This is a genomic window from Shinella curvata (assembly GCF_022899935.1).
Classification (GTDB): Bacteria; Pseudomonadota; Alphaproteobacteria; order Rhizobiales; family Rhizobiaceae; genus Shinella; species Shinella curvata.
The window spans coordinates 1-96,126 of record NZ_JALJCJ010000011.1 but is presented as its reverse complement, the minus strand read 5'-3'; the positions used below and the strand labels follow the sequence as shown (position 1 = coordinate 96,126).

Below are 96,126 nucleotides of genomic sequence, written 5' to 3'. Positions count from 1 at the left end.
ATCAGGAAACCTTAGAGCGAGTTCGTCGGCCGCCAGAAGCGCCGCCGCTCTCGTTCGATGGCCGGGTTATAGGCCCAACAATTTTCAGCGTCAACAGGGTTGTGACACTTTTTTGAAAAAATCTTCGGAAAAATGCGTTTGCCTTTCATTTGTCGCACCGCACTACCCGGTTTTCCGGGATTCCGCAGTGCAAACCTCGCAGATCGACCCCAATTGCCCTCAGAATTTCACAATCGGCGCCTCTAGAGGAAGGACAAGAGTGCGCGATTTGACTCACAGGCATGCCTGCGTGCATCTTCCCGCGCGAAACCGACAAGACAGGGCGAATGCAATCGGCATGACCACCGACCGGAACATGATCCGATCCCTCGGCAATGAACCGCCGATCCTCGCCGACGGGCGCAAGGCGCCCGATCGTCGCGAGATTTCGTTGCGCTGGCTTTCGGGTACCTTCCTGACGGGCATCACCTCTTCCATCCTTATGGGTGTCGCATTGTTTGCCGCGCTCGATGGCCGCCAGCAGCTCGCCATCCCGGCCGAGGCCTATGCGGCGCTGGGCGTCGCCAACCAGACCAGCAAGACCGGCGAGACAGCCAAGCGCGGCGAACGCGTGCTGGAACCGGCCATCGTCACCAAGCCGGCAGACAAGAAGATCATGGAAATCTCCACCATGATCCATGACGGCCAGAAAGAAGTGGTTCGTCGACAGCCTTTCGCGCATGTGAAAATGGCGCTCGCCGCCAATCATGCGACGAGCGAGGATTATCCACGCTTCGATCCGCTCGCGATCTTCTCCACCAATGGCAAGGACGCTGCACCCGCCTCGCGCATGGGCACCATCTACGGTTCCGACGTCGAATCCGAAGTGGCACTGCAGACGGACGCGTTCCCCACCGGCGGTTCGGCCCTCGACTATGCCGACCAGATGTCGATCGAAGAGGTCGAGGAGAACGTGCGCACCAACGGTTCCGTCCTGACGGACGGCAGCACACAGGTCGCCTCGCTCTACTATGTCGATCCGCAGCGTTTCGCTTCGGAAGGTTCGGACCTCGACCTGCTGCAAGGCCTGACGGCCCGCGTGGTCGAGGAGAATATGAGCGTTTCGAGCTTCGACACGGCAACTCCCGACGACACGGAATATGCCGACGACGTCATCCCGGTGCGCCGTGCAGCCGCCATCGACGAGCTCATGACGGCGGCCGGCTATACAAAGGCGCAGGCCGAAGATCTCTCGGCCTATCTTGAAGGTCAGCTCGGCAGCAAGCAGCTCGCCGAGGGCGACGTGCTGCGTATCTGCATTTCGCAGCAGGGCAAGGAAGCGAGCATCGTCCGCGCCAGCGTCTATTCACGCGGCCGCCATGTCATGACTGCCGCTCTCGACGACAAGGGCCGTTTCGTCAGCGGCGCCGAGCCGCCCGTGCTCGATGCGGTCGCCACAGCCTTCGACGACGACGGCCGGCCGACCATCATCGCCGGCCGCGACCTGCCGCGCGTCTATGATGGAATCTACCGCGCCGCGCTCTCCTACGGCATGGGCCAGGAGATGACGGCGGAGGTCATTCGTGTGCTTGCGAGCAGCGTGGATTTCCAGGCGCAGCTTCGCCCGACGGACTCGCTGGAGGCCTTCTTCTCGGTCACCGACGAGGCCGGCACGGCGACGGAGGAATCCGAAATTCTCTTCCTCGATGCCAAGTTCGGCGACACGGAAACCCGGGTCTATCGATTCCAGAACGCGGAAGACGATAGCATCGACTACTACGACGAAGACGGAAAGAGCATTCGCCAGTTCCTGCTGCGCAACCCGGTCCCCAACGGCACCTTCCGCTCCGGCTTCGGCATGCGCCGTCATCCGATTCTCGGTTTCTCGCGCATGCATACAGGGGTTGACTGGGCCGCACCGCGCGGCACGCCGATCATCGCGGCGGGCAACGGCGTCGTCGAGAAGGCCGGCTGGGATTCCGGCGGCTACGGCAACCAGACGCTGATCCGCCACGCCAACGGCTATGTTTCGTCCTATAACCACCAAAGCGCCATCGCCAAGGGCATCAAGCCGGGCGTGAAGGTGCGCCAGGGCCAGGTGATCGGCTTCGTCGGCACGACCGGTCTTTCGACCGGACCGCACCTGCACTACGAATTGATCGTCAACGGCAACAAAGTGGATGCGCTGAAGATTCGCTTGCCCGGCGGCAAATCGCTGGAAGGCAAGGCGCTGGCCCAGTTCGAGACCGAACGCAAGCGCATCGACGACCTGCTCGGCCGCGGCGACGACCCGACGGAAGTCGCGGAGACCCACTAAGTAATTGATCGACAAAACCGCCGGGCATGCGGATCAGCCGGACCTTTGCCAGCCGAGCCTAAGGTCCGCCGGATCGGCATTTCCTGCGTTTTAAGGATTGTACGAACCGCCCCGCGAGCCGGCTTTACAATTGTTGCGCGAAGGTGGAAGTTCGCCGCAGATCGTCAAATCCAATCATGGCTTTTGAGGCGATCGTCATTTGTCGGGGGGCTTCCATGCAAGACAAATTGATTGCAGCATTTTCACAGGTCGGCGTGATGCAGCCGCTCGGCGAGCATTCGAAAGCATCATCCATGGGCGCATGCCATAATTTTACAATCGAATGGGTCAGCTTCATGCTCGAGGACAAGGGCCTTGTCTCCGATGCCGCGGCTGCCAAGCGTATGAACAAACTCTCTGCCCGTCGGGGCGCCGGCAATCCGGTGCTCCAGAAGGTGTTCAGCCAGCGTTGGGCAGAAGGCGGCCAATCCTACACGATGGCGGACGGCATGATGATCTCGCTCCGCGGCATGAAGGAAGTCGATCTCACCATACCCTATGAGCCCTTCGATCAGAAGAAGCTCCTTACTCAGATCAAGACACCGAAAGCTGCCGGTTTCGTCTATTCCTTCTGGTTCAAAGGTTCGGTGGTCGGTGCTTCCGGCGGTGCCCATACGATCGGGTTCTTCCGGCCTGTTGCCGGCAGCGGCGGATCATTGAAGCCCAGCGGCGATTATGTCAGCGCGTTCGATCCCAATTTCGGCGAATATTACGTGCCGGCGCTGGAATTCAACTACTGGCTGAACAAATTCAAGGATTCCTACGGCAAGTTCACGAATCAAATGCTGAAATTCGTGACCAAGTGATACCTTCCCCTGGACCGAACAGAAGCGCGGGCCATGGCCCGCGCTTCTTCTTGTCCTCGAGCTGACTTAAGCCGCCTTGTTCACCGCGGCATTGCGCGGCGAGAAGAGCAGCCGGTCGGAACCGGCAGTCACCTTGACGTTCGAACCATCCGGGATGTCGCCGGAGAGAATCTTCTCCGCCAGAGGATCCTGCAGGTGCTTCTGGATCGCCCGCTTCAGCGGACGCGCACCATAAACCGGATCGTACCCCTTCTCGGCCAGCCAGTGCACGGCTTCCTCGTCGAGATCGAGCACGATCTTGCGATCGGTCAGCAGCTTGCGCAGGCGTGCCAGCTGGATATCGACGATCGCGCCCATTTCCGACCGCTTCAGGCGGTGGAACAGGATGATTTCGTCGACACGGTTCAGGAATTCCGGGCGGAACGCCGTCTTGACGACATCCATCACCTGGTCGCGAACCGTGTCGCTGTCCTCGTTTTCGCCGAGCGCCGTCAGATATTCCGCACCGAGGTTCGACGTCATGATGATCATCGTGTTGCGGAAATCGACGGTGCGGCCCTGGCCATCGGTCAGGCGGCCGTCGTCGAGAACCTGCAAGAGCACGTTGAAGACATCCGGATGCGCCTTCTCGATCTCGTCGAACAGCACGACCTGATAGGGTCGGCGGCGGACGGATTCGGTAAGCGCACCGCCTTCCTCATAGCCGACATAGCCGGGAGGCGCGCCGATCAGCCGGGCCACGGAGTGCTTCTCCATATATTCCGACATGTCCATGCGCTGGATCGCCGTCTCGTCGTCAAACAGGAAGCGGGCGAGAGCCTTGGTCAGCTCCGTCTTGCCGACGCCGGTCGGGCCGAGGAAGATGAACGAGCCGATCGGCCGGTTCGGATCCTGCAGGCCGGCGCGGGCACGGCGAACGGCGCGCGACACCGCCTGAACGGCATCGCCCTGGCCGACGACCCACTTGGCAAGCTCGTCTTCCATGCGCAGCAGCTTGTCGCGCTCGCCTTCCAGCATCTTGTCCACGGGAATGCCCGTCCAGCGGGAGACCACGTGGGCGATGTTGTCGGGCGTCACGACCTCCTGCACCATCGGATCGACGTCTTCGGCATCGCGGCCTTCCGCATCTTCCAGCTCCTTTTCGAGCTTGGGAATGATGCCATAGGCAAGCTCGCCTGCGCGCTGGAATTCACCCTTGCGCTGGGCAATGGCGAGTTCGTTGCGCAACTCATCGAGCTGGCGCTTCAAGTCGGCGGCGCGGCCGAGCTTCGACTTCTCCGCCTGCCAGCGGGCCGTCAGCGCAGAGGCTTCCTCCTCGATCGCCGCCAGATCGACTTCGAGCTTTTCGAGCCTATCCTGCGAAGAACGGTCGGTTTCCTTCTTCAGGGCCTCGCGCTCAATCTTCAGCTGAATGATCCGGCGATCGAGTTCGTCGAGTTCTTCCGGCTTGGAATCGACCTGCATGCGCAGTCGCGAAGCGGCTTCGTCCATCAGGTCGATCGCCTTGTCCGGCAGGAAGCGATCCGTGATGTAGCGGTTGGAAAGGGTCGCGGCGGCAACCAGAGCCGAATCGGAGATCCGGACCTTGTGGTGCTGCTCGTACTTCTCCTTCAGGCCACGCAGGATCGAGATCGTGTCTTCGACGGTCGGCTCTTCCACCATGACGGGCTGGAACCGGCGGGCAAGGGCCGCGTCCTTCTCGACATGCTTGCGATACTCATCGAGCGTGGTCGCGCCGACGCAGTGCAGCTCGCCGCGGGCAAGCGCAGGCTTCAGGAGGTTGGAGGCATCCATTGCCCCATCCGCCTTGCCGGCCCCGACCAGCGTGTGCATCTCGTCGATGAACAGGATGATCTCGCCGTCTTCCGCCTGCACCTCGGCAAGAACGGATTTCAGGCGCTCTTCGAATTCACCGCGATATTTCGCACCGGCGATCAGCGCGCCCATGTCGAGCGCCATCAGCTTCTTGTCCTTCAGGCTTTCCGGCACGTCGCCATCGACGATGCGCAACGCAAGGCCTTCGGCGATCGCCGTCTTGCCGACGCCGGGCTCACCGATCAGAACCGGGTTGTTCTTGGTGCGGCGCGACAGAACTTGGATCGTGCGGCGGATTTCGTCGTCGCGCCCGATGACGGGATCGAGGCGGCCCTCGCGCGCATCGGCGGTCAGGTCACGAGCGAACTTCTTCAGCGAATCGAAACCCTGCTCGGCACTCGCCGTATCGGCGGTGCGGCCCTTGCGGATGTCGTTGATCACCTGGTTGAGCTTGACGGCAGTGACGCCGGCTTTTGCCAGGATATCGGCGGTCGCGGCAGATTTTTCGATGGCCAGTGCCAGCAGCAGACGTTCGACCGTGACGAAACTGTCACCCGCCTTCTTAGCGGCATCCTCGGCGGTCGAGAAAACCTTGGCGAGCGGCTGCGAGAGATAGACCTGCCCGTTGCCGCCGGAAACTTTCGGCAGCTTGGCAAGGGCGGCGTCATTGGCCATCCGCGCATCGCGTGCATTGCCGCCGGCCCGCTCGATGAGCGACGCGGCCATGCCCTGCTCGTCGTCGAGCAGCACTTTCAGCACATGTTCGGGCGTGAACTGCGGGTGGCCATCGGCCAGCGCTCTGGTCTGGGCGGATTGCAGAAATCCACGCACGCGTTCGGAGTATTTTTCAATATTCATATAGGCCTCCAGGACTCAACCGGCCCTTCAGGCACCGGTCGACGATTTGAAGATAGGCTCCCATCAAGGCGAGCCTTTCATGCTTGCGGCGCGCCAGCCTTGCGACCGGTCAACCGCCTGAAGCGAATATGGTGGAGGGCTTTTGCGAATTAAAGGATCGCCGCAAACCGCAGAACATATTTTTCAAAACGACCTGCCGAAACGCAAGAACCCGGCACGGGGCCGGGTTCCTGATGTTCTGAAATGCGCTTCGTTATTCCGAAGCAGGCTCAAGCGCCGGGGAATCGTCGCCGGACGATGCACCGTCCTCACCGGCGGCCTGACCTTCGCCGCGACGCGGGCGGCGCGGACGCGGCGTATTGCTGCGGCGGCGCGGTGCGCGGCCGGCGGGCGCCGCAGCTTCTTCCTCAAGCGCGACTTCAGCCGGCGTGCCGTCGATGACCGGCTGCGGGCCGGAACCATCGATGACGGGCTGCTCGACGACGGGCTTGGGCGCCGGTTTCGGAGCGGGCTTGGCGACAGGCGCCGCGGCAACGGGTGCCGGCTCTTCCGCGGGTACCGCATCGCCATCGTCCTGATCGCGATCGTAACCGTCGTTGTCCTCGTTGCGCTCGACATTGTCGACGCGCTCGTCACGCGGGTAGCGTTCCTGCATCTGCGCCTGCGCTGCCGCGATGATGCGGTTGTAGTGCTCGGCGTGCTGCAGATAGTTTTCCGCCATGACGCGGTCGCCGGCGCTCTGGGCATCGCGTGCAAGCGTGGAATACTTCTCGGCGATGTGCTGGGCCGTGCCCCTGATCTTCACGTCCGGACCCGAGCTGTCGTAGGTCCGCGTCAGGGGATTGCCACCCTTGCGGTGGTTGTTGTGGTTATTGCTGTTATTGTTGTTATTATTGTTGTTATTACGCCCGCGGCCGCGCTTGTTTTGCTGTCCTGGCCTCATATTTCACTCACCTAACGTATCGTGTCTGGATGATCATGTGTCTGCACGCTTGATCCGGCCATGCCAAATCAAGCATCCTTACCCGCGGGCAAACCACGCCGGTGGGTGGTCCTGTCGCCGTAAGACGTTAAATTAACAGGTACCCGCACAGGGCAGTCTTCAACCCTATCAACTCTTCGAGAGAGCAATCCTCGATCGGGGTCATGCAGGAACGAATCTCTGTGTCATGACCGCTTGCCCAGTGCGTGGCCGCAACCTAGCCCGCTTCCTTCACAATTCCAAGCCTTTTCTTCAGGCTCCCGGAATTTGCTGCGCACCTGCAGCAAAACTTCAGAAAACCGGCGATTTTACAAAGACAAGCACCCGGTCGTTGCCGCCAAGATCCATCACCGCTTCGACCCGCGCGAAACCTTTTTCGCGCATGATCGCGGTCACCGCATCCTTCTGGTCATAGCCGATTTCGTACGCCACCAGGCCGTTTTCCCTGAGATGATCGCCTGCACCGGCGGCGATGGCGCGATAGGCATCAAGCCCGTCTTCGCCGCCATCCAGTGCCAGGATCGGATCAAAGAGCCGGACTTCCGCGTCCAGCGTTCCGACCACGGAACGCACGATATAGGGCGGATTTGACACGATAATGTCGAAGGCCCCGGTCACGGCTGCAAACCAGTCGCTCTCGACCGCTTCGAAACGGTCGGCGACACCATTGATGTCGGCGTTGCGCGTCGCGGTTTCAAGGGCACCCGCCGACAGGTCCGCACCGACGCCCGTCGCACCGGGCACGAGATCGAGCAGCGCAAGACAGATCGCGCCGGTGCCCGTACCGAGATCGAGAATGCGACAGCCCCCCGTCTCGGCAACACATTTCTGCGCATAAGGCACGAGCGTATCGACGAGCACTTCCGTGTCCGGGCGCGGCTCCAGCGTTTCGGGCGAAAGCGCAAGGTCAAGCCGGGAAAAGGCACGATGGCCGAGGATGCGATGAACGGGTTCGCGCGCCACGCGTCGGGCAAGGGCCGCGGCGACGACCGCCTGTTCGGTGTCGCCGAGAACACGCGAACCATCCGTGAAGATCGCTGTCGAGGACAGCTTGAGGATGCCGGACACCAGGGCGCGCGCATCCTGCGCCGCATCCGCAATCCCACCATCCGCCAGCTGACGCCGCGCCGCAGCCAGAACCTCGGCGAGCGTCGCGTCGCTCATCGGCCCTGTTCACCGAGCTGGGCGAGCTGGCCCGCCTGATAGTCGGCCACCAGCGCATCGACGATCTCGTCGATCTCGCCGACCATCATGCGGTCGAGCTTGTAGAGCGTCAGGTTGATGCGGTGGTCTGTCACACGGCCCTGCGGAAAATTGTAGGTGCGGATGCGCTCGGACCGGTCACCCGAACCGACCTGGCTCTTGCGGTCGGCGGAACGCTCGCTGTCGGCGCGCTGGCGCTCGATGTCGTAGAGCCGCGAGCGCAGGACCTGCATGGCCTTGGCGCGGTTCTGGTGCTGGGACTTTTCCGAACTGGTGACGACAAGGCCCGTTGGCAGATGGGTGATGCGCACGGCCGAGTCGGTCGTGTTGACGTGCTGGCCGCCGGCACCGGAGGAGCGCATCGTATCGATGCGAATGTCTTCAGGGCGGATTTCGATATCGATTTCCTCGGCCTCCGGCAGCACGGCCACCGTCGCCGCCGAGGTATGGATGCGCCCGCTCGCCTCCGTCTCCGGCACGCGCTGCACGCGGTGCACGCCCGATTCGAATTTCAGCTTGGCGAAGACGCCACGACCCGTAATCGTCGCGATGATTTCCTTGAAGCCCCCCGCCTCGCCCTCGCTGGAGGAGAGAACCTCGACCTTCCAGTTGTGTGCGGCAGCGTAGCGTTCGTACATGCGGAAGAGATCGCCGGCAAAGAGGGCCGCTTCCGAACCGCCCGTGCCGGCGCGGATTTCGAGGATGGCGCTCTTCTCGTCGGCCGCATCCTTGGGGAGAAGCAGGATCTGCATCTCCTTTTCGAGGCCTTCGAGGCGCTCCTTCAGGTCCGGCAGTTCCATTTCGGCGAGGTCGCGCATCTCGCGATCGGTCGTCTTGTCGTTGAGCAGCGCATCAAGGTCGGCGATCTCGCCATCGACTTTCTGGTACTCGCGGATTTTCGCGACCACCGGCTGGAGCTCGGAGTATTCCGAGGCGAGGCGCACATAGGTCTCCGAATCCGGGCCCGCCGACATGCGCGCCTCGATCTCGCCGAAACGGCGTTCGAGTTCGCGCATCTTTTCAACGGGAAGCTTCGCCACCGTTCAAACTCCAATCATCTTTTTAAAGCGGAATGCCGTTTTCGGCCGCAAAGTCGGTGAGGATCTGCCGGATCGAGGCCGTCGGCTTCATATCGTCGAGCGCCGGCGTCAGCAGCGCTTCGAGCTTGCCGGCATCGAGCGACAGCAGCATCGACTTGACCGGACCGATGGCGGCCGGCGACATCGAGACGGAACGGAAGCCGATGCCCATCAGCGCCATGGCGGAAATCGGCTTGCTCGCCATCTCGCCGCACAGCGTCACCGATGTGTCGTTGCGTTCGCCGGCGCGCACGATATCACGCAGAATACGCAGGAACGGGCGGCCGAGCGTGTCGAAGCGATCTGAAACCCGCGCATTGCCGCGATCGACGGCCATCGCGAACTGGAAGAGATCGTTCGAACCGACCGAGACGAAATCCACCTCGGCCATCAGTTCGTCCATCTGCCAGAGCAGGGCCGGGACTTCGAGCATCGCGCCGAACTGCAGTTTCTTCGGCAACTGTTCGCCGATCTTCGACTGGCGCTGGATTTCCTTCTGAAGGAGATCACGGACCTCCTTCAGTTCCGAAACCTCGGTCACCATTGGCAGCATGAGCCGGAGATCGGCGCCCGCCGCCGCGCGCAGCATGGCGCGCAATTGCGTGCGAAGTAGACCGGGCCTGTCGAGCGACAGGCGGATGGCACGCCAGCCGAGCGCCGGATTTTCCTCCTCCGCCGCGCGAAAATAGGGCACGACCTTGTCGCCGCCGATATCCAGCGTGCGGAAGGTCACGGGACGACCGCCCGCCTGCTTCAGCACGTTGCGATAGAACGCCTCCTGTTCCTCCGCCTTCGGCATGGTCGAGGCGATCATGAACTGAAGCTCGGTGCGGAAAAGCCCGATGCCGGAGGCGCCGGATTCATTGAGATGTGGCAGGTCGACAAGGAGGCCCGCATTCATCTGGAGATTGATGTGGCGCCCGTCCCGGGTAACGGGTTCGACGGCGCGCAGCGCGCGGTATTGCTCCTGCCGACGGGCGCGAAAACGCACCTTTTCCTCATAGGACCGCTGGAGATCCCCAAGCGGGCGCAGATGCACCCGCGCATCCTCGCCATCGACGATGATGGCGTCGCCGTTTTCGGCGAGCGCCACGGCGCCCGCCGCCTGCCCGACGACCGGGATGCCCATCGCGCGGGCAACGATGACCACGTGGCTGGTGACCGCCCCCTCCTCGAGCACGAGGCCGCGCACATTCTGGCGCGGATAGTCAAGCAGTTCGGCAGCGCCCATGGCGCGTGCGACGACGATCGCATCGTTCGGAAAATTGCTCGCCGAGAGTTTTGCGCCGTAGCCGGTCAGCTGGCGCAGCAGGCGATTGGCCAGGTCGTCGAAATCATGCATGCGCTCGCGCAGATACGGATCCGTCAGGCGGATCATGCGTGCCTTGGTCTCACTCTGCACACGCTCGACCGCCGCTTCCGCCGTCAGGCCGTTGCGGATCGCTTCTTCGAGCTTCCTCACCCAGCCGCGGTCATGCGCGAACATGCGATAGGTCTCCAGGACCTCGCGATGCTCGCCCTCCATGGAGACGTCGCGACGCGACAGCATGTCGTCGATGGAGATGCGCAGCGATCCCAACGCCTCGGCGAGACGGCCGAGTTCATGTTCGGAATCTTCGTTGAGCAGGTTGGTGACGACGATGCGCGGCTCGTGCAGCACGACATAGCCGAGGCCGATGCCCTCGCCGAAACTCGCCCCCTCGATAGCGACGGGTCGCGACAGGTCCAGCTCCAGGCCGGGCTTGGTGAGCTTCTTCAGCTCGCCGGTCGCCACCATTTCCGCAATCACCATCGCCGTCGTTTCGAGCGCCTCTACCTCGTCCTCGCGGTAGGTGCGGCTCGCCCTGTTCTGCACGACAAGCACGCCAAGCGCCCTGCCGGTGCGCAAGATAGGAACGCCGAGGAAGGAGTGGTAGATCTCCTCGCCCGTTTCCGGCAGATAGGTGAAGGCAGGATGCGACTGGGCATCCGACAGGTTCAGCGGTCGGGCAGAGGCCGCGATCGTACCGACGAGACCCTGCCCCATCTTGAGCTGGGCCAGGTGAACGGCGCCGGGATTGAGACCTTCGGTCGCGTAAAGCTCGAGAACGCCATCGGAGCGCAGCACGTAGACGGAACACACTTCCGCGACCATGTTCTGCGCGATCTGGCGCACGATCTGGTCTAGGCGCTCCTGCGGCTCGAGCGGCTCCGCCATCAATTCGCGCAGCCGCTTGAGAAGAACGCGCGGACCCGCGGAGAGATCTCTCATCGCGTGGCGTCTCCCGAAAATGATGTTACCTCACCGGCGCTTGCCAGCGCTGGTGATCACAGGATCGGCGCCGACTCGGCTGGTAATTACTTCTTATCCAGACCGTAGACGGAATGCAAAGTCCGAACGGCGAGTTCCGCATAGGGACCGTCGATCAGGATGGAAATCTTGATTTCCGAAGTGGTGATCGCCTTGATGTTGATGCCCTTCTCGGCGAGCGCCCGGAAGGCCGAAGCGGCCACGCCGGCGTGGCTGCGCATGCCGATGCCGATGACCGACACCTTCACCAGGCCCGTCTCATGCTGGATCACGTCGAAACCGACCTGCTCCTTGGCACCTTCTAGAACCTTGAGCGCCTTCTCGACGTCGCCGAAGGGAACCGTGAAGGTCATGTCGGTCTTGGAGCCGTCCTCGGAAATGTTCTGGACGATCATGTCGACATTGATATGGGCTTCGGCCAGCGGGCCGAAGATCGCGGCCGAAACGCCCGGCCGGTCTGCGACGCGGCGGAGCGAGATCTGCGCTTCATCCTTGGCATAGGCGATGCCGGTTACGACTTCCTGTTCCACGATCTCATCCTCATCACAAATCAGCGTACCGGGCGGGTTCAGAAGATCGCCCATGCCCGGCGCATCGGGGTCCTCGAAAGACGAGCGCACGAAGGTGCGTACCTTGTGCACCATGGCAAGCTCAACGGAGCGCACCTGCAGGACCTTGGCGCCGAGGGAGGCCATTTCGAGCATTTCCTCGAAGGCGATCTTCTTCAGGCGGCGGGCCTTCGGCTCGATGCGCGGGTCGGTCGTGTAGACGCCATCGACGTCGGTATAGATATCGCAACGGTCCGCCTTGACAGCAGCGGCGATGGCGACGGCAGAGGTATCCGAACCGCCGCGGCCAAGCGTGGCGACGCGATTGTCAGGGCCCAGCCCCTGGAAGCCGGCGACGACCGCCACCTGGCCCTGGCCCATGCGGCGGATGATGTCCGAGCCCTCGATTTCGAGGATGCGGGCGGCGCCGTGGGCGTTGTCGGTGCGGATCGGGATCTGCCAGCCCTGCCAGGAGCGGGCATCGACGCCCATCGACTGGAGGGCGATCGCCAGAAGGCCGGCGGTGACGAGCTCGCCCGAGGCAACAATCGCGTCATACTCGCGCGCGTCATAGAACGGCGAGTTGGCGCCGGTCACCTTCGGCATGTTCTGCACCCAGGCGACCAATTCGTTCGTCTTGCCGGACATGGCCGAAACGACGACGGCGACCTCGTGGCCGGCATCGACCTCGCGTTTCACATGGCGGGCCACATTGTGGATACGGTCGAGGTCAGCGACGGACGTTCCGCCGAATTTCATCACGATGCGTGCCATGTGTGTTTACCGCTATTTTCGATGTACGCGCGAGCGCGCGGGAGAAACCGCGGGGGTTCTTAGCGGAAGACCCCGCACTGTGCAATGCGCAAACTGTACCAATCGGTACGGTTCGAACGAAAGGGTGGCGCCCGGCCGAACCTAGCGCTTGCGGCTGATGCGGTAGACGAAGGCGGGCGGAACGTTGCGCAGCGTGCCGCCAATGCGGACAGCTTTCAGATCGAGCCGGTCGAGAACAATCCGCGGCACCGGACATCTGGCCCCGTAGGTGAACTGGTAGAGCGCGGCATCCCCGTCGAGGCGCGCGAACGTGCCGGCAAGAATGGCGAAAACCTTCTCCGGCCGCATGGAAAGCAACGGCAGCCCGCTGATGGCCGCACCTGCCGGCTCGGCGCAGAAGCGTGCGATCTTGGCCGCATCCGTGCAGACGATCGCGGCTTTCGGGAAACGTTGCCGCAGCAGACCGGCAAACTCCGGCCCCTGCTCCACAAGGACAATGTTTTCCTCCGCGACCCCTCGCCGCAGCAGGGCACGGGTGAAGACGCCCGTACCCGGCCCAAGCTCGATCACCCTTCCCGTCTCCGGCCCGATCTCGCGCACAATGAGATCGGACAATGCCGTGCCAGACGGTGTGATGGACGCAACACGAAACGGATTGCGGATCCAGGCGCGGAAAAATTGGCAGGAATCCATCGTCGAGGCGGTCATATGGCGCGCTCCGCGAACACTGGAAACCGTGTATGCGTCAGGTCTTCGGAAAGTTTCCAGAGACGGGCCGCCAAGGCCGTGTCGGTCGCTGCCGGCAGCGGATGCACCAGCGAAGGCGAACCGCGCATTTCGCGAAAACCGTCGGGACCGATGAACTCGCCGCCACGAAGCTCCTTTGCCGTCGCGGCGTAGAGTTGGTTCAGCACGCCCTGCTCGGCATCCTGGGCCAGAAACCGGTTGCCGATGCGCATGAAGAGACGCAGCACACCCGACGTCGCATTGGTCTGGAGATTGGTGTCCGAGTAGCCGGGATGGGCCAGAACGCTGATTACCGGGAGATTCGCGGCCTTGAGGCGACGGTCGAGTTCCAGTGCGAAGAGCGCGTTGGCAAGCTTCGACTGGGCATAGAAGGCGAGACGGCCGTAGCTTTTTTCACCCGTGATATCCTCGAAATGCATCCTTCCGCGCCGATGCAGTTCGGAGCTGACGGTGACGATGCGTGCACCTGCATGCATGGAGAGCAAGGGCAGAACACGCAGTGTCAGCGCAAAATGGGCGAGGTGATTGACGCCGAACTGCGTCTCATGGCCCTGCCGCGTCAGCCCGCGCGGTGGCATCATCACGCCGGCATTGTTGATCAGGAGATCGATCGGCCGGCCTTCGTTCTTGAGCGCATCCGCGAAGGCGGCAACGTGGTCGAGGTCCGCCAGGTCGAGCCGGCGAAGCTCGACTGCCGCATCGGGAAGCTCGGCCTTGAGCCGAGCCAGCGCGCGCTGCCCCCTGCCCTCGTCGCGGGCGGTCATCAGAACCGCGGCCCCTTTTCGCGCGAGTTCCCGCGCCGTCAGAAAGCCGAGGCCGCTGTTGGCGCCGGTGACGAAGACAAAGCGCCCCGTCTGGTCTGGCATCCGGGCCAGTGTCCATGGCGCCCGCCTCGCCCCTTCGGTGGTTGCCACATTGACGGCAAGCATTATGATACCTCGCAGCAAATCTGAACAGTGTTTACATTTGCTAGCGTATAATCTTTACACTGTAAAGATGCCATTCTGGCGGGATTTGCGATGAACGAGAAAAAAACGGCCGAACGCGGCTACCACCACGGCGACCTGCGCGATGCACTGATCCGCGCCGCCGACGACCTCCTGGCCGAAAAGGGCCTCGAAGGGTTCACGCTGCGCGAAGCCGCGCGCCGCGCCGGCGTTTCCCCGGCCGCCCCCTCCCATCATTTCGGGGGCTCGCCCGGCCTGCTGACGGAGATCGCGGCCCTTGGCTACCGGGAGCTCGCCCGCAGGCTCATAGCCGCGGGCGAAATCGGCTCACCAGCCGACCGCCTCAAGGCGCAAGGCGTCGCCTATGTGCGCTTCGCCCTCGATTTCCCCGGCCGCTTCCACCTGATGTTCCGCCACGATCTTCTCCTGAGGGAACAGCTCTCGCTGGAAGAGGCGACCGGGCAGGCCTGGGATGCCCTGGAAAAAACCGTGCTCGCCATCCGCGGCCAGTCCGAACAGAGCGAACTCGACGCCGAGGGTGAGGCCATACTGATCGGTATCTGGTCGACCGCACATGGCTTTGCCCATCTGACGCTCGACAAGAAACTCGCCCGCATCGCCGACTGCGGCAGCGACGACGACATGCTGGACAGCCTTTTCCCCGCCATCATCGATGCGCTCTGGATCAAGAAGCTGGGCTGACATTAAAAAAGCCCGCGCACCTCTGGGCACGCGGGCAAAGGGGATCGAACATCGGCGGGGACGGGCGGCGGGCGCCCGTCCCCGTATCACTTACTTCTGCCAGCTTTTGACGAGTTCGTCATAGTTGACGGTCTGCGGCTTTTCCTTCTCGTTCTCGATCTTGAGCTGTGGCGCGAGGTTGCCCTTTTCGACGGCATCCTTGTTCCAGTAGGCAAGGTCGTGCTCTTCGGCGAGCTTCGGGCCGATATCGCCCTGGACGCCGGCCCGCTCGAGACGCTCCAGTACCTTTTCCTGCTCGGCGCACAGCGAGTCCATCGCTTCCTGTGCAGACTTGGCACCCGACGACGCATCGCCGATCGCCTGCCACCACAGCTGGGCGAGCTTCGGATAGTCCGGGATGTTCGTACCAGTCGGCGACCACTGCACGCGGGCCGGCGAACGATAGAACTCAATCAGACCACCGAGCTTCGGTGCCCGCTCCGTAAACGACGGATGGGCGATCGAGGATTCGCGGATGAGCGTCAGGCCGGTATGGCTCTTCTTGACGTCAACCGTCTTGGAGACGACGAACTGCGCATAAAGCCATGCGGCCTTGGCGCGGTCGTCCGGGGTGGACTTCAGCAGCGTCCAGGAACCCACGTCCTGGTAACCGAGCTTCATGCCGTCCTTCCAGTAGACGCCATGCGGGCTCGGTGCGAAGCGCCACTTCGGCGTGCCGTCCGCGTTGACGACAGGCAGGCCGTCCTTCACGAAGTCGGCGGTGAACGCCGTATAGGTGAACATCTGCTGGGCGATCTCGCCCTGCGAGGGAACCGGGCCGGATTCCGAGAAGGTCATGCCGGCGGCGGCTGCCGGTGCATAGGCCTTCAGCCAGTCGAGATACTTCTGGATGGCATAGACCGAAGCCGGGCCGTTGGTGTCACCGCCGCGCGCGACGCAGGAGCCGACCGGCTGGGACTTTTCGTTGACCTTGATGCCCCATTCGTCGACCGGCAGACCGTTCGGCAGGCCCCTGTCGCCGTTGCCGGCCATCGAGAGCCACGCATCGGTGAAGCGCCAGCCGAGCGACGGGTCCTTCTTGCCGTAGTCCATGTGGCCATAGACTTTCTTGCCATCGATTTCACGACCGGTGAAGAACTCGGCGATGTCCTCATAAGCGGACCAGTTGACGGGAACGCCGAGATCGTAGCCGTACTTCGCCTTGAAGTCCGCCTTGTTCTTCTCGTCGTTGAACCAGTCGTAGCGGAACCAGTAGAGGTTCGCGAACTGCTGGTCGGGCAGCTGGTACAGGTCGCCGTCCGGAGCCGTCGTGAACTTCAGGCCGATGAAGTCATTGAGGTCGAGGTTCGGGTTGGTGACGTCCTTGCCTTCATTGGCCATCCACTTGGTGAGCGAACGGGCCTGCTGGTAGCGCCAATGCGTGCCGATCAGATCGCTATCGTTTACATAGGCGTCATAGACGTTTTCGCCCGACTGCATCTGGGTCTGCAGCTTTTCGACGACGTCGCCCTCGCCGATCAGGTCATGGGTGATCTTGATGCCGGTGATGGCGGTGAAGGCCGGCGCGAGCACCTTCGATTCGTATTCATGCGTGGTGATCGTTTCGGAGACGACCTTGATTTCCATGCCGGCGAACGGCTTGGCGGCATCGATGAACCACTGCATTTCGGCTTCCTGGCCGGCGCGGTCGAGCGAGGACAAGTCGCCGATTTCCGCATCCAGGAACTTCTTGGCGGCATCCATGTCCGCGAACGCGGAACCGGTAAACGCCAGCAGCAGGACTGCCGTCGTCGTCAGAAGTTGCTTTCGCATTTTGATCCTCCCTTAGGGTTTTGCGATTGCATCTGCGAAGGCCCCAATCTCCCCGGGCCTCCATTTCCTTTGCCTCACACGAAACGGAACACGCCGATGGCGTAGACCACGGACAAGGCAAGAGCCCACCACAGGTTGGGACCGACAAGGCCCAGCCATGCGAGATGAATGAACGCCGAGCCGAGCAGCGACACGAAGAGCCGGTCGCCGCGTGTCGTCTCGAAGCGCAGAATGCCGACACGCGGATTGCCGCCCGGCCGGGCATATTCCCAGACCGCCATCAGCGCGATCAGCGTGAAGATCGTCAGGAAGAACATCGCGGTCGGAAACGACCAGGCCATCCAGCCGCCCGGGATGAGCGGTGCAAACCAGTCGCGCTCACCATCCTTCAGCGGCAGCGCCACGACGAGAAGTCCGGCAATGGCGACATAGACGGCAAGCACCGCGGCGAGTGCCACAGGCCAGCGATTGGTGCGGTTGGCGACGGCAGCAGTCATCAGACCCTCCCCAGGGCGAAGCCCTTGGCGATGTAGTTACGGACGAAGTAGATCACGAGCGCGCCGGGAATGATCGTCAGCACACCGGCCGCGGCCAGCACACCCCAGTCCATGCCCGAGGCCGAGACGGTACGCGTCATCGTTGCGGCGATCGGCTTGGCATCCGTCGTCGTCAGCGTGCGGGCGATCAGGAGTTCGACCCAGGAGAACATGAAGCAGAAGAAGGCGGCCACGCCGATGCCCGATGCGATCAGCGGCACGAAGATCTTGGCGAAGAATTTCGGGAACGAGTAGCCGTCGATATAGGCGGTCTCGTCTATCTCCTTCGGCACGCCGGACATGAAGCCCTCGAGAATCCACACGGCGAGCGGCACGTTGAACAGGCAATGCGCGATGGCGACGGCGATGTGCGTGTCGATCAGGCCGAAGGCCGAATAGAGCTGGAAGAACGGCAGCGCGAAGACGGCGGGCGGCGCCATGCGATTGGTGAGCAGCCAGAAGAACAGATGCTTGTCGCCGAGGAAGCGGTAACGCGAGAAGGCATAGGCTGCCGGCAGCGCCACGGAGACCGAGATCACCGTGTTCAGCACCACATAGATGATCGAGTTGATGTAACCCGAATACCAGGCCGGATCGGTGAAGATCACCGTATAGTTGCGAAGAGTCGGGTTGACCGGCCAAAGCGAGAAGGCCCCGGTGATCTCCGCGTTCGTCTTGAAGCTCATGTTGACGAGCCAGTAGATCGGCAACATCAAAAAGAGGATGTAGAGCGCCGGCACGAGCCAGGAGAGACTGCGCTTGCTGTTGGCCGCGGCCTTGGCATTGCTCGCGACGCTCGACTGAAGGGTGTTTGCGGTGGTTGCCTGTGAGGTCATGGTTTCCTCCCTCACGCCTGTTCGTCGCTGCTGGTCATGACCGTGTAGAAGATCCACGACAGCAGCAGGATGATCAGGAAGTAGATGATGGACATCGCCGCGGCCGGGCCGAGGTCGAATTGGCCGATCGCCATCTTGACGAGGTCGATCGACAGGAACGTGGTCGAGTTGCCCGGACCGCCGCCGGTGACGACGAAGGGCTCGGTATAGATCATGAAGCTGTCCATGAAGCGCAGCAGGAAGGCGATCAGCAGCACGCGCTTCATCTTCGGCAGCTGGATGTAACGGAACACCGCCCAGCGCGACGCGCCGTCGATCTTGGCGGCCTGATAGTAGGCTTCCGGGATCGAGACGAGACCGGCATAGCACAAGAGCACCACGAGGCTCGTCCAGTGCCAGACGTCCATGACGATCAGCGTCATCCAGGCGTCGAAGACGTTGTTGACATAGTTGTAGCTGATGCCGAGCGCATCGAGTGTACGGCCGAGCAGGCCGATATCGACGCGGCCGAAGACCTGCCAGATCGTGCCGACGACGTTCCACGGAATGAGGAGCGGCAACGCCATCAGGACGAGGCAAACCGGCACGCCGAGACCTTTTTTCGGCATGTTGAGCGCGATCAGGATGCCGAGCGGAATCTGGATCGTGAGAATGATGCCGGAGAACAACAGGGTACGGCCGAGCGCCTGCCAGAAGCGGTCGGATTCCAGAACGTCGGAGAACCAGCTGACGCCGTTCCAGAAGAATTGGTTGTTGCCGAACGTGTCCTGAACCGAATAGTTCACCACCGTCATCAGCGGGATCACCGCCGAGAAGGCGACGAGCAGCAGGACGGGCAGGACCATGAACCAGGCCTTGTTGTTCCAGGTCTTGTTCATCGTCAGCCCTCCCTGCCGACACGCCAGCTATCGGCGTAGATGTTGATGGCAGCGGGATCGAAGGTGATGCGCGGCTCGGCCGGGATCTCGCCGTCCTCGGGCACGACGATGGCGATCGGCTTGCCGGCGAATTCGGCGCGCACGATCTTCTGGCGGCCGATGTCCTCCACCTTGCTGATCGAGACCGGCATGCCCTCATGCGACAGCGCGATGAATTCCGGGCGGATGCCCAGTTCCGTCTTGGCTCCGGCCGAAACGGCGGGCCTGTAGTCGAGCGTCAGCGTCTCACCGCCGACCGTCACGCTGCTGCCGTCGATGGCTGCCGGCAGCACGTTCATGCCCGGCGAGCCAATGAAGTAGCCGACGAAGGTGTGCTTCGGCTTTTCGAAAAGCTCGGCCGGCGTGCCGATCTGCACGATCTGGCCGTCATACATGACGACGACCTTGTCGGCGAAGGTGAGCGCCTCGGTCTGGTCGTGCGTGACATAGACCATGGTGAAGCCGAACTGGCGGTGCAGCTTCTTCAGCTGCGACCGCAATACCCATTTCATATGGGGGTCGATGACGGTCAGCGGCTCGTCGAACAGGATGGCGTTCACGTCGTTGCGCACGAGGCCGCGGCCGAGCGAGATCTTCTGCTTCTGGTCGGCGGTCAGGCCGCGCGCCGTCTTCTTCGCCCAGCCGGCAAGATCGATCATCTCCAGGATTTCGCGCACACGGCGATCGACTTCCGGTTCGGCGACGCCGCGGTTGCGCAACGGAAAGGCCAGATTGTCGTAAACCGTCATCGTGTCGTAGATGACCGGGAACTGGAAGACCTGCGCGATGTTGCGCTGCTGCGTCGACAGGTACGTGACGTCCTTGCCGTCGAACAGGATGCGTCCCTCGGACGGCTGTAGCAGGCCCGAGATGATGTTGAGCAGCGTGGTCTTGCCGCAACCGGAAGGCCCGAGCAGCGCATAGGCGCCGCCGTCGTTCCACTCGTGGTGGACTTCCTTCAGCGAATAGTCCGCCTCCGATTTCGGCTTTTCGCCGTAGGCGTGGCGGATGTGGTCGAGGGTGATGCGTGCCATGGTCTCCTCCTCAAGCCGCCGCGACGGCCGGTTCAGCGATCGCCTTGCCGTCCGTACCGAAGGCCATCAGGTGGCGCGTATCGACATGGACGGTGATGACCGCATCCGGCTCGATGTCGTGAATGCCCGGCGAGAGCATGACCCAGCGGCTGCCCTCGAACTCGATATGGATGAAGCTCTCCGAACCCGCGATTTCCGAGATCGCCGTGCGCGCCTGAAGGCTGGCCGAGGCCGCGTTCTGGCTGCCGAGCGAAAGATGGTGCGGGTGGAAGGCGATGGTGCAGGGCCCGTCCGGCAATGCCGAAAGATGCGCCGGCACCGGCAGAACCGGCTTGCCGCCGACTTTGAACGTGCCGCCGGCCTTCAGAACCTGCATGGTGTTGAGCGGCGGGTCGGCGAAGGTACGGGCGGTCACGAGGTCGATCGGGCGGCGATAGACATCGATGGTACGGCCGAACTGGGTGATGCGGCCCTGCGAAAGGGTCGCGGTATTGCCACCGAGCAGCAGCGCTTCCGATGGTTCCGTCGTCGCATAGACGAAGATCGCACCGGAAGCGGCAAAAATCTTCGGCAGTTCGAGGCGCAGTTCCTCGCGCAGCTTGTAATCGAGATTGGCCAACGGCTCGTCGAGCAGCACCAGGCTGGCATTCTTGACGATGGCGCGGGCAAGCGCCGTGCGCTGCTGCTGGCCGCCGGAAAGATTGAGCGGCGTGCGATCGAGATAGGGCGTCAGCTTCAGGAGATCGGCCGCCTTGCGCACCTCGCGGTCGATGGTGGCGGCGTCGGTGCCCTTGATGCGCATCGGTGAGGCGATGTTCTCGTAGACGGTCAGCGCAGGATAGTTGATGAACTGCTGGTAGACCATGGCGACGCCGCGGTCCTGCACGCGCACACCCGTGACGTCCTTGCCGTCGAACCAGACGGAACCGGAGGTCGGCTTGTCGAGACCGGCCATCAGCCGCATCAGCGAGGTCTTGCCCGATAGCGTCGGGCCAAGCAGCACGTTGAGCGAGCCGCGCTCGAGCACGAGATTGGTGGGGTGGATATGCGTTTCCGCCCCCGCCACCTTCGCGATGTTTCTAAGTTCCAGCATTCCTATCTCCGTCGTTCCTCCCAGCCACCGGATCAGGGTGTGCTAGTGGGGCGCCGCCTGTGCAGCCGCCATGTAGTCCTCCAGTGCGGCCGCTTCCGCGGCCGTCAGGTGCAAGCCTCGTTTGGTCCGCCGCCACAGCACGTCTTCTGCGTGCCGGGCCCATTCTTCCTTCATCAGCCAGCGTACTTCGCGCTCGTAGAGATCGCTGCCAAAATGCCGTCCAAGATCCGCCGCACTTTTCACGCCCTCCAGCAGGAATGACGCACGCGTGCCATAGAGCCGTACGAGCCGGCGGGCATGGGCAGCGGCAAGGAACGGGAAGCGCGCGGAGAGCGCCTTAACTTCCGCATCGAAGCCATCGACCTTGAAATCGCCGCCCGGCAGGCGAGACGTTGCCGTCCAGCGATCGCCCTTGGCGCCGATCGATTCCGAAATCTTCTCCAGCGCCGATTCGGCGAGACGCCGGTAGGTGGTGAGCTTGCCGCCGAAGATGTTGAGCAACGGCGCCTGACCATCGCCGCCCTCGACCTTCAGCACGTAGTCGCGCGTGGCTTCCTGCGCCTTGCTGGCGCCGTCGTCGAAAAGCGGGCGCACGCCGGAATAGGTCCAGACGATATCGTCGCGGGTGACCGGTTCGGCGAAGTACTCGCTCGCCGAGGCGCAAAGGTAGCGCATTTCCTCGTCGCTGATGCGGACATCGCGGGGATCACCCTGATAATCGCGGTCGGTCGTGCCGATCAGTGTGAACTCTTCCTGGTAAGGAATGGCGAACATGATACGCCCGTCCGGGTTCTGGAAGAAATAGGCGCGCGGATCGGAGAATTTCTTCTTCACGACGATATGGCTGCCCTGCACGAGACGGACATTGTGCACGTCGTTGCGGCCAAAGGCGGAGGACAGGACCTTGTCGATCCACGGACCGGCCGCATTGACCAGCATGCGGGCACGCACCGTCTCGCGGGCACCGGTTTCGACATTCTCCGTCTCGACACTCCAGTGACCGTTCTCGCGGCGCGCCGTGACGACTTTCGTACCGGTTCGGATATCCGCACCTCGGTCGGCGGCGTCGCGGGCGTTCAGCACGACGAGGCGCGCATCGTCCACCCAACCGTCGGAATATTCGAAAGCCTTGCGGAACAGCTTCTTGAGCGGCCCGCCGGCCGGATCCCTGGCAAGATCCACGGTGCTGGTCGCCGGCAGGAGCTTACGGCCGCCGATATAATCATAAAGGAACAGGCCGAGGCGGATGAGCCAGGCCGGACGCGGCCCGCCCTTCTGGAAGGGCAGGACGAAGCGCATCGGCCAGATGACATGCGGCGCCATCGCCCAGAGCACTTCGCGCTCCATCAGCGCTTCGCGCACCAGGCGGAATTCGTAATGTTCGAGATAACGCAGGCCACCGTGAATGAGCTTGGTGGAGGCCGAAGACGTGCCGGAGGCAAAATCCTTCATCTCGGCAAGCACGACCGAATAGCCGCGGCCGGCAGCGTCGCGCGCAATGCCACAGCCGTTGATGCCGCCACCGATGACAAAAATATCGCGGATCACGTTGCCGTCCAAGTTCCCCTCCCATTTCGCATTGCACAATTTTGCGCAGTTGCGAAAGCAAGAGGAGTTAAAACGAAAACATTTCGAATGTCAAACGAATGCGAGAAGGAATACCACGTCCCGATGTCATGCCTGTGAAGTCGTCTCGACCAGACGCACGTCATTCTCCTGGCAAATGGCCCGAATGCCCTCGAAAGGACAGCTGTCGGTGATGAAAGTGTGGACCTGCGACAGATGACCGATGCGCACCGGCGCGGTTCTTTCGAATTTCGTCGAATCCGAAACCAGGATGACATGGCGGGCATTCGCAATGATCGCCTGCGCCACCTTCACCTCCCGATAGTCGAAATCGAGCAGCGCACCGTCCTCGTCGATGGCCGAAACGCCGATGACGGCATAGTCCACCTTGAACTGGCGGATGAAATCGACCGCCGCCTCGCCGACGATGCCGCCGTCCGCGCCGCGCACCACCCCGCCGGCGATCACCACCTCGATTGAGGGATAGACGCGCAAACGATTGGCGACGTTGATGTTGTTGGTAATGACCATCAATTCCTTGTGGTCGAGCAGTGCCTCGCCGACGGCTTCCGTCGTCGTGCCGATATTGATGAAAAGCGAGGAATTGTCCGGAATGACGCCGGCAGCGGCGCGACCTATCGCCTGTTTTTCGGGGGCTGCGATGGAGCGACGCGCCTCGTATTTTACATTCTCGTTGCCGCTCGGGAAGAGCGCGCCGCCATGGATACGCGTCAAAACCTTGTTGTCGCAGAGGTCGTTCAGATCCTTGCGGATGGTTTGCGGCGTCACGGAGAAGCGCGCGGCGAGGTCTTCCACGAGCACGCGGCCCTCGGTTTTGGCGAGATCCAGAATCTCCGCCTGCCGACCCGTCAGAAACATAGGCACCTCCCACTGCTTTCGTTTTTTTTCATCATATGCAAAAACGAAAGCACATCAATTGATCGATCCTGCCTTCTTGGAGTGCGCCCCGGTTTTTGTGATACTGGGCGGATCGCAGGTGACCGGGAGGACAGACCATGTTTCATCCAGCCTTGTTCAAGGGCGCCAATGTCGTCGTGACGGGGGCCGGCCGCGGCATCGGGCTGGAAATCGCCCGGCAGTTCCTCGATTGCGGTGCCCACGTGCTGCTGCATGGGGGTCGCGCACCGGCGGGTCCCCTGCCGGAATTCCTCGAAACCGCCGTCGCGGAAGCCCGCGCCCACATCGTCTATTCGGATTTCCTGGAGGAAGGCGGCATCGGCGCGATCCTGGAGCGTGTGGACAGCCTCTTTCCGCATGTCGATGTGCTCATCAACAATGCCGGCACCATGGTCGGCCGCTTCCCGGCAGCGGATCTGACCGACGAGCAGTACGAAACCGTCGTGCGCCTCAACCAGACCTCCGTGGTCGAAGTGACGCGCGCTTTGCTGCGGTCGCTGCGCCGCGCGCCGCACGCCGCCATCGTCAACACGGTGTCGATCTCGGCGCTGACGGGCGGCAGCCCCGGTTCGGCGATCTACTCGGCGACGAAAGCCTTCGTCTCCACCTATTCGAAGGGTCTTGCCCGCGAGCTGGCACCGGATGGCATCCGCGTCAACTGCGTCTCGCCGGGCACCATCACGACGGATTTTCACGAACGCTACTCGTCCGCCGAGAAGCTGGAAGCGACGCGCAAGACGATCCCGCTGCAGCGGCTCGGGACGGCGGAGGACTGCGCCCCCGCCTATCTCTTCCTCGCCTCCAACGCGCTCTCCGGCTACATCACCGGCCAGGTGCTGGAAGTGAACGGCGGCCAGCTTATCTGCTGACCGTCGCCGTCAGGCCGATCACGCGTTGACGTCGACGACCACGCGCCCCTTCACCTTGCCCTCCAGAATCTGGTTGGCGAGCTCGGGAAGATCGGACAGCCGGTGTTCGACCACCATGGCCTCCAGCTTGTCCATCGGCAGGTCGGCGGCGATACGGTTCCAGGCGTCGACGCGCTGGTTGTAGGGCCGGTTGACCGAATCGATGCCGAGCAGGCTGACGCCGCGCAGCAGGAACGGAACGACCGTGAAGGACGGCACGACGGCACCCGCCGCGAGGCCGACCGAGGCGACGGCACCATCATACTTCATCTGCTTCAGCACGCGCGCGAGCATGTCGCCGCCAACCGCGTCCACCGCCCCCGCCCAACGCTCGGATTCGAGCGGCTTGCTGTTCGGCTCCGCAAGGTCTGCGCGGTCGATGATCGTCTCCGCGCCCAGTTGCTTGAGATACTCCGCCGTTTCCGGCCGCCCCGTCACGGCGGCGACCGAATAACCGAGCCGCGCCAGAAGCGCCACAGCCACCGAGCCGACCCCGCCCGCAGCACCCGTCACCAGAACCTCACCCTTCAGTGGGGACAGTCCTGCCTTTTCCAGTGCGATGACGGACATCATGGAGGTGAGGCCCGCCGTGCCGATCGCCATGGCCTGCCGGGTCGTAAGCTCCTGCGGCAGCGGCACCAGCCAGTCGGCCTTTACCCTGGCGCGCGTCGCATAGCCGCCCCACCAGATTTCTCCCACGCGCCAGCCCGTCAGCACCACCCGGTCGCCCGGGCGGTAGCGCGGATCATCGGAAGCCTCCACGGTACCGGCGAAATCGACGCCCGGTACATGCGGGAAGGTCCGCACCAGCCCGCCCTTGCCGTTGATGCAAAGCCCGTCCTTGTAGTTCAGCGTCGAATATTCGACGGCGACAGTGACATCGCCATCGGGAAGCCGTGTGTCATCAAGTTCCTGGATCGATGCGGAAACCGCGCCATCTGCGGTCTTTTCTACCAACAATGCCTGAAACGTCATCGCATGCTCCCTGTGTTCCTGCGCTGCACCAGATATAGGGCCGGGGGCATTGGTGCCGCCACTGTTCTTTTGTATCAAGGGAAAGGAGGCGCGCTTCGCACATGATAGAAAAGCTCGAATATTTCATCGCGCTCGCCCGCGAAAAGCACTTTGCCCGGGCCGCCGAGGAGATCGGCATTTCGCAGCCCACGCTGTCTGCGGCGATCCGCCAGCTGGAAGACCAGCTCGGCGTGATGCTCGTGGTGCGCGGCTCGCGTTTCCAGGGCCTGACGCCCGAGGGCCAGCGGGTGCTGGAATGGGCGCGCCGCATCGTCGGCGATACGCGCACCATGCGCGAGGAGATGCGCGCGGCGCGAAAGGGCCTCTCCGGCCATATCCGCATTGCCGCCATCCCGACGACGCTCGCCATGGTGCCGCGCATCACCGCACCTTTCCAGGAAAAGCACCCCGACGTCACGTTTTCGATCGTCTCGACGACCTCGATAAAAATCCTCGGCCTGCTTGAGAATCTCGAGATCGATGCCGGCCTGACCTATCTTGAAAACGAGCCGCTCGGCCGTGTCACCAGCGTGCCGCTGCTGCACGAGCACTATTGCCTGATTACCGCCAGGGGAAATACCTTTTCCGATCGCGAAACCGTGACCTGGCAGGAAGCCGGCAGTATTAGGCTCTGCCTATTGACCGCCGACATGCAGAACCGCCGCATTATCAACCGGCACTTCGCGGAAGCCGGCGTTACCGTGGAACCTTCGCTTGAAGCCAATTCGATGATCGTGCTGTTCTCCCATGTGCGCACCGGGCGCTGGTCGAGCATCATGCCGCGCAATGTCGCAAAATCATTTGGATTTCCTGACGAAATAAGTATAGTTTCCCTCGTCGATCCCGAACCGCATCATACGGTCGGCCTCGTCGCCACCCATCGCGAGCCGTTCACGCCGCTCGTTTCCGCCCTGCTGCACGAAGCACGCGTGCTTGCCGAAAAGGGGATGGATTGATAGGAATTTCCTATCACCCAACGGCTTTGCTTTATTGACCCGTCGTCGCCCGGCTGAGAAGGTGCTAGACTAAGTCTGCGGGGATCGACAGGGTTCCGGTCTTCGCCGAACATTTTCAATGGTGTCGGCGCGTCAGAACCCCTTGTTTCCTCGTGGTTCATTCGTGTCGGTTGGGAGGCCTACCATGAATGTGCACGTTACCGGCAGCGATGTCGGATCCAGAACGCTGGCCATCGTCAGCGAACTGAAGGGGCTCGAAGGCCCGCTTCTTCCCATCCTGCACGAAATCCAGGCCGAATTCGGCTATGTGCCCCAGGAATGCCTGCCGGTCATCGCGCGTGAACTGAACCTGTCGCGCGCCGAAGTGCATGGCGTCGTCACCTTCTATCATGACTATCGCGACCATCCGACGGGCCGGCATGTGCTGAAACTCTGTCGCGCCGAGGCCTGTCAGTCGATGGGCGGAGACGCGCTCGCCGAACGCGTCAAGGCGCTGCTCGGCATCGATTTTCACCAGACGACCCTGGACGGGGCTGTCACGCTGGAACCCATCTACTGTCTCGGGCTCTGTTCCTGCGCACCCGCCGCGATGCTCGACGGCGAGGTGCACGGACGGGTCGACGCGGAGCTGGCGAAAGAACTCGTCGCGGAGGCACGCCGATGACCGTCCGTATCTACGTTCCCCGCGATGCCGCAGCCCTTGCGCTCGGCGCCGACCGTGTCGCCAAGGCGCTCGCAACCGAGGCCCATTCCCGTAAACTCGACATCGCCATCGTACGCAACGGCTCCCGCGGCATGCACTGGCTGGAACCGCTGGTCGAGGTCGAAACGGCCGAGGGCCGCATCGCCTATGGCCCGGTCAAACCGTCCGATGTCGCGGGCCTGCTCGATGCCGGCCTGCTGGATGGCAAGGCCCACCCGCTCTGTCTTGGCGGAACGGAAGAGATTCCGTTCCTGAAGAACCAGACCCGCCTCACCTTCGCCCGTTGCGGCGTGATCGATCCCGTCTCGCTGGAAGACTACAAGGCGCATGGCGGCCTGAAGGGCCTGGAAAAGGCCATCGCCATGGCTCCGCTCGACGTGGTCAAGGAGGTCACCGACAGCGGCCTGCGCGGCCGCGGCGGTGCCGGTTTCCCGACCGGTATCAAGTGGAAGACCGTGCATGATGCGCCCGGCGCCCAAAAATACATCGTCTGCAATGCAGACGAAGGCGATTCGGGTACCTTCGCCGACCGCATGATCATGGAAGGCGATCCCTTCGTGCTGATCGAGGGCATGGCCATCGCCGGGCTGGCGACCGGCGCCACCAAGGGCTATGTCTATACCCGCTCGGAATATCCGCATGCCATTGCCGTCATGAACGAAGCCGTCGCGGTCGCCCGCGCCGCCGGCGTGCTCGGCCCTTCGGTGCTCGGCTCCGGCAAAGCCTTCGACATGGAAATCCGTGTCGGCGCGGGCGCCTATGTCTGCGGCGAGGAAACCGCGCTGCTGAACAGCCTTGAAGGCAAACGCGGCATCGTGCGCGCCAAGCCGCCGTTGCCGGCGCTTCAGGGCTTTCTCGGCCGCCCGACCGTCGTCAACAACGTCATTTCGCTCGCCTCCGTGCCCATCATCATGGACAAGGGCCCCGCCTATTACCGCGACTTCGGCATGGGCCGCTCGCGCGGCACGATCCCGATCCAGATCGCCGGCAACGTCAAACATGGCGGCCTCTACGAGACCGCCTTCGGCCTGACGCTCGGGGAGATCGTCGATGATATCGGCGGCGGCACGGCCTCCGGCCGGCCGGTCCGTGCCGTGCAGGTCGGCGGCCCGCTCGGCGCCTATTTCCCGCGCGCGCTGTTCGATACGCCCTTCGACTACGAGGCCTTCGCGGCGAAGGACGGCCTGATCGGCCATGCCGGCATCACCGTCTTCGACGACACGGTCGATATGCTCAAGCAGGCGCGCTTCGCCATGGAGTTCTGCGCCGTCGAGAGCTGCGGCAAGTGCACGCCCTGTCGCATCGGCTCGACGCGCGGCGTCGAGACCGCCGACAAGATCGCGCAGGGGATCGAGCCGGAAAAGAACCGCGAGCTGCTCGCCGACCTCTGCAACACGATGAAATTCGGCTCGCTCTGCGCGCTTGGCGGTTTTACGCCCTATCCGGTCATGAGCGCCATGACCCACTTCCCGGAAGACTTTTCGCCGGCACCGATGGTGGAGGCTGCGGAATGAGCGAGACGGAAAAGGTCAAAGGCCCGGCCTCCTATTTCCCCTCCATCGAGAAGAAATACGGCCAGCCGATCGAGCATTGGAAAGCCATCGTGCGCGGGCAGGATGGCAAGGCGCATATGCAGATCGTCGCCTTCCTCAAGGAAACGCACGGTCTTGGCCACGGCCATGCCAATGCCCTCGTCGCGGCGACACTCGCCGAGACGAAATCGTAAGAATTGAACCCAAGCCGCCGCTGAAACGCGGCGCGAGACGATCCGGAGGCTTCCATGTCCCTCGTTCCTGAAATCGACTTCGGCACACCTGCCGCCCGCTCGGAAAAGATGGTGACACTCACCATCGACGGCAACGAGATCACCGTTCCCGAGGGTACCTCCATCATGCGCGCGTCCATGGAGGCCGGCATTCAGGTGCCGAAACTCTGCGCCACCGACATGGTCGATGCCTTCGGCTCCTGCCGCCTCTGTCTCGTCGAGATCGAAGGCCGCAACGGCACACCAGCCTCCTGCACCACGCCGGTCGCCCCCGGCCTCGTCGTCCATACCCAGACGAGCCGGCTGAAGAGCATTCGCAAGGGCGTGATGGAACTCTACATCTCCGACCACCCGCTCGACTGCCTCACCTGCGCGGCCAATGGCGACTGCGAATTGCAGGACATGGCCGGTGCCGTCGGCCTGCGCGATGTGCGCTATGGCTACGAGGGCGACAACCACGTCAAGGCGCGCAGCAATGGCGAAACCAACGCCCGCTGGATGCCGAAGGACGAATCGAACCCCTATTTCACCTATGACCCCTCGAAATGCATCGTCTGCTCGCGCTGCGTGCGCGCCTGTGAAGAGGTGCAGGGCACTTTCGCGCTGACCATCGAGGGTCGCGGTTTCGACAGCCGCGTCTCGCCCGGCATGCACGAACATTTCCTCGAATCCGAATGCGTGTCCTGCGGCGCCTGCGTGCAGGCCTGCCCGACGGCGACGCTGACGGAAAAGTCGGTCATCGAGATCGGCCAGCCGGAACATTCGGTCGTCACCACCTGCGCCTATTGCGGCGTCGGCTGCTCCTTCAAGGCGGAAATGCGCGGCGAGGAGCTGGTGCGCATGGTGCCGTGGAAGGATGGGCAGGCCAATCGCGGCCACTCCTGTGTGAAGGGGCGTTTCGCCTATGGCTACTCGACCCATCGCGACCGCATCCTGAACCCGATGATCCGCGAAAAGATCTCCGACCCGTGGCGCGAAGTGACCTGGGAAGAGGCCTATGCCCATGTCGCCTCAGAATTCCGCCGCATCCAGTATCAGTATGGCCGGGAGTCCATCGGTGGCATCACCTCATCGCGCTGCACCAATGAGGAGACCTACCTGGTCCAGAAGCTGATCCGCGCCGGCTTCGGCAACAACAATGTCGATACCTGCGCCCGCGTCTGTCATTCGCCGACGGGCTACGGTCTCGGCCAGGCCTTCGGCACCTCCGCCGGCACGCAGAATTTCGATTCGGTCGAGCATACGGATGTCGTCATCGTCATCGGCGCCAACCCGACGGACGGCCACCCGGTCTTCGCCTCGCGCCTCAAGAAGCGTCTGCGCCAGGGCGCCAAGCTGATCGTCATCGATCCGCGCCGCATCGATCTCGTCTCCTCGCCGCATATCAAGGCGTCCTACCATCTGCCGCTGCGCCCCGGCACCAACGTCGCCGTCGTCACCGCACTCGCCCATGTCATCGTGACGGAAGGCCTCTACGACGAAACGTTCATCCGCGAGCGCTGCGACTGGTCGGAATTCGAGGACTGGGCGGGCTTCGTCGCCGAACCGCGCCACAGCCCGGAAGAAACCGAAGCGCTGACCGGCGTGCCGGCCGAAACGTTGCGCGGTGCTGCCCGCCTCTTCGCCACCGGCGGCAACGGCTCGATCTATTACGGCCTCGGCGTCACCGAGCACAGCCAGGGCTCGACCACCGTCATGGCCATCGCCAACCTCGCCATGGCGACCGGCAATATCGGCCGCGAGGGCGTGGGCGTGAACCCGCTGCGCGGCCAGAACAACGTGCAGGGCTCGTGCGACATGGGTTCCTTCCCGCACGAACTGCCGGGCTACCGCCACATCTCGGACGAGGCGACCCGCGAGATCTTCGAAAAGCTGTGGGGCGTGACGCTCAACAACGAGCCGGGCCTGCGCATTCCCAATATGCTGGATGCCGCCGTCGAGGGCACGTTCAAGGGCATCTATATCCAGGGCGAGGACATCCTCCAGTCGGACCCCGACACCAAACACGTCTCCGCCGGCCTTGCCGCCATGGAATGCGTCGTCGTGCAGGACCTGTTCCTGAACGAAACCGCCAATTACGCCCATGTCTTCCTGCCGGGCTCGACCTTCCTCGAGAAGGACGGCACTTTCACCAATGCGGAGCGCCGCATCAACCGCGTGCGCCGCGTCATGACGCCGAAGAACGGCTATGCCGACTGGGAAGTCACGCAGAACCTCGCCCATGCCATGGGATTGGGCTGGAACTATAGTCATCCCTCAGAGATCATGGACGAAATCGCCGCGACGACGCCAAGCTTCGCGCTGGTTTCCTACGACTATCTCGAAAAGCACGGTTCGGTGCAGTGGCCGTGCAACGAGAAGAACCCGCAGGGTTCGCCGATCATGCACATCAATGGCTTCGTGCGCGGCAAGGGAAAGTTCATCCGTACGGAATATGTCGCGACCGACGAGAAGACCGGCCCGCGCTTCCCGCTCTTGCTCACCACCGGCCGCATTCTCAGCCAGTACAATGTCGGCGCCCAGACGCGGCGCACCGACAATGTGCTCTGGCACGAGGAAGACCGGCTGGAAATGCATCCGCATGATGCTGAAAACCGCGGCATCCGCGATGGCGACTGGGTGCGGCTGGCAAGCCGCGCCGGCGAGACGACGCTGCGTGCGCTCGTCACCGACCGCGTCTCGCCTGGCGTCGTCTACACGACCTTCCACCATCCGCTGACACAGGCCAACGTCATCACCACCGATTTCTCCGACTGGGCGACCAATTGTCCGGAGTATAAGGTGACGGCCGTGCAGATCTCGCCGTCGAACGGTCCGTCCGACTGGCAGGTCGAATATGACGAGCTGTCGCGCCAGTCCCGCCGCATCAAGGGCAAGCTGGAGGCAGCGGAATAGGAACGCCCGTGCCGGATTTTCCGATCCATACCAAGGTTGCAAAGAGCGCCCGCCGCAACGGGCGGCTTGCCGACGGCGAGCGCTTCGTTCCGGAGGAAACCCCGGTCGCCTTCTCCTATGCCGGCTCGACCCATGCCGTGATGATGGCGACACCTGCCGACCTTGAGGATTTCGCCACCGGCTTCAGCCTGACCGAGGGCATCATCAGTGATCCCGCCGAGATAGAGACCATCGAGGTCCTGGCGGAGGACAAGGGCATCGACCTGCAAATCCGCCTCGCCGACGCCCAGAACGACGCGTTGACCACCCGCCGCCGCCACATGGCCGGCCCGGTCGGCTGCGGTCTCTGCGGCATCGAATCGATCGAGCAGGCCGTGCGCGTCACGCCCTCCGTGCGTTCGTCATCACTTACGCTTATGGAGGAACAGGTCGTCGAAGCCGTGCGCCTTCTCAACGGCCAGCAGCCTTTGCACATGGTGACACGCGCCGTGCATGGCGCGGGCTTCTATGTGCCGGGCCAGGGTCTCATCGCGGTGCGCGAGGATGTCGGCCGGCACAATGCGCTGGACAAGCTTGTCGGTGCGGCACGGCGGGCGGGCCATGCGGGTGCGGCCGGTGCGGTCGTGGTCACAAGCCGCGTTTCCGTCGAAATGGTGCAGAAGACCGCGATCATTGGCAGCCCCTTCATCATCGCCATATCCGCCCCGACAGCACTTGCCATCCGCACGGCCGAAGACGCCGGAATGACGCTGATCGCGCTGGTACGCGGCGAGGACTTCGAGATTTTCACCGGTGCGGAACGCATCGTGCCCGGCACCGAGCGGCGCCTGGGAAACGGGTAGGAGAAACGCATGTCCGACGGCAACAAGATCATCAGGATGGCAAACCAGATCGCCACCTTCTTCCACTCGCAGCCGGCCAGCGAAGGTCCGGGTGGCGTGGCCACCCATATCAACAAGTTCTGGGAGCCACGCATGCGCCGCCAGCTCTTCGATCTCGTCGACAACCATGGCGGCGCCGGCCTCGACAGCCTCGTCCTGCAGGCCGTTCCGCTGATCCACCGTCCCGCGCCGGCTGAAGTTCCGCCGGCGGCCGCCGCACGGGCCTGAAGCAGCCTCTCAGCCTCAAGCAAAAAAAGGCCGGCATGACGCCGGCCTTTTCATTCTTGTCCGCGATCAGAACTCTTCCCAGTTCTCCGCTGCCGCCGTTCCACCGGGGGAACGCATCGTGCGGGCGACGGCATGCAGATGGGCGGTGGGGGCAGGGGCGACGACCCTTGGAGCTCGGACCGCCCCCTGCCCGCCTGCCGCGCCGTTTCCGGCAAGCCGGAACCGGCGGATAAGCGCGTGAAGTGCATCAGCCTCACGCGCCATGGCGTGGCTCGCCGCCGTGCTTTCCTCCACCATGGCGGCATTCTGCTGCGTGGCCTGATCCATCGAATTGACGGAAATGTTGATTTCGCGAAGACCCGTCGATTGCTCGCGGGAGCCCTCCACGATGGCGGCAACGTTGGTATGAACCTCCTGTACCTGCGCAAGGATTTCTTGCAGGGCACGCCCGGTCTCGTCGACGAGGGCGACACCGCTTTTCACCTGCTCGCCGGACGTCGTGATCAGGGCCTTGATGTCTTTGGCGGCACTGGCGGAACGCTGGGCCAGTTCCCGCACTTCCTGCGCCACGACCGCAAACCCCTTGCCCGCCTCGCCGGCGCGGGCTGCCTCGACGCCGGCATTCAAGGCCAGAAGGTTGGTCTGGAACGCGATATCATCGATGACGCCGATGATATTGGAAATCTCGCGGGACGATTGCTCGATCTGTCCCATGGCATCGATCGCCTTCTTGACGACGACGCCGGACTTTTCCGCTCCCGTCCGGGTCTTGGCGACCAGCGAGCCGGCTTCATCGGCACGGCGGCTCGAATCGGCGACCGTCGTGGTGATTTCGTCGAGCGCGGCGGCGGTTTCCTCCACAGAGGCGGCCTGCTGCTCGGTGCGTCTGGCCAGATCGTCTGCCGCCGAACGGATTTCCTGGGCGCCGGACGCAATCGCATTGGCGTTGACCTCGACCGTGCGCATCGCTTCATGCAGGCCGGCGACAGCCTCGTTGAAGTCCTTGCGAACCGTTTCCATGGAGGGCACGAAGGGTGTCTTGAGATTTTGCGTCAGGTCGCCTTCCGAGAGCGCCTTCAATCCGCTGCCGAGCGCATTGATCGCCGACATGCGCTCGGTGACGTCAGTCGCGAATTTCACGATCTTGTAGACGCGGCCGTTCAGGTCGCGGATCGGGTTGTAGGCGGCCTGGATCCAGATTTCCCTGCCGCCCTTGCCGTAGCGCACGAACTCATTGGAGATGAACTGTCCGTTGGCGAGGTTCTTCCAGAAATCCGCATAATCCTGCGTCTGCACATAGGCGGGGTCACAGAACATGCGGTGATGTTTGCCGCGGATTTCCGAAAGGTCGTAGCCGAGACCCGCGCAGAAATTCTCATTGGCATGCAGGATTTCACCAGCCGGGGTGAATTCGATCACAGCCTGTGACCGGGAAATCGCATTGAGCTTTGCCGCATCCTCCGCCGCCCGCATTTTCGCCTCTGTGATATCGGTGGCGAACTTGACGACCTTGTAGGCCTTGCCGCCGCGGAAGACGGGATTGTAGCTCGCCTGGATCCAGATCTCCCTGCCGTCCTTGCGCAGGCGCTTGTAGCTGGAGGAATCGTATTCTCCCCGCCCGAGGCGCGCCCAGAACTGGCGGTATTCCTCCGTCGCCGTATAGGCGGCCTCACAGAAGATGCGGTGATGTTTGCCGACGATCTCCTTCAGCTCATAGCCGAGCGCCTTGCAGAAATTTTCGTTGGCAGTGAGGATGGTGCCGTTGAGATCGAACTGGATCACGGCCTGCGAGCGCGACAGCGCGTCGATGATGTGGCCTGCATCCATGGACTTTGCAAATGAAAGCATGACCTTTCCCCTTGTGCGACGGCCACGGCTTGATGCCGATTGCCGGCGCTGTGGTCGTCAGTTTCTGGCGTTGCACATGGGCCGCGACGCGGTCCATGCTGGATTTGTTCGGGTCAATCTTTGCAGGAGACTTTCAGCCCCATGCAAGATGGGCATTTGCAATCAAAGATGGAGTGACAGCTTTAACAATTGATGAAAGACAGTAGGCGAGTTTTAAGTTCACTTACATAACAATAACTTACAAATAGGCCCATATTTATGGTGCTGACGCTACGTAAGCGCCCTTCCATCAACCACACGCAAACTCCCCCTAAAGTTGCGCCCGCCGCCAACAAACAAAAAACCGCCGTGCACGGGCACGGCGGTTCTCGATTTTCCGAAAGGATGGAGCCGAATCAGGCCGCCATTTCCTCGACATCGCGTTCCTTGAACATGCGGGCGAGGTTGAGGAAGCAGATCATGCCGTTCTCGTGGGCGATGATGCCCTCGGCGTAAACCTTGTCGAAGGAGGTGGTCACTTCGGGCACCGGCTGGATCTGCTCGCTGCGAATGGTGAGGATGTCCGAGACACGATCGACGACGAGGCCGACGACCATGCTGTGCACCTCGGCGACGACGATGGCGCTGCGCTCGTTCGCCTCCGTGCTCTTCATGCCGAGCTTATGAGCGAGGTCGATGATCGGGATGACCGTGCCGCGCAGGTTCATCACGCCGATGACGTCGGGCGGCGAATGGGGAATCGGCGTCGAGGGTGCCCAGCCGCGAATTTCACGGATCGTCGTCGTCTTCACGCAGAATTCCTGCTCATGCAGGCGGAATGCGATGATTTCGAGTGTGTCGCCGGCAAAGGTGGCCGTATTGATGGAGGTCATCGGGATCTTTCCAGGTTGGTCTGCATCGTGTTTCGATCCTATGCACGCTCTGGTTAAAATCTTTCAAACGTTTGCCGCATCCGAAAAAGCAAAAGGCCCCGCGTCGCCGCGAGACCTTGTCTTCTGCTCCGTCACGTCAGGTCCGGTCAGGTGCGCAGAACCGCTTCGAACTGTTCCAGCGCCCAGTCCACCTGGTCGCCGGTGATGACCAGGGGCGGAGCGATCCGGATGGTGTCGCCGTGCGTATCCTTGGCAAGGATACCGCGCTCCTTCAACGCTTCGCAATATTTGCGCGCGCCGCCGGCGGCCGGATCCAGCTCCACGGCGAGCATCAGCCCGCGACCGCGCACTTCCTTGATGAGGTTCGACCGTATGCCCTTGAGGCCGACCTGGAAACGCTCACCCATGCGCTCCGAATTGCCGATCATATCCTCTTCGACCAGCACCTTCAGAGCGGCCCGGGCAATGGCGCAGGCAAGCGGGTTGCCGCCGAACGTCGAGCCATGCTGGCCAGGCTTCAGGACGCCAAGCACCTCGCTGTTCGAAAGCACCGCCGAAACCGGGTAGAAACCGCCCGACAGCGCCTTGCCGACCAGCGTCACGTCCGCCTCGATGCCTTCGTGTTCTTCGGCCAGCAGCCTTCCGGTGCGGCCGAGACCCGTCTGGATCTCGTCGAGGATGAGCGTAATGCCGTGCCGGGTGCAAAGCTCGCGCACCCCGGTGAAGTAGCCTGTCGGCGGGATCAGCACACCGGCCTCGCCCTGAATAGGTTCGATCAGGAAGGCAACAGTGTTTTCATTGATCCCCGCACGGAACGCTTCGAGATCGCCGAAGGGCACATGGCGGAAGCCGGGTGCGAAGGGACCGAAGCCGGTGCGCGCATCCGGATCCGTCGAGAAGCCGACGATGCCCATGGTGCGGCCGTGGAAATTGTTGGAGCAGACGATGATCTCGGCCTGCCCTTCCGGCACGCCTTTGACCTCATAGCCCCATTTGCGCACGGCCTTCACGGCCGTTTCGACAGCCTCGGCACCCGAATTCATCGGCAACACCTTGTGCGAGCCGGTAAGTGCAGCGATTTCCTCGTAGAAATGCGCGAGCTGGTCGTTGCGGAAGGCGCGTGAAGTGAGCGTCAGCTTCCCGGCCTGCTCCATCATCGCTGCCAGGATCTTCGGGTGGCAATGACCCTGATTGACCGCCGAATAGGCCGAAAGGCAATCCAGGTAGCGGTTGCCGTCGATGTCCCAGACATGAACGCCCTCTCCCCGCGACAGAACCACGTCGAGCGGCTTGTAGTTGTGGGCGCCGAGGCGGTACTCGGTTTCGATCAGGCTGGCAGTCGACGGCGTCATGGGGTCCTCCGGTTGTTTTCAGGCGCTGCGGGTCGGCCGGTCGAGAATGCGGCGCCCGAAAAGGCTTGCGGTCAGTTCGACGAGAATGCGCGCGCTCTTGCCGCGGTCGTCGAGGAACGGGTTCAACTCGACAAGATCGAGCGAGGAGACAAGGCCGCTGTCGCAGAGCATCTCCATGATGAGATGCGCCTCGCGGAAGGTCGCGCCACCGGGCACCGTGGTGCCGACGCCGGGTGCAAGCTCCGGATCGAGGAAATCGACGTCGAGGCTGACATGCAGGAGGCCGTTCTCTGCTTTGATGCGGGCAATGATGTCGTGCATGATATGCGCCATGCCGATCTCGTCGACCGCGCGCATATCATAGACATTGACGCCATGTTCGGCGATTTCCTCGCGCTCGCGCGCATCGACGGAGCGAATGCCGACCTGAAAGACATTCTTCGGATCGACCATCGGGCGACCGGCTTCGAGGATCGGCGTAAATTCGGCTTCGCCGCAGAAGAAGGCCACGGGCATGCCGTGCATATTGCCCGAAGGCGAGGTTGCCGGCGAATTGAAGTCGGCATGGGCATCGAGCCAGAGCACGAAGAGCGGGCGGCCCTGATCGGCCGCATGGCGCGCCATGCCGGAGACGGAGCCCATGGAGAGCGCATGATCGCCGCCAAGGATAAGCGGGAATTTTCCGCTGCGCGCCGCATCATAGACGGCGGTGTCGAGAGCCCGCGTGAAGGCCGCGACGACTTGAAGGTTGTTGGCCTTCGGATGGTTGGCGAGATCGCGGGCCGGCAGGGGATGCAGGTCGCCCTCATCCGTCACCGTATGTCCAAGATCGGTCAGCGTCGTGTCGACGCCGGCGATACGCAACGCCGTCGGTCCCATTGCCGCGCCGCGTCGGCCCGAACCTTCTTCCAAGGGTGCGCCAATCAGCGCGATATGCTTGTCATTTTCAGCCATGGTTTCCCCGCCGGTGCGTGAGAGCCGGTTTGCCCGGTTTTGCGCGATTATTGCCGTTCACACCGTTGGCAAAAAGAGGGAAAACTGACAAATAGATGGACGAATTTAGCATTTTGCGAAACACTGGATGACAAAATGGCAAGCCTTGACGATCTCGACCACGCCTTGATCGGCGCGCTGCGCCACAATGCCCGAATGCCCGTCTCCTCACTCGCCGCCATGACCGGGGCCTCGCGTGCCACGGTATCCGCGCGCATCGATCGGCTCGTCTCATCCGGAACGATTGCCGCTTTCACCATCAAGACCGGAGCGGAGCTGACCGGCAGCGGCGTGCGCGCCATCGTGATGATCGAGGTGCACGGCAAGATGGCCGACCGCGTCAGCGCGCAACTGCGCGGCCTGCCGCAGGTCCGCGCCCTTCACTCCACCAACGGCCGTTGGGATTTCATCGCCGAGCTCGAGGACCGCGACCTCGGCACATTCGACGAGACCCTGCACCGCATTCGCCTTATCGACGGCATCACGGTGACGGAAACGAATATTCTCTTGAAGACGACAAAGAACGCGTTGGCGTGAAAGCGCCGGACAAGCCGCCTCAATATTCCTTTTCGTAAAAGATACCCGCCCCGGCGCTGCCGCCGCTACCCGCTTCGCCGCGCAGCTTCAGGCCGCGGCCGACATCGAGGTTGATAACCGCCTTGGCGCCGTTCGTCTCGGGGTCCTGCTTCAGTTCGATATAGGTCCGGTCGTTCAGGTACTTGCCGGCCGACACCGCGGCGCGGCCCTGAGCGTCCGTGGTGATATCGAGATCGTCGACACCGAGCTTGCTGCGCAGACTGTCGAGCAGGCCCGTCGAGCGGCCGCCTGCCAGCTGGCTTGCCGCCGAGGCGAGCTGGGCGATCTGTACCGCCGAAAGATTCGACATCGAGCGGTTGAAAATCAGCTGAGCGAGGATTTCATCCTGCGGCAGCGAGGGTGACGACGCGAAGGTGACGGTCGGGTTGCTGGCAAGACCGGCCACCGTGACGGTGATTTCCGTCGTACCGGCCGAACTGCCCGCCACGAGATTGACCGTTGGCACCAGCCCGCCGGCGAAGCCGATATGCGCACTGGAGAAATCGAGCCGGCGCGTCAGGATTTCCATGCGCCCGCGCTCCAGTTCGAAACCGCCGGAAACAATGGGTGTGACGGAGCTCCCCGTCACCCTCAAGCTGCCGCCGAGTTCCGCGTTGATGCCGCGCCCGCGCACGAAGAGCTGGCCGGGCGCCTCGATGGTCAGATCGAGCGCGATGCCACGCGTCGCACCGCTGCTTCCCTGATCACGGTTGACATCGGCCTTCATACGCTTGACCTCGGCGGGCGCGTTGCGATGCTTGATATTGATTTCGGAGAGCGTCGCCGGCAATCGCTGTGGAATGGTGACATTGGCCCTGTTGATATGCACCTTGCCGCCGAGCGCCAGTCCGGCCACCGGCCCGCGCAATGTGAGGTCGCCGCTCACATTCGCGGTCACCAGTGTGCCATCCACATAGGTGACGTCGCGGAGCTGCATCGCCACGTCCACCGGAAAACCGCTCGCCGGGTCGATACCGACACGGCCGCTCGCCGAAAGCTGTCCACCGCTCGATACTCTGCCGGAGAGCGTTTCGATGACGGCCTGCCGTCCATCCATCGTCACGCGGATCGTCAGGTTCTCCACCGCGAGATTGCGGCGCACGTCGACGAGGCGCGCACCGCCTGCCGTTATGCTACCGGTGACGGAGGGCGCGGCCGCTGTACCGCCGATGGCGATATCCACATTGGCATTGCCCGTGAGCACGAAGCCCTGGGCGGACAGCTGGCCCTGCAGCAGGCCGAACGGCACCGTGCCCCGGAAATTGAGCCCGAGCGGCGTCGCCCCGCCGATACCGACCGTGCCGCCGCCCCGGAAGGAGAGCCCGCCGCCGCCCGAAAGCACGGTATCGAGCGTCACCCGGTTGTTCGCGAAGGCACCGTTGGCGCTGATGGTCAGCGCGCCGATGCCGGCGCTGCGCGTCTGGCTCGTCACCGCACCGCCCCAATCGAGCGCATAGTTGACGACGGGCGCTGCCGCCTGCCCTCTGACGGTTACCGTGCCGCCGATCGTGCCTTCCGCACCGAGGCCGGCAGCGAAGTTGTTGACCAGTGCCGCCGGCAGCGCGTCGAGCCGCAGCGACAGGTCGAGGGTTTCTCCCGCCTTGCCGGAGACTGCGATAGAACCGCGTCCGGCCTGGATGGTCAGCCCCTCGAGCGAGACCACCCCGCCGGTCACACCGATCGTCGTTGGCCTGGCGAGCTTCAGCGCGATGCGCCGGGGGGCCGCCTCGAAGGCCTGCAATGCGACATCCAGCCCACCCTCACGCTGGAGGACCTGGCCCTTGGTGATGAGCGGCGCACCGTCGAGACGACCGGTGAGATCGAAATTGGTCGCCTGCCCGGCGCGTGAAAATTCGAGCTTCAGAGCGTCCAGCCGGTTCTCGCCCGAGGCGACGCGTTCAGCGCGAACCGTGCCCGAGATCGCGGCAGTCGCAAGGTCGGTGATGTCGAGATCGACGGCCGGGCTGGTGATGCTGACGGCGTCGCGGCTGATGGACGAGCCGGAGGCCTGCACGGTAGCAGAGGTTTTGCCATTGCTCGTCGCGATTTCGACCTGACCCGAAAGGTCGCCGGCTGCCTTCTGCCCGGCCATCGCGGCGAGCAGGCCGAGATCGGGGAAATCGAAGCGGATGGTGCCATCAGGCATGAAGTTCGCGGCCAGGGCGAGCGAACCCTTCAAGGTGTTCGGTCCGATCTCCGCCTCCAGCACCGGCACGGAAATGCGCCCACCTTCCGAAGTGATGCTGGAACGCACGTTGATCGCCTGCCCGTCGAGCGCGCCCGTCGCCGTCAGTTCACCCGCGGGACTATCGGCGACGGCCTTACCCTTCAGCGTCACCACGAGATCGCTCAGCGTGCGGCCGGAAAGCGTCGCTCCGCTGGACGTCACCTTGGCCGACACATCCAGTCCGTCGACGGGGCCGGTCGCGGACAGGTCGAAGGCGGCTTCTCCCTTGGCATCGGCGAGCAGCTTGCCGAGGTTCAGAACCTTGCCGCTCAACGCCGCCTGGAGATTGCCGCTGTCGAGCGAGACGGTACCCGTCGTCTCCAGCGTGCCGGACTTTACGTTGAGGCCGGAAAGCTCGATTGCGCCGTTGCTGCCGAGCTGGACGCGCCCCTCCATCGCAATCGTCGTATCGACCTTGCCGGCAAGGGCCGGCGGCAGCACGGCGGGAAGTGCGAAGAGGCGGAAACTGACGTCGGCCTCGCGGCTTGCGAGCCCATAGCGGCCGGACAGCGTGCCGCCGATGCTGGCGCTTTCGAGCGTCGCCGGATCGAAGGCGATCTCGGTCGGCGACACGTCCAGCGTCGCGACAAGCTTGGCCGGCCCCTTCACCGTACGGTCAAGATCGGCATTGGCGAAGGCCGTCACGCCGGTTTCCACCGTCGCCTCGATGCGGCCGGACTGGCTTGCCACATTGAAGGCATCGCTTCTTGCCGTAAGACGGATGTTCTCGATACGCCCGGCCGGCAGTTCGGCGGAGACGATAGAAGCATTGGCGTCAAGTGCAGCAGCACTCGCTTCGCCGGTGAGGGACACGTCGGCGCCAGCGATCAGCACCCGCGCGTCGCCTTCGGCAAGCGGCCAGCGAAAATCGATGGGGCCATCGCGACCGGAGAGTTTGACGTCGAGGTTGTTTGCGCCCTTCGCGCTGACCGTACCCGAAGCGGCCAGCGTCATCGCGCCCGTCGAGATCGCGCCCTTTTCGATGCGCAGCATGTCCGAGCCGTCGAAGGCGGCAATCACATCGATGCCGGTTTCGCCGGCAAAGAGCGGGCGCAATTGCGGCGGCATCAGTGCACCGAACGTGCCACCGCCATTGAGCGTGATCGTATGCAGCCCGTTCGTCGCGAGGTCGTGGCGCCCGTCGACATGCAGCATCTCCGTACCGTCGAGTGCTGCGGAAAGGCGACCCTTCCACTGCGACAGCGGACCGTCGCCGGTCAGACGGATCGAGATCGCCGGGTCGTCAGGCAGCTTGAGCAAAGCGGCCAGAATGCCGCCCTTCGGCTCGGCGACGTCGGCTTCGAGCCGAAGCTGGTTGTCGGCGGGATTGAAGACGATATCGGCCACGACACGCGCATCCGGACGCGCCTTTTCGGAGGCGGAGAGTTTCACAGCCACACTGTCGGCTGTGGCATTGCCGCTGCCCGAAAGCACGATACGCTGATCGCGACCGGCGACGGTGCCCGAAATGAACAGCTCCGGCACCTGCAGCGCACCGACATGCACTTCGACCGGCAGCGTGAAGGGCGTGTCGGATTTTTCAGCGTCCGCCTTCGATTCGGGAAGGCGCAGAAGCGAAATGGAAGAGGCCGAAATGCGCTGCGCGTCGAACCGGAACCCGAGCAGACTGAACGGCGACCAGTCGACGGAGAGATCCTTGACCTCCGCATAGGTGCCCTTCGCGTCGCCGACGGTAATCGTCTTCGCCCTGAGCCGCCCCGTAAGCAGGCCTGACGGTTCGCTGATCGAAATCGTCTGTCCACTCGACGCGGCGATTTTCTCGACATAGGCGACGGCGAAACGCGCGCCCGCGTCGGTAAAGCCGACGAAACCGACAAGTCCGACAAGAACAAGCAGAAGAATGACGATGCCGTAACCGAGATAACGGAGCGTCGCGCGGAGAATTCGGGACAGCCTATTCATGCTTCATCCATTTCGCGTGCGGGGAGCGAAAAGAATCGCTCGTGGCCGTCTTGAATCCGAATCGCCCGGCCGATCAAGAGTCTAGACGGAAATTCGGGCGGCCGTCAGAACGACTGGCCAATGCCGGCATAGACCCCGAAGGATGTACCGCCGTCATACTTCTTGAGCGGCACCGCCACATCGAGGCGGAGCGGCCCGAAGGGTGTCGCGTAGCGAAGACCGATACCGGCACCGGCCCTGATATCCTTGAAATCGGGAACTTCGTCGGTCGAGACCGTGCCGACGTCGATGAAGGGCACGATGCCGATCGTCTCCGTCACGCCGATGCGCGCCTCCGCAGTCGCCGCCACATAGGAGCGCCCCCCGAGGATCTTGCCCTTACCGTTGCGCGGCGAGATCTCCTGGTATCCGTAGCCGCGCACCGTGCCGCCGCCGCCCAGGAAGAAGCGGCGCGTCGCCGGAATGTCGGACAACTCGTTGCCGCCGATGATCGTGCCGGCAGCGACCTTGCCGGCGAGGACGAAACGCTTTTCCTCGCCGAGCGCCTGGTAGCCGGTGATAGCGCCCTCGAAACTGGAGAAGAACGTGCCGCGCTTGATTTCATAGGTCGGCTTCGCGTTGATCATCGCGCGATAGCCTTCGGTCGGGTTCAGCTTGTCGTCACGCGTGTCGCGAACATATTCGATCGGGATGGCAGCCGTCAGGTACTTGTTCTTGCCGAAGGCATCCTCGACATCGCTCCACATGACCTCGCCGCCGGCGCTCACCGTATCCTGATCGGAAAGCTCGACACTGACGCCGGCCGCCGCCGTCGTGGTGAACGCCTTGTAGGCGTCGGGATCGACGATCGAGGCCTTGAGGCTGGCATTGAAGGTCGATGCCGGACCAAAGGCGCCGGGCTTGGAGAAGAGAATCGCCGTCGAATAGTCCATGTCGCCGAGCGCCGATTCGCCGATGCGGCTGACCGAACCTTCGATGCGCAGGGATTCGGCCTGGCCGAAAAGGTTGCGGTGGCCCCAATAGCCCTGCAGGCCGAGGCCGTCCGTATTCGACACCTGGGCACCGACGCCGAAGTAACGGTGTTTGCCCTCGGAAACCTCGATGGTCATCGGCAGCGAGCCATCCGGTGCCAGCTTGTCGGCCTCGCGGATCGTGACGCTGGAAAAGACGCCGAGTGTGCGCAGTCGCTCCGCCGCCTTGTTCAGGGCTTCCGGTGAGTAGGGCTGTCCGGCATTGATGCGCGAATAGCGCTGCACGAAACCCGCATCGACCGTCTTGGTGCCGGTAACGCCGACGTCGCCGACAGGTGCCACCGGCCCGCCCTCGGCGGCGATCACCACGTCGACGGTCTGCGTCTTGTGGTCCGCCGTCGCGTTGCGCTCGGTGAGTTTGGCAAGCGGCCGGCCCTCCGCCTTGAGATCGACGACCATTTTCTCGCCGGCCTTCAGGATGATGGTGGAATCGGCACGAGCGCCCGCCACAAGGCCATAATCGGCCGGATTTCGCCCCTCCGCATCGCCGGAAAACGCAATCTCGCCGAAGGTGAAGACCGGGCCTGGCTCGACGGTGATCGTGACGGGAATGGCGCCGCGATTGGGAAATTCCGGGTTGGGCGGCAATTGGTCGAGATCCTGTCCATCGACCGTGACCTTCACAACGCCGCCATAGCGGGCCTGTTCGTATAGCGCGGCCAGAATGCGATCGCGGTCATCGCGCGCCTTGATGACGAGGCCGAGATCGCCCGAGACCGGCTTGCCCTCGTCCTGCTTGAGCAGCGCGGTGTTCTCGATCGCCTCTTTCAGGTCATCGTCATCGGTGCCAGGATTGAGCGTCAGCGTATAGTTGACCGGGTCGATGACGGAGACCGTGTCCTCTTCGTCCTCGAAGAACTTCATGCCGAAGATTTCGAAGGCGAAAGCGGGGGAGGCAGAAAGAGGAGCAACGGCCAACGCAGCAGCAACCGCGAGCGCGGTGCCAGCTTTCAGAAACGCAAAACTCTTTTCCGGCCGGTTCACTTTATCCCGCATCCGCAGCTATCCGTCGCCTTTCTCCGTAAGGTGCGGGGCTTACGGCGGACCGGCAGCTTTCCGTCACAGACTTCAGACGCCCTGGTTCATCCAGAGCTTTCAGGCAGGAAAAGACCCTAACGCGTTAGGTTTTCCGTAATGTTAACGGCGGTTTTACACGGTGACGGACGGGATTTGAAGCACCGAAGGGCATTTTATCCCGACGGCGGACAGGCAAAAGCCCCGGAGACTATCCGGGGCTTCGTAAAAGTTGCAGCTTACGGGTATCAGTAACCCGACGGGCAACGATCGATGTAGCGGCGGCCGTAGCGGTCGCGGTAGTAGCACTGGCCAGGCTGTTCGGCGACAGAGCCGATCACAGCGCCGGAGACGCCACCGATGGCAGCACCGACGGCAGCGCCGCGCACGTCACCGGTGATCGCGCCACCGATGATCGCGCCGGACACGGCGCCGATGCCTGCACCCTTTTCCGTCTGCGTGCAGCTGGCGACGGCCAGACCGACCAGGACGAGCGCAATGACTTTCTTCATGAAGATGTTCTCCAAAGTTGAGATGCGCCCCGTTTTCGGATCCGCACTATCCCCTTCTTACGTTACGCAACACACGCCGCCGTCTTGCACGGTCAGGTCTGTCCGAGGTTCAAAATATAGCCGGTTTCCGGGAAGTCCATGGGACTAAACTATTTTTTTGCTGTGCGAATAAACAGCGTTTCCGTTTCGTTTGTTTGATCCGTCAAACGCATCCGGTCACGAGAAATTTCGATTTACCCTGAAAGTACCGGTTGATCCCCGCCGCAAAAAGTCAAATGATATGACTGTTGCTGCTGCGCCGGCGGGAGGAGAACCCCGCGCAGCACCTTTGCCGGAATGAAATGCACGCGAATTGAATGCTGGTGTCGTCTGATCCCAGGCCCGCGTCGCGACGACGCCCGCTGCATGCACACTCGGATCGACCGGCCCAGCGGCTCTGCAACCGCCAGGGAGGAACGAATGGCGAAAGTGGCAATGACCGTCAACGGCCGGAAGGTGAGCAAAGAGTGCGAGGGCCGCACCCTGCTTGTGCACTTCCTGCGCGACACCCTCAGCCTCACCGGAACTCATATCGGATGCGATACGTCCCAGTGCGGCGCCTGCGTCGTGCATATGGACGGCAAGGCCGTGAAAAGCTGTTCCATGCTCGCGGCCCAGGCCGCGGGCGCTGAAATCCTCACCATCGAAGGGCTTGCCGCGAACGGCGAGCTGCACCCGGTGCAGGCAGCCTTCAAGGCCAATCACGGCCTGCAATGCGGCTTCTGTACGCCCGGCATGGTGATGACCGCCGTCGACATGATCAACCGCTATGGCGCCAAGCTCAACGAACAGACCGTCCGGGAAAACCTGGAAGGCAATATCTGTCGATGCACCGGCTACCACAACATCGTCAAAGCCATCCTCGCCGCCGCCGAAGACATGGGCGCGGCAGGCCGTCAGGCTGCGGAATAACGCCGACGGCGGTCCTGCCGGCGGCCGCGATCCCTTTGCGCCTGCCTGGCTGACCGCCTTCAGCATGTCACGCGAACGATATCTCTGGAGGAGATGAAGATGGGTGTCGAAGGCATCGGCGCGCGCGTTGCGCGAAAAGAAGACAAGCGGTTTCTCATGGGCCAGGGCAAATATACGGACGACATGTCCGTGCCCGGCATGTGTTACGCCGCATTCGTGCGCTCGCCGCACGCGCATGCGAAGATCAGGAGCATCGATATCTCGGCCGCCGCCGACATGCCCGGCGTAATCGGCGTGCTGAACGGCAAGCAGATGCTCGACGACGGCATCGGTAACCTGATCTGCGGCTGGATGATCCATTCCAAGGACGGCTCGCCGATGAAGATGGGGGCCTGGCGGCCGATCGCGCATGATACGGTGCGCTATGTCGGCGACGCGGTCGCCGTGGTCGTGGCCGACACGATGGGCGAGGCGCGCGACGCCGCCGAGGCCGTCGTCGTCGAATACGACGTGCTGCCCGCCGTCACCGATGCGGTCAAGGCGCTCGAGGCCGGCCAGCCACAGCTTCACCCAGAGGCCCCCGGCAACCTGATCTATGACTGGGAGATCGGTGATGGCGCCGCGACCGATGCGGCGATTGCCGCCGCCGCCCATGTCACGGAAATGAAGATCGTCAACAACCGGCTTGCGCCGAACCCGATGGAACCACGCGCAGCCCTCGGTATCTATGATTCTGCCGAGGACCACTACACCTGCTACACGACGAGCCAGAACCCTCATGTCGCGCGCCTCGTCATGAGCGCCTTCTACAATGTCGCGCCGGAAAACAAGCTGCGCGTCATCGCGCCCGATGTCGGCGGCGGCTTCGGTTCGAAGATCTATATCTACCCGGAGGAGATCGTCTGTCTCTGGGCCTCCAAGCGCACCGGCGTACCGGTGAAATGGACCAGCGACCGCACAGAGGCCTTCCTGACGGATGCGCATGGCCGCGACCATGTCTCGACGGTCAAGATGGCCTTCGACGCCGACAACCGCGTCACGGCGCTGAAGGTCGATACGATCGCCAATTTCGGCGCCTATATGTCGCTGTTCTCCTCGGCGGTGCCGACCTATCTCTATGCCACCCTGCTCTCCGGCCAGTATAACTTCCCGGCGATCCACGCCAATGTGCGCGCCGTCTACACCAACACGGTCGCTGTCGATGCCTATCGCGGCGCCGGCCGGCCGGAAGCCACCTATCTGCTCGAACGCACCATGGAGACGGCGGCGCGCGAACTCGGCGTCTCGCCGGCGGAGCTGCGCCGCATCAATTTCATCCGCAGCTTCCCGCACCAGACGCCCGTCATCATGAACTATGACGCGGGCGACTACGAAGCCTCGCTGGAAGCGGCAATGAAGGCCGCCGACTGGGCCGGTTTCCCGGCCCGCAAGGCGGAAGCGGCCGGCCGCGGCATGAAGCGCGGCATCGGCATGAGTTGTTATATCGAGGCCTGCGGCATCGCGCCGTCGGCGGCCGTCGGCTCGCTCGGCGCCGGTGTCGGTCTCTGGGAATCGGCGGAAGTACGCGTCAACGCCGTCGGCACCGTCGAGGTGCTCACCGGCTCGCACAGCCACGGCCAGGGCCATGAGACGACCTTTGCCCAGCTTGTTGCCGATCGCTTCGGCGTGCCGCTCGACAGCGTCTCCATCGTGCATGGTGATACCGACAAGGTGCAGATGGGCATGGGCACCTACGGTTCCCGCTCCGGCGCCGTTGGCATGTCCGCCGTCGTCAAGGCGCTGGACAAGGTGGAGACCAAGGCAAAGAAGATCGCCGCCCACCTGATGGAAGCCGACGAGAGCGACATCGTCATCGAGAACGGCGCGCTGAAGGTCGCCGGCACCGACAAGTCGGTCCCGTGGTTCCAGATGGCGCTCGCCGCCTATACCGCGCACAACTTGCCCTCTGGCATGGAGCCGGGCCTGAAGGAAGGCGCTTTCTACGACCCGGCCAACTTCACCTTCCCGGCCGGCTGCTACATCGCGGAGGTCGAGGTCGACCCGGACACAGGCAAGACGAAAATCGTCCAGTTCGTCGCCGCCGACGACTTCGGCAACATCATCAACCCGATGATCGTCGAGGGCCAAGTGCATGGCGGCATCGCGCAGGGCATCGGCCAGGCGCTGCTGGAAGGCGTGCACTACGACCCAGAAACCGGCCAGCTGCTGACGGCAAGCTACATGGACTACACCATGCCGCGTGCCGACGACCTGCCCTCCTTCCAAGTCTCGCACCAGATCACCCCCTGCCCGAACAATCCACTCGGCATCAAGGGCTGCGGCGAGGCGGGCGCCATCGGCTCCCCGCCGGCGCTGATGAATGCCATCACCGACGCCATCGGCAACAATGACCTCACCATGCCGGCAACGCCCCAGAAGGTCTGGGCGGCGGCACGGGCAACGGCAAACTGACGGGAGGACGCCATGTACGCAACGAACTATCACCGCGCCTCCTCGGTCGCCGATGCAGTCAAGCTGCAGTCATCTTCGGACGAGGCGAAATACGTCTCCGGCGGCATGACGCTGATTCCGACGATGAAGCAGCGGCTCGCCGCGCCTTCCGATCTCGTGGATCTCAGGCACATCGCCGAGATGAAGGGTATCTCCGTCAACGGCAGCCGCGTGCGCATCGGCGCGGCCACCACGCATTACGAGGTCTCCACCTCCGCCGAGCTGAAAGCCGCCTGCCCTGCGATCTCCCACCTCGCAGCCCATATCGGTGACCCGCATGTCCGCCATATGGGCACGATCGGCGGCTCCATCGCCAACAACGACCCGGCCGCCGACTACCCCTCCGCCATGCTGGCGCTGGGCGCGACGATCGTCACCAATGCCAGGGAAGTCGCGGCCGAGGATTTCTTCACCGGCCTTTTCGAAACCGCGCTCGAAGCCGGCGAGATCGTCGTCGCCGTCACCTTCGATGCTCCGGCCAAGGCAGGCTATGCCAAGTTCCCCAACCCGGCCTCGCGTTATGCCATGGCCGGCGTCTTCGTGGCGAAGGCGGGGAATGGCAGCGTGCGGGTGGCGGTGACGGGCGCGGGCTCGAACGGCGTCTTCCGCCATGCCGGCCTTGAGGCGGCCCTTGCCGCCAACTGGTCGGCGGATGCGGCCTCGGGCGTCGATGTCGACGCCTCCGACCTGCTCTCCGATCTGCACGGCAGCGCGGAGTATCGGGCGAACCTCGTGAAAGTCATGGCCAAGCGGGCGGTCGCCGCCGCCTGATTTCCACTAAAAACCTGAAACTGGTTCGATTAAAAGGGCGGTTGAGGCCGTCCTTTTTTCGTGCAGACTTGACATGCATCAACAGGAAATGGCCTTTGGGGGCCTAAGATACATTGGAATGGTTCAAAGGTGGCGCCGATTTGCCGCAGCGGAGATCGTTGCAGCGGGCCGGCCTCAGGTGTAGCCGATTGAACGACCGCCAACGATGATGATGTCCGGGTTTTCGCCGGACAGGAGACTCCGGATGGACTTCGAAAACTTCTTCAAGAACGAGCTGGATGGCCTGCATCAGGAAGGCCGCTATCGCGTGTTCGCCGATCTGGAGCGCCAGAAGGGGAACTTCCCCAGGGCGACCCGCTACACGGCCGAAGGCCCGAAGGACGTGACCGTCTGGTGTTCCAACGATTATCTCGGCATGGGCCAGAACCCCAAGGTGACCGAGGCGATGAAACTCGCCATCGACCAGTGTGGCGCCGGTGCCGGCGGCACTCGCAACATTTCCGGCACCAACCACTACCACGTTCTGCTCGAGCAGGAACTGGCCGACCTGCACGGCAAGGAATCCGCCCTGCTCTTCACCTCGGGCTACGTGTCCAACTGGGCAGCCCTCGGCACGCTCTGTTCGAAGATTCCTGGCCTCATCTGTTTTTCGGATGCCGGCAACCACGCCTCGATGATCGAGGGCATCCGCCACTCCAAGTGCGAGCGCGTGATCTGGAAGCACAATGATCTCCGAGACCTCGAAGCCAAGCTCGCCGCCGCGGACCCCAAGGCGCCGAAGCTGATCGCCTTCGAATCGGTCTATTCGATGGATGGCGACATCGCCCCAATCAAGGAAATCTGCGACCTCGCCGACAAATACGGCGCGATGACCTATCTCGACGAAGTCCATGCCGTCGGCATGTATGGTCCGCGCGGCGGCGGCATTGCCGAACGCGAGGGCCTGATGCATCGTCTGACGGTCATCGAGGGTACGCTTGCCAAGGCGTTCGGCGTGATGGGCGGCTATATCGCGGCCTCCACGGCGCTCTGCGATTTCGTGCGCTCCTTCGCCTCGGGCTTCATCTTCACGACGTCGCTTCCGCCCGCACTTGCCGCTGGTGCGCTCGCCTCGATCCGCCACCTCAAGGACAGCCAGATCGAGCGCTTCGCCCATCAGGAGCGCGTGCGCAAGCTGCGTGCAGCGCTTGACCGCAACGGCATTCCGCACATGCCGAACCCGAGCCATATTGTGCCGGTCATGGTCGGCGACGCATCGAAGTGCAAATGGATTTCGGACCTGCTGCTCGACAATTTCGGCATCTATGTCCAGCCGATCAACTACCCGACCGTGCCGCGCAAGACCGAGCGTCTGCGCATCACGCCGACTCCGCTGCACACCGATGCCGATATCGAGCATCTCGTCGGCGCCCTGCATTCGCTGTGGTCGCGCTGTGCGCTGGCCCGCGCCGTCGCCTGATAAGGCGAAAAACCTGACTGCTCAGATGAGCCCGGCGGCCACCCGCCGGGCTTCTTCGTCTGCAGCGAAAACATCGTCCATGGAGGATGCCGGCGGCAGATGGCTGAGTTTATCCATCACCTGTTCGGCAATATCCGCCATCGACAGGAAGCCGATGCGCCCGCCGACGAAGGCATGGAACGCCACCTCCTCCGCCGCATTCATGATCGCGCCCTGAAGGCCGCCACGTTCCAGCGCCGTGCGGGCGAGCCGGAGCGCCGGGAAGCGCGTTTCGTCCGGCGCTTCGAAATCGAGCCGCGACAGCTTGGCAAAATCCAGCCGGTCGACATTGAGCGGCGAGCGTGTGGGATAGGTCAGGGCATAGCCGATCGCCGTGCGCATATCCGGCGCGCCGAGCTGCGCCAGCACCGAGCCATCGACATAGCCGACCATGGAGTGGATGATCGACTGCGGATGCACCACCACCTCGATCTGGTCAGGCCTGACGTCGAAGAGATGTTTCGCCTCGATCATCTCCAGCGCCTTGTTGAACATCGAGGCGCTGCCGATCGAGATTTTCAGGCCCATCGACCAGTTGGGATGAGCGCGCGCGATATCCGCCGTCACGTTCGACATCTGCTCGCGGCTCCAGGTGCGGAAAGGGCCGCCCGAGGCTGTCAGCACGATGCGCTCGACGGCATGGCGCTGGTCGTCCTCCAGCGCCTGGAAGATCGCGCTGTGCTCGCTGTCGACGGGAATGAGCCGCCCGCCACCCTCGGCGACGGCCTGAACGAAGAGGTCTCCGGCCGACACCAGGCATTCCTTGTTGGCAAGCGCGATATCCGCGCCCTTCTTCGCCGCAGCCAGTGTCGGCGCAAGGCCGGCCGTGCCGACGATTGCCGCCATCACCCAGTCCGCATCGCCGGAGGCAGCCTCCATAAGCGCCCCGCGCCCGGCGGCCGCCTCGATGCCGCTGCCGGAAAGCGCGTCCTTCAATGCGCTGTAGCGGCTCTCGTCAGCCGTCACCACCATCCGCGCGCCGCAGTCTTTTGCCTGGGCGGCCAGCAGCTCCACATTGCCATTGCCGGTCAGCGCCACGACCTCGTAGCGGTCGCGCCCGCCGAGCTGGCGCACCACGTCGAGCGTGCTGGTGCCGATGGAGCCTGTCGAGCCTAAAACGGTGATGCGGCGCGTCTGCCGCGCATCGAGAGCCATGATGGTTTCCGCAATTTTCTTGTATTCTGCTATTGGCTCTACAGGCGAAAGACGCCAGCAACAAGCCTGCAACGCGGCGGAAAACCGCCGCTGCGCCCGTCTTCTCGAACCCGTGGCTTGACCTTTTCGCCCGGACGGCCATAACGTCCCCGCAAAGCGGCTTTCCGCCCCGACGCGATTGGAGAAATCTGTGCATCGACGCCTGAGAGTTTGGACCCTCGCCTGCCTCGTGCTTGCGACAGCAGCTCCGGCCCATGCCGACGAGCCGGTCCCGAGTGGTCTCGGCGGCGCCTGGCTTGCCGAGGATATCGGCGGCAACGGCGTCATTGACGACCTGCAGACAACGCTGGAGATCAGGCCCGATGGCAGCTATGGCGGCAATGGCGGCTGCAACACCTATCGCGGCAAGCTGAAGGTCCAGAACGGCAATATCGCTTTCGCGCCCGCCGCCGCGACGCGCAAGATGTGTGCCCCCGCCATCATGGACCAGGAGCAGAAGTTCTTCGACGCGCTCGGCACCGTGACCTCCTGGAAACTAGAGAACGGGATTCTGCATCTGACCGGCAAGGAAGGCGCCCCGGCGATCCGCCTTGCGGGCCTTAAGAACAGCACGGACATCGTCATCCGTTTGCCTGGACCGGAACAGAGCGTGGCACGCGAGACGATCAGCTACCAGTGTGACGCCGACCAGCGCGTCGTTGCCGAATACATCAATGCCGGCTCCAATTCGCTGGCCGTGTTGAAGATCGGCGATGAAACCGTCATCGCCGCCAATGTTCTGGCCGCCTCCGGTGCCAAATATGCCGGCGGCCGCTTCGAATGGTGGACCAAGGGCGACGAGGCGACGCTCTACGACCTGACCAAGGGCGAAAACGCGCCGGGCGTCAACTGCCGCAAGACCGGCTGAGCCGACACGGCTTTTCAGTCTTCGCGTCGGGAGCTTGGGGGAGAGAACGCATGCCTACATTCCAAGTCGGCCAGAAAGTCGTGTGCATCAACGACCGGTTCAAGAACGTCTCGATCGACCAGGGCATCCGCAAGGGGCAAATCTACACCGTCCGCTGGGCCGGCCACTACCGCCACTATGTCGATGGCGATTTCTACGGCATCAAGCTGATGGAACTCTACCGCGGAAACGACGATGGCCCCGAAGGCTACGGCGCGGTCGACATGCCTTTCCGTGCCAGCCGTTTCCGGCCACTCGTCTCCGACCGCATCCGCAACATGCTCGGCATGAAGGCACCGCAGCCGAAGGTCGTCAACAAACCGTCGATCGTGCCGTCCGTGCGCCCCAAACCGCGTGTCGTAACACCGGAGCGTGAAAAGGAAGAGGTCTAGGTTCGATCACGCCTGCAGCCGCTTCGGCGGCAGGCCGGCGAAAGACGCCAGCCGCGCCAGGCTTTCCTCCTGCTCGTAGACGACAGCCCGCCCGCGACCGGCCTGTTTGGCCCAGTAAAGCGCCTGATCGGCACGTTTGAGACAACAGTCGGCATCGCCGGCGCTGTCTGCGATGAAGGTTATACCGACGCTGACCCCGACAACCGCGGATGCTCCATCGATCATGTAGGGCATGCTGACAAGCTCGATGATCCGCCCGGCAAGGGCGAGAGCATCTTCGGGAGAGGCGGCGTCATCCTGCAATACGGCGAATTCGTCGCCGCCAAGCCGCGCGACAAGGCCGCTTTCACCCACCGTCGCACGCAGCCGGCCGGCGACTTCCCGCAGAAGCGTATCGCCGGCGGCATGGCCCAGCGTATCATTGACCTGCTTGAAACGGTCGAGATCAAGATAGAGCAATGCCCGCAGCTTGCCGTTCAGCGTGTCGGTGATGGCATATTCCAACTGCTGGTGCAGCGTGACGCGATTGGCGAGGTCGGTGAGCGCATCGTGATGGGCAAGATAGGCCACGCGGGTTTCGCTCTGCTTTCGCGCGTCGATGTCCTCGATGACGCCGGCCCACTGCAGGATAGCGCCGTTGTCGTCGTGTACCGGCCCGCCGCGCTTGCGCACCCAGAGCCAGCGTCCGTCGGCAACGAGAAGACGGAACTCGGCATCGACCATGCGGCAGGCGTTGCGCGTTTCCTCCAGTTTTTCGACGAGCAGAACGCGATCGTCCGGATGCACGTGGTCGAGCCACGCCATGCCGAGCGCCTCGTTTTCGGACGTGCCCGTCAGGGCGGTCCAACCTTCGATCCAGCTGAGATCGCCGCGCGCGGACCAGCGCCACAAGGCCAGGGAACCGGCCTGCGCCACCGTCTCCAGTCGCCGCTCGTTGCTGCGCCGCGCCGCTTCCGCACCCTCGACACTGACCCGCAGCGTCTCGAACTCCCGCACCAGCGAACGCGGGATGGGCGGAAGGGCATCCGCAGGCCTGTTGGATGCGACGGCCGCGCTATGAGCCGCCAGCGCCTCCACCGGCCGCAGGATCAGTCGCCCGATCCAGACCGCCGCCACGGTGGCGAGCCCAAGCGCCAGCAGCGCACCGATCGAAAGACCGATCAGCGGATCCTTCCAGCGCGCATTGAAGATCGCGGTCGGTTCACCCACCACCAGCGCCCAGCCGGGCGTTGCATCCAGCTTTTCGAAGGCAAGAATCGTCGTCATGCCCTCGGTCGTCACCGCCTCGAACCAGCCGTTTCGGGCATTGAGCGCTTCGAGCTTGTGCCAATCGGGCGCCCGCAGGCCAATGGTGCGCTCATGATCGCGCGAACGGGCGATGATGCGCCCGTTGCCGTCGGTAACGGCAACGAGGATGCCGCTCAGCGCCTCGTTTCTCTGCTGTAGCGCACGGACAAGCTGCTCGGGCGCGACCGAGAGCACGAGCGCGCGCCGGTGCCCGCCATCCGACGGCAAGGGCAGGGCCAGATCGATCCTGTAATCGGCCCGCGTGCGTCCAAGGTAGAGGTTGGAGAGAACTGGCGCCTGCGTGTCGACGGCATCTCGCGCGACGTCGGCAATGCGCCGTGCCACGCCGCCGATCGGCGCGTCGCCGTCAAAAGCGACAAGGGTGATCTGCCCGTCGAGCCCGATGCCCTTGAACCGGCTGGTGGTCAGCGTCGTCGAAACGACATCGCCGGAAAAGGTGCGTAGCGCTGCGAAGGCGCTGAGTGCCGTGAAACGTCCTTCGATATCCGACTCGATCGCGCGGGCAAGCGTTGCCGCCGTGTCGCTGAGCCGGGTCGTCGCCGTCTGTCGATAGGCCTCGCCTGCCCGCCACATCGCAAAGCCGGATATGACGACAACCGGCATCAGACAGGCAAGGGCAAGCGCCAGAAGGAAGACATTCAGTCCGACGCTCCTCCCGACAACAAACTTCTTGGGCAATCCAGCGACCTCCGCCATTCCATCAGCGGTCAGTTTTATGCGGAAAGACTTAAAAGTCTCCTTCGCCGGAAATGGTGATCCCGCCGCGATTCGAACGCGGGACCCCCAGATTAGGAATCTGGTGCTCTATCCTGCTGAGCTACGGGACCACTAGGTGAACCCATACAAAAGCCGTGGCCCGAAGCCAAGCGATTTTCGGTTCGACGCGCGTCGGGTTCCGCATGGAACAGCATGAAAGGCGCGGACATGAGACTGTCGGTTCATGGGATGGAGATGGCTTCATCCAAAACCGTCAAGGAGAATGTCCATGCGCAAGTTCATGCTTTCCGCTGTCGTCGCCGCTGTCGCAGCACTTTCCTTCGCCGCCCCGTCGCAGGCCGGCGGCCTTTCCATCGGTTTCGGCTTCGGCGGCGGCCACCATGGATGGGGTCACGGTCATGGCCACGGCTGGGGTCACGGCGCCCAGGTCACCTTCTACGATGACGACTACGGGTATGACTGCTTCTGGAAGAAGGTGAAGCGCTACGACAAGTGGGGCAACCTGAAGATCAAGAAGATCCGCGTCTGCGAATAAACGCGACGCGCACGATCAATACTCGCCGATCCTCCCCCGACTTGCCCGGCTGACTGTCCCTGCAGCCGGGCTCTTTTTCGTCAGGCGGCAAGCCGGCTTTCAGCCAGCTTCACCCAATAGGTCACGCCGTGGGGAATGGCATCGTCGTTGAAGTCATAGGCCGGATGATGCAGGCCCGCCGTGTCGCCATTGCCGATGAAGACGAAGGCGCCGGGGCGCGCAAGCAGCATATAGGAAAAGTCCTCGCCGCCCATCATCGGGTCGAGCGACGGATCGACCGAGGCTATGCCCGCAATATCCTGCGCGACAGCGACGGCATGCCCCGTCTCTTCCGCATGATTGACGGTGACGGGGTAGTTCCGGTGATAGGTGACGGCGATTTCCGCGCCATGCGCCGCGGCAAGGCCGCCGCAGATCTGGCGGATGCGGGCCTCAGCTTCGTCGCGCATGTCGGGGTTCAGCGTGCGCACCGTGCCGGCAAGCTGCGCCGTTTCCGGGATGACGTTATGCGCAAACCCCGCATTGAACTTGGTGACGGAGACGACGAGCGAGGCGATGGGATCGGCGACGCGCGAGACGATGGTCTGGAGCGCGGTCACGACATAGGAACCGATGACGATCGGGTCCACCGTCTTCTGCGGCAGGGCGGCGTGGCCGCCGCGGCCTTTCACGGTGATGTTAAACTCATCGGTCGCGGCCATGATGGGGCCAGGGCGCGTGCCGAACGAACCCACCGGCATGCCGGGCAGGTTGTGCATGCCGTAGACCTCGGCAATGCCGAACCGCTCCATCATGCCGTCCTTGACCATTTCGTTGCCGCCGCCGCCGCCCTCTTCGGCGGGCTGGAAGATAACCGCAACGGAGCCTGCGAAGTTGCGCGTCTCGGCGAGATACTTCGCAGCACCGAGCAGCATGGCCGTGTGACCGTCATGACCGCAGGCATGCATCTTGCCCTTGACGGTGGAAGACCACGGCTTGCCGCTCGTCTCGTCGATCGGCAGCGCATCCATGTCGGCGCGAAGGCCGATCGTGCGTCCCGCGCTCTTGCCGCGGATGATGCCGACGACGCCGGTACGGCCAATGCCGGGCACGATTTCATCGACGCCGAACTCCTTCAGCTTCTCCGCCACGAAGGCGGCCGTCTTTTCCACGGCGAAGAGCAATTCAGGCTCCCGGTGGATGCTGCGGCGCCATTCGGCGATTTCGTCCTGCATTTCGGCGGCGCGGTTGAGAACGGGCATGCGGGTTTCCTGTCATGTTCGGCCGGAAATTTGGCCATATCGCTCCGATGGCTTTGCCATCACGGTGCCATATAGGTTAAATAGGGCAACGGTTCGAGACAACTCCCGATTTCGAGGACAGACCTTTGCAGACGAACGGACGATCGATGCGTCGGGCTGCTGCGCTTGCGAGCGCCGCCCTGCTGCTCACAGCCTCCCTGACAACAGCCGCCAACGCCAATCCCCGCATGCTGGTGGATGTCAACACGCTGCAGGTCATAGAACACGAGGACGCGTTCCAACGCTGGTATCCCGCCTCGCTCACCAAGCTGATGACGGCCTACACGGTGTTCCGCGCGGTCAAGGCCGGCGAGATTTCGCTGGAAAGCCCCGTCACCATGACGAAGAACGCCGCTGCCGAACCGCCGAGCAAGATGTACTTCAAGCCCGGCCAGAAGATGACGCTCGACAGCGCGTTGAAGATCCTGCTCGTCAAATCGGCCAATGACGTGGCGGTCGCCGTTGCCGAATCGGTCGGCGGCACCGAGCAGGGTTTCATCGACCGCATGAATGCCGAGGCCGCGCGCATCGGCATGAGCTCGTCGCATTTCATCAATCCGCACGGCCTGCCCGGCAAGGGCCAGTACACAACGGCGCGCGACCTTGCCGTGCTCGCGGTGACGCTGAAGCGTGAATTCCCGCAATATTCCTCCTATTTCGCGCTGGAAGGTTTCACCACCGGCAAGAAGCAGTATCCGAACTACAACATGCTGATCGGCCGTTTTGACGGCGCCGACGGTATGAAGACCGGCTTCATCTGCGCCTCCGGCTTCAATCAGGTTTCGTCAGCCACCCGCAATGGCCGGTCTGTCGTCTCCGTCGTGCTCGGCTCCGACAGCCTTGGCGCGCGCGCCGACATTTCGGCGGGTATGCTGGAAAAGGGCCTGACCCAGCGCACGGGCAAGGTGCCGACGCTCGGCCAGCTTCGCCCCTATGGCGAAACGCGCAACGAGGTTGCCGATATCTCGAAGGAAATCTGCTCGAAACACGCCGCCAAGGTGCGCAGCGAAGGCCGCGACGAAGCCGGCCGGCAGAAACTCCTGTCGCCCTATATCCACGAGGTGAACCGGCCGCTGAAACTTGTCTTTGCCGGACTGATGGGCGGTAATGCGGCGAAATCCGTCGGTAATGACGAGGTCGCTGCCAGCGATATCGGCGACGCCACCAACATCCCGATCCCGATCCCGCGGCCGACCTTCTGATTGGACAAGACATGACCCTGATCGAGCGGCGCGTGCCGGTCTCCGTGCTCACAGGCTTTCTCGGCGCAGGCAAGACGACCTTGCTCAATCGCCTGCTGAAGGACCCGACGCTGACCGATACGGCTGTTATCATCAACGAGTTCGGCGAAGTCGGCATCGACCACCTGCTCGTCGAGCAATCCGGCGACGGCATCATCGAGCTTTCCGACGGCTGCCTGTGCTGCACCATCCGCGGTGAGCTGGTCGATACGCTGGCCGACCTGATGGACCGCATGCAGAGCGGCAAGATCCAGCCGCTGAAGCGTGTGGTGATCGAGACAACCGGCCTTGCCGACCCCGCGCCGGTCCTGCAGGCCGTCATGGGCAATCCCGTACTCACCCATTCCTTCAGCCTGGACGGCGTCATCACCGTGGTCGATGCGGCAAACGGTCTTTCGACGCTTGCAAACCATCCCGAAGCGGTCAAGCAGATTGCGGTGGCCGACCGCGTGCTGATCAGCAAGACGACGCTTGTCGATGCCGCGACGCTGGATACCGTGAAGCGCGAGATCGCAGCACTCAATCCGCGCGCTACTGTCTCGGACGTCGATACGCCCGGCCTCGTCGGCCCCGGTCTGCTTGCCAACGGGCTCTACGACCCCGGCAGCAAGATCGCGGATGTCGGGCGCTGGCTGCGCGAGGAGGCGCATGATCACGGCCATAAGCACCATCACGATCACGGGCATCATGAGCATGCGCACGGGCATCACCACGATCACGATCACCAGCACGCCCATGACGTGACGCGCCACGACGCCACGATTCGCTCCTTCAGTATCGTGCATGACCGTGCCATCGATCCGATGGCGCTCGACATGTTCATCGATCTCCTGCGCTCGGCCCACGGCGAAAAACTGCTGCGCATGAAGGGTATCGTCCAGCTGTCGAGCAATCCGGATCGCCCGGTCGTCCTGCACGGCGTGCAAAGCGTCTTCCATCCCCCGGAGCGGCTTGCCGCCTGGCCTGATACGTCCGACCGCCGCACGCGACTGGTGTTGATCACCAAGGATTTGCCGGAAGCCTTCGTGCGCGATCTCTTCGATGCCTTTACCGGCACGCCGAAGATCGACCGCCCTGACCGGGCGGCACTGGCCGACAACCCGCTCGCCGTTCCGGGTTTCCGGTTTTAAACCTAGGCTTTCTTGCGGATCAGGAAGCGGTGGCCGGCATCGATGCGCTCGCTGGCTTCGAGCGCGTGGCCGTCTTCATGACAGAAATGGGGAATGTCTATGACGGCGAGAGGGTCGGTGGTCTCGACCCAGAGGCGCGTACCGGCGGCCATCGTCGAAAGGCGCTTGCGCGCCTTCATCACCGGGAGCGGGCATTTCAGCCCGCGCAGGTCATAGACCTCGGCTTCGTCATGCGCCGCAACCGCGGTCATTTCTGCCAGAATTTCCAGAAAGGCTTCTTCGCCGTCTCTTCAACGACCTGCTGGCCCGCATCGCCACCGGGGACGGGAAGTGCTGCAACGGCTTCGGTCTGTTGTGCGGTGCCGGTCGCAACGGTCTGGTTGACAGCAGTGGCCGTTTCGCCAGCCTTCGCCTGCTGTCGGCCACCCTTGAGAGCAGCCTGCTCGGCGCTCTCGGTCACGACCGGCTGAACCCGCTCGGCCTCGACCGGCTGGCTTTTCTCAATCCAGGACTTCCAGAATGGTTTCTTTTCCGGTTTCTCGATCGTTGATGCGATACCGGGATTGTGTTCGGGCACCGGCAGAGCGCCCTCGCCCCTCGCCTGCTTTTCGGCCTTCTCGGTGGCCACATCGGCGGCGAAATCGGCTTCGGCCTTGGCCTTGGCTTCCTCGGCTTCGCGCACGGCGCGCTCGGCCGCTTCGACCTTCCGCCTTTCAGCCTCCTCGGCCTTGCGCTTCTGTTCGGCGATCTCGCGCTCGGTCATTAGCTTGCCGGCATCGAGCGAGTTGCCCGTCGGCGCATAGGCGAGCTCGCGGCCCTTGCGCTGGTCGGCGACGATGGCCTTGCGCTGGGCCTCCGAAGGCTCGATCCAGACCGTGCCGTCATATTTCCGCATCGCGGTGGCATAGGACGCCGCATAGGTCTTGTTATAGCTGTTGAGCGCCACTTCCAGCGCGCCGGGTGTCGTCATCGCCGGGCAGGCGCCGGCCGGCGAGAATGGCTTGTCGGCCTGCTGGTTGAAGACATATTTCTTCTCGCAGACATTCACATCCGGCGGCCGCTTGGTCACTTCGAAATGATCGTAGCCGACCTTCAGCATCTTCCAGAATTCGATGTTCGGATTGTCGCGGTGGCGCGCCATGTTTTCCGCCGTCATGCGGAAGGGGAAAGCCTGGAGCTGGATGCTGGACTGACCGCCGCCGAAGGCATCGCGGGCGAGCGCGAAGATCTCCACCATCTGCTCGTCGGTCATCGAATAGCAGCCCGAGGACGAACAGGCGCCGTGGATCATCAGATGCGTGCCGCTCGCCTTGTTGGCGCGGTCATAGGCATTCGGATATCCCGTGTTGATCGCGAGGAAATAGCTCGAATTCGGGTTCATGTTCGCCTTGGTGAGCGGATAGAACCCTTCCGGCGCCTGACGGTCGCCCTCCTTCATCTTTGGTCCGAGTTTGCCCGACCAGGCGCAGATCTTGTAGTTGCGCACCTGCTGGAACCGGTTGGAGCGGTCCGCCTTCCAGACTTCCAGCCGGCCCTCTTCCTTGAAGATGCGCAGCATGATCGGCGAGGCCCGGTCGATGTTCATCGACGACATCTTGGACAGCACCGCGGGAGACAGCTGATAGCCGGTCTTGCTGGACACCCGCTTGAGGTCGACGTCGACCTTGTCGAACGTGTCGAGCGTCTCATTCGTGCAGCCGGCGGCGGCAACGGCAAGGAGCGATATGGCGGCAAGAACAGTCAGGCGCATTCCACAGGGTCCGTCAACAATCGTCAGATCGCATGCCGTCACGCCGGGCTGGCGGACGCGCAGTCGTAACCGGCTTATACTTCATAAATTCTTAACCGGAAATTCTTTCGCGAGGCTGCCGGAAACCCGCACCCGTCTCAAACACGGGGAATGTGGCCGAGATTTGGCAAGGGCGGCGCCCGGCCGCCCTTCAAAACACCGCCTTAGAGCTGGCGGCCGATGTTCAGGTAGCGCTGGCGGCGATCCTTGCGCAGCTGGTCGCCCGGCTTGGCCGAAAGTTCCTTGAGCGCGGCGGCAATGACATCGCCGGTGCGGCCGATCACGGCGGCGGGATCGCGATGCGCACCGCCGACGGGCTCCTGGATGATGCCGTCGATAATGCCGAAGGCCTTCAGGTCCTCCGACGTGATCTTCATGTTGCTCGCCGCTTCCTTGGCGCGCGTGGAATCGCGCCAGAGAATGGAGGCAGCACCTTCCGGCGAGATCACGCTGTAGATCGCATGCTCCAGCATGTAGACGCGGTCGCCGGTGGCGATCGCGATCGCGCCGCCCGAACCGCCTTCACCCAGCACGACCGAAACGATCGGCACGCGGATGTTGAGACACATTTCCGTCGAGCGGGCGATGGCTTCCGCCTGGCCGCGCTCTTCCGCGCCAATGCCCGGATAGGCGCCGGCCGTATCGATCAGCGTGATGACCGGCAGGCCGAAGCGGTCGGCCATTTCCATGACGCGGATCGCCTTGCGATAGCCTTCCGGACGCGCGCTGCCGAAGTTGTGCTTGAGGCGCGACTTGGTGTCGTTGCCCTTTTCCTGGCCGATGATGGCGACGGCTTCGCCGCGGAAGCGGCCGAGACCGGCCTGGATCGCCTCGTCTTCGGCGAACTTGCGGTCGCCGGCCAGCGGCGTGAATTCTTCGAAGAGCTGGCGGGCATAGTCGAGGAAGTGCGGGCGCTGCGGGTGGCGCGCGACCTGCGTTTTCTGCCAGGGGCTCAGCTTGGAATAGATGTCGGCCATCGCCTCGCGGGCGCGCACTTCCAGCCGGCCGACCTCGTCAGACGTGTCGATGCTCTCATCTTCTTCTTTGAGCTTCTTCAGCTCGTGGATCTTGCCTTCGAGATCCGAGATGGGCTTTTCGAAATCGAGGTAGTTGTGCATGAGATGCGTTTCCGATCGTTTGCTCAAACCGCGCCAGGCGGGTGTCGGCCAAAATGGGGGCCAGTCGCGGGCGAAGGGTCCTAATCCGGTTTTTTTGCCTGTTTGGCAAGGGGGTGATGGGTCTGAACGAGCTGGTGGAGCCGTTCTTCCAGCACATGCGTATAGATTTGTGTCGTCGAAATGTCCGAATGCCCCAGCAGTTCCTGTACCGCGCGCAGGTCCGCGCCGTTCTGCAGCAGATGGCTGGCAAAAGCGTGGCGAAGGACATGCGGCGACAGCGTCGCGGCGCGAATTCCCGCCCGGCCCGCCAGTGCCTTGAGGTCGCGGGCAAAGACCTGCCGCGGCAGAAAGCCTTCCTTGCTCTGCGCCGGAAACAGGAAGGCGCCCGTTGCCGGATCGTCGCCGATCTCGGCCGCCAGCACCTCGCCATAAGCTTCCATGGCAGAAACCGCAGCGCGCGACAGCGGCACCAGCCGCTCCTTGTTGCCCTTGCCCTTCACGACGAGAAAACGCCCGGTCTGCGCGAGAACACTGGCCGGCAACGAGACGAGCTCGCTGACGCGCATGCCGGTCGCATAAAGCAATTCGACGAGCAGATGCATGCGCCGCTGCATCAGAAGATTGCCGCCCGGCTCCGTGGCCTCAATCTCCGCACGAGAGATGAGACGGGTCACGTCGTCGACACTCAGGGTCTTCGGCAGCGAGCGCCCCTTCTTGGGCGCATCGAGAATGCCCGTGGGATCGTCGCCGCGCAGGCCCTCGCCATAGAGGAATTTGAAGAACTGCCGCAGCGCCGACAGCCGGCGCGCCTGCGAGGAGGCGGCAAAACCCTGTTTGGCGAGATGGCCGAGATAGGCGCGCAGATCATCCGGCATCGCCTCGGTGAGGCGTATATTTCGCTCATTGAGGAAGGATTTCGCATCCTCGAGGTCGCGCTCGTAGGATTGCAGCGTGTTCACCGCTGCACCCCGCTCGGCGCTCATCATCTCGAGGAAGGATTCCACCTGAAGCGCGGACAGATCCCTCATGGCTGCGGGTTCACCCGTTCGGAGGGAATGCGGATCGTCACCTCGCGCTCGGTCGGCTCGACGAAGGTCACCAGCGCCACCATCACGCCATAGACCGATCCGACGATCACGGCGCAGAAGAACAGGAAACGGAACAGGGTGGGCATGGCATTCTCCGGGGCGGATGCCGTTTATATTGCCTCGCCGCCCGCCGAGCGCAAGGCCGGGCGTCCGCTGACACCCGGGATGAAGGGTGCGGCAGACTTGACGCTTCCGGTGGTTTTGTCGATACGGAAAGGGACGAAACCCCGGAAACACCAATGACAGAGCCGATCGACCAGGCCCCTCCCGCACTTGCCCCCACGCTTGCAAGTGAGGCTCGTGCCGCGCTCGGCAAACGCAATCTCGTGCTGATCGGCCTGATGGGCGCAGGAAAATCGGCGATCGGCCGCATGACCGCGCAGACGCTCGGCATTCCCTTCGTCGATTCAGATCACGAGATCGAGCGCGTCTCGCGCATGTCGATCACGGACCTTTTTGCCGCTTATGGCGAGGCCGAGTTCCGCGCGCTGGAAACCCGCGTCATCAAGCGCCTGCTGCGTTCCGGCCCGCGCGTCGTGTCGACCGGCGGCGGCGCCTATATCAACGACAACACCCGCAAGCACATCAAGCGCGGCGGCCTCACCGTCTGGCTGAAGGCCGATCTCGATGTGCTCTGGGAGCGCGTCAACAAGCGCGACACCCGTCCGCTGCTCAAGACGGAAAACCCGCGCCAGACGCTCGAAAACCTCATGAACGCCCGCTATCCGATCTATTCGGAAGCCGATCTCACCGTGATGTCGCGCGACGTGAAGAAGGAAACCATGGTGGAGGAGGTGCTGGCTGCCATCACCGCCACCCGCAAACCCTGACGAGATGCCCATGACCGCTTCCGCCACTGCGCGCCGCACCGTGCGGGTCGAGCTTGCCGACCGCTCCTACGACATCCTGATCGGCCCCGGCCTGATCGCCGCCGCCGGTCGCGAGATCGCCAGCCGCCTGAAGGGCCGCAAGATCGCCGTCATCACCGACGAGAACGTCGCGCCGATCTATCTCGACAATTTCCTGGCCGCCCTCAAGGTGGAGGGCATAGATGCCGTTTCGCTCGTGCTTCCGGCCGGCGAGAAGACGAAGAGCTTCGAGCATCTGATCAGCGTCTGCGACAGCGTGCTCGCCGCCCGCATCGAGCGCAATGACGCCGTAGTGGCGCTCGGCGGCGGCGTGATCGGCGACCTCACCGGCTTTGCCGCCGGCATCGCACGCCGCGGCTCGCGCTTCATCCAGGTGCCGACCTCGCTTCTGGCGCAGGTCGACAGCTCCGTCGGCGGCAAGACCGGCATCAACTCGCCGCACGGCAAGAACCTCATCGGCGTCTTCCACCAGCCCGATCTGGTGCTCGCCGACACCGACGTGCTCGACACGCTCTCGCCGCGCGAATTCCGCGCCGGTTACGCCGAAGTCGCGAAATACGGCCTGATCGACAAGCCCGACTTCTTCGCCTGGCTCGAACAGAACTGGCAGGCGGTCTTTGCCGGCGGCGATGCCCGCATCGAGGCGATCGCCACGAGCTGCCAGGCCAAGGCCGATGTGGTCGCCGCCGACGAGCGGGAAAACGGCCAGCGCGCTTTGCTCAATCTCGGCCATACCTTCGGCCACGCGCTGGAAGCCGCCACGCAGTATGACAGCGCCCGCCTCGTGCATGGCGAGGGCGTCTCGATCGGCATGGTGCTCGCCCACCAGTTTTCCACCCGCATGAATCTGTGCAGCCCCGATGACGGCAAGCGCGTCGAAAAACATCTGCGGGAAGTCGGCCTGCCGACGTCGATGGACGAAATCCCCGGCGGCCTGCCGCCGGCGGAGGTGCTGATGGACGCCATCGCGCAGGACAAGAAGGTGAAGGGCGGCAAGCTCACCTTCATCCTGACGCGCGGCGTCGGCCAGTCCTTCGTCGCCGATGACGTGCCGCAATCCGAAGTCGTCGCTTTCCTGAAGGAAAAGCTGCCGAAATGACCAGTGACGCGCCCGCAGCACTCGCCCCCTTCCCGTGGCTGCTGATCGTTGCGGTTCTCGGCCTGATCCCGCTTGCCATCCTGCTCTTCCGCTTCCGGACACCGCTCGCCACGCTGTGGCGCACGCATCAGGAAGCCCGCGAAGCGGAGGGGGAGCGGCGGCAGGCGGAAAGTGCGGCGGCAAAGCCCGACCGCGAAAAGCTGCTTGGAATGCTCGACCTCGACGCGCTCGAAGTCTCCGACATCATGATCCACCGCACGACGATGCGCGGCCTCGATGCCGACGACCCGCCGGAGGAGATCGTCAAGGCCGTGCTGGAAAGCCCCTATACGCGCATGCCACTCTGGGCGGGCTCGGTCGACAACATCGTCGGCGTGGTGCACGCCAAAGACCTCCTACGCGCACTCGCCGAACCCGGCGTCGAGCCGAAAAACCTCGACATCACCAAGGTCGCGCAAAAACCCTGGTTCGTACCGGACACGACGACGCTGAAGGAACAGCTTGCCGCCTTCCTGCGCCGGCAGGAGCATTTTGCCACCGTGGTGGACGAATACGGCGAGGTCCAGGGCGTCGTCACGCTTCAGGATATTTTGAAGGAAATCGTCGGCGACACCTCGGACGAGGCGACCATCGACCTGCAGGGCGTGCGCCGCGAGGCGGACGGGTCGCTCGTCGTCGATGGTGGCGTGGCCATCCGCGACCTCAACCGCGCCTTCGGCTGGACCCTGCCGGACGAGGAGGCCACGACGATCGCCGGCCTCGTCATCCATGAATCGAAATCGATCCCCGAGGAGCGCCAGGCCTTCACCTTCCACGGCAAGCGCTTCATCGTCATGAAGCGTGTGAAGAACCGCATCACCAAGCTGCGCATCCGCCCGCTCGAACCCGAGCCGGCGAAACCCTGATCACCAGCGCGTCGGCTCGCCGGGCGCCGTCACCTCGACAGCAAGCGCATGCAGCCCCGCGTCGAATTCCGCCTTCACCAGATCGTTGATCGCCCGGTGCCGCGCCACCCGGCCCATGCCGGCAAAGGCCGAAGCGACGATGCGCACGCGCATATGCGTCTCGCCTTCGCCGTCGTAGCCGGGCTGGTGGCCGGCATGCAGATGGCTCTCGTTGATGACTTCGAGCCGCTCGGGCGAAAAGGCCGCGTCGAGCTTCGCGGTGATGCTGGATTTCATGGACATAAGCGAACTTTCGGCGGCCGGAAAATCACGCGCCGCAACGCAACAAAATAGTTCCACAAAGCCAGCAACATTCCGCTTTGTCAATTCTTGTTGCGGGCCCTCCGCACCCCCATAATGTGCGGCATGAAACTCGATTCCAAATACTTCGACCGCATCCGCACGAAGCGGCGCGTGGAGCGTCCCGAACGCTCCGCGCCGACCTGTCAGTGGGATGGCTGCGAAGAGAATGCCAAACACCGCGCCCCCGTCGGCCGCAATGCCGACGGCCAGTATTTCATGTTCTGCTTCGAGCACGTCAAGGAATACAACAAGGGCTACAACTACTTCTCCGGCCTCTCCGACGGCGAGATCGCGCGCTACCAGAAGGAGGCCATCACCGGCCACCGCCCGACCTGGACGATCGGCGTCAACAAGGCCGCAAAGAACGGTCCGGCGCAGGGCTCTGCACGCTCCGGCTCGGCCGGGGCAAATCAGCGCATCCGCGATCCCTTCGGCCTTTTCAACGAAGGCAAGGGCCGCCGGCCGCAGATGGAGCCGCGGGCGCGAAAACTGAAGACGCTGGAGGCGAAGGCCTTCGACACGCTCGGACTTGCGGCCAATGCGACGGGCGACGACATCAAGACCGCCTACAAAACGCTTGTCAAAAAGCATCACCCGGATGCAAATGGCGGAGATAGAGGCTCGGAGGAGCGTTTTCGCGCGGTCATCCAAGCATATCAATTGTTAAAGCAGGCCGGCTTCTGCTAGAGCATTTGGCGGCCGGGCGGAATCGCCCGGTATCGTCCTTCTGCGGTCAAGCAAAAGGCATGGTCGGCGAGCACTAAGGTATTGGGGTGGAGGAGAACCCGCCGCCCGCGGAGACGTGATGAGCAAGATGGATCTCGATATTTCCAACCTCCCCGATACGACTGTATCTGTCCGGGAGGTTTTCGGCATTGATACGGACCTGCGTGTCCCGGCCTACTCCAAGGCGGACGCCTATGTGCCCGACCTCGACCCGGACTACCTGTTCGACCGCGAAACGACGCTGGCCATTCTCGCAGGCTTTGCCCATAACCGCCGCGTCATGGTGTCCGGTTACCACGGCACGGGCAAGTCGACCCACATCGAGCAGGTCGCCGCCCGCCTCAACTGGCCCTGCGTGCGCGTCAACCTCGACAGCCATGTCAGCCGCATCGACCTCGTCGGCAAGGACGCCATCGTCGTCAAGGACGGCCTGCAGGTCACCGAATTCAAGGACGGCATCCTGCCCTGGGCCTACCAGCACAATGTCGCGCTCGTCTTCGACGAATACGATGCCGGCCGCCCGGACGTGATGTTCGTCATCCAGCGCGTGCTGGAATCCGCCGGCCGCCTGACGCTGCTCGACCAGAGCCGCGTCATCCGCCCGCACCCCGCCTTCCGCCTGTTCGCCACCGCCAACACGGTCGGCCTCGGCGACACGACGGGCCTCTATCACGGCACGCAGCAGATCAACCAGGCGCAGATGGACCGCTGGTCGATCGTCACCACGCTGAACTACCTGCCGCACGACCACGAAGTCAGCATCGTCGCCGCAAAGGTCAAGCGCCTCTCCGGCGGCAAGGACGGCCGCGACACGATCTCGCGCATGGTCCGCGTTGCCGATCTCACCCGCGCCGCCTTCATCAACGGCGACCTCTCGACGGTCATGAGCCCGCGCACGGTCATCACCTGGGCCGAGAATGCCGAGATCTTCGGCGACATCGCCTTCGCCTTCCGCGTCACCTTCCTCAACAAGTGCGACGAACTGGAACGCACGCTGGTTGCCGAACTCTACCAGCGCGCCTTCGGCGTCGAGCTGAAGGAAAGTGCCGCCAATATCGTCCTGGAGGCGACGGCCTAAGGCCCGGTAAAGCGCATGGCAGCTCGCGGTGACAATTCGAAGCCGAGGCCCGGCGGCGTGGTCGACATGGAGCCGTTCCGCCGCGCCGTAAGCGGTTGCGTGCGCGCCGTGGCCGGCGACGGCGAGGTGGAGGTTTCCTTCGCCAACGAGCGTCCCGGCATGACCGGCGAGCGTATCCGCCTGCCGGAACTTTCCAAGCGCCCCTCACCGACCGAAGTCGCGATCACCCGCGGCCTCGGCGACTCCATGGCGCTGCGCAAGGCCTGCCACGACGCCCGCATCCACGCGACCATGTCGCCACAGGGTGCGGACGCCCGTGCAATCTTCGACGCCGTCGAGCAGGCGCGCGTCGAAGCGATCGGCTCGAACCGCATGCAGGGCATGGCGCAGAACCTTAGCGTCATGCTGACGGAGAAATACGCCAAGGCCAATTTCGGCGCGATAGCCCGCCAGGCCGACGCACCGCTCGAGGAGGCGGTTGCCCTTATCGTCCGCGAAAAGCTGACCGGACAGGCCCCGCCCGCCTCCGCCGGGCAGGTGCTCGATCTCTGGCGCGACTTCATCACGGAAAAGGCCGGCAGGGACATGGAAGGCCTCACCGCCGCCATCAACGACCAGCAGGCTTTCTCGCGCGTCGTGCGCAACATGCTCGCCTCGATGAACGTCGCCGAACAGTACGGCGAGGATGAAAGCGAGCCGGACGATTCCGAGACGCCCGAGGACGAGAACCAGCCGCGCAGCGACGAGCAGGAAGACAACAACAGCCAGGAAGAGGCCGGCGACGACTCGGCACCCGCCGACGAGAACGAAACGTCCGACGAGCAGATGGACGAAGGCGAGATGGACGGCGCGGAGATCTCCGACGACGACCTCGTCGACGACGATGGCGACGAGACGGAAAAGCCCGGCGAAGTGCGCCGCCCGAACCAGCCTTTCTCCGATTTCAACGAGAAGGTCGATTACGGCGTCTTCACGCAGGAATTCGACGAGACGATCACCGCGGAAGAACTCTGCGACGAGGCGGAACTCGACCGCCTGCGCGCCTTCCTCGACAAACAGCTCGCTCATCTTCAGGGCGCAGTCGGCCGCCTCGCCAATCGCCTGCAGCGCCGCCTGATGGCGCAGCAGAACCGCGCCTGGGAATTCGACCTCGAAGAGGGTTATCTCGACAGCGCCCGCCTGCAACGCATCATCATCGATCCGATGCAGCCGCTCTCCTTCAAGCGCGAGAAGGACACCACCTTCCGCGATACGGTCGTGACGCTGCTCATCGACAATTCCGGCTCCATGCGCGGCCGGCCGATCACCGTTGCCGCCACCTGCGCCGATATCCTCGCGCGTACGCTGGAGCGTTGCGGCGTGAAGGTCGAAATCCTCGGCTTCACCACCAAGGCCTGGAAGGGCGGCCAGTCGCGCGAGAAGTGGCTGGGCAGCGGCAAGCCGCAATCCCCCGGCCGCCTCAACGACCTGCGCCACATCATCTACAAGAGCGCCGATGCGCCGTGGCGCCGCGCGCGCCGCAATCTCGGCCTGATGATGCGCGAAGGCCTGCTCAAGGAAAACATCGACGGCGAGGCGCTGATCTGGGCGCATGACCGTCTTTTGGCCCGCCCCGAGCAGCGCCGCATCCTGATGATGATCTCGGACGGTGCGCCGGTCGACGATTCGACACTGTCGGTGAACCCCGGCAACTATCTGGAGCGGCATCTGCGCGCCGTCATCGAACAGATCGAGACACGCTCGCCGGTCGAGCTTCTGGCGATCGGCATCGGCCATGACGTGACGCGCTACTATCGCCGCGCCGTCACCATCGTCGACGCGGACGAACTGGCCGGCGCCATGACCGAGCAACTCGCCTCGCTCTTTGCCGACGAATCGACCAGCCGGCGTCCCGCCGGTCGTCGCCGTGCCGGCTGAACGCAAGCCACGGCGACGCAATGCGGGCCTCCTGCGGGGCATCGCCCTGTCCGCCATGTTTTCCCTGTCGCTTGTCGGGCTCGCCACCGCCGATATCGTCAGCCTTCCCGTCGTCAACCGCGCCTTCTCCGAATTCGCCATAGGTTCGGACAAGCGTATCTTCGGCAAGCTCGAATTCCTCGGCGGCATCGGCTACTCCTCGAGCAACCCGCTGCTCGGCGCCCTCTCGGCCATCCGGTTTCGCGAAGACCACCAAACGTTCGTCGCCGTCCTGGACACGGGTCACTGGCTGACCGGCCGCATCGAACGCGATGACGAAGGGCGGCTGAGCGGCTTGGCGGACCTCAAGACCCGCTCCATGTTCAACAGCGCGGGACAGGACGAAAACGTCAAGTACCAGATGGATGCCGAGGGGCTCGCCATCGGCAAGGGCGAGGTCTTCGTCAGCTACGAGGTCTTCCACCGCATCGATGCCTACCCGGATCCCGGCTTCATGGGCGCCCGGCCGACCCGCTCACTCCCGCTGCCCTTCCCGCGCAAGGAGATGCGTAACAATCAGGGCATGGAAACCCTTGCCATGTCGCCGGAGACAGGGCCGCTCGGGGCCACGCTTGTCGCCGTCACCGAACGCAGCCTCGACGCCGATGGCAATGTGCTTGCCGCTGTTCTGGACGGTCCGCTGGCCGGTCCCTTTGCCGTCGTTCGCAATGACCCGTGGGACATCACGGACGGCGCCTTTCTACCCGATGGCGACATGCTGCTGCTGGAGCGCCGTTTCCGCCTGTCCGACGGTGTCGGCATGCGCATACGCCGCATCGACGGCACGAAAATCCGTCCGGGCGCCGTTGTCGACGGCGATGTGCTGATCGACGTAGACCTCAGCCACCAGATCGACAACATGGAAGGCCTCGACGTCGTGAAGATGGCGGACGACGACATCCGCATCATCGTCGTCTCCGACGACAACCATTCCATTCTTCAGCGCAATCTGATGCTGGAATTCCGCCTGCCCCAGGCAAAATAAAAGCCACCGGTACGGGCGGGCGGCCCGCTGGTGCTAGAAGCGCACCGCCCTCTCCTCCATCATGGTCGACCCTCGGGTTAAAAACCCGAGGATGACGACGGTGGGTGTGGCGAAGGCCGCCGCTCAGGCTGCCTTCTCGATACCCGGCATCGGCTTCAGCCTGCTCATCAGCGCCCCGTAAGGCAGCAGCATGACGAAGCCGACCAGCACCTTCACGCTGAAATCGCCAAGCGCCCAGGACATCCAGCGTGGGGCTTCCGTGGTGAGAACGCCGAGAATCGGTGCCCATTCGATGGCGAAGGCATCGTTCGGGCCGAAGATCGAAAAGACCGGCGCGAAGGCGAAGGAGAAGAAGACCAGCGTGTCCAGCACCGAGCCGAACAGCGAGGCGAAGAGCGGCGCGCGCCACCAGGTCTGCCGGCGCAGCTTGTTGAACACCGAGATATCGAGCAGCTGGCCAAGCAGGAAGGCCGAACCGGAGGCGATGGCGATCCGCGGCGAGGCGACGGCAAAGGAGAAGACCACGGCGACCAGAAAACCGGCTGCAACGACGCGGCGTGCAACGCGCGGGCCGAACTGGCGGTTGGTGAGGTCGGTGATAAGGAAGGCGACCGGATAGGTGAAGGCACCATAGGTCAGGAGGTCGCCGAGATTGATGCCCAGCAACTCGCCCGAAAGGGGATATTGCACAAGCACGTTGGAGGCGACGACGACGGCCGTCATCAGGAGGACGTAGAGAAGGGTAATGCGGTTCGCTAGCATTTTTTTATCCTGGGTGATGCCACCAGTTGGAGTGCTCTGGACAATTCCGAAGCGATGCCTCGCCTGAAATTGCATGATATCAGCGCAAAGCATTGAGGCCTGCCCGGAAACCGGTCAAGCCTCAATGAAAACGATCTGGCTTAATGCCTGAAATCAGGCAGCAGCGGCAGCGGTCTTCTTGGCGATCTGGCGGCGCAGCAGACGAGCGCGCATCGACAGTTCGTTTTCTTCAGCCTTCAGGAGGAAGGCATCGAGGCCACCGCGGTGCTCGACGGAACGCAGGGCAGCAGCGGAAACGCGAAGACGGAAACGCTGGCCGAGGGCGTCGGAAATCAGCGTGACACTGCACAGGTTCGGCAGGAACCGGCGCTTCGTCTTGTTGTTTGCGTGGCTCACATTGTTGCCCGACTGGACGCCCTTGCCGGTCAATTCGCAACTACGGGACATGGTACACCTATTTTTTCTTGGTTCTGGACAATACGTTTCCGGCACCGAAACCGGCCGCAGTCCATCTGGCCTTTTTGAGAAGTCGCGGTTCTATAGTCACACTCACCGGCGACGTCAAGCCAAACCTGCCGTTCAGCCTGAATTCAGTTGCCAAAAGCCATGATTTGCAGGCAATAGCAACGACATCAGGATTGGGCCACGGCGTAGAATCGCCGCATTGGCCGATTAGGCGGAGCGTCTCAATGGGAGTCGTCAGGATGAACGGGCAGACTTGGATTGCTGGTGCGGCTCTGTCGCTTCTCTATGCCGTGAGCGCAGCGCCCGCCACCTCGGCCGAAATCGAGCACCGCACGGATTACAGCATCCGCCTGTCCGGCCTGCCGGTCGCGACCGCCACCTTCCGCTCGCAGTTCAACGGCGACCGCTACAAGATTTCCGGCAGCATGCAATCGGCAGGCCTTGCCGACATCTTCTCCAGCACCCACGGCTCGACATCGGTTTCCGGTATCGTCAGTCGTGGCAGGTTGCACGCCACCAGCTACAGCGTCGATTATCGGAGCGGCAAACGCAGCCGCGCCATCGACGTCACTTTCCGCAACGGCAATGTTGTCACCGCCAGCATGACGCCGCCCCGCAAGAAGCCGAAGAACTGGGTCGCCGTTTCCAAGGCCGACATGCGTGCGGTTCTCGATCCGATTTCCGGCCTCATCATTCCCGCCAGCGGCCGCGTCTGCCCCAAGACGCTGCCGATCTTCGACGGCGAGTCCCGCATGGACCTGAAGCTGAGCTCCAAGGGCACCAGACCCTATTCCACAAAGGGTTTTGAAGGCGATGCCGTCGTCTGCGGCATCCGCTTCGTGCCCAAGTCCGGCTACCGCAAGGGCCGTCACGACGTGGAATATCTGCGCAAGCTGAGCACGATGGAAATCTGGTTTGCCAAGGCCGAGGCGGCGAATGTATATGCTCCGGTCTATGTGAAGATTCCGACCTCGCTCGGCCCTGTCACCGTCTCGGCCACGCGCTTCGGCGAATGACATCGCTCCAGGGGTCGCGACCCGTGGAGTGACCGGCCTTGAAGACGCGTGCAACCCTGATCGGCTTTACGGCGATCCTCATGTGGGCGCTGCTCGCCCTCTTCACCGCCGCCTCGGGGAAAATGCCGCCGTTCCAGCTTTCGGCCGTCTGTTTTCTGATCGGCAGCCTGCCCGGCCTTTTCGTGCTGGCAACGCGGCCCGAGCGCATCGCGAAGCTGAGGCAGCCGGCAAAAGTCTGGCTTACCGGCATCCTCGGCCTCTTCGGCTATCATTTCCTCTACTTCACGGCGCTGCGCAACGCGCCGGCGGTGGAGGCGAGCCTGATCGCCTATCTCTGGCCGCTGCTCATCGTCACCGGCTCGGCGCTGCTGCCGGGAGAAACGCTGAAGTGGAACCATGTCGTCGGCACGCTGCTCGGCCTTGGCGGCACCGCGCTCATCGTCGGCCGCAACGGCTTCGATTTCGACAGCGCCTATCTCGTCGGCTATGGCGCCGCCTTCCTCTGCGCGTTCACCTGGGCGGGCTACTCGCTCGCCACTCGACGCTTCGAGGCCGTTTCGACCGATGTCGTGACCGGCTTCTGCCTCGCCACGTCGATCCTCTCGCTGATCTGCCATCTGATGCTGGAAACCACGATCTGGCCGCAGACGAGCTTCGAGTGGCTCGCCGTCGCCGGCCTCGGCCTCTTGCCGGTCGGAGCCGCCTTCTATGTCTGGGATTTCGGCGTCAAGAACGGCGACATCCAGATTCTGGGCGCGGCCAGCTATGCCGCCCCGCTGCTCTCGACCCTGGTCCTGATCCTCAGCGGCTTTGCCGAACCGTCCTGGAGCATCGGCCTTGCCTGCCTGCTCGTCACCGGCGGCGCCGTACTCGCCGCCAAGGATATGATCCTTCGCAGACGCGCTGTGCCGGCCTGAGCCTCAGAAACGGTCTTTCCGGGCACGAATCTCCGCGAAGACTTCGGCATCGCTCGCCCCCTCCATCCCAAGATGGCGGCGGATCGCGGGATCTGCGGCCCGCAGGAACGGATTGCTCACCTTTTCAAGGCCGATCGTCGTCGGCGCGGTGAAGGCACCGGCAGCACGCTGCTTCTCGATCTCCGCAACACGGCTCACCAATGCCGTATTTTCAGGATCGATGGTCAGGGCAAAGCGGGCGTTGGACAGCGTATATTCATGTCCGAAATAGACCGTCGTCTCCTCCGGCAGCTTTGCCAGGCGGGCGAGCGCATCCCACATCTGCGCCGGCGTGCCTTCGAAGAGGCGGCCGCAGCCGAGCGCAAACAGCGTATCGGCAGCGAAGAGCAACTTCTCCTCCGGCAGGTGGAAGCAGATATGGCCGAGCGTATGGCCCGGCGTCAGAATGACCTCGACGCGCCGGCCGGCGAAGTCGAACACATCACCACCATCCACCTTGCGGTCGATGCCCGGAATGCGCGGCGCCTCGCGTGCCGGGCCGATGATCTCGACGCCGAAACGCGCCTTCAGTGCCAGGTTGGCCTCCACATGGTCGTTGTGGTGGTGCGTGGTGAGGATGTGGCTGAGCGCCCAGCCGCGTCGCTCCAGCGCATCGAGGATCGCCTGCTCTTCGGGCGCATCGATGCTGGCCGTTGCTCCCGAAACCGGATCGTGCAGCAGCACGCCGAAATTGTCGCTGCGGCAGGCGAAGAGATCGATTTCCAGAGAAGGCATGGCATAGTCCTTGGCATGACGTTCGGTTTTGGCGCGAATGTAAGGCAATCGGCCTTGAAGTCCACCGGCCGCCCACTAACATGCAGGGCATGCATGCAGATATCGTCGACCTCCGTGAATTCTACCACTCGCCGCTCGGGCGCCTCGCCGATCATTCGATTTCCATGGCGCTGACCTCGCTCTGGGCGCGCCTGCCGGACGAGCGGCTGGTGGGACTCGGTTATGCCGTGCCCTATCTCGAGCGTTTCCGCGCCGATACCGAGCGCACCTTCGCCTTCATGCCGGCCGGCCAGGGCGCGGTGAACTGGCCGCCGTCGGAACTGTCCTCGACGGCGCTGGTCTTCGACGAGGAATTGCCGCTGCCGGACGCCTCCGTCGATCGCGTGCTGATGGTGCATTCGCTGGAATTCGCCGAAAATCCGCGCGAGACGATGAAGGAACTCTGGCGCGTGCTGGCGCCGGGCGGGCGGCTCGTCATCGTCGTGCCAAACCGGCGCGGTGTCTGGGCGCGCATGGAGCACACGCCCTTCGGCTCCGGTCGGCCCTATTCGCGCCGTCAGCTCACCGCGCTGCTGCGCGAAACCAACTTCACCCCCGGCGCCAGTGCCGAGGCGCTCTTCTTCCCGCCCTCGAAATTGCGCAGCGTGCTGAAGCTGCGCGGTGTCTTCGAAAGAATGGGGCGCATGCTCTGGCCGATGTTTTCCGGCGTCATCATCGTGGAGGCACAGAAACGGTTGTATCAGGGCCTGCCCGTCGCCGCCCGCGCCTCGCGCCGCGTCTTCGTACCTGTCATCGCCCCGCAGGGGGTGCCCACCACGCGCGACCGCGCCGGACGCTGATCCCCTCGACAAAACCGGGCCTGCCCGCTAGAGCCAACAGGAACACGGCTAGGGAACGACGGCATGACGGACGGACATTTCGACAAGATCACGCTGATCGGCATCGGCCTCATCGGCTCGTCCATCGCCCGCGCCGTCAAGGCGAAGGGCCTTGCCAAGACCGTCACGATTTCCAGCCGCAGCCAGGAAACGCTGGATCGCGCGCGGGAGCTGGAACTCGGTACAGACTATGTGCACGATGCCGGCAAGGCCGTCGAAGGCTCCGATCTGGTCATCGTCTCGGTGCCCGTCGGCGCCTCGGGCAAGGTGGCGGAGGAGATCGCGCCCCACCTGAAGCAGGGCGCCATCGTCACCGATGTCGGCTCCACCAAGGCCTCGGTCGTGGCGCAGATGCTGCCGCACATCCCGAAGGGCGTACATTTCATTCCCGGCCACCCCCTCGCCGGCACGGAGCATTCCGGCCCGGACGCCGGCTTCGCCGAACTCTTCCAGGGCCGCTGGTGCATCCTTACGCCCGTGCACGGCACGGACAAGGACGCCAAGCGCAAGCTCGCCGCCTTCTGGGAGGCGCTCGGCTCCAAGGTCGACGAGATGGATACGGAGCACCACGACAAGGTGCTCGCCATCGTCTCGCACCTGCCGCACATCATCGCCTACAACATCGTCGGCACGGCCGACGATCTTGAGACGGTGACCGAATCGGAAGTCATCAAATATTCGGCTTCGGGTTTTCGCGATTTCACGCGCCTGGCCGCCTCCGACCCGACCATGTGGCGTGATGTCTGCCTGCACAACAAGGATGCGATCCTCGAAATGCTCTCGCGTTTTTCCGAGGACCTCGCCTATCTGCAGCGCGCTATCCGCTGGGGGGACGGTGAAAAGCTCTTCGACCTCTTCACCCGCACCCGCGCCATCCGCCGCTCGATCATCGACGCCGGCCAGGATACCGCAGCACCGAACTTCGGCCGTCCGGTTGAAGATAAGAAGCGCTGATTTCAGAAAGGCGGGATGAAGGCAATCGGGAAGAGCCCGAGATAAACCGTGCCATCCTCGACCTTGAGCTTCACCACCGCCCGGTCATTGCCCTTCGACAGGCCCTCGATTGCCTGCGCCACTCGCGCCGCCGTCTCCGCGATCTCCGGGAATGCCTCGGAAATCCGGTCCCGCCAGACGGATATGCCCGCGATGTCGAGATCGAGTGTGCCGGAGAGATAGCCGTCGTCGCCGACCTTCAGCGGGCCGGACAGAGCCATCACCTTGCCATCGCCGAGATCGAGCGACAGCCGGCGCAGCTCCGCACTTGCACCCCGCGGCGCATCGGCCGGCGGCCCTTCGGCAGAAATCCACCGGGCGGCATCGGCAATCGTCATATCGACGGCGACATCGAGCGGCGGCAGGACGCTATCGCCGAGATCGAGCGAAAGCGCATCGAACGAGGCGGCAACATCCAGTGCATCGCCGGATTGGCGGACGTGCTTTTCGCCATGGGTGGCGGCAATCCCGACCGAGACGCCCTCGGAGGGTACGTTCAGCCTGCCCTTCAGCCCGTCATAGGCGACGGAGGCGCGGTTGAGACCATCAATCCAGGCCGTTGCGCTGGCATGGAGCAGGTCCCAGTCCGCATCGAAGACCAGATCGGGTGTGATGCGCACCTGTGCCGGGCCGTCGAGCTCGAGAACCGCATGCCCCGGCCGGTAGACCTGTGCGGCCGAGCGCAGGGCGCCGAATGTCGCCGAAAGGCCGGTCGCCCGATCGTCGAAGGCAACCGAATCGCAGAACAGGCCGATGCGGAAGGGGAAACCGCGTACATCGAGATTACTGCACGAGGCCGAATGCAGGCCCTGTTCGGAGGCAGCAAGCTCCCGATCGAGCGTCGTCTTCACCCAGCTTGCCGCGTAGAACCATCCGCCCGTATAGAGCACCAGGACGACAATGACGGCAACGGCGAGCCGGATCATTTTGCGCGTGACGCCGGAAGCGTCCGTGCGGCTTGACGATGCCATGATGTTCTCCAATGGTGGCGGATATGATTTGCCCGCAGCCGCGACAAAGCTGGCAATTGCGGCGGCTTTTAGAGAGTTGGTGTTCGTGACGGTGGATATGAACGAATTCTGGGTGTTCGGCTACGGATCGCTGATGTGGAATCCGGGATTCGAATTCGAGGAGCGGCAGCCCGCCCATCTCTACGGTTTCCGCAGGTCGCTGTGCGTCCGCTCCTGGGTGCATCGCGGCACCGAGGAAAAGCCGGGGCTCGTGCTGGGCCTCGACCGCGGCGGCTCCTGCCGGGGCGTCGCCTTTCGCGTTGCACCGGAAAGCCGGGCGCCCGTGACCGATTATCTGCGCGAGCGCGAGCTGGTGACCCATGTCTACAAGGAACGGACCCTGCCGGCGACGCTCGGCGACGGGCGGCGCATCACCACCCTCGTCTACATCTGCGACCGCGCGCACCACCAGTTTGCCGCATCCGTCACGGCCGACGAGGCGGCGATCACCGTCAGCTCCGCCGTCGGCAAATCCGGCCGCAACATCGACTATGTCCGCAGCACGCTCGTCCATCTGCGCGAAATGGGCATCCGCGATCATTGGCTGGAAGATGTCGGCCGCAAGGCGGACAGGCTTCACGGCCCTGCGACGGCCTGATCAGGCCGTCCGCGCCTTCAACTCCGCCAGACGCGTGACGACCGTGGGCGGCAGCGGCAGCGATGGGTTCGCCTCGACGGTCTCGACCAGCAGCCGATCACTCGCCGTTTCCATGACATCGATGAGATGCGCGAGGAAGGCATCCGGCTCCATGCCCGGCTGGATCGCCGGCAGGATCCGCACCTTGAAATGGCCGGGATAGCGCATGGTGGTGCGCCGCGGCCAGAACAGGCCGGGATGCATCACCACGGGCACGACCGGCACCTGCAGATCACGATAGAGGCGGGCGATGCCGTACTTGTATTCCGGTGCAGCCCCCGGCGCCCGGCGCGTGCCCTCGGGATAGATGATGAGCTGGCGCCCGGTGCTCATCTCGGCCTTGGTGCGCGCCATCATGGCAGCCATCGCCTTGCCGCGCGCCCCGCGATCGACCGGGACCATGCGCTGCTTCTTCAGGTACAATCCGAACAGCGGGATCCATGTCAGTTCCCGCTTGAGGATATAGAGGGGATCGTCAAGCCATGGCAGCGGCGCATAGGCATCCCAGAAGGACTGGTGCTTCGGCGCGAAGATGTAGGCTCCCTTGGGAATGTTCTCCAGTCCTTCGACCTCGAAGGTCGTGCCGACGATCTTTGCGAAGAGCCAATGGTTGCTGCGCGCCCAGTTCTTGGCAATGCCATAGGATTTCTTGCGCGGCAGCAGGAAATAGGCCGGCGTCATGATGATCATCTGTCCGATGAGGTTCATGTAGAAGAGGGTGTTGAAGAGCACGGAGCGGAGAGCGATCATCGGGCGGCCTGTCTGCGAAACGGTCTTTTCGCCTACACGATATTGGGGAGCGGGGGAACTCCCGTTCGCGGAACTCAATCGCCCGACATGCCGGCCAGATCGCCCCTGAGGCCCGACCAGCTGCGTGCGCCGGCCATGGCGCGCACACGGGCCAGAGTGTATTTCAGATATTCCGACAGCATGACTTTCAAAACGCCCGGCTGGCGCAACCAGTTGCCATTCCTGAGATCCGTATTGACGACGGGGTAGGCGATGAATTCGGTTTGAGGATCGCTGACCTCCAATTCCAGAAGGCTGCGCGGCATGTGGTAGTTGTTGGTGACGACCAGCACGCGGCGGAAGCGGTGATCGCTGATCCAGCGCGCCGTCTCGTTCGCATTGCCGATCGTGTCCACGGCGTCATAGCCGATATCCACACAGCATTCGAAAAGGCTTGAGGAGCTTTGCGTGAGCTTGCGCAGCTGGTTGCCGCTCGTCGTTGGATTCACGCCCGAAATCAGCAGACGCTCGCCTGCACCGCGTTTCAACAGCCCGATCGCATGATCGATACGCTGGTAGCCGCCGGTCAACACCACGATGGCATCCGCCTTCGGATCGCGCGGCGCTTCAAGCGTTGCGACGGTCTCTGCGAAATACAGGAAACCGGCAAGGCCGATGGCGGCGCCGAGGATGAGGATGGCAAGCAGAACGCGCACGGCGATGCGGACGGGACCCTTGCGCCGCCGCCCTTCCGTCTCCGGCCGGAGACTGCCCGGCAGTCCCGCTTTTGCCCGTTCAAACCCGCTCATGATTCCGTCCATAGAATCCGATTGCGGCAACGGCTAGCCCGTTTCGCGGCGATGGTTCGTCGACGGCGGATCATTGGTCGGGCAGTTGGTCGGTGCGCGACGGATCGGAGCGGATCTGGTCGATCTCATGGATCGTCCGCATCACGGTGAAGCGAGCGGTCAGCGTGGTCAAAAGCGCGATGACGACGATGGTCGCGGCAATGCCGAGATAGCCGGTCAGCCCCATCGAGAAGGAGCCGAACAGCGCCGTCGCCTGGTCGCTCTGCGGGGTCGCGATGGAGCGCCCTTGCCAGAAACCGGCAATCGCGAAGAACAGAGCCGCCAAAGCTCCGCCGGCGACCGACCCCTTGAGGCTGATCTTCAGAAAATGCTTCTGAAATTCCGACGCGACGAAACCCGCCTCTGCGCCAACGAAATGCAGCACTTCGACGATATGGCGGTTGCCCGAGAGCGCGCCGCGTGTCGCGAAGACGACCGTCAGCACCATGGCGGAGAAGACGAGGACCAGAACACCCGTGCCGATAAAGGCGGTAGTGCGCGCCATCGCGACGAGGCGGTCGACCCAGGTACGGTGGTCGTCGAGGAAGGCTTGCGGGATCTTGGCCGACAGCGCCGCGCGCATGGCGGTGAAATCCGGCGGGCTCTGTTCGTCGATTGTGATGATGACCAGACGCGGCACCGGCAGTTCGTCGAGATTCAAACCCTCGCCAAGCCAGGGTTCGAGCAGGCGGGCCGTCGCATCGCGATCGACAATCGTGCCATCGCGGGTGCCCGAGAAGGTGAGTGCGAGATCGCGCACGTCCTTCAGCGCCTGCTCCATGTCTAGATTATCGTCAGGCTTGATCTGGATGGTGATCTCGCGGGAAATCTGGCTTTGCCAGCTCGCCGCCGTGGCCCGCACCATGTTGACCGCGCCGAAGGTAAGGCAGGCGAGGAAGGCCATGATGGCGATGACGGCCATCAGCGCATTGCCGGACACGTTCGACGGCGGAACGATAGGCGCCGTCGGGCGCACCTTCATTTCCGGCCGGCGGGCGGCTTGGCCTTCCTGGGCACTCTCGCGGGGGGCGTCAGTCATAGATGTCGAGCCGCCCCTGCGAGAGGATCATGCGCCGCGCCTCGACCTGATCCATCAGCGAGAGATCGTGGGTCGCGATGACGACGGCCGTACCAAGCCTGTTGAGCTCGAGGAACAGGCTGAGCAGGCGCTGTGCCATCGGTGGATCGACGTTGCCGGTCGGTTCGTCGGCCAGAAGCAGCTCCGGCCGGTCGATGAGCGCGCGGGCAATCGCCGCACGCTGCTTTTCACCGCCGGAGAGAACCGGCGGCAGCACGTTGATTCGCTCGCCGAGGCCGACCCATTTCAGAAGCTCCAGCACATCGGCCTTGTAGCTCGATTCGTCCTTGCCGCGCACGCGCAAGGGAAGAGCAACATTCTCATAGGTCGTCAGATGGTCGAGCAGGCGAAAATCCTGGAAGACGATGCCAATGCGCCGGCGCAGCATGGGCAGTTCGTCGCGCGGGATCGTGGAGACTTCGCGGTCGAAGCTGCGGATGATGCCCCGCGTCGGCTGGAGCGACAGGAACAGCAGGCGCAGCAGCGTCGTCTTGCCAGCCCCCGACGGGCCGGTCAGGAACTGGAAGGACCGGCGCGGAATATCGAAGGTCAGGTCGCGGAGAATTTCCGGCCCCATCCCGTAGCGCAGTCCGACATTTTCGAAATGAATCAAGGGTCAATCCGGTTTCTAAGAGCGTTCGCCTGAGCGCGTGGCGCCATCCTAGCGGATGTCGCAGAGGAAAGCGGCTCTTTCACGGTCAGGTTTCCGAAGCATTAACCAGTATGGTTTACGTTTCGTAAGGATTTCATTCAATGCCCGACTTTTCGCCCCTGATTTTGCGCGGAAACGGGAAGCGGGGAGTTCACGATGAACGCCTTCAAAGCACGACGCGAGGCAAAAGGCCGGATTGACCTTCTGCCGCCCGAGCCGAAGACGCCGGCGGAAAAGCACGCGCGCCGCGCGCCGACGCGGCTTGAAGTGGTCGATGCCGATTTCGTGGTGATCCGCAGCGCCGCCGCTCACACCTCCAACGACAATGTTCGCCGGCAATACACGGCACAGGACCCCGTTACTGTGCAGCACATGTTGCTGCGCATCGCCACGACAGGCGCACGGCTCTGCGAGGCGGGCCTCCAGCTGCTTTCCGGCCGCGCCTTTGCCGGCCTCGTCGCCACGCTCGTCATTTTCGTCTTCGCCTATGCCGGCGGCTTGACGGCGTTGCGCGCGGCGTTGCCAAGCGACAGCCCCGAAGCCAGCCTCCACATCGCCGACCTCATCACCACCATCGACGACCGCAACGGCATGAAGGTGCTCGCCATATATGGCCGGCTGCACAACGGCACTAACTCGGCGCAGGCCGTGACGGCGGTCGATATCATCCTCGACGGTGCCGGCGAGGCGATGCACCGGCGCGTGGCGCTGGAGACGGGCACGCTGGCCCCTGGCGCCAGCGAACACTTTGCGCTGCGCATACCCCACAGCGGCGGAAAAGTACCGAAAGTCTCGGTTTCACTTCCCGCCGAGGGTGCACCGGTCAACTGACTGTGCTAAGCGGCACCTTTGTTTTTGCGCAGATTGCGGCCCGCTGAGCCCCTGCGTCACCAAGGAGCCGCCTCGCGATGCATATTGTCCGCGGAAAGAAGATCGAAACGCTTTATGACGCCGGGCAGATCGCCAAGCGCAACGAAGAGCTTGCCGCGCAGATCGCCGCGGGCCCGACGAGCGACCTGCTCGTCATCGCTGTCCTCAAGGGCTCCTTCATCTTCGCTGCCGACCTGACGCGCGCGCTGCATGCCGCGGGCCTTGCTCCGGAAGTCGAGTTCATCACGCTCTCTAGCTACGGCACCGGCACGGTTTCGCAGGGCGTGAAGGTCACCAAGGACATCGACAGCGACGTGCATGGCCGCGATATCCTGCTGATAGACGACATCCTCGAATCCGGCCGCACGCTGAGCTACGCAAAGGAACTGATGTACGAGCGCGGCGCGCGCAACGTCACCATCGCCGTGCTGCTCGACAAGCGCGAGAAGCGCAAGACCGATCTCGAGGCCGATTATGTCGGCTTCGAATGCCCCGACCATTTCGTCGTCGGCTACGGCATGGACGTCGCCTATGCCTTCCGCGAACTGCCGTTCGTCGGCGTCGTGACGGGCGACGCGGAATAAGCGCCTCCAATTTCCCCTATCGGCCGTTTACCGATCGACAAGGAAAGTCTGGTCTTTTCATCGAAGCTGCTGCGTCGGAATGAACCGCTTCGCAGCGTTGCACTTTGATGGCGTGCATCCTGCGATGCGCACGGGACACGGGCCGGATGGACGGCCGAAGGGGAACCGATGGCGAAGATTCTGATCACCGAAGACGAGGATTCGCTGCGCATCTTCGTGGCACGCGCGCTACGGCTGGACGGCCATGAGACCGTCGAGGCCCCGGATGGTGCTGCCGGTCTCGATGCCCTCACCGATGGCGGCTTCGACCTCTTGCTTTCCGATATCCGCATGCCCGTCATGGACGGCATCGAGCTTGCCCATAAGGCATCCGCCGCCCACCCGGCACTGAAGATCCTGCTGATGACCGGCTATGCCGACCAGCGCGAACGCGCCGACGACCTCTCGCAAAAAATCGTCGATGTCGTGAGCAAACCCTTCAGCCTGCCGGATATCCGCCGCGCCGTCGCCTTGGCGCTCGCCGCCTGATCCTTCGATAGATACCGGGCGCGGCCGAACTCAGCGAATGCCGAGCAACCGCTCGAGATAATCCCGCTCGAAGCCCGGCGACGTGCCGGTGCCGAGCCGACGGCGAATCTCGTCGAGAATTTCGCGCGCACGCTGAATGTCGATCTCTTCGGGGATTTTCGTCGGTCCGCCGAAATCGGGGCCTTGGCCGTTGACGTTGCGCTCGCGGCCGAGCGGGTCGCGGCCATTGCGGCCGGCCTGCGGCATGCCCTCGCCCGGTCCCTGCCCCTCGCCCATCGCCTGCATCTGGCTCATCATGCTCTGCGCGCCCTGACGCAACGCTTCGAGCGCCCGGCCCTGGCTGCCGACGGCGGGTTCACCCTGACCGTCGCCAAGTGCTTCGGAAGCGCCCTTCATCTCCCGGCCGGCCTTGCCGAACCCTTCGCCCGGATCGAGGCCCATATCCTTCAGGCCCTTCTGGACCTCGCCAAGCTGCTTGCCGAGCCCATCCTGCTGCGCCTTCAGGTTCTTCAGCGCCTGCTGCAACTGTTCGGCGGTCATCTGGTCCGTCGAGGGCTGGCCCGCGCCGTTGTCGCCGGGCTGCTGCTCGCCCTCCTCGCCCGGTTGCGGATCGCCGCGCTGCTGGCGGTCACGCAAAGCCTGATCGAGCTTGAAGGTCTCTTCCATCAGCTTCTGCTGCTGCTGCATCAGCTGGCCGAGCTTGTCCATCTGCTGGCGCATGGCATCGTTCTGCTGGCCCTGCTGCCCTTGTTGCGGACGGCCGGCCTGCAGATTGTTCATCATGCGCTGGAGTTCGGACAGCATCTGCTGCGCCTGATCCTTGGCGCCGGAACGGGCCAGATTCTCGATCTGGTCCATCATGCGCTGCAGATCCTGCTGGCGCAGCACCTGGCCCTGCTGCTGGGCATTTTGCTGCATCTGGCCGTTCTTGGCCGCCTGCTTGGCAAGCTCCTGCATATAGGCCTGCATCGCCTCACGCAGTTCCTTCATCAGGCCGGCGATCTCCTCGTCCGAGGCATTGCGCTCCAGCGCTTCCGACAGCGCCTTCTGCGCCTCGCGCAGGTGCCGGTCGGCAAGCGAAAGATTGCCGTCCTCGATGCCGAGCGCGATCTCCCAGAGATAATCCGCCGTCTCGCGCATCTGGTCGTCTGTGCGGGCAAGCTTCATGCGCGCATTCGCCGATTGCAGCAGCAGGTAATGCGTGAGGTTCGGGATCGTTTCTTCCGGACGGATCGTCAGCGCCTCGTTGAGCGCGATGGCAAACGGCAGCTGGTTGGTATCCAGTGCAAAGACCTGCCGCTGTTCGGCAACGGCGGCGGCGAGCGGCTCGAAGAAGGTTTTTGCCGGGAGGACCATCTCGACCGGCTGGCTGCGGCCCTCCTGCCCCGCCGCATCCTTGGCGACCAGCGTGATCTTCACGCGTTTGCCGGAGAGCGGATGTTCGGAAAGATTGCGGCTCGTCGTGCCCTTGGCTTCGCGCGCGCTGCGGCGCGGCAGGTCGAGACGATATTCCGGCAGCGGATAGAGCGGACGCGCATCCTTCGCTTCCTCAACCGGCACGATTTCGGCCCGCGCTTCCTGAAGCCCATAATCATCCTTGGCGATAAAGCTGATTTCGAGTGCCGCCGCGACCGTCTTCTTCGGAATGCCGTCGAAGGCGATTTCCGGCACGCGGTCCGGAATGACCCCGAAGGTCCATGTCCGGTCACCGACCGTAAGTGTGCCGTCCTTCAGGATCTTGTAGTGCATGGTCTTGGCCCCGGCCACCGCCGCGACCTCGGCCTTTTGCGGGCTCTTGGTGCCGTCAGCCTTCTCGGCCTTCGGCTTGTCTTCGTCGGGACGGATCGCCGTCACGGTATTTTCGCCCGTCACCTGATAGCTGACCGGCTCATCGCCACTGCCGCCCGTCACGCGTACGGTGAGTTCGCTGAACTGCGGAATACGGATCTCGCCCTTCGCCGACTCTGCCTCACCGCCCTGTCCGTTGCCGGTCAGAAAGACCGGCGCACGCGACGTGTGCGCGGGCGGCGTCACCCAGGCGTCGATCCGCACATCCGGCGCTGATTCGGTCGGCGCGCGGAAGGACACAACGTCGGTCAGCAGACCGCCGCGATTGGAATAGGAGAAGGCAAAGGCGATGACGACGAGAAGCACCGGAATGGCGCGCAGTGCATGTCGGTCGTGGCGCGCGATATCGGGCTCTGGTGTACCGATATGCAGCGAGCCGACAAGCCGCGCCATACGGGCCTGATGCTCGCGCCACAGCGCCTGCGCAAACGCATCGCCGCCCGCGGGTCTGTCGTCCTGCACTCGGATCGCCTGATGGGCGAGCGCATTGCGCGTCTCCAGCATGCGATAGGCATTGTCGGTGGATGGCCAGGCGAGACCGCGCAGCCGCACAAGCAGAGCGCCGAGACCGAGCGCGAAAGCGGCGAGCGTCGCGATATGCAGCCAGGCCGGCACGTAACGGAAATAGCCGAACCAGGTCAGCGCGAGGAAACCCGCGACCAGCAGCAGGATCGGCAGGAGCCGCGGAGCGAGCGCTTCGAGATAAAGAACGGTCTGGGCGGCAAGGCGTTTGCCCGCAAGCCGGCGTGCGAGCGGATTGTCGCTTGCCCCCGTCTCGCGCTGCTTTTCAATCGCCATCGTTCGCCGCTCTCCACATGATGTCACGGCTTAAAGGATAACACGCTTTGTGGCGAAGACGAGGGCGCGCGCAAAATCGTGAACGCGCGCTACAGCTTTGTCAGGCAAGCCAGGCCGGGATCGAATCGAGGCCGATCAGCTCGTCATAGGAAAGACGCGGGCGCACGACATGGAATTCCGCGCCGTTGACAAGCACTTCCGGGATCAGCAGACGACTGTTGTAGGTGCCGGCCTGCACCGCGCCGTAAGCACCCGCCGAACCGACGGCGATGAGATCGCCCGGCTTCGGCTGCGCCATCTCGCGATCCTGCGCCAGATAGTCACCCGTCTCGCAGACCGGGCCGACGACATCGGCGCGAATGCGCGGCGCGTTGGCAGCCGAGATGACGACGGGCTGAACCTCGTGCCAGGCTTCATAGAGCGTCGGGCGGATGAGATCGTTCATGGCGGCATCGACAATAACGAAGGTCTTCTCGCCGCCATCCTTCACATAGATCACCTCGGTGACGAGGATGCCGGCATTGCCGACGATCATGCGGCCGGGCTCCGTGACGATCTTGCAGTTCAGGCCCTTGAGCTGGTTCTTGACGATCTCGGCATAGGCATCCGGCAAGGGCGGCGGCGTGTTGTCCGTCTTGTAGGGAATGCCAAGACCGCCGCCGACATCGACGTGATCGATCGTATGGCCATCGGCGCGCAGCGTATCGACCAGCTCGCGCAGCAGCTTGAAAGCGTCTTCGAAGGGCTGCAGCTCGGTGATCTGGCTGCCGATATGCATGTCGATACCGGTGACCTGGATGCCCGGCAGGCTGGCAGCGCGCGCATAGACGGTGCGGGCACGCTCCCAGGAAATGCCAAACTTGTTTTCCTTCTTGCCAGTCGAGATCTTGGCATGGGTGCGGGCGTCGACATCGGGATTGATGCGGAACGAGACATGCGCGACCTTGCCGGCCTTGACGGCGCGGGCGTTCAGCACTTCGAGTTCCGGTTCCGACTCGACGTTGAAGCAGTAGATGCCGGCTTCCAGCGCCAGATCCATCTCGCGCGGCGTCTTGCCGACGCCGGAGAACATGATGCGCGAAGCGGGAACGCCGGCGGCGAGCGCCCGGCGCAATTCGCCTTCCGAGACGACATCAATGCCGGCGCCGAGCTTCGCCAGCGTCTTCAAGACCGCCTGGTTGGAATTCGCCTTCATCGCATAGCAGACCATGGCATCGACGCCGTCGAAAGCCTTGGAGAAGACCTTGTAGTGGCGCTCCAGCGTGGCCGTCGAATAGACGTAGAAGGGCGTTCCGACCGCCTTGGCGATTTCAGGAACCGGCACGTCCTCCGCGTAGAGAATGCCGTCGCGATGCTCGAAATGGTTCACGGTTGCTGATCTTTCAAAGAAGGGGATCGAGAACGAAAGGCTTGTCTTCGACCTGCTCGACCTTCTTGCCGTCGGCGCTCGTCTTGAAGACCGGCTTGGCGCCACCCGGCAGGTCGAGATCGCCCTTGCGGCCGCAGGCGGAGAGAACCGCCACGGAAAGGCCGAGCACAAGAGCCAGCCTGCCGATATCGCTACGTGTCATGAAACGTTCCCTGGAATTGCCGGTGGGCTTAATCCTTAACGAATTCGCCCGCCCTTGTGCACCCTTAATCTAGTGATGAGCCCTCACAAGCCCTTTGATCAGTTCCGCTGCCGCCACCAGGCGATCTGCTTTCTGACTTCCGACGGCGCCGTGCCACCATAGCTCTTGCGGCTGGCAACCGAGGCTTCGACTGTCAGGACATTGAAAATGTCTGCGGTGATCGACGCATGGATCTCCTGCAACTCTTCCAGCGTGAGTTCCGCGAGGTCACAACCCTTGCCTTCGGCAAGCGCCACCGCGCGGCCTGTGACGTGGTGAGCATCGCGGAAGGGCAGGCCCGCCTCGCGCACCAGCCAATCGGCAAGATCGGTGGCGGTGGAATAGCCGGACCCGGCGGCGGCCTTCATCCGGTCGGTGCGGATGGTCATGTCGCGCACCATGCCGGTCATCGCGGCGATGGCGAGTTCCAGGCTCTCGGCAGCATCGAAGACCTGTTCCTTGTCTTCCTGCATATCCTTGGAATAGGCGAGCGGCAGGCCCTTCATGACAGTGAGAAGCGCGATCAGCGAGCCGTTGATGCGGCCGGTCTTGGCGCGCACCAGCTCGGCGGCGTCGGGGTTCTTCTTCTGCGGCATGATGGAGGAGCCGGTGGAGAAGGCATCCGACAGGCGGATGAAGCCGAACTGCGGCGTCGACCAGATGACGATTTCTTCCGCCAGGCGCGACAGGTGGACCGAGGCGATGGCGGCAATCGACAGGAATTCCAGCGCGAAGTCGCGGTCGGAAACCGTATCGATGGAATTACGGGTCGGCTCGCGGAAGCCGAGCGCCTTGGCCGTCATGTGGCGATCGATAGCATAGCCCGTGCCGGCGAGGGCGGCGGCACCGATCGGGCTCTCATCGAGATGCTCGATGGCATGGCGCACGCGCTGGCGGTCGCGGCCGAACATTTCGACATAGGCCATGCAATGGTGGCCGAAGGTCACGGGCTGCGCCGTCTGAAGATGGGTGAAGCCGGGCATGACGGTCTCGGCATGCTCTTCCGCGCGGTCGAGGAAGGCGGCAATGAGGCCGGTCAGCGTCTTCTCGGTCTTCTGCAGCTCTTCCTTCACCCAGAGGCGGAAATCGAGCGCCACCTGATCGTTGCGCGAGCGGGCTGTGTGCAGGCGGCCGGCAGCCGGGCCGATCAGCGTGGCAAGCCGCGCTTCGACATTCATATGGATGTCTTCGAGCTTGCGCGAGAATTCGAAATTGCCGCTTTCGATCTCTGACAGGATCGTGTCGAGACCGTGAACGATCTTTTCCTTATCGTCGGCCGAAATGATGCCCTGATGGGCGAGCATTTCGGCATGCGCCTTTGAGCCGCGGATGTCCTGGGCATAAAGCTTCTTGTCGAAGCCGATGGAGGCATTTATCTCCTCCATGATTGCATCCGGTCCCGAGGCGAAGCGGCCGCCCCACATCTGGTTCGAGGATTTCGTCTCGGAAGTGCCGTCTGCCATGGGTGCCTGCCTGGAAAAGTGTCCTGGAGAATGAAATGTCAGTGAAGAAGACCCTCGGCCTGCCGGCAGGAAAGCTCATCGCCATTGCCGGCCTTGCCGGACTTCTCGCCGGTGGTGCTGCGATATACGTGAAGGAGAGCCTGTCTGGCAATGCCACGGGCACCGTCGCGTCGGCCGATCCCGCAGCCTGCGCGGCTGCCGCCGCCAGGGCCGAGGCCATCACGCCCTTCTCGAAGGGTCAGGTCGCCGCCATGCGCACGGTCGATGAACACCGGGCGCTGCCAGATCTCGTCTTCGACGGTCCCGACGGCAAGAGGAAGACGATCGCCGATTTCGCCGGCAAGACCCTGCTCGTCAATCTCTGGGCGACGTGGTGCGTGCCCTGCCGCGAGGAAATGCCGGCGCTCAACGCGCTGCAGAGAGATCTCGGCTCCGACAAATTCGAGGTGGTCGCGATCAATATCGACACCGGCGACGACGAGAAGCCAAAAACCTTCCTCGACGAAACCAAGGTGCACGACCTCCGCTACTACCGCGATGCATCGATGGGCGTCTTCAACACGCTGAAGAAGGAAGGCCTCGCCTTCGGCCTTCCCGTGACGCTGTTGATGGACGACAAGGGCTGCCTGATCTCCGCCATGAACGGCCCCGCGGCATGGGACAGCGAAGACGCCAAGGCGCTGATCAACGCCGCGCTGGCAAGCCCGAAAAGTTGATCTCACGCCGCCGCATAGACCCGCGGCCGGCGGATCTGGAGAAAACCCGCCTCGCCCTTGCGGTGCGGGAATTCCGGCGCGGTGTCGAACTCCACCGGCTGGCCGTTGCCGGTCATCGCCAGCACGCGGCGCGAATCCGGCCGGTCGATGACCCGCACGATCTTCGCCGCGATGCCCTGCCCGTCCTCGCGCCAGGTCACATCGGCCGGACGGAACAGGATTTCTCCGCCGCCATCGGCAATACCGTCAGCGTCGAAGGCGATATCCTCGACATAGGCCTTGCCGCCACGGATATCCGCATCGAGCCGGTTGGCATCGCCCAAAAAGTTCATCACGAAGGCATCGGCCGGGTTGCGGCACACCGCCTCCGGCGTGCCCTCCTGCACGATGCGGCCCTTGTTGAGAATGACGACGCGATCGGCAAGATCGAGCGCCTCTTCCTGGTCATGCGTGACGAAAAGCGTGGTGATACCAAGCTCGTCATGGATCTTTCGCAGCCAACGGCGAAGATCACGCCGGACATTCGCATCGAGCGCGCCGAAAGGCTCGTCGAGCAGCAGCACACGCGGATCGACGGCCAGCGCACGGGCAAGCGCCACGCGCTGGCGCTGGCCGCCGGAGATCTGGCCGGGGAAACGATCCTTGAGACCGCTCAACTGCACGAGATCCAAGAGTTCCTTGACCCGCTCGGCAATCGCTTGCGGCGAGCGCTTCACCTTGGAGACCTTCATGCCGAAAGCGATGTTTTCGCCGACGGTCATATGCGGGAAGAGCGCATAGTGCTGGAAGACGAAGCCGACGCCACGATCGCGCACGGGGATATCCGTCGCATTCTCCGTTCCGAAATAGATCGCGCCGGCATCGGCATATTCGAGACCGGCGACCATGCGCAGGATCGTCGTCTTGCCGGAACCGGAGGGGCCGAGCAGCGCGACCAGCTCGCCGCTTTCGATATCGAGCGAAACGCCGTGCACGGCGCGGAAGGTCTCGAACTCCTTGACGACGTTGTCGAGGCGGATTTTCACGGTTTGACCTCCGGAGTGATGCTGTCGGCGCCCGCAAGAGCGGAGGGACGCTGGACGCGGCCCGCACCCTGCCGCTCCAGCGCCACCTTGGCGATGAGCGTGACGATGGCGAGGCCGGCGAGAATGGATGCGGCGGCAAACGAACCGGCCGCGTTGTAATCGTGATAGAGCAGTTCGATATGCAGCGGCAGCGTGTTCGTCTGCCCGCGAATATTACCCGAGACCACGGAAACCGCGCCGAACTCGCCCATCACCCGCGAATTACAGAGCACGACGCCGTAGAGCAGCGCCCATTTGATGTTCGGCAGCGTGACGGAGAAGAAGGTCCGCCAGCCGCTTGCACCAAGCGACGTCGCCGCCTCCTCAAGATCACGCCCCTGCGCCTGCATCAGCGGGATCAGCTCGCGCGCCACGAAGGGTGCCGTCACGAACATGCTGGCAAGCACGATGCCCGGCAGCGCGAAGAGGATCTTGATCTCCGCCGCCTGAAGTGCGTGGCCGAACAGGCCCTGCAGGCCGTAGACGAAGAGATAGGAGACACCGGCGACGATCGGCGAAACCGAGAAGGGAATCTCGATGATCACGGTGAGCAGCCGCTTGCCCCAGAAATCATGTTTGGTGATCGCCCAGGCCGCCGCAACGCCGAAGGCCGTATTGATCGGCACGGCGATCAGCGCCGTAATGACCGTCAGCAGAATGGCGTGACGGGTGTCCGGGTCGGCAATCGACTGCCCGAAATAGACGATGCCCTTTGAAAACGCCTCGACACCGATGACGACGAGCGGTGCCACGATCATCAGCCCGACGAGCAGGAGAACGATCGTCAGCAGCACCGCGCGAAAAATTTTGTTGTCGCCGACACGCGGCGGCTTACCCTTGCCGTGATGCGCCATGATCAGCCCCTCGCCGTGTAGCGCAGGGCGCGAGCCTGCATCAGATTGGTGATGGCGAGCATGACGAAGGCGGTCAGCAGCATGACGGAGGCAATCGCGGCGGAGGCCGGATAATCGTATTCCTCAAGCCGGATGAAGGCGAGCAACGCGGTGATCTCTGTCGAGAACGGCTGGTTGCCTGCGATGAAGATGATGGCGCCGAATTCGCCAAGGCTGCGGGCGAAGGACAGCGATACGCCCGCCAGAAGCGCCGGCGTCAGAAGTGGCAGAATGACGGTCGTGAAGATCGAGAGGTCACTCGCGCCCAGCGTCTGCCCCGCCTCTTCCAGTGCCGGATCGAGTTCCTCCAGCACCGGCTGCACCGTGCGCACGATGAAGGGGATGCTGGTGAAGCTCATGGCGACCATGATGCCGAGCGGCGTATAGGCGACCTTGATGCCGATGAGCGACAGGGGACCGCCGAACCAGCCATTGGTGGCAAACAGAGTGGTCAGCGCGATGCCCGCAACGGCCGTCGGCAGGGCGAAAGGCAGATCGACCAGCGCATCGACGAGACGGCGGCCGGGAAAACGGTAACGCACCAGAACCCAGGCGAGCGCCATGCCGAAGAACAGGTTGAACACCGTCGCGACGAGCGCGCAGGTCACCGTCACGCGATAGCTGGCGACAGCGCGATCCGACGAGATGATGCGCCAGTAATCCTCCGGCCCGAGGCTTGCCGCCTTGAAGACGAGCGCTGCCAGCGGCAGCACCACGATGATGGCCACATAGACGAGGGTGATGCCGAGCGCGAGCGGCAATCCGGGCAGTACACGCCGTCTCAAGCGCGCGTCCTTTCTCAAGCAAATTCAGGAAAAGTGCGGCGCGGCTTCCATCGGGATTGCGCTTTGCTTTTCATGCGTCAACCGGCGGGTTTTGCCCGCCGGTTGTCAGAAACAAGAATGGGAGGGATCAACGGCTGCCGTAGATCTTGTCCAGCGTACCGCCTTCGGCGAAGTGCTCTTCGGAAATCTTCTTCCAGCCCCCGAACACGTCGTCGACATTCACCAGACGGATCTCCGGGAACTGGTCCTTGTATTCGGCAGCGACCTTCTCGTCATGGACGCGGTGACCGAATTCGGCGGCGATCTTCTGACCCTCGGGCGCATAGAGAAAGTCGAGATAGGACTTCGCGAGATCGCGGCTACCGCGGGCATCCGCCACCTTGTCGACCACGGCGACCGGGAACTCTGCAAGCAGCGAGACGGAAGGCACGACGCTCTGGAACTTGTCCTCGCCATACTGCTTGGCAATCGACTTCGTCTCGGCTTCGAAGGTGATGATCACGTCGCCGATCTCGCGCTCGACGAAGGTCGTCGTCGCCGCACGGCCGCCCGTGTCGAAGACCGGCACATTGTCGAAGATCTTGGTGATGAATTCCTCGACCTTGGCCGGATCGTCCTTGAAGGCTTCCTTGGCGTAGGCCGTGGCGGCGAGATAGGTGTAGCGCGCATTGCCAGAGGTCTTCGGGTTCGGGAAGATGACCTTCACGTCGTCGCGGGCCAGATCCGACCAGTCCTTGATGTTCTTCGGGTTGCCGGCGCGCACGAGGAAAGACGGGAAGGAGTAGAAGGGCGAAGCATTGTTCGGGAACTTCTGCTGCCAGCCTTCGGCGACGAAACCGTTCTTCACGAGGAAATCGATATCGGTGACCTGGTTGAAGGTCACGACGTCGGCCTCGAGGCCTTCGACGATGGCGCGCGCCTGCTTGGAGGTTCCGCCGTGCGACTGGTCGATGGTAACACCCGGGTGCCCCTTCACGAAGGCTTCGTTCTCGGCGGCAAACAGCTCGCGTGCAACGTCATAGGAGGCGTTGAGCAGTTTGTCGGCGGCATGCGCGGTGAACGGAGCGGCGAAGCCGAGAAGGGCCACGCCGAGAAGGAGCAAACGTTTCATCTGAAAAACCCCGAATGGAAACTCAATTGGGGCAGACAATAGCGACGAGAGCGCCGCCATCCGAGGTATGGCCTGTCGCAGCTTCCGCGACAGGCGAAACATTTTTCCCCGAAAGGCAAGCGTGGCGGATTCTTCCCGCCCTTAGCGGGTCGGGACGGGGATCTCGCCGCGGTAGTCGTAGAAGCCGCGACCGGACTTGCGGCCAAGCCAGCCGGCCTCGACATATTTCACCAAAAGCGGGCACGGGCGATACTTGGAATCGGCCAGGCCGTCGTGCAGAACCTGCATGATGGAAAGGCAGGTATCGAGGCCGATGAAATCGGCAAGCTGCAACGGGCCCATCGGATGGTTTGCACCGAGCCTCATGGCGGTATCGATGGCCTCCACCGAGCCGACGCCTTCATAAAGCGTGTAGATCGCTTCGTTGATCATCGGCAGCAGGATGCGGTTGACGATGAAGGCCGGGAAATCCTCGGCGACGGTGATCGTCTTGTCGAGCGCGGCGACGAATTCCTTGGCGGCCGAGAAGGTCTTTTCTTCAGTCGCGATACCGCGCACGAGCTCGACCAGCTTCATGACAGGGACCGGGTTCATGAAGTGGATGCCCATGAAGCGCTCCGGCCGGTCGGTGGCGGACGCCAGGCGCGTAATGGAAAGCGAAGACGTGTTGGTGGCGAGGATCGCCTCCGGCTTCAGCACGGAACAGACCTGACCGTAGATCTTGCGCTTGACGGTCTCGTCTTCGGTGGCGGCCTCGATGACGAGATCGGCGTCGGAAAGGTCGTTGATGTCGGACGAACCCTTGATCAGCGCCATCGCCTTCTTGCGGTCTTCCTCGGTCATTTTACCCGAGGAAACCTGGCGAGCGAAATTGCCGTTGATCGTGGCAAGACCGGTCTCGATGCGCTCGGGCGACAGATCGTAGATATGGACCTTGTAGCCGGCAACGGCCGCGACATGCGCGATCCCGCACCCCATCTGGCCCGCACCGACAATACCGACGTTCTTGATCATAGCGCCCATCGCCCCGTCATTTGCGCCCGCAGCGCAGGCAAAAAAAACACCGGGCCGGTCAGGCCGGCCCGGTGAAGTGATAAAGCGGTGCGACGGATTTTTCCAGTGAAATCATCGTCGCAAAAGCTCGGCCTTGGTCGGCTTAAAGCGCCTTCTGCAATTCCGGCAGCGCTTCGAACAGGTCCGCGACGAGGCCGTAGTCGGCGACCTGGAAGATC

The 96,126-nt window shown here is 63.3% G+C and carries 86 protein-coding genes, 1 tRNA gene and 1 pseudogene; 37 read left to right on the top strand and 51 right to left on the bottom strand.

Features of this window, described 5'->3' with window-relative positions:
- The first annotated feature begins 337 nt into the window (after window positions 1-337).
- Both MUU55_RS28085 and MUU55_RS28080 read left to right on the top strand, forming a co-directional pair.
- Window positions 338-2,296, top strand: coding sequence for a M23 family metallopeptidase (locus MUU55_RS28085; protein ID WP_244764075.1), 1,959 nt, complete (start codon window positions 338-340; stop codon window positions 2,294-2,296).
- Between the two features lie 143 nt (window positions 2,297-2,439).
- The gene (locus MUU55_RS28080) at window positions 2,440-3,141 is read left to right on the top strand and encodes a hypothetical protein (RefSeq protein ID WP_244764074.1); all 702 of its coding nucleotides are present in this window, start codon (window positions 2,440-2,442) and stop codon (window positions 3,139-3,141) included.
- 66 nt (window positions 3,142-3,207) lie between these two features.
- Here the strand turns inward: MUU55_RS28080 and clpB are convergent, their stop codons facing one another.
- The 8 genes from clpB to MUU55_RS28040 all read right to left on the bottom strand — a co-directional run bounded on the left by clpB (window position 3,208) and on the right by MUU55_RS28040 (window position 14,366).
- Window positions 3,208-5,814, bottom strand: coding sequence for an ATP-dependent chaperone ClpB (gene clpB, locus MUU55_RS28075; protein WP_244764073.1), 2,607 nt, complete (start codon window positions 5,812-5,814; stop codon window positions 3,208-3,210).
- A gap of 253 nt (window positions 5,815-6,067) precedes the next feature.
- Window positions 6,068-6,757 carry a DUF4167 domain-containing protein gene (locus MUU55_RS28070; RefSeq protein WP_244764072.1) on the bottom strand — a complete coding sequence of 230 codons (690 nt, stop codon included), beginning with the start codon at window positions 6,755-6,757 and terminating at the stop codon, window positions 6,068-6,070.
- A 330-nt stretch (window positions 6,758-7,087) separates the two neighbouring features.
- Entirely contained in the window at window positions 7,088-7,960 is an 873-nt protein-coding gene (prmC, locus tag MUU55_RS28065) for a peptide chain release factor N(5)-glutamine methyltransferase (RefSeq protein WP_244764071.1), read from the bottom strand.
- Window positions 7,957-9,039: a peptide chain release factor 1 gene (gene prfA / locus MUU55_RS28060; protein ID WP_244764070.1), complete on the bottom strand. Its 1,083-nt coding sequence runs from the start codon at window positions 9,037-9,039 to the stop codon at window positions 7,957-7,959. Before prfA ends, prmC begins: the two co-directional genes overlap by 4 nt.
- Before the next feature lie 22 nt (window positions 9,040-9,061).
- A complete protein-coding gene (gene ptsP / locus MUU55_RS28055) occupies window positions 9,062-11,329 on the bottom strand; it encodes a phosphoenolpyruvate--protein phosphotransferase (RefSeq protein WP_244764069.1) in 2,268 nt (755 codons plus the stop codon).
- Window positions 11,330-11,415: 86 nt separating this feature from the next.
- Entirely contained in the window at window positions 11,416-12,690 is a 1,275-nt protein-coding gene (locus MUU55_RS28050) for an aspartate kinase (protein WP_244764068.1), read from the bottom strand.
- 141 nt (window positions 12,691-12,831) lie between these two features.
- The gene (locus tag MUU55_RS28045; protein WP_244764067.1) at window positions 12,832-13,398 is read right to left on the bottom strand and encodes a class I SAM-dependent methyltransferase; all 567 of its coding nucleotides are present in this window, start codon (window positions 13,396-13,398) and stop codon (window positions 12,832-12,834) included.
- Window positions 13,395-14,366 carry an oxidoreductase gene (locus tag MUU55_RS28040; RefSeq protein ID WP_280519160.1) on the bottom strand — a complete coding sequence of 324 codons (972 nt, stop codon included), beginning with the start codon at window positions 14,364-14,366 and terminating at the stop codon, window positions 13,395-13,397. Before MUU55_RS28040 ends, MUU55_RS28045 begins: the two co-directional genes overlap by 4 nt.
- A gap of 90 nt (window positions 14,367-14,456) precedes the next feature.
- Here MUU55_RS28040 and MUU55_RS28035 point away from each other — a divergent pair, with 90 nt between their 5' ends.
- Entirely contained in the window at window positions 14,457-15,086 is a 630-nt protein-coding gene (locus MUU55_RS28035; RefSeq protein WP_244764065.1) for a TetR/AcrR family transcriptional regulator, read from the top strand.
- A 90-nt stretch (window positions 15,087-15,176) separates the two neighbouring features.
- On the opposite strand, the gene MUU55_RS28030 is transcribed toward MUU55_RS28035, so the two are convergent.
- The 8 genes from MUU55_RS28030 to MUU55_RS27995 all read right to left on the bottom strand — a co-directional run bounded on the left by MUU55_RS28030 (window position 15,177) and on the right by MUU55_RS27995 (window position 23,759).
- Entirely contained in the window at window positions 15,177-16,898 is a 1,722-nt protein-coding gene (locus MUU55_RS28030) for an ABC transporter substrate-binding protein (RefSeq protein ID WP_244764064.1), read from the bottom strand.
- A 74-nt stretch (window positions 16,899-16,972) separates the two neighbouring features.
- Window positions 16,973-17,395 carry a DUF2160 domain-containing protein gene (locus MUU55_RS28025; protein ID WP_244764063.1) on the bottom strand — a complete coding sequence of 141 codons (423 nt, stop codon included), beginning with the start codon at window positions 17,393-17,395 and terminating at the stop codon, window positions 16,973-16,975.
- Complete coding sequence (locus tag MUU55_RS28020) at window positions 17,395-18,270, bottom strand: carbohydrate ABC transporter permease (protein WP_244764062.1); 876 nt, start codon at window positions 18,268-18,270, stop codon at window positions 17,395-17,397. Before MUU55_RS28020 ends, MUU55_RS28025 begins: the two co-directional genes overlap by 1 nt.
- A gap of 11 nt (window positions 18,271-18,281) precedes the next feature.
- Window positions 18,282-19,148 carry a carbohydrate ABC transporter permease gene (locus tag MUU55_RS28015; RefSeq protein WP_244764061.1) on the bottom strand — a complete coding sequence of 289 codons (867 nt, stop codon included), beginning with the start codon at window positions 19,146-19,148 and terminating at the stop codon, window positions 18,282-18,284.
- Window positions 19,149-19,150: 2 nt separating this feature from the next.
- On the bottom strand, window positions 19,151-20,221 hold the full coding sequence (locus MUU55_RS28010) for an ABC transporter ATP-binding protein (RefSeq protein ID WP_244764060.1): 1,071 nt from the start codon (window positions 20,219-20,221) through the stop codon (window positions 19,151-19,153).
- 10 nt (window positions 20,222-20,231) lie between these two features.
- On the bottom strand, window positions 20,232-21,314 hold the full coding sequence (locus MUU55_RS28005) for an ABC transporter ATP-binding protein (RefSeq protein ID WP_244764059.1): 1,083 nt from the start codon (window positions 21,312-21,314) through the stop codon (window positions 20,232-20,234).
- A 42-nt stretch (window positions 21,315-21,356) separates the two neighbouring features.
- Entirely contained in the window at window positions 21,357-22,874 is a 1,518-nt protein-coding gene (gene glpD, locus MUU55_RS28000) for a glycerol-3-phosphate dehydrogenase (protein WP_244764058.1), read from the bottom strand.
- A gap of 114 nt (window positions 22,875-22,988) precedes the next feature.
- A complete protein-coding gene (locus MUU55_RS27995) occupies window positions 22,989-23,759 on the bottom strand; it encodes a DeoR/GlpR family DNA-binding transcription regulator (protein WP_244764057.1) in 771 nt (256 codons plus the stop codon).
- Between the two features lie 137 nt (window positions 23,760-23,896).
- On the opposite strand from MUU55_RS27995, the gene MUU55_RS27990 reads away from it, so the two are divergent.
- A complete protein-coding gene (locus tag MUU55_RS27990) occupies window positions 23,897-24,667 on the top strand; it encodes an SDR family NAD(P)-dependent oxidoreductase (RefSeq protein ID WP_244764056.1) in 771 nt (256 codons plus the stop codon).
- Between the two features lie 18 nt (window positions 24,668-24,685).
- Here the strand turns inward: MUU55_RS27990 and acuI are convergent, their stop codons facing one another.
- Window positions 24,686-25,681, bottom strand: coding sequence for an acrylyl-CoA reductase (NADPH) (gene acuI, locus MUU55_RS27985; RefSeq protein WP_244764055.1), 996 nt, complete (start codon window positions 25,679-25,681; stop codon window positions 24,686-24,688).
- Window positions 25,682-25,782: 101 nt separating this feature from the next.
- On the opposite strand from acuI, the gene MUU55_RS27980 reads away from it, so the two are divergent.
- The 7 genes from MUU55_RS27980 to MUU55_RS27950 all read left to right on the top strand — a co-directional run bounded on the left by MUU55_RS27980 (window position 25,783) and on the right by MUU55_RS27950 (window position 33,148).
- Window positions 25,783-26,676, top strand: coding sequence for a LysR family transcriptional regulator (locus MUU55_RS27980; protein WP_244764054.1), 894 nt, complete (start codon window positions 25,783-25,785; stop codon window positions 26,674-26,676).
- A 184-nt stretch (window positions 26,677-26,860) separates the two neighbouring features.
- A complete protein-coding gene (locus MUU55_RS27975; RefSeq protein WP_244764053.1) occupies window positions 26,861-27,340 on the top strand; it encodes a formate dehydrogenase subunit gamma in 480 nt (159 codons plus the stop codon).
- On the top strand, window positions 27,337-28,893 hold the full coding sequence (locus MUU55_RS27970) for a formate dehydrogenase beta subunit (RefSeq protein ID WP_244764052.1): 1,557 nt from the start codon (window positions 27,337-27,339) through the stop codon (window positions 28,891-28,893). The genes MUU55_RS27975 and MUU55_RS27970 overlap by 4 nt, the downstream gene beginning before the upstream one ends.
- Window positions 28,890-29,105 carry a DUF4287 domain-containing protein gene (locus tag MUU55_RS27965; protein ID WP_244764051.1) on the top strand — a complete coding sequence of 72 codons (216 nt, stop codon included), beginning with the start codon at window positions 28,890-28,892 and terminating at the stop codon, window positions 29,103-29,105. Before MUU55_RS27970 ends, MUU55_RS27965 begins: the two co-directional genes overlap by 4 nt.
- A 54-nt stretch (window positions 29,106-29,159) precedes the next feature.
- Complete coding sequence (fdhF, locus tag MUU55_RS27960; protein WP_244764050.1) at window positions 29,160-32,039, top strand: formate dehydrogenase subunit alpha; 2,880 nt, start codon at window positions 29,160-29,162, stop codon at window positions 32,037-32,039.
- An 8-nt stretch (window positions 32,040-32,047) separates the two neighbouring features.
- A complete protein-coding gene (gene fdhD, locus MUU55_RS27955; RefSeq protein WP_244764049.1) occupies window positions 32,048-32,881 on the top strand; it encodes a formate dehydrogenase accessory sulfurtransferase FdhD in 834 nt (277 codons plus the stop codon).
- A gap of 9 nt (window positions 32,882-32,890) precedes the next feature.
- On the top strand, window positions 32,891-33,148 hold the full coding sequence (locus MUU55_RS27950) for a formate dehydrogenase subunit delta (RefSeq protein ID WP_244764048.1): 258 nt from the start codon (window positions 32,891-32,893) through the stop codon (window positions 33,146-33,148).
- A 66-nt stretch (window positions 33,149-33,214) separates the two neighbouring features.
- Here the strand turns inward: MUU55_RS27950 and MUU55_RS27945 are convergent, their stop codons facing one another.
- The 4 genes from MUU55_RS27945 to rocF form a co-directional block, all read right to left on the bottom strand.
- The gene (locus tag MUU55_RS27945; protein ID WP_244764047.1) at window positions 33,215-34,996 is read right to left on the bottom strand and encodes a methyl-accepting chemotaxis protein; all 1,782 of its coding nucleotides are present in this window, start codon (window positions 34,994-34,996) and stop codon (window positions 33,215-33,217) included.
- Window positions 34,997-35,391: 395 nt separating this feature from the next.
- On the bottom strand, window positions 35,392-35,868 hold the full coding sequence (locus MUU55_RS27940) for a chemotaxis protein CheW (RefSeq protein WP_244764046.1): 477 nt from the start codon (window positions 35,866-35,868) through the stop codon (window positions 35,392-35,394).
- A 146-nt stretch (window positions 35,869-36,014) separates the two neighbouring features.
- Window positions 36,015-37,220: an ornithine--oxo-acid transaminase gene (gene rocD, locus MUU55_RS27935; RefSeq protein WP_244764045.1), complete on the bottom strand. Its 1,206-nt coding sequence runs from the start codon at window positions 37,218-37,220 to the stop codon at window positions 36,015-36,017.
- 18 nt (window positions 37,221-37,238) lie between these two features.
- A complete protein-coding gene (rocF, locus tag MUU55_RS27930) occupies window positions 37,239-38,174 on the bottom strand; it encodes an arginase (RefSeq protein WP_244764044.1) in 936 nt (311 codons plus the stop codon).
- 135 nt (window positions 38,175-38,309) lie between these two features.
- Here rocF and MUU55_RS27925 point away from each other — a divergent pair, with 135 nt between their 5' ends.
- Window positions 38,310-38,750, top strand: a complete 441-nt coding sequence (locus MUU55_RS27925) for an Lrp/AsnC family transcriptional regulator (protein ID WP_244764043.1) — start codon at window positions 38,310-38,312, stop codon at window positions 38,748-38,750.
- A 19-nt stretch (window positions 38,751-38,769) separates the two neighbouring features.
- Here MUU55_RS27925 and MUU55_RS27920 read toward each other — a convergent pair whose 3' ends face one another.
- The 3 genes from MUU55_RS27920 to MUU55_RS27910 form a co-directional block, all read right to left on the bottom strand.
- Window positions 38,770-42,939 carry a translocation/assembly module TamB domain-containing protein gene (locus tag MUU55_RS27920; RefSeq protein ID WP_244764042.1) on the bottom strand — a complete coding sequence of 1,390 codons (4,170 nt, stop codon included), beginning with the start codon at window positions 42,937-42,939 and terminating at the stop codon, window positions 38,770-38,772.
- A gap of 104 nt (window positions 42,940-43,043) precedes the next feature.
- Entirely contained in the window at window positions 43,044-44,966 is a 1,923-nt protein-coding gene (locus tag MUU55_RS27915) for an autotransporter assembly complex protein TamA (protein ID WP_244764041.1), read from the bottom strand.
- Between the two features lie 266 nt (window positions 44,967-45,232).
- Complete coding sequence (locus tag MUU55_RS27910; protein WP_117371935.1) at window positions 45,233-45,496, bottom strand: YMGG-like glycine zipper-containing protein; 264 nt, start codon at window positions 45,494-45,496, stop codon at window positions 45,233-45,235.
- A 459-nt stretch (window positions 45,497-45,955) separates the two neighbouring features.
- Between MUU55_RS27910 and MUU55_RS27905 the strand changes: the two genes are divergently transcribed.
- The 4 genes from MUU55_RS27905 to hemA all read left to right on the top strand — a co-directional run bounded on the left by MUU55_RS27905 (window position 45,956) and on the right by hemA (window position 51,167).
- A complete protein-coding gene (locus MUU55_RS27905; RefSeq protein ID WP_244764077.1) occupies window positions 45,956-46,447 on the top strand; it encodes a (2Fe-2S)-binding protein in 492 nt (163 codons plus the stop codon).
- A gap of 99 nt (window positions 46,448-46,546) precedes the next feature.
- Window positions 46,547-48,898 (top strand): xanthine dehydrogenase family protein molybdopterin-binding subunit, encoded by a 2,352-nt coding sequence (locus MUU55_RS27900; protein WP_244764040.1) that lies wholly within the window; start codon window positions 46,547-46,549, stop codon window positions 48,896-48,898.
- Between the two features lie 12 nt (window positions 48,899-48,910).
- Entirely contained in the window at window positions 48,911-49,708 is a 798-nt protein-coding gene (locus MUU55_RS27895; protein ID WP_244764039.1) for an FAD binding domain-containing protein, read from the top strand.
- A gap of 244 nt (window positions 49,709-49,952) precedes the next feature.
- Window positions 49,953-51,167 (top strand): 5-aminolevulinate synthase, encoded by a 1,215-nt coding sequence (hemA, locus tag MUU55_RS27890; RefSeq protein WP_244764038.1) that lies wholly within the window; start codon window positions 49,953-49,955, stop codon window positions 51,165-51,167.
- 21 nt (window positions 51,168-51,188) lie between these two features.
- Here the strand turns inward: hemA and dxr are convergent, their stop codons facing one another.
- Window positions 51,189-52,361 carry a 1-deoxy-D-xylulose-5-phosphate reductoisomerase gene (dxr, locus tag MUU55_RS27885; RefSeq protein ID WP_244764037.1) on the bottom strand — a complete coding sequence of 391 codons (1,173 nt, stop codon included), beginning with the start codon at window positions 52,359-52,361 and terminating at the stop codon, window positions 51,189-51,191.
- Between the two features lie 190 nt (window positions 52,362-52,551).
- Between dxr and MUU55_RS27880 the strand changes: the two genes are divergently transcribed.
- Together MUU55_RS27880 and MUU55_RS27875 are read left to right on the top strand one after the other, a co-directional pair.
- Window positions 52,552-53,268 carry an META domain-containing protein gene (locus MUU55_RS27880; protein ID WP_244764036.1) on the top strand — a complete coding sequence of 239 codons (717 nt, stop codon included), beginning with the start codon at window positions 52,552-52,554 and terminating at the stop codon, window positions 53,266-53,268.
- A gap of 50 nt (window positions 53,269-53,318) precedes the next feature.
- Window positions 53,319-53,699, top strand: coding sequence for a CAP-Gly domain protein (locus tag MUU55_RS27875; RefSeq protein WP_244764035.1), 381 nt, complete (start codon window positions 53,319-53,321; stop codon window positions 53,697-53,699).
- A gap of 6 nt (window positions 53,700-53,705) precedes the next feature.
- On the opposite strand, the gene MUU55_RS27870 is transcribed toward MUU55_RS27875, so the two are convergent.
- Together MUU55_RS27870 and MUU55_RS27865 are read right to left on the bottom strand one after the other, a co-directional pair.
- Window positions 53,706-55,685: a diguanylate cyclase domain-containing protein gene (locus MUU55_RS27870; RefSeq protein ID WP_244764034.1), complete on the bottom strand. Its 1,980-nt coding sequence runs from the start codon at window positions 55,683-55,685 to the stop codon at window positions 53,706-53,708.
- A gap of 72 nt (window positions 55,686-55,757) precedes the next feature.
- Window positions 55,758-55,834: transfer RNA gene (locus MUU55_RS27865), tRNA-Arg, on the bottom strand.
- Between the two features lie 158 nt (window positions 55,835-55,992).
- On the opposite strand from MUU55_RS27865, the gene MUU55_RS27860 reads away from it, so the two are divergent.
- Window positions 55,993-56,259, top strand: coding sequence for a hypothetical protein (locus MUU55_RS27860; RefSeq protein ID WP_244764033.1), 267 nt, complete (start codon window positions 55,993-55,995; stop codon window positions 56,257-56,259).
- 80 nt (window positions 56,260-56,339) lie between these two features.
- On the opposite strand, the gene MUU55_RS27855 is transcribed toward MUU55_RS27860, so the two are convergent.
- On the bottom strand, window positions 56,340-57,500 hold the full coding sequence (locus tag MUU55_RS27855; protein ID WP_244764032.1) for a M20 aminoacylase family protein: 1,161 nt from the start codon (window positions 57,498-57,500) through the stop codon (window positions 56,340-56,342).
- A 146-nt stretch (window positions 57,501-57,646) separates the two neighbouring features.
- Here MUU55_RS27855 and MUU55_RS27850 point away from each other — a divergent pair, with 146 nt between their 5' ends.
- Window positions 57,647-58,741 (top strand): D-alanyl-D-alanine carboxypeptidase family protein, encoded by a 1,095-nt coding sequence (locus MUU55_RS27850; RefSeq protein WP_244764031.1) that lies wholly within the window; start codon window positions 57,647-57,649, stop codon window positions 58,739-58,741.
- Window positions 58,742-58,752: 11 nt separating this feature from the next.
- Window positions 58,753-59,910, top strand: a complete 1,158-nt coding sequence (locus tag MUU55_RS27845) for a CobW family GTP-binding protein (RefSeq protein ID WP_244764030.1) — start codon at window positions 58,753-58,755, stop codon at window positions 59,908-59,910.
- Window positions 59,911-59,912: 2 nt separating this feature from the next.
- On the opposite strand, the gene MUU55_RS27840 is transcribed toward MUU55_RS27845, so the two are convergent.
- From MUU55_RS27840 to MUU55_RS27820, 5 genes are all read right to left on the bottom strand, one after another.
- Window positions 59,913-60,161 (bottom strand): sulfurtransferase TusA family protein, encoded by a 249-nt coding sequence (locus MUU55_RS27840; protein ID WP_244764029.1) that lies wholly within the window; start codon window positions 60,159-60,161, stop codon window positions 59,913-59,915.
- The gene (locus MUU55_RS27835; protein ID WP_244764028.1) at window positions 60,158-61,660 is read right to left on the bottom strand and encodes a L,D-transpeptidase family protein; all 1,503 of its coding nucleotides are present in this window, start codon (window positions 61,658-61,660) and stop codon (window positions 60,158-60,160) included. Before MUU55_RS27835 ends, MUU55_RS27840 begins: the two co-directional genes overlap by 4 nt.
- 203 nt (window positions 61,661-61,863) lie before the next feature.
- Window positions 61,864-62,817: an acetyl-CoA carboxylase carboxyltransferase subunit alpha gene (locus tag MUU55_RS27830; protein WP_244764027.1), complete on the bottom strand. Its 954-nt coding sequence runs from the start codon at window positions 62,815-62,817 to the stop codon at window positions 61,864-61,866.
- Between the two features lie 80 nt (window positions 62,818-62,897).
- Window positions 62,898-63,845 (bottom strand): site-specific tyrosine recombinase XerD, encoded by a 948-nt coding sequence (locus MUU55_RS27825; protein WP_244764026.1) that lies wholly within the window; start codon window positions 63,843-63,845, stop codon window positions 62,898-62,900.
- Window positions 63,842-63,991, bottom strand: coding sequence for a hypothetical protein (locus MUU55_RS27820; protein WP_117371919.1), 150 nt, complete (start codon window positions 63,989-63,991; stop codon window positions 63,842-63,844). The genes MUU55_RS27825 and MUU55_RS27820 overlap by 4 nt, the downstream gene beginning before the upstream one ends.
- 153 nt (window positions 63,992-64,144) lie before the next feature.
- Between MUU55_RS27820 and MUU55_RS27815 the strand changes: the two genes are divergently transcribed.
- From MUU55_RS27815 to MUU55_RS27805, 3 genes and pseudogenes are all read left to right on the top strand, one after another.
- Window positions 64,145-64,735: a shikimate kinase gene (locus MUU55_RS27815; protein WP_244764025.1), complete on the top strand. Its 591-nt coding sequence runs from the start codon at window positions 64,145-64,147 to the stop codon at window positions 64,733-64,735.
- A 10-nt stretch (window positions 64,736-64,745) separates the two neighbouring features.
- Window positions 64,746-65,873 carry a 3-dehydroquinate synthase gene (gene aroB / locus MUU55_RS27810; protein ID WP_244764024.1) on the top strand — a complete coding sequence of 376 codons (1,128 nt, stop codon included), beginning with the start codon at window positions 64,746-64,748 and terminating at the stop codon, window positions 65,871-65,873.
- A 182-nt stretch (window positions 65,874-66,055) separates the two neighbouring features.
- A pseudogene (locus tag MUU55_RS27805) lies at window positions 66,056-66,778 on the top strand (transporter associated domain-containing protein); the annotation flags it as partial.
- Here the strand turns inward: MUU55_RS27805 and MUU55_RS27800 are convergent.
- Complete coding sequence (locus MUU55_RS27800; protein ID WP_244764023.1) at window positions 66,779-67,060, bottom strand: BolA family protein; 282 nt, start codon at window positions 67,058-67,060, stop codon at window positions 66,779-66,781. It abuts the pseudogene before it with no gap.
- A 114-nt stretch (window positions 67,061-67,174) separates the two neighbouring features.
- Here MUU55_RS27800 and MUU55_RS27795 point away from each other — a divergent pair, with 114 nt between their 5' ends.
- The 4 genes from MUU55_RS27795 (at window position 67,175) to MUU55_RS27780 (ending at window position 71,865) form a co-directional block, all read left to right on the top strand.
- Window positions 67,175-67,807 (top strand): J domain-containing protein, encoded by a 633-nt coding sequence (locus MUU55_RS27795; RefSeq protein ID WP_244764022.1) that lies wholly within the window; start codon window positions 67,175-67,177, stop codon window positions 67,805-67,807.
- 118 nt (window positions 67,808-67,925) lie between these two features.
- Window positions 67,926-68,924, top strand: coding sequence for a cobaltochelatase subunit CobS (cobS, locus tag MUU55_RS27790; RefSeq protein ID WP_117371913.1), 999 nt, complete (start codon window positions 67,926-67,928; stop codon window positions 68,922-68,924).
- A 15-nt stretch (window positions 68,925-68,939) separates the two neighbouring features.
- Window positions 68,940-70,841 carry a cobaltochelatase subunit CobT gene (gene cobT, locus MUU55_RS27785; protein ID WP_244764021.1) on the top strand — a complete coding sequence of 634 codons (1,902 nt, stop codon included), beginning with the start codon at window positions 68,940-68,942 and terminating at the stop codon, window positions 70,839-70,841.
- 55 nt (window positions 70,842-70,896) lie between these two features.
- On the top strand, window positions 70,897-71,865 hold the full coding sequence (locus tag MUU55_RS27780) for an esterase-like activity of phytase family protein (protein WP_280519162.1): 969 nt from the start codon (window positions 70,897-70,899) through the stop codon (window positions 71,863-71,865).
- Window positions 71,866-71,988: 123 nt separating this feature from the next.
- Here MUU55_RS27780 and MUU55_RS27775 read toward each other — a convergent pair whose 3' ends face one another.
- Both MUU55_RS27775 and rpmB read right to left on the bottom strand, forming a co-directional pair.
- Window positions 71,989-72,627, bottom strand: coding sequence for a VUT family protein (locus tag MUU55_RS27775; RefSeq protein WP_244764019.1), 639 nt, complete (start codon window positions 72,625-72,627; stop codon window positions 71,989-71,991).
- A gap of 153 nt (window positions 72,628-72,780) precedes the next feature.
- Complete coding sequence (rpmB, locus tag MUU55_RS27770) at window positions 72,781-73,074, bottom strand: 50S ribosomal protein L28 (protein WP_244764018.1); 294 nt, start codon at window positions 73,072-73,074, stop codon at window positions 72,781-72,783.
- Between the two features lie 242 nt (window positions 73,075-73,316).
- Between rpmB and MUU55_RS27765 the strand changes: the two genes are divergently transcribed.
- Together MUU55_RS27765 and yddG are read left to right on the top strand one after the other, a co-directional pair.
- Window positions 73,317-74,108: a DUF3108 domain-containing protein gene (locus MUU55_RS27765; protein ID WP_425314239.1), complete on the top strand. Its 792-nt coding sequence runs from the start codon at window positions 73,317-73,319 to the stop codon at window positions 74,106-74,108.
- Between the two features lie 38 nt (window positions 74,109-74,146).
- Window positions 74,147-75,025 carry an aromatic amino acid exporter YddG gene (gene yddG / locus MUU55_RS27760; protein ID WP_244764016.1) on the top strand — a complete coding sequence of 293 codons (879 nt, stop codon included), beginning with the start codon at window positions 74,147-74,149 and terminating at the stop codon, window positions 75,023-75,025.
- A 3-nt stretch (window positions 75,026-75,028) separates the two neighbouring features.
- Here the strand turns inward: yddG and gloB are convergent, their stop codons facing one another.
- The gene (gene gloB, locus MUU55_RS27755) at window positions 75,029-75,799 is read right to left on the bottom strand and encodes a hydroxyacylglutathione hydrolase (protein ID WP_244764015.1); all 771 of its coding nucleotides are present in this window, start codon (window positions 75,797-75,799) and stop codon (window positions 75,029-75,031) included.
- 89 nt (window positions 75,800-75,888) lie between these two features.
- Between gloB and MUU55_RS27750 the strand changes: the two genes are divergently transcribed.
- Both MUU55_RS27750 and MUU55_RS27745 read left to right on the top strand, forming a co-directional pair.
- Window positions 75,889-76,638, top strand: a complete 750-nt coding sequence (locus MUU55_RS27750) for a class I SAM-dependent methyltransferase (RefSeq protein WP_244764014.1) — start codon at window positions 75,889-75,891, stop codon at window positions 76,636-76,638.
- 63 nt (window positions 76,639-76,701) lie between these two features.
- Window positions 76,702-77,631 (top strand): prephenate/arogenate dehydrogenase family protein, encoded by a 930-nt coding sequence (locus MUU55_RS27745; RefSeq protein ID WP_244764013.1) that lies wholly within the window; start codon window positions 76,702-76,704, stop codon window positions 77,629-77,631.
- A 2-nt stretch (window positions 77,632-77,633) separates the two neighbouring features.
- On the opposite strand, the gene MUU55_RS27740 is transcribed toward MUU55_RS27745, so the two are convergent.
- Complete coding sequence (locus MUU55_RS27740; RefSeq protein ID WP_244764012.1) at window positions 77,634-78,641, bottom strand: DUF2125 domain-containing protein; 1,008 nt, start codon at window positions 78,639-78,641, stop codon at window positions 77,634-77,636.
- An 85-nt stretch (window positions 78,642-78,726) separates the two neighbouring features.
- Here MUU55_RS27740 and MUU55_RS27735 point away from each other — a divergent pair, with 85 nt between their 5' ends.
- Window positions 78,727-79,278: a gamma-glutamylcyclotransferase gene (locus MUU55_RS27735; protein ID WP_244764076.1), complete on the top strand. Its 552-nt coding sequence runs from the start codon at window positions 78,727-78,729 to the stop codon at window positions 79,276-79,278.
- Here MUU55_RS27735 and MUU55_RS27730 read toward each other — a convergent pair whose 3' ends face one another.
- The 4 genes from MUU55_RS27730 to ftsE all read right to left on the bottom strand — a co-directional run bounded on the left by MUU55_RS27730 (window position 79,279) and on the right by ftsE (window position 82,585).
- Complete coding sequence (locus tag MUU55_RS27730) at window positions 79,279-80,067, bottom strand: lysophospholipid acyltransferase family protein (RefSeq protein WP_244764011.1); 789 nt, start codon at window positions 80,065-80,067, stop codon at window positions 79,279-79,281.
- Window positions 80,068-80,141: 74 nt separating this feature from the next.
- Window positions 80,142-80,855, bottom strand: a complete 714-nt coding sequence (locus tag MUU55_RS27725) for a YdcF family protein (RefSeq protein WP_244764010.1) — start codon at window positions 80,853-80,855, stop codon at window positions 80,142-80,144.
- A gap of 70 nt (window positions 80,856-80,925) precedes the next feature.
- The gene (locus tag MUU55_RS27720; RefSeq protein WP_244764009.1) at window positions 80,926-81,933 is read right to left on the bottom strand and encodes a cell division protein FtsX; all 1,008 of its coding nucleotides are present in this window, start codon (window positions 81,931-81,933) and stop codon (window positions 80,926-80,928) included.
- Complete coding sequence (ftsE, locus tag MUU55_RS27715; protein ID WP_117371900.1) at window positions 81,926-82,585, bottom strand: cell division ATP-binding protein FtsE; 660 nt, start codon at window positions 82,583-82,585, stop codon at window positions 81,926-81,928. The genes MUU55_RS27720 and ftsE overlap by 8 nt, the downstream gene beginning before the upstream one ends.
- Before the next feature lie 195 nt (window positions 82,586-82,780).
- Between ftsE and MUU55_RS27710 the strand changes: the two genes are divergently transcribed.
- The 3 genes from MUU55_RS27710 to MUU55_RS27700 all read left to right on the top strand — a co-directional run bounded on the left by MUU55_RS27710 (window position 82,781) and on the right by MUU55_RS27700 (window position 84,606).
- Window positions 82,781-83,455 (top strand): hypothetical protein, encoded by a 675-nt coding sequence (locus MUU55_RS27710; protein WP_244764008.1) that lies wholly within the window; start codon window positions 82,781-82,783, stop codon window positions 83,453-83,455.
- A 77-nt stretch (window positions 83,456-83,532) separates the two neighbouring features.
- Window positions 83,533-84,078: a hypoxanthine phosphoribosyltransferase gene (gene hpt / locus MUU55_RS27705; protein WP_244764007.1), complete on the top strand. Its 546-nt coding sequence runs from the start codon at window positions 83,533-83,535 to the stop codon at window positions 84,076-84,078.
- Window positions 84,079-84,246: 168 nt separating this feature from the next.
- Entirely contained in the window at window positions 84,247-84,606 is a 360-nt protein-coding gene (locus tag MUU55_RS27700; protein ID WP_117371897.1) for a response regulator, read from the top strand.
- A 30-nt stretch (window positions 84,607-84,636) separates the two neighbouring features.
- On the opposite strand, the gene MUU55_RS27695 is transcribed toward MUU55_RS27700, so the two are convergent.
- The 4 genes from MUU55_RS27695 to argH all read right to left on the bottom strand — a co-directional run bounded on the left by MUU55_RS27695 (window position 84,637) and on the right by argH (window position 90,325).
- Window positions 84,637-87,252 carry a TIGR02302 family protein gene (locus tag MUU55_RS27695; protein WP_244764006.1) on the bottom strand — a complete coding sequence of 872 codons (2,616 nt, stop codon included), beginning with the start codon at window positions 87,250-87,252 and terminating at the stop codon, window positions 84,637-84,639.
- 100 nt (window positions 87,253-87,352) lie between these two features.
- Window positions 87,353-88,621 (bottom strand): diaminopimelate decarboxylase, encoded by a 1,269-nt coding sequence (gene lysA / locus MUU55_RS27690; protein WP_244764005.1) that lies wholly within the window; start codon window positions 88,619-88,621, stop codon window positions 87,353-87,355.
- 13 nt (window positions 88,622-88,634) lie between these two features.
- Window positions 88,635-88,823, bottom strand: coding sequence for an LPS translocon maturation chaperone LptM (lptM, locus tag MUU55_RS27685; RefSeq protein WP_244764004.1), 189 nt, complete (start codon window positions 88,821-88,823; stop codon window positions 88,635-88,637).
- Window positions 88,824-88,921: 98 nt separating this feature from the next.
- The gene (argH, locus tag MUU55_RS27680) at window positions 88,922-90,325 is read right to left on the bottom strand and encodes an argininosuccinate lyase (protein ID WP_244764003.1); all 1,404 of its coding nucleotides are present in this window, start codon (window positions 90,323-90,325) and stop codon (window positions 88,922-88,924) included.
- Between the two features lie 35 nt (window positions 90,326-90,360).
- On the opposite strand from argH, the gene tlpA reads away from it, so the two are divergent.
- A complete protein-coding gene (tlpA, locus tag MUU55_RS27675) occupies window positions 90,361-91,041 on the top strand; it encodes a thiol:disulfide interchange protein TlpA (RefSeq protein ID WP_244764002.1) in 681 nt (226 codons plus the stop codon).
- A 2-nt stretch (window positions 91,042-91,043) separates the two neighbouring features.
- On the opposite strand, the gene MUU55_RS27670 is transcribed toward tlpA, so the two are convergent.
- From MUU55_RS27670 to MUU55_RS27650, 5 genes are all read right to left on the bottom strand, one after another.
- Window positions 91,044-92,066, bottom strand: a complete 1,023-nt coding sequence (locus MUU55_RS27670; protein WP_244764001.1) for a sulfate/molybdate ABC transporter ATP-binding protein — start codon at window positions 92,064-92,066, stop codon at window positions 91,044-91,046.
- Entirely contained in the window at window positions 92,063-92,959 is an 897-nt protein-coding gene (cysW, locus tag MUU55_RS27665; protein WP_244764000.1) for a sulfate ABC transporter permease subunit CysW, read from the bottom strand. The genes MUU55_RS27670 and cysW overlap by 4 nt, the downstream gene beginning before the upstream one ends.
- Before the next feature lie 2 nt (window positions 92,960-92,961).
- Window positions 92,962-93,783, bottom strand: a complete 822-nt coding sequence (cysT, locus tag MUU55_RS27660; RefSeq protein ID WP_244763999.1) for a sulfate ABC transporter permease subunit CysT — start codon at window positions 93,781-93,783, stop codon at window positions 92,962-92,964.
- Between the two features lie 127 nt (window positions 93,784-93,910).
- Window positions 93,911-94,894, bottom strand: a complete 984-nt coding sequence (cysP, locus tag MUU55_RS27655; RefSeq protein ID WP_244763998.1) for a thiosulfate ABC transporter substrate-binding protein CysP — start codon at window positions 94,892-94,894, stop codon at window positions 93,911-93,913.
- Between the two features lie 141 nt (window positions 94,895-95,035).
- A complete protein-coding gene (locus MUU55_RS27650; RefSeq protein WP_244763997.1) occupies window positions 95,036-95,917 on the bottom strand; it encodes a 3-hydroxybutyryl-CoA dehydrogenase in 882 nt (293 codons plus the stop codon).
- Between the last annotated feature and the right edge of the window lie 209 nt (window positions 95,918-96,126).

Coding starts and splice junctions, on each gene's coding strand:
- MUU55_RS27795 (WP_244764022.1), top strand. CDS start 67,175: ATGTGCGGCATGAAACTCGATTCCAAATACTTCGACCGCATCCGCACG.
- hemA (WP_244764038.1), top strand. CDS start 49,953: ATGGACTTCGAAAACTTCTTCAAGAACGAGCTGGATGGCCTGCATCAG.
- MUU55_RS27995 (WP_244764057.1), bottom strand. CDS start 23,759: ATGTTTCTGACGGGTCGGCAGGCGGAGATTCTGGATCTCGCCAAAACC.
- dxr (WP_244764037.1), bottom strand. CDS start 52,361: ATGGCTCTCGATGCGCGGCAGACGCGCCGCATCACCGTTTTAGGCTCG.
- MUU55_RS27820 (WP_117371919.1), bottom strand. CDS start 63,991: ATGCCCACCCTGTTCCGTTTCCTGTTCTTCTGCGCCGTGATCGTCGGA.
- MUU55_RS27765 (WP_425314239.1), top strand. CDS start 73,317: ATGGGAGTCGTCAGGATGAACGGGCAGACTTGGATTGCTGGTGCGGCT.
- MUU55_RS27815 (WP_244764025.1), top strand. CDS start 64,145: ATGACAGAGCCGATCGACCAGGCCCCTCCCGCACTTGCCCCCACGCTT.
- hpt (WP_244764007.1), top strand. CDS start 83,533: ATGCATATTGTCCGCGGAAAGAAGATCGAAACGCTTTATGACGCCGGG.
- MUU55_RS27860 (WP_244764033.1), top strand. CDS start 55,993: ATGCGCAAGTTCATGCTTTCCGCTGTCGTCGCCGCTGTCGCAGCACTT.
- MUU55_RS27940 (WP_244764046.1), bottom strand. CDS start 35,868: ATGACCTCCATCAATACGGCCACCTTTGCCGGCGACACACTCGAAATC.
- MUU55_RS28085 (WP_244764075.1), top strand. CDS start 338: ATGACCACCGACCGGAACATGATCCGATCCCTCGGCAATGAACCGCCG.
- MUU55_RS27775 (WP_244764019.1), bottom strand. CDS start 72,627: ATGCTAGCGAACCGCATTACCCTTCTCTACGTCCTCCTGATGACGGCC.
- MUU55_RS27850 (WP_244764031.1), top strand. CDS start 57,647: ATGCGTCGGGCTGCTGCGCTTGCGAGCGCCGCCCTGCTGCTCACAGCC.
- MUU55_RS27745 (WP_244764013.1), top strand. CDS start 76,702: ATGACGGACGGACATTTCGACAAGATCACGCTGATCGGCATCGGCCTC.
- MUU55_RS28040 (WP_280519160.1), bottom strand. CDS start 14,366: ATGCTTGCCGTCAATGTGGCAACCACCGAAGGGGCGAGGCGGGCGCCA.
- MUU55_RS27710 (WP_244764008.1), top strand. CDS start 82,781: ATGAACGCCTTCAAAGCACGACGCGAGGCAAAAGGCCGGATTGACCTT.
- MUU55_RS27990 (WP_244764056.1), top strand. CDS start 23,897: ATGTTTCATCCAGCCTTGTTCAAGGGCGCCAATGTCGTCGTGACGGGG.
- MUU55_RS27835 (WP_244764028.1), bottom strand. CDS start 61,660: ATGCGCCTGACTGTTCTTGCCGCCATATCGCTCCTTGCCGTTGCCGCC.
- cysP (WP_244763998.1), bottom strand. CDS start 94,894: ATGAAACGTTTGCTCCTTCTCGGCGTGGCCCTTCTCGGCTTCGCCGCT.
- MUU55_RS27915 (WP_244764041.1), bottom strand. CDS start 44,966: ATGCGGGATAAAGTGAACCGGCCGGAAAAGAGTTTTGCGTTTCTGAAA.
- ptsP (WP_244764069.1), bottom strand. CDS start 11,329: ATGAGAGATCTCTCCGCGGGTCCGCGCGTTCTTCTCAAGCGGCTGCGC.
- MUU55_RS28045 (WP_244764067.1), bottom strand. CDS start 13,398: ATGACCGCCTCGACGATGGATTCCTGCCAATTTTTCCGCGCCTGGATC.
- cobT (WP_244764021.1), top strand. CDS start 68,940: ATGGCAGCTCGCGGTGACAATTCGAAGCCGAGGCCCGGCGGCGTGGTC.
- MUU55_RS28025 (WP_244764063.1), bottom strand. CDS start 17,395: ATGACTGCTGCCGTCGCCAACCGCACCAATCGCTGGCCTGTGGCACTC.
- MUU55_RS27945 (WP_244764047.1), bottom strand. CDS start 34,996: ATGCTTTCATTTGCAAAGTCCATGGATGCAGGCCACATCATCGACGCG.
- MUU55_RS28035 (WP_244764065.1), top strand. CDS start 14,457: ATGAACGAGAAAAAAACGGCCGAACGCGGCTACCACCACGGCGACCTG.
- MUU55_RS27875 (WP_244764035.1), top strand. CDS start 53,319: ATGCCTACATTCCAAGTCGGCCAGAAAGTCGTGTGCATCAACGACCGG.
- acuI (WP_244764055.1), bottom strand. CDS start 25,681: ATGACGTTTCAGGCATTGTTGGTAGAAAAGACCGCAGATGGCGCGGTT.
- MUU55_RS27800 (WP_244764023.1), bottom strand. CDS start 67,060: ATGTCCATGAAATCCAGCATCACCGCGAAGCTCGACGCGGCCTTTTCG.
- clpB (WP_244764073.1), bottom strand. CDS start 5,814: ATGAATATTGAAAAATACTCCGAACGCGTGCGTGGATTTCTGCAATCC.
- MUU55_RS27650 (WP_244763997.1), bottom strand. CDS start 95,917: ATGGGCGCTATGATCAAGAACGTCGGTATTGTCGGTGCGGGCCAGATG.
- MUU55_RS27965 (WP_244764051.1), top strand. CDS start 28,890: ATGAGCGAGACGGAAAAGGTCAAAGGCCCGGCCTCCTATTTCCCCTCC.
- MUU55_RS27840 (WP_244764029.1), bottom strand. CDS start 60,161: ATGACCGCGGTTGCGGCGCATGACGAAGCCGAGGTCTATGACCTGCGC.
- MUU55_RS28010 (WP_244764060.1), bottom strand. CDS start 20,221: ATGGCACGCATCACCCTCGACCACATCCGCCACGCCTACGGCGAAAAG.
- MUU55_RS27725 (WP_244764010.1), bottom strand. CDS start 80,855: ATGAGCGGGTTTGAACGGGCAAAAGCGGGACTGCCGGGCAGTCTCCGG.
- fdhF (WP_244764050.1), top strand. CDS start 29,160: ATGTCCCTCGTTCCTGAAATCGACTTCGGCACACCTGCCGCCCGCTCG.
- cysW (WP_244764000.1), bottom strand. CDS start 92,959: ATGGCGCATCACGGCAAGGGTAAGCCGCCGCGTGTCGGCGACAACAAA.
- MUU55_RS27895 (WP_244764039.1), top strand. CDS start 48,911: ATGTACGCAACGAACTATCACCGCGCCTCCTCGGTCGCCGATGCAGTC.
- MUU55_RS27825 (WP_244764026.1), bottom strand. CDS start 63,845: ATGAGGGATCTGTCCGCGCTTCAGGTGGAATCCTTCCTCGAGATGATG.
- rpmB (WP_244764018.1), bottom strand. CDS start 73,074: ATGTCCCGTAGTTGCGAATTGACCGGCAAGGGCGTCCAGTCGGGCAAC.
- MUU55_RS27855 (WP_244764032.1), bottom strand. CDS start 57,500: ATGCCCGTTCTCAACCGCGCCGCCGAAATGCAGGACGAAATCGCCGAA.
- MUU55_RS27910 (WP_117371935.1), bottom strand. CDS start 45,496: ATGAAGAAAGTCATTGCGCTCGTCCTGGTCGGTCTGGCCGTCGCCAGC.
- rocD (WP_244764045.1), bottom strand. CDS start 37,220: ATGACGCCGTCGACTGCCAGCCTGATCGAAACCGAGTACCGCCTCGGC.
- MUU55_RS27970 (WP_244764052.1), top strand. CDS start 27,337: ATGACCGTCCGTATCTACGTTCCCCGCGATGCCGCAGCCCTTGCGCTC.
- gloB (WP_244764015.1), bottom strand. CDS start 75,799: ATGCCTTCTCTGGAAATCGATCTCTTCGCCTGCCGCAGCGACAATTTC.
- MUU55_RS27730 (WP_244764011.1), bottom strand. CDS start 80,067: ATGATCGCTCTCCGCTCCGTGCTCTTCAACACCCTCTTCTACATGAAC.
- argH (WP_244764003.1), bottom strand. CDS start 90,325: ATGGCAGACGGCACTTCCGAGACGAAATCCTCGAACCAGATGTGGGGC.
- aroB (WP_244764024.1), top strand. CDS start 64,746: ATGACCGCTTCCGCCACTGCGCGCCGCACCGTGCGGGTCGAGCTTGCC.
- cobS (WP_117371913.1), top strand. CDS start 67,926: ATGAGCAAGATGGATCTCGATATTTCCAACCTCCCCGATACGACTGTA.
- rocF (WP_244764044.1), bottom strand. CDS start 38,174: ATGGCTGAAAATGACAAGCATATCGCGCTGATTGGCGCACCCTTGGAA.
- MUU55_RS27900 (WP_244764040.1), top strand. CDS start 46,547: ATGGGTGTCGAAGGCATCGGCGCGCGCGTTGCGCGAAAAGAAGACAAG.
- lptM (WP_244764004.1), bottom strand. CDS start 88,823: ATGACACGTAGCGATATCGGCAGGCTGGCTCTTGTGCTCGGCCTTTCC.
- tlpA (WP_244764002.1), top strand. CDS start 90,361: ATGTCAGTGAAGAAGACCCTCGGCCTGCCGGCAGGAAAGCTCATCGCC.
- MUU55_RS28030 (WP_244764064.1), bottom strand. CDS start 16,898: ATGCGAAAGCAACTTCTGACGACGACGGCAGTCCTGCTGCTGGCGTTT.
- MUU55_RS27980 (WP_244764054.1), top strand. CDS start 25,783: ATGATAGAAAAGCTCGAATATTTCATCGCGCTCGCCCGCGAAAAGCAC.
- MUU55_RS27695 (WP_244764006.1), bottom strand. CDS start 87,252: ATGGCGATTGAAAAGCAGCGCGAGACGGGGGCAAGCGACAATCCGCTC.
- MUU55_RS28070 (WP_244764072.1), bottom strand. CDS start 6,757: ATGAGGCCAGGACAGCAAAACAAGCGCGGCCGCGGGCGTAATAACAAC.
- prmC (WP_244764071.1), bottom strand. CDS start 7,960: ATGAGCGACGCGACGCTCGCCGAGGTTCTGGCTGCGGCGCGGCGTCAG.
- MUU55_RS27920 (WP_244764042.1), bottom strand. CDS start 42,939: ATGAATAGGCTGTCCCGAATTCTCCGCGCGACGCTCCGTTATCTCGGT.
- MUU55_RS27720 (WP_244764009.1), bottom strand. CDS start 81,933: ATGACTGACGCCCCCCGCGAGAGTGCCCAGGAAGGCCAAGCCGCCCGC.
- MUU55_RS27925 (WP_244764043.1), top strand. CDS start 38,310: ATGGCAAGCCTTGACGATCTCGACCACGCCTTGATCGGCGCGCTGCGC.
- MUU55_RS28050 (WP_244764068.1), bottom strand. CDS start 12,690: ATGGCACGCATCGTGATGAAATTCGGCGGAACGTCCGTCGCTGACCTC.
- MUU55_RS27750 (WP_244764014.1), top strand. CDS start 75,889: ATGCATGCAGATATCGTCGACCTCCGTGAATTCTACCACTCGCCGCTC.
- MUU55_RS27950 (WP_244764048.1), top strand. CDS start 32,891: ATGTCCGACGGCAACAAGATCATCAGGATGGCAAACCAGATCGCCACC.
- MUU55_RS27845 (WP_244764030.1), top strand. CDS start 58,753: ATGACCCTGATCGAGCGGCGCGTGCCGGTCTCCGTGCTCACAGGCTTT.
- MUU55_RS27700 (WP_117371897.1), top strand. CDS start 84,247: ATGGCGAAGATTCTGATCACCGAAGACGAGGATTCGCTGCGCATCTTC.
- MUU55_RS27780 (WP_280519162.1), top strand. CDS start 70,897: ATGTTTTCCCTGTCGCTTGTCGGGCTCGCCACCGCCGATATCGTCAGC.
- MUU55_RS27740 (WP_244764012.1), bottom strand. CDS start 78,641: ATGGCATCGTCAAGCCGCACGGACGCTTCCGGCGTCACGCGCAAAATG.
- MUU55_RS27830 (WP_244764027.1), bottom strand. CDS start 62,817: ATGCACAACTACCTCGATTTCGAAAAGCCCATCTCGGATCTCGAAGGC.
- MUU55_RS27975 (WP_244764053.1), top strand. CDS start 26,861: ATGAATGTGCACGTTACCGGCAGCGATGTCGGATCCAGAACGCTGGCC.
- MUU55_RS28005 (WP_244764059.1), bottom strand. CDS start 21,314: ATGCTGGAACTTAGAAACATCGCGAAGGTGGCGGGGGCGGAAACGCAT.
- MUU55_RS28020 (WP_244764062.1), bottom strand. CDS start 18,270: ATGACCTCACAGGCAACCACCGCAAACACCCTTCAGTCGAGCGTCGCG.
- MUU55_RS28015 (WP_244764061.1), bottom strand. CDS start 19,148: ATGAACAAGACCTGGAACAACAAGGCCTGGTTCATGGTCCTGCCCGTC.
- MUU55_RS27905 (WP_244764077.1), top strand. CDS start 45,956: ATGGCGAAAGTGGCAATGACCGTCAACGGCCGGAAGGTGAGCAAAGAG.